The 115,343-nt window shown below is 43.4% G+C and carries 96 protein-coding genes, 5 tRNA genes and 1 pseudogene (1 of these 102 running past the window's edge); 38 read left to right on the forward strand and 64 right to left on the reverse strand.

Going from position 1 to position 115,343, the window contains the following annotated elements; all coding sequences use genetic code 11:
• Both Aso01_RS04475 and Aso01_RS04480 read left to right on the forward strand, forming a co-directional pair.
• On the forward strand, nucleotides 1–193 hold a 193-nt coding region (locus Aso01_RS04475), incomplete at its 5' end, for an FAD-dependent oxidoreductase (RefSeq protein ID WP_042065201.1).
• 182 nt (nucleotides 194–375) lie between these two features.
• Entirely contained in the window at nucleotides 376–717 is a 342-nt protein-coding gene (locus Aso01_RS04480) for a hypothetical protein (protein WP_004936532.1), read from the forward strand.
• Between the two features lie 44 nt (nucleotides 718–761).
• Here the strand turns inward: Aso01_RS04480 and grxD are convergent, their stop codons facing one another.
• A complete protein-coding gene (gene grxD, locus Aso01_RS04485; protein ID WP_004936530.1) occupies nucleotides 762–1,103 on the reverse strand; it encodes a Grx4 family monothiol glutaredoxin in 342 nt (113 codons plus the stop codon).
• 165 nt (nucleotides 1,104–1,268) lie between these two features.
• Here grxD and Aso01_RS04490 point away from each other — a divergent pair, with 165 nt between their 5' ends.
• Nucleotides 1,269–2,483 carry an aspartate aminotransferase family protein gene (locus tag Aso01_RS04490; protein ID WP_004936527.1) on the forward strand — a complete coding sequence of 405 codons (1,215 nt, stop codon included), beginning with the start codon at nucleotides 1,269–1,271 and terminating at the stop codon, nucleotides 2,481–2,483.
• A gap of 49 nt (nucleotides 2,484–2,532) precedes the next feature.
• Here the strand turns inward: Aso01_RS04490 and Aso01_RS04495 are convergent, their stop codons facing one another.
• The 3 genes from Aso01_RS04495 to surE all read right to left on the reverse strand — a co-directional run bounded on the left by Aso01_RS04495 (nucleotide 2,533) and on the right by surE (nucleotide 5,303).
• Nucleotides 2,533–3,462 carry a LysR family transcriptional regulator gene (locus Aso01_RS04495; RefSeq protein ID WP_004936521.1) on the reverse strand — a complete coding sequence of 310 codons (930 nt, stop codon included), beginning with the start codon at nucleotides 3,460–3,462 and terminating at the stop codon, nucleotides 2,533–2,535.
• Nucleotides 3,463–3,571: 109 nt separating this feature from the next.
• Complete coding sequence (locus tag Aso01_RS04500; RefSeq protein ID WP_004936518.1) at nucleotides 3,572–4,405, reverse strand: peptidoglycan DD-metalloendopeptidase family protein; 834 nt, start codon at nucleotides 4,403–4,405, stop codon at nucleotides 3,572–3,574.
• A 130-nt stretch (nucleotides 4,406–4,535) separates the two neighbouring features.
• On the reverse strand, nucleotides 4,536–5,303 hold the full coding sequence (surE, locus tag Aso01_RS04505) for a 5'/3'-nucleotidase SurE (RefSeq protein ID WP_004936515.1): 768 nt from the start codon (nucleotides 5,301–5,303) through the stop codon (nucleotides 4,536–4,538).
• 248 nt (nucleotides 5,304–5,551) lie between these two features.
• Between surE and Aso01_RS04510 the strand changes: the two genes are divergently transcribed.
• From Aso01_RS04510 to Aso01_RS04520, 3 genes are all read left to right on the forward strand, one after another.
• Nucleotides 5,552–5,950: an MCR_0457 family protein gene (locus Aso01_RS04510; RefSeq protein ID WP_004936512.1), complete on the forward strand. Its 399-nt coding sequence runs from the start codon at nucleotides 5,552–5,554 to the stop codon at nucleotides 5,948–5,950.
• 117 nt (nucleotides 5,951–6,067) lie between these two features.
• Nucleotides 6,068–7,216, forward strand: a complete 1,149-nt coding sequence (dacC, locus tag Aso01_RS04515) for a D-alanyl-D-alanine carboxypeptidase PBP5/6 (protein ID WP_004936509.1) — start codon at nucleotides 6,068–6,070, stop codon at nucleotides 7,214–7,216.
• Nucleotides 7,217–7,307: 91 nt separating this feature from the next.
• Nucleotides 7,308–7,853 (forward strand): gamma carbonic anhydrase family protein, encoded by a 546-nt coding sequence (locus Aso01_RS04520; protein WP_004936505.1) that lies wholly within the window; start codon nucleotides 7,308–7,310, stop codon nucleotides 7,851–7,853.
• A gap of 46 nt (nucleotides 7,854–7,899) precedes the next feature.
• Here the strand turns inward: Aso01_RS04520 and Aso01_RS04525 are convergent, their stop codons facing one another.
• Entirely contained in the window at nucleotides 7,900–9,183 is a 1,284-nt protein-coding gene (locus Aso01_RS04525; protein ID WP_228127992.1) for an alpha/beta hydrolase, read from the reverse strand.
• 340 nt (nucleotides 9,184–9,523) lie between these two features.
• On the opposite strand from Aso01_RS04525, the gene Aso01_RS04530 reads away from it, so the two are divergent.
• From Aso01_RS04530 to purB, 4 genes are read left to right on the forward strand one after another with little or no spacing between them, the layout of a single operon-like run.
• Entirely contained in the window at nucleotides 9,524–10,012 is a 489-nt protein-coding gene (locus tag Aso01_RS04530) for an NUDIX hydrolase (RefSeq protein WP_039910037.1), read from the forward strand.
• Nucleotides 10,013–10,016: 4 nt separating this feature from the next.
• On the forward strand, nucleotides 10,017–11,150 hold the full coding sequence (gene mnmA / locus Aso01_RS04535) for a tRNA 2-thiouridine(34) synthase MnmA (protein ID WP_004936496.1): 1,134 nt from the start codon (nucleotides 10,017–10,019) through the stop codon (nucleotides 11,148–11,150).
• Nucleotides 11,151–11,163: 13 nt separating this feature from the next.
• Nucleotides 11,164–11,895, forward strand: a complete 732-nt coding sequence (gene hflD, locus Aso01_RS04540; RefSeq protein WP_004936491.1) for a high frequency lysogenization protein HflD — start codon at nucleotides 11,164–11,166, stop codon at nucleotides 11,893–11,895.
• Nucleotides 11,896–11,950: 55 nt separating this feature from the next.
• Nucleotides 11,951–13,339 (forward strand): adenylosuccinate lyase, encoded by a 1,389-nt coding sequence (gene purB, locus Aso01_RS04545; protein ID WP_004936488.1) that lies wholly within the window; start codon nucleotides 11,951–11,953, stop codon nucleotides 13,337–13,339.
• Nucleotides 13,340–13,439: 100 nt separating this feature from the next.
• On the opposite strand, the gene sohB is transcribed toward purB, so the two are convergent.
• The 14 genes from sohB to paaA form a co-directional block, all read right to left on the reverse strand.
• On the reverse strand, nucleotides 13,440–14,402 hold the full coding sequence (gene sohB, locus Aso01_RS04550) for a protease SohB (RefSeq protein WP_004936485.1): 963 nt from the start codon (nucleotides 14,400–14,402) through the stop codon (nucleotides 13,440–13,442).
• 146 nt (nucleotides 14,403–14,548) lie between these two features.
• A complete protein-coding gene (pstB, locus tag Aso01_RS04555) occupies nucleotides 14,549–15,457 on the reverse strand; it encodes a phosphate ABC transporter ATP-binding protein PstB (RefSeq protein ID WP_004936484.1) in 909 nt (302 codons plus the stop codon).
• 14 nt (nucleotides 15,458–15,471) lie between these two features.
• On the reverse strand, nucleotides 15,472–16,869 hold the full coding sequence (pstA, locus tag Aso01_RS04560) for a phosphate ABC transporter permease PstA (RefSeq protein ID WP_004936478.1): 1,398 nt from the start codon (nucleotides 16,867–16,869) through the stop codon (nucleotides 15,472–15,474).
• Complete coding sequence (pstC, locus tag Aso01_RS04565) at nucleotides 16,866–18,245, reverse strand: phosphate ABC transporter permease subunit PstC (RefSeq protein WP_004936476.1); 1,380 nt, start codon at nucleotides 18,243–18,245, stop codon at nucleotides 16,866–16,868. The genes pstA and pstC overlap by 4 nt, the downstream gene beginning before the upstream one ends.
• 103 nt (nucleotides 18,246–18,348) lie before the next feature.
• Nucleotides 18,349–19,380, reverse strand: a complete 1,032-nt coding sequence (locus Aso01_RS04570; protein WP_004936473.1) for a substrate-binding domain-containing protein — start codon at nucleotides 19,378–19,380, stop codon at nucleotides 18,349–18,351.
• A 272-nt stretch (nucleotides 19,381–19,652) separates the two neighbouring features.
• Complete coding sequence (locus Aso01_RS04575) at nucleotides 19,653–20,267, reverse strand: gamma carbonic anhydrase family protein (RefSeq protein ID WP_004936470.1); 615 nt, start codon at nucleotides 20,265–20,267, stop codon at nucleotides 19,653–19,655.
• A 34-nt stretch (nucleotides 20,268–20,301) separates the two neighbouring features.
• Nucleotides 20,302–21,249 carry a phenylacetic acid degradation operon negative regulatory protein PaaX gene (gene paaX, locus Aso01_RS04580; RefSeq protein ID WP_004936468.1) on the reverse strand — a complete coding sequence of 316 codons (948 nt, stop codon included), beginning with the start codon at nucleotides 21,247–21,249 and terminating at the stop codon, nucleotides 20,302–20,304.
• A gap of 64 nt (nucleotides 21,250–21,313) precedes the next feature.
• On the reverse strand, nucleotides 21,314–22,606 hold the full coding sequence (gene paaK, locus Aso01_RS04585) for a phenylacetate--CoA ligase PaaK (protein WP_004936465.1): 1,293 nt from the start codon (nucleotides 22,604–22,606) through the stop codon (nucleotides 21,314–21,316).
• Nucleotides 22,607–22,825: 219 nt separating this feature from the next.
• A complete protein-coding gene (gene paaG, locus Aso01_RS04590) occupies nucleotides 22,826–23,617 on the reverse strand; it encodes a 2-(1,2-epoxy-1,2-dihydrophenyl)acetyl-CoA isomerase PaaG (RefSeq protein WP_004936463.1) in 792 nt (263 codons plus the stop codon).
• Between the two features lie 83 nt (nucleotides 23,618–23,700).
• A complete protein-coding gene (locus Aso01_RS04595) occupies nucleotides 23,701–24,759 on the reverse strand; it encodes a 2Fe-2S iron-sulfur cluster-binding protein (protein WP_004936460.1) in 1,059 nt (352 codons plus the stop codon).
• Nucleotides 24,760–24,809: 50 nt separating this feature from the next.
• A complete protein-coding gene (paaD, locus tag Aso01_RS04600; protein WP_004936456.1) occupies nucleotides 24,810–25,310 on the reverse strand; it encodes a 1,2-phenylacetyl-CoA epoxidase subunit PaaD in 501 nt (166 codons plus the stop codon).
• Nucleotides 25,311–25,335: 25 nt separating this feature from the next.
• Nucleotides 25,336–26,091, reverse strand: a complete 756-nt coding sequence (paaC, locus tag Aso01_RS04605) for a 1,2-phenylacetyl-CoA epoxidase subunit PaaC (protein WP_004936452.1) — start codon at nucleotides 26,089–26,091, stop codon at nucleotides 25,336–25,338.
• A 14-nt stretch (nucleotides 26,092–26,105) separates the two neighbouring features.
• Nucleotides 26,106–26,396: a 1,2-phenylacetyl-CoA epoxidase subunit PaaB gene (gene paaB / locus Aso01_RS04610; RefSeq protein WP_004936450.1), complete on the reverse strand. Its 291-nt coding sequence runs from the start codon at nucleotides 26,394–26,396 to the stop codon at nucleotides 26,106–26,108.
• 40 nt (nucleotides 26,397–26,436) lie between these two features.
• Nucleotides 26,437–27,366 carry a 1,2-phenylacetyl-CoA epoxidase subunit PaaA gene (gene paaA / locus Aso01_RS04615; protein WP_004936448.1) on the reverse strand — a complete coding sequence of 310 codons (930 nt, stop codon included), beginning with the start codon at nucleotides 27,364–27,366 and terminating at the stop codon, nucleotides 26,437–26,439.
• A gap of 249 nt (nucleotides 27,367–27,615) precedes the next feature.
• Here paaA and paaZ point away from each other — a divergent pair, with 249 nt between their 5' ends.
• The gene (gene paaZ, locus Aso01_RS04620) at nucleotides 27,616–29,718 is read left to right on the forward strand and encodes a phenylacetic acid degradation bifunctional protein PaaZ (RefSeq protein ID WP_004936447.1); all 2,103 of its coding nucleotides are present in this window, start codon (nucleotides 27,616–27,618) and stop codon (nucleotides 29,716–29,718) included.
• A gap of 94 nt (nucleotides 29,719–29,812) precedes the next feature.
• Here paaZ and Aso01_RS04625 read toward each other — a convergent pair whose 3' ends face one another.
• Both Aso01_RS04625 and Aso01_RS04630 read right to left on the reverse strand, forming a co-directional pair.
• Nucleotides 29,813–31,195: an amino acid permease gene (locus Aso01_RS04625; RefSeq protein WP_004936444.1), complete on the reverse strand. Its 1,383-nt coding sequence runs from the start codon at nucleotides 31,193–31,195 to the stop codon at nucleotides 29,813–29,815.
• A 163-nt stretch (nucleotides 31,196–31,358) separates the two neighbouring features.
• Entirely contained in the window at nucleotides 31,359–33,080 is a 1,722-nt protein-coding gene (locus tag Aso01_RS04630; RefSeq protein WP_004936440.1) for an alpha-keto acid decarboxylase family protein, read from the reverse strand.
• Between the two features lie 132 nt (nucleotides 33,081–33,212).
• Here Aso01_RS04630 and Aso01_RS04635 point away from each other — a divergent pair, with 132 nt between their 5' ends.
• Nucleotides 33,213–33,698 carry an Lrp/AsnC family transcriptional regulator gene (locus tag Aso01_RS04635; RefSeq protein WP_004936439.1) on the forward strand — a complete coding sequence of 162 codons (486 nt, stop codon included), beginning with the start codon at nucleotides 33,213–33,215 and terminating at the stop codon, nucleotides 33,696–33,698.
• Between the two features lie 107 nt (nucleotides 33,699–33,805).
• Here Aso01_RS04635 and Aso01_RS04640 read toward each other — a convergent pair whose 3' ends face one another.
• Both Aso01_RS04640 and Aso01_RS04645 read right to left on the reverse strand, forming a co-directional pair.
• Nucleotides 33,806–35,338 (reverse strand): pyridoxal phosphate-dependent decarboxylase family protein, encoded by a 1,533-nt coding sequence (locus Aso01_RS04640; RefSeq protein ID WP_004936435.1) that lies wholly within the window; start codon nucleotides 35,336–35,338, stop codon nucleotides 33,806–33,808.
• 3 nt (nucleotides 35,339–35,341) lie between these two features.
• Nucleotides 35,342–36,715 carry a diaminobutyrate--2-oxoglutarate transaminase gene (locus Aso01_RS04645; RefSeq protein WP_004936432.1) on the reverse strand — a complete coding sequence of 458 codons (1,374 nt, stop codon included), beginning with the start codon at nucleotides 36,713–36,715 and terminating at the stop codon, nucleotides 35,342–35,344.
• A gap of 475 nt (nucleotides 36,716–37,190) precedes the next feature.
• Here Aso01_RS04645 and Aso01_RS04650 point away from each other — a divergent pair, with 475 nt between their 5' ends.
• Entirely contained in the window at nucleotides 37,191–37,895 is a 705-nt protein-coding gene (locus Aso01_RS04650) for an SIMPL domain-containing protein (RefSeq protein ID WP_004936431.1), read from the forward strand.
• 73 nt (nucleotides 37,896–37,968) lie between these two features.
• On the opposite strand, the gene Aso01_RS04655 is transcribed toward Aso01_RS04650, so the two are convergent.
• Entirely contained in the window at nucleotides 37,969–39,063 is a 1,095-nt protein-coding gene (locus Aso01_RS04655) for a fatty acid desaturase family protein (RefSeq protein ID WP_004936426.1), read from the reverse strand.
• A gap of 13 nt (nucleotides 39,064–39,076) precedes the next feature.
• The gene (locus Aso01_RS04660) at nucleotides 39,077–40,138 is read right to left on the reverse strand and encodes a ferredoxin reductase (RefSeq protein WP_004936424.1); all 1,062 of its coding nucleotides are present in this window, start codon (nucleotides 40,136–40,138) and stop codon (nucleotides 39,077–39,079) included.
• A gap of 142 nt (nucleotides 40,139–40,280) precedes the next feature.
• On the opposite strand from Aso01_RS04660, the gene fabR reads away from it, so the two are divergent.
• Together fabR and dps are read left to right on the forward strand one after the other, a co-directional pair.
• Nucleotides 40,281–40,973 carry an HTH-type transcriptional repressor FabR gene (gene fabR, locus Aso01_RS04665; protein ID WP_004936421.1) on the forward strand — a complete coding sequence of 231 codons (693 nt, stop codon included), beginning with the start codon at nucleotides 40,281–40,283 and terminating at the stop codon, nucleotides 40,971–40,973.
• A gap of 158 nt (nucleotides 40,974–41,131) precedes the next feature.
• Nucleotides 41,132–41,638: a DNA starvation/stationary phase protection protein Dps gene (gene dps, locus Aso01_RS04670; RefSeq protein ID WP_004936417.1), complete on the forward strand. Its 507-nt coding sequence runs from the start codon at nucleotides 41,132–41,134 to the stop codon at nucleotides 41,636–41,638.
• A gap of 65 nt (nucleotides 41,639–41,703) precedes the next feature.
• Here the strand turns inward: dps and rapA are convergent, their stop codons facing one another.
• From rapA to Aso01_RS04705, 7 genes are all read right to left on the reverse strand, one after another.
• Nucleotides 41,704–44,541, reverse strand: coding sequence for an RNA polymerase-associated protein RapA (gene rapA, locus Aso01_RS04675; RefSeq protein WP_004936414.1), 2,838 nt, complete (start codon nucleotides 44,539–44,541; stop codon nucleotides 41,704–41,706).
• Between the two features lie 141 nt (nucleotides 44,542–44,682).
• A complete protein-coding gene (locus tag Aso01_RS04680) occupies nucleotides 44,683–45,327 on the reverse strand; it encodes an RluA family pseudouridine synthase (RefSeq protein WP_004936410.1) in 645 nt (214 codons plus the stop codon).
• 140 nt (nucleotides 45,328–45,467) lie between these two features.
• Nucleotides 45,468–45,887 carry a GlcG/HbpS family heme-binding protein gene (locus Aso01_RS04685; protein ID WP_004936407.1) on the reverse strand — a complete coding sequence of 140 codons (420 nt, stop codon included), beginning with the start codon at nucleotides 45,885–45,887 and terminating at the stop codon, nucleotides 45,468–45,470.
• Nucleotides 45,888–45,938: 51 nt separating this feature from the next.
• Entirely contained in the window at nucleotides 45,939–47,237 is a 1,299-nt protein-coding gene (gene hemL / locus Aso01_RS04690; RefSeq protein ID WP_004936403.1) for a glutamate-1-semialdehyde 2,1-aminomutase, read from the reverse strand.
• A gap of 29 nt (nucleotides 47,238–47,266) precedes the next feature.
• Nucleotides 47,267–47,902, reverse strand: coding sequence for a thiamine phosphate synthase (gene thiE / locus Aso01_RS04695; RefSeq protein ID WP_004936400.1), 636 nt, complete (start codon nucleotides 47,900–47,902; stop codon nucleotides 47,267–47,269).
• Nucleotides 47,903–48,028: 126 nt separating this feature from the next.
• Complete coding sequence (locus tag Aso01_RS04700) at nucleotides 48,029–48,784, reverse strand: OmpW/AlkL family protein (protein ID WP_004936397.1); 756 nt, start codon at nucleotides 48,782–48,784, stop codon at nucleotides 48,029–48,031.
• Nucleotides 48,785–48,940: 156 nt separating this feature from the next.
• Entirely contained in the window at nucleotides 48,941–49,321 is a 381-nt protein-coding gene (locus tag Aso01_RS04705) for an Mpo1-like protein (RefSeq protein WP_004936396.1), read from the reverse strand.
• Nucleotides 49,322–49,551: 230 nt separating this feature from the next.
• Here Aso01_RS04705 and Aso01_RS04710 point away from each other — a divergent pair, with 230 nt between their 5' ends.
• A complete protein-coding gene (locus Aso01_RS04710; protein WP_004936393.1) occupies nucleotides 49,552–51,021 on the forward strand; it encodes a CYTH and CHAD domain-containing protein in 1,470 nt (489 codons plus the stop codon).
• Nucleotides 51,022–51,042: 21 nt separating this feature from the next.
• Here Aso01_RS04710 and Aso01_RS04715 read toward each other — a convergent pair whose 3' ends face one another.
• Nucleotides 51,043–51,675 carry a hypothetical protein gene (locus tag Aso01_RS04715; RefSeq protein WP_004936392.1) on the reverse strand — a complete coding sequence of 211 codons (633 nt, stop codon included), beginning with the start codon at nucleotides 51,673–51,675 and terminating at the stop codon, nucleotides 51,043–51,045.
• Between the two features lie 104 nt (nucleotides 51,676–51,779).
• Here Aso01_RS04715 and Aso01_RS04720 point away from each other — a divergent pair, with 104 nt between their 5' ends.
• A complete protein-coding gene (locus Aso01_RS04720; RefSeq protein ID WP_025094265.1) occupies nucleotides 51,780–52,163 on the forward strand; it encodes a DUF3144 domain-containing protein in 384 nt (127 codons plus the stop codon).
• A 38-nt stretch (nucleotides 52,164–52,201) separates the two neighbouring features.
• Here Aso01_RS04720 and Aso01_RS04725 read toward each other — a convergent pair whose 3' ends face one another.
• From Aso01_RS04725 to Aso01_RS04740, 4 genes are all read right to left on the reverse strand, one after another.
• Nucleotides 52,202–54,979 carry a M16 family metallopeptidase gene (locus tag Aso01_RS04725; protein WP_004936387.1) on the reverse strand — a complete coding sequence of 926 codons (2,778 nt, stop codon included), beginning with the start codon at nucleotides 54,977–54,979 and terminating at the stop codon, nucleotides 52,202–52,204.
• A gap of 107 nt (nucleotides 54,980–55,086) precedes the next feature.
• Nucleotides 55,087–56,316 (reverse strand): voltage-gated chloride channel family protein, encoded by a 1,230-nt coding sequence (locus Aso01_RS04730; RefSeq protein ID WP_004936385.1) that lies wholly within the window; start codon nucleotides 56,314–56,316, stop codon nucleotides 55,087–55,089.
• Between the two features lie 132 nt (nucleotides 56,317–56,448).
• Nucleotides 56,449–57,291, reverse strand: a complete 843-nt coding sequence (locus Aso01_RS04735) for a PhzF family phenazine biosynthesis protein (RefSeq protein WP_004936383.1) — start codon at nucleotides 57,289–57,291, stop codon at nucleotides 56,449–56,451.
• Between the two features lie 126 nt (nucleotides 57,292–57,417).
• Complete coding sequence (locus tag Aso01_RS04740) at nucleotides 57,418–58,806, reverse strand: L-cystine transporter (protein ID WP_004936381.1); 1,389 nt, start codon at nucleotides 58,804–58,806, stop codon at nucleotides 57,418–57,420.
• A 715-nt stretch (nucleotides 58,807–59,521) separates the two neighbouring features.
• On the opposite strand from Aso01_RS04740, the gene Aso01_RS04745 reads away from it, so the two are divergent.
• Nucleotides 59,522–60,316, forward strand: coding sequence for an rRNA large subunit pseudouridine synthase E (locus Aso01_RS04745; protein WP_004936377.1), 795 nt, complete (start codon nucleotides 59,522–59,524; stop codon nucleotides 60,314–60,316).
• A 113-nt stretch (nucleotides 60,317–60,429) separates the two neighbouring features.
• Nucleotides 60,430–60,828, forward strand: coding sequence for a hydroxyisourate hydrolase (uraH, locus tag Aso01_RS04750; RefSeq protein ID WP_004936374.1), 399 nt, complete (start codon nucleotides 60,430–60,432; stop codon nucleotides 60,826–60,828).
• 85 nt (nucleotides 60,829–60,913) lie between these two features.
• Here the strand turns inward: uraH and Aso01_RS04755 are convergent, their stop codons facing one another.
• Together Aso01_RS04755 and Aso01_RS04760 are read right to left on the reverse strand one after the other, a co-directional pair.
• The gene (locus Aso01_RS04755) at nucleotides 60,914–63,148 is read right to left on the reverse strand and encodes an NADP-dependent isocitrate dehydrogenase (RefSeq protein ID WP_004936372.1); all 2,235 of its coding nucleotides are present in this window, start codon (nucleotides 63,146–63,148) and stop codon (nucleotides 60,914–60,916) included.
• A 340-nt stretch (nucleotides 63,149–63,488) separates the two neighbouring features.
• Complete coding sequence (locus Aso01_RS04760) at nucleotides 63,489–65,201, reverse strand: M61 family metallopeptidase (RefSeq protein ID WP_004936368.1); 1,713 nt, start codon at nucleotides 65,199–65,201, stop codon at nucleotides 63,489–63,491.
• Nucleotides 65,202–65,369: 168 nt separating this feature from the next.
• On the opposite strand from Aso01_RS04760, the gene Aso01_RS04765 reads away from it, so the two are divergent.
• The 4 genes from Aso01_RS04765 to Aso01_RS04780 all read left to right on the forward strand — a co-directional run bounded on the left by Aso01_RS04765 (nucleotide 65,370) and on the right by Aso01_RS04780 (nucleotide 69,981).
• Nucleotides 65,370–66,680, forward strand: coding sequence for a D-alanyl-D-alanine carboxypeptidase PBP6B (locus Aso01_RS04765; RefSeq protein WP_004936366.1), 1,311 nt, complete (start codon nucleotides 65,370–65,372; stop codon nucleotides 66,678–66,680).
• Between the two features lie 272 nt (nucleotides 66,681–66,952).
• The gene (locus Aso01_RS04770) at nucleotides 66,953–67,435 is read left to right on the forward strand and encodes an FKBP-type peptidyl-prolyl cis-trans isomerase (RefSeq protein WP_004936362.1); all 483 of its coding nucleotides are present in this window, start codon (nucleotides 66,953–66,955) and stop codon (nucleotides 67,433–67,435) included.
• Nucleotides 67,436–67,632: 197 nt separating this feature from the next.
• The gene (phrB, locus tag Aso01_RS04775; protein ID WP_004936359.1) at nucleotides 67,633–69,057 is read left to right on the forward strand and encodes a deoxyribodipyrimidine photo-lyase; all 1,425 of its coding nucleotides are present in this window, start codon (nucleotides 67,633–67,635) and stop codon (nucleotides 69,055–69,057) included.
• 222 nt (nucleotides 69,058–69,279) lie between these two features.
• Nucleotides 69,280–69,981 (forward strand): VIT1/CCC1 transporter family protein, encoded by a 702-nt coding sequence (locus Aso01_RS04780; protein ID WP_004936356.1) that lies wholly within the window; start codon nucleotides 69,280–69,282, stop codon nucleotides 69,979–69,981.
• 38 nt (nucleotides 69,982–70,019) lie between these two features.
• Here Aso01_RS04780 and Aso01_RS04785 read toward each other — a convergent pair whose 3' ends face one another.
• The 10 genes from Aso01_RS04785 to Aso01_RS04830 form a co-directional block, all read right to left on the reverse strand.
• Nucleotides 70,020–70,799 carry a TIGR03915 family putative DNA repair protein gene (locus Aso01_RS04785; RefSeq protein ID WP_004936352.1) on the reverse strand — a complete coding sequence of 260 codons (780 nt, stop codon included), beginning with the start codon at nucleotides 70,797–70,799 and terminating at the stop codon, nucleotides 70,020–70,022.
• A 2-nt stretch (nucleotides 70,800–70,801) separates the two neighbouring features.
• Nucleotides 70,802–72,061: a putative DNA modification/repair radical SAM protein gene (locus tag Aso01_RS04790; RefSeq protein WP_004936346.1), complete on the reverse strand. Its 1,260-nt coding sequence runs from the start codon at nucleotides 72,059–72,061 to the stop codon at nucleotides 70,802–70,804.
• Nucleotides 72,062–72,196: 135 nt separating this feature from the next.
• On the reverse strand, nucleotides 72,197–73,117 hold the full coding sequence (gene hutG, locus Aso01_RS04795) for a formimidoylglutamase (protein ID WP_169740417.1): 921 nt from the start codon (nucleotides 73,115–73,117) through the stop codon (nucleotides 72,197–72,199).
• Nucleotides 73,118–73,133: 16 nt separating this feature from the next.
• Nucleotides 73,134–74,354, reverse strand: coding sequence for an imidazolonepropionase (gene hutI / locus Aso01_RS04800; protein WP_004936340.1), 1,221 nt, complete (start codon nucleotides 74,352–74,354; stop codon nucleotides 73,134–73,136).
• A 50-nt stretch (nucleotides 74,355–74,404) separates the two neighbouring features.
• On the reverse strand, nucleotides 74,405–75,820 hold the full coding sequence (locus tag Aso01_RS04805; protein WP_004936336.1) for an amino acid permease: 1,416 nt from the start codon (nucleotides 75,818–75,820) through the stop codon (nucleotides 74,405–74,407).
• A gap of 64 nt (nucleotides 75,821–75,884) precedes the next feature.
• Complete coding sequence (gene hutH, locus Aso01_RS04810; protein WP_004936331.1) at nucleotides 75,885–77,423, reverse strand: histidine ammonia-lyase; 1,539 nt, start codon at nucleotides 77,421–77,423, stop codon at nucleotides 75,885–75,887.
• Between the two features lie 77 nt (nucleotides 77,424–77,500).
• Nucleotides 77,501–79,177, reverse strand: coding sequence for a urocanate hydratase (gene hutU, locus Aso01_RS04815; protein WP_004936327.1), 1,677 nt, complete (start codon nucleotides 79,175–79,177; stop codon nucleotides 77,501–77,503).
• 239 nt (nucleotides 79,178–79,416) lie between these two features.
• Nucleotides 79,417–79,995, reverse strand: coding sequence for a HutD/Ves family protein (locus tag Aso01_RS04820; protein ID WP_004936323.1), 579 nt, complete (start codon nucleotides 79,993–79,995; stop codon nucleotides 79,417–79,419).
• Nucleotides 79,992–80,744 (reverse strand): histidine utilization transcriptional repressor HutC, encoded by a 753-nt coding sequence (hutC, locus tag Aso01_RS04825; protein ID WP_004936319.1) that lies wholly within the window; start codon nucleotides 80,742–80,744, stop codon nucleotides 79,992–79,994. Before hutC ends, Aso01_RS04820 begins: the two co-directional genes overlap by 4 nt.
• A gap of 117 nt (nucleotides 80,745–80,861) precedes the next feature.
• Nucleotides 80,862–82,019 carry a cyanate transporter gene (locus Aso01_RS04830; protein ID WP_004936317.1) on the reverse strand — a complete coding sequence of 386 codons (1,158 nt, stop codon included), beginning with the start codon at nucleotides 82,017–82,019 and terminating at the stop codon, nucleotides 80,862–80,864.
• Between the two features lie 348 nt (nucleotides 82,020–82,367).
• On the opposite strand from Aso01_RS04830, the gene Aso01_RS04835 reads away from it, so the two are divergent.
• Nucleotides 82,368–83,243 (forward strand): LysR family transcriptional regulator, encoded by an 876-nt coding sequence (locus Aso01_RS04835; protein ID WP_004936315.1) that lies wholly within the window; start codon nucleotides 82,368–82,370, stop codon nucleotides 83,241–83,243.
• A 56-nt stretch (nucleotides 83,244–83,299) separates the two neighbouring features.
• Here Aso01_RS04835 and Aso01_RS04840 read toward each other — a convergent pair whose 3' ends face one another.
• Nucleotides 83,300–84,709, reverse strand: coding sequence for a S8 family peptidase (locus Aso01_RS04840; protein ID WP_004936313.1), 1,410 nt, complete (start codon nucleotides 84,707–84,709; stop codon nucleotides 83,300–83,302).
• Between the two features lie 34 nt (nucleotides 84,710–84,743).
• The gene (locus tag Aso01_RS04845; protein WP_004936309.1) at nucleotides 84,744–85,046 is read right to left on the reverse strand and encodes a hypothetical protein; all 303 of its coding nucleotides are present in this window, start codon (nucleotides 85,044–85,046) and stop codon (nucleotides 84,744–84,746) included.
• A 386-nt stretch (nucleotides 85,047–85,432) separates the two neighbouring features.
• Between Aso01_RS04845 and Aso01_RS04850 the strand changes: the two genes are divergently transcribed.
• On the forward strand, nucleotides 85,433–86,872 hold the full coding sequence (locus Aso01_RS04850) for an aminotransferase-like domain-containing protein (RefSeq protein WP_004936306.1): 1,440 nt from the start codon (nucleotides 85,433–85,435) through the stop codon (nucleotides 86,870–86,872).
• On the opposite strand, the gene Aso01_RS16115 is transcribed toward Aso01_RS04850, so the two are convergent.
• The 7 genes and pseudogenes from Aso01_RS16115 to Aso01_RS04880 form a co-directional block, all read right to left on the reverse strand.
• Nucleotides 86,835–86,948: a hypothetical protein gene (locus tag Aso01_RS16115; protein ID WP_004936303.1), complete on the reverse strand. Its 114-nt coding sequence runs from the start codon at nucleotides 86,946–86,948 to the stop codon at nucleotides 86,835–86,837. The two genes, Aso01_RS04850 and Aso01_RS16115, sit on opposite strands and share 38 nt — an antisense overlap.
• 145 nt (nucleotides 86,949–87,093) lie before the next feature.
• A complete protein-coding gene (gene mhpT / locus Aso01_RS04855) occupies nucleotides 87,094–88,356 on the reverse strand; it encodes a 3-(3-hydroxy-phenyl)propionate transporter MhpT (RefSeq protein ID WP_004936300.1) in 1,263 nt (420 codons plus the stop codon).
• A gap of 217 nt (nucleotides 88,357–88,573) precedes the next feature.
• Nucleotides 88,574–88,783 (reverse strand): cold-shock protein, encoded by a 210-nt coding sequence (locus tag Aso01_RS04860; protein ID WP_004936298.1) that lies wholly within the window; start codon nucleotides 88,781–88,783, stop codon nucleotides 88,574–88,576.
• 355 nt (nucleotides 88,784–89,138) lie between these two features.
• Nucleotides 89,139–89,246, reverse strand: a pseudogene (locus Aso01_RS04865) (IS5/IS1182 family transposase); the annotation flags it as partial.
• A 402-nt stretch (nucleotides 89,247–89,648) separates the two neighbouring features.
• Nucleotides 89,649–89,738 (reverse strand) — tRNA-Ser (locus Aso01_RS04870).
• Nucleotides 89,739–89,823: 85 nt separating this feature from the next.
• Complete coding sequence (locus tag Aso01_RS04875; protein WP_004936295.1) at nucleotides 89,824–91,854, reverse strand: NADPH-dependent 2,4-dienoyl-CoA reductase; 2,031 nt, start codon at nucleotides 91,852–91,854, stop codon at nucleotides 89,824–89,826.
• Nucleotides 91,855–92,107: 253 nt separating this feature from the next.
• Entirely contained in the window at nucleotides 92,108–93,016 is a 909-nt protein-coding gene (locus tag Aso01_RS04880) for a DMT family transporter (protein ID WP_039910036.1), read from the reverse strand.
• A gap of 158 nt (nucleotides 93,017–93,174) precedes the next feature.
• Here Aso01_RS04880 and Aso01_RS04885 point away from each other — a divergent pair, with 158 nt between their 5' ends.
• From Aso01_RS04885 to Aso01_RS04935, 11 genes are all read left to right on the forward strand, one after another.
• On the forward strand, nucleotides 93,175–94,035 hold the full coding sequence (locus Aso01_RS04885) for a LysR family transcriptional regulator (RefSeq protein ID WP_004936290.1): 861 nt from the start codon (nucleotides 93,175–93,177) through the stop codon (nucleotides 94,033–94,035).
• A gap of 221 nt (nucleotides 94,036–94,256) precedes the next feature.
• Nucleotides 94,257–95,600, forward strand: a complete 1,344-nt coding sequence (gene argG, locus Aso01_RS04890; RefSeq protein ID WP_004936287.1) for an argininosuccinate synthase — start codon at nucleotides 94,257–94,259, stop codon at nucleotides 95,598–95,600.
• A 189-nt stretch (nucleotides 95,601–95,789) separates the two neighbouring features.
• Nucleotides 95,790–96,824 (forward strand): dihydroorotase, encoded by a 1,035-nt coding sequence (gene pyrC / locus Aso01_RS04895; RefSeq protein ID WP_004936285.1) that lies wholly within the window; start codon nucleotides 95,790–95,792, stop codon nucleotides 96,822–96,824.
• A complete protein-coding gene (rnt, locus tag Aso01_RS04900) occupies nucleotides 96,809–97,474 on the forward strand; it encodes a ribonuclease T (protein WP_004936280.1) in 666 nt (221 codons plus the stop codon). Before pyrC ends, rnt begins: the two co-directional genes overlap by 16 nt.
• 18 nt (nucleotides 97,475–97,492) lie before the next feature.
• A tRNA-Glu gene (locus Aso01_RS04905) sits at nucleotides 97,493–97,568 on the forward strand.
• A gap of 306 nt (nucleotides 97,569–97,874) precedes the next feature.
• Nucleotides 97,875–97,950 (forward strand) — tRNA-Glu (locus Aso01_RS04910).
• Nucleotides 97,951–98,076: 126 nt separating this feature from the next.
• Nucleotides 98,077–99,492, forward strand: coding sequence for an amino acid permease (locus Aso01_RS04915; RefSeq protein WP_004936274.1), 1,416 nt, complete (start codon nucleotides 98,077–98,079; stop codon nucleotides 99,490–99,492).
• Between the two features lie 133 nt (nucleotides 99,493–99,625).
• Entirely contained in the window at nucleotides 99,626–100,534 is a 909-nt protein-coding gene (locus Aso01_RS04920) for a lipase family protein (RefSeq protein ID WP_004936271.1), read from the forward strand.
• A 103-nt stretch (nucleotides 100,535–100,637) separates the two neighbouring features.
• Nucleotides 100,638–101,522: a hypothetical protein gene (locus tag Aso01_RS04925; protein ID WP_004936269.1), complete on the forward strand. Its 885-nt coding sequence runs from the start codon at nucleotides 100,638–100,640 to the stop codon at nucleotides 101,520–101,522.
• A 160-nt stretch (nucleotides 101,523–101,682) separates the two neighbouring features.
• Nucleotides 101,683–101,758 (forward strand) — tRNA-Glu (locus Aso01_RS04930).
• A 24-nt stretch (nucleotides 101,759–101,782) separates the two neighbouring features.
• Nucleotides 101,783–101,858, forward strand: a tRNA-Glu gene (locus Aso01_RS04935).
• 99 nt (nucleotides 101,859–101,957) lie between these two features.
• On the opposite strand, the gene Aso01_RS04940 is transcribed toward Aso01_RS04935, so the two are convergent.
• The 6 genes from Aso01_RS04940 to Aso01_RS04965 all read right to left on the reverse strand — a co-directional run bounded on the left by Aso01_RS04940 (nucleotide 101,958) and on the right by Aso01_RS04965 (nucleotide 112,035).
• Entirely contained in the window at nucleotides 101,958–103,202 is a 1,245-nt protein-coding gene (locus tag Aso01_RS04940; protein WP_004936266.1) for an NADH:flavin oxidoreductase/NADH oxidase family protein, read from the reverse strand.
• Nucleotides 103,203–103,304: 102 nt separating this feature from the next.
• Nucleotides 103,305–104,888 carry an ABC transporter ATP-binding protein gene (locus Aso01_RS04945; RefSeq protein WP_004936263.1) on the reverse strand — a complete coding sequence of 528 codons (1,584 nt, stop codon included), beginning with the start codon at nucleotides 104,886–104,888 and terminating at the stop codon, nucleotides 103,305–103,307.
• Nucleotides 104,866–105,876: an ABC transporter permease gene (locus tag Aso01_RS04950; protein ID WP_004936261.1), complete on the reverse strand. Its 1,011-nt coding sequence runs from the start codon at nucleotides 105,874–105,876 to the stop codon at nucleotides 104,866–104,868. Before Aso01_RS04950 ends, Aso01_RS04945 begins: the two co-directional genes overlap by 23 nt.
• Nucleotides 105,876–106,943 (reverse strand): microcin C ABC transporter permease YejB, encoded by a 1,068-nt coding sequence (gene yejB / locus Aso01_RS04955; RefSeq protein ID WP_004936257.1) that lies wholly within the window; start codon nucleotides 106,941–106,943, stop codon nucleotides 105,876–105,878. Before yejB ends, Aso01_RS04950 begins: the two co-directional genes overlap by 1 nt.
• Nucleotides 106,944–106,958: 15 nt before the next feature.
• Nucleotides 106,959–108,785, reverse strand: coding sequence for an extracellular solute-binding protein (locus Aso01_RS04960; RefSeq protein WP_227265146.1), 1,827 nt, complete (start codon nucleotides 108,783–108,785; stop codon nucleotides 106,959–106,961).
• A 40-nt stretch (nucleotides 108,786–108,825) separates the two neighbouring features.
• Nucleotides 108,826–112,035, reverse strand: a complete 3,210-nt coding sequence (locus Aso01_RS04965) for a LysM peptidoglycan-binding domain-containing protein (RefSeq protein WP_004936251.1) — start codon at nucleotides 112,033–112,035, stop codon at nucleotides 108,826–108,828.
• Between the two features lie 211 nt (nucleotides 112,036–112,246).
• On the opposite strand from Aso01_RS04965, the gene dnaQ reads away from it, so the two are divergent.
• Nucleotides 112,247–113,581, forward strand: coding sequence for a DNA polymerase III subunit epsilon (dnaQ, locus tag Aso01_RS04970; protein ID WP_004936248.1), 1,335 nt, complete (start codon nucleotides 112,247–112,249; stop codon nucleotides 113,579–113,581).
• 116 nt (nucleotides 113,582–113,697) lie between these two features.
• On the forward strand, nucleotides 113,698–115,343 hold the 5' portion of the coding sequence (locus Aso01_RS04975) for a hypothetical protein (RefSeq protein WP_004936245.1). It continues 4 nt past the right edge of the window; only the first 1,646 of its 1,650 coding nucleotides appear in the window; its start codon is at nucleotides 113,698–113,700; its stop codon lies beyond the right edge, outside the window.

Here is a 115,343-nt window from a genome sequence, read left to right on the forward strand (position 1 = left end):
TTTCTTAAAAGGCACAGTGGATTTAAATACACGCGGTGAGATCATCATTGATGAGCGTAACGAAACCAATGTGAAGGGTGTATTTGCTGCAGGTGACTGTACCACGGTACCGTACAAGCAGATCATTATTGCAACAGGTGAAGGGGCAAAAGCGGCATTGTCTGCCTTCGATTATATTATTCGCAATGGTTAATTTTTTAACGCAAGTGTAGTTTTACCTTTTTATAAGGCTTATCTTCCCCGATGGATAAGCCTTTTTTTTTATTGCATTTTTAAACATTTTAATTACAAATTTAAATCAGTAGATAGCATAATTTTTAGCATAATGAATTAACTTCGATATCAATCGGATGCCTCACAAAAAGGAAATATACAATGAAAAAACTGATGATGATTGCAAGCTTGGCGGCCGCTGTGGCACTGGTGGGTTGTAGTAAAGAAAAAGCCCCTGAGACAGGCGCAACAACAGGCCAACATTTGGAAAATGCAGCAAATCAAGCAGGCCACGATATTAAAGATGCTTCACACAACGCAGCTCAAAAAATTGAATCGGCTACAGACAACGCTGCGGCTAAAATCGATGCTGCTGCCGATAAAGCAGCTGCTTCAACTGAAAATGCAGCTCAAAAAACTGAAGCTGCAACACGTGATGCGACTCATGATGCCGCTGCACATGTCGAGAAAGCAGCGAAAGATGTGAAAGAAGACAGTAAATAAAAACAAAAAAATCCCACAATAATGTGGGATTTTTTATATCAGCATTATGCTTCTGGAGCTGGACTATGCTGCTCGATTAATGGCTTTAACTCACCATTTTGGAACATTTCGAGCATGATGTCGCTGCCACCAACAAGTTCGCCATTGACCCATAATTGAGGGAATGTCGGCCAGTTTGCAATGCCCGGCAATGTTGCACGAATATCTGGATTTTCGAGAATATTGACATAAGCAAATGGTCGCCCAATTTGACTCAGCGCTTCAACTGCACGCGCAGAAAAACCACACTGTGGAAATTGTGGCGTACCTTTCATGTAAAGTAACACTGCATGTTTAGCAATTTGATCACGAATTAACGCTTCTGTATCACGCGCTTGTTCAGTCATAGATAAATCCTCAACTATTCTCAGGGCATTATACCTAAAAGTATACAATCCGTGTGCCTGATCCTAAGATTTCTTGCTTAATTTTCGTTTTATACTTTCTTTCCTGAAGAGTTTTTGCTTATATACCTTTTTTAATTCACTTCTTTTCACAGATAAGAGTACGATATGAATCACATCACCCTCGCCCCTGTACAACCTGATCAACCCACTCATTTGATGGCAACCTATGGCCGCCAAGCGATCAGTTTTGTGCGAGGCCGAGGATCTTATCTTTATACGGAAGATGGAACCGAGTATCTAGATGCCTTAACCGGGATTGCGGTCTGTGGACTGGGTCATGCACACCCTGTCATTGCCGAGGCGATCGCCGAACAGGCCGCGACGTTGGTACATACCAGTAATATCTTTGAAATTCCATGGCAAACGGCAGCAGCACAAAAGCTGGCTGAAGTTTCAGGCATGCACGAAATTTTCTTTTCAAACAGTGGTGCCGAGTCCAACGAAGGCGCAATCAAGATTGCGCGTAAGTTTGGCGCACAGCAAGGGATTCGCCAGCCTAAAATTATTGTGGCTGAAAAATCTTTTCATGGCCGTACCCTCGCCACTTTATCTGCAACTGGCAACAGTAAAGTACAAGAAGGCTTTTATCCATTGGTAGAAGGCTTTATACGCGTTCCTTTTGGTGATGTTGAAGCGATTCAAGAAGCTGCACTTCATCATCCTGATATCGTGGCTATTTTAATTGAACCGATTCAGGGCGAAGGCGGTATTAATACTGCACCTCAAGGTTTTAGCTATCTTGAAGAAGTGCGTGCATTGTGTAATCAACACAATTGGCTGATGATGTTAGACGAGATTCAAACTGGAAACGGCCGTACAGGAAAGTACTTTGCTTACCAGCACACCAATATTATTCCCGATGTTCTGACAACCGCTAAAGGCTTAGGCAATGGTTTTCCGGTGGGTGCTGTGATGACGCAAGGCAAAGCTGTTGGTCTGCTTGGGCCAGGTAGCCATGGTTCGACATATGGTGGAACAGTGCTGGGTTCACGAGTGGTTTACACCGTAATTGATACCATTCAAAAAGAGAATGTCATTGAAAATGCGGAAAAAGTGGGCAGTTATATTGTTGAACAGTTACGCGAACGTCTCGGAGAGTTTTCAGTTCAGGTGCGTGGCTTCGGTATGATGATTGGTATTGAATTACCTATGCCATGTGCAGATATCGTGCATAGTGCACGTGACAATTATAAGCTGATTGTCAATGTGACCGCAGGAAACGTAGTCCGTTTACTCCCTCCACTGAATATGACATTTAAACAAGCCGATGACCTTTTGGCGCGCTTAGTGCCGGCCATTACAGATTTTATCAAGGCCTAAATGAAATCAATCAAAAAAAGCCGCATCAGCGGCTTTTTTTATTCTGCGCTTAGCATGCTTCTAACAAATTACGACCGCCTGGAAGCTGGCCAAAATATTGTTTGAGAGCATCTAGACAACGATGAATTTTCATCGGTTGCTGTTCGCGCTTTTGAGTCAGTGCATACAAATTAAATGCAGGAAGGTTCCAATCCGGTAAGACCTCGACCAGCGAGCCATTGATCAATTCTTTTTGAACATCCAAATACAATATTCTGGCAACGCCGTGGCCTTGCTGGCATAGCGCTTTGGCGATAAATACGTTATTTGTTTGCAAACGATTTTTCATCTGAAGATCGACGCGTTCACCACTTGATGCGTGTTGAAACGAAAAATCTTGATAACCATTCATCAGATTAATTGGAATGAGATCATGATTCGCCAAATCTTCTGGGCGCGAAATTGGAGCCGATTGATTTAAATAACTTGGCGAGGCGACCAATACTTGATCGACACGCGCCATCGGAATGGCATTTAAACTCTGATCGTCTATACGTTGGCTCATCCGAATGGCTATATCAATCCGCCCTTCAATAAGATCTATATACCGATGATCAGCTTCAAAATGAACGGACAATCCGCGATGAGCAGACATCCAATGTGACAATGCAGGAATCACGTGGAATGCACCTAACTCTGGTGTCGTCGCAATGCGAAGATCCCCGATTAAATCATCCCTTAATTCGTTGATCCGAATTTTTCCACGCTCTGCAGCAGCGAGCATTTCTTGACAACTGTGGAAAAAAGCTTGTCCAGCCTCAGTTAAGCTTAACTTTCGGGTAGAGCGATGTAGCAGTGTAACATCCATCTCTTGCTCTAGTGACCGAATTTGCTGACTGACGGCACTGGTGGTGATACCTAAATTTCGGGCTGCACCACTGAACGAACTTTTCTCTACAACACAAGCAAATACTCCCATTGCTCGAAGTTGATCTAACATAAATTTCCCTCTGAACTTATGAGATGCTCCTTATCTAAATATGATAAAAGCAACTCGTTGTATTATACGGAGAAATCTATGCTTTGCATTATCTAATTCATAATTCCTATTAGTTAATTGGGATAATGTTGGCAGGATTAATCGGTTTACCATCTAAACGCACCTGAAACTCAAGCATCACGCGGTTTGTACCTGAAGAACCCATTTCAGCAATTTTTTGACCGGCCGTTACATTATCTCCGCTTTTTACGAGCATCTTGCTGTTATGTGCATACGCTGTAATATAGCCATCGACATGTTTAACAAGCACCAAGTTTCCATATTCTTTCAAGCCATCTGCCGCATATACCACCTGACCGTTTGCTGCTGCGAAGACTGGATCACCTTGGTTTCCACCATAGCGTATCCCTTTGATATTACTTGCCAAATTAAAGCTTTGAATGACTGGACCATTCGATGGTTTCATCCAGCGCAAAGTACTTGGTACAGGCGAAACAGGAACAACTGGCGCTGGTACAGTATTTACAGGCGTGGTGGTTCTTGGTGGAGTGGTTTGCGCCGTTGTGGTCGGTAAATTAATACTCTGGCGTTGAATAGGTGCAGATTGAACCATTGGCTGAGTAGTCACAGAGCGACGGCTTGCGGAGCCTTTCAAACGTAAAGATTGGTTTACATAAATGCGATATGGCGGTGCAATATCATTGAGCTCTGCCACATTTAAATAATTTAAACCATAGCGTGCGGCAATCCCGCTTAATGTATCACCTGAACGCACCGTATAGTAATCTGGCGCACTCGTATATCGAACTTGCTGATTTATCTGAGGTTTTGAGGCACATCCGGTGATTGCAAGTGTACCAGCAACCGCAGCAGACAACATTATTGTTTTGATGAAAGTATGGGCCGAAGCATTAAAATCCCGTTGTTGTCGAAGCAATTGCATTTATCTCCCTCTCGAATCAAGCAACACTAACAAATCGTTGCACTAAGATTACCAAAAAAGGATGAAGAAACGAGTCTCTTCACCTTTTTTTCACAAAGTTACAACACTTACAGCGCGGTCAGTTATAGCTCTAGCCTATATATGTTTGTAAGTCTTCTAAAATATTATAATTGGTTGCATCCATCTGAATCGGGGTAATGCTGACATAACCATTGGCGACTGCAAAGAAATCTGACTGGATATGCGACGGCGTTTTTCTTGGATCTGTAACAGCTTCCCCAGCAAGACCAATCCAATAGACCTGACGTCCACGCGGATCGACATGACTGGTAATTGGCTTGGCTTGACCACGTAACCCCTGATAGGTGACTTTTTCGCCTTTTAGCTCAGGCACGTCTGGAATATTGATATTGAGAATATGACGTGCCGGTAAATTTGGCAGTCCTTTTTTAATAAAGTCATGAACCCATTGTGCAGCAACGGCATATTCGTTGATATTTTCATAAGAACGCACATTACTGCCTGCCAGAGATACCGCAATCGCTGGCTGCTTCATCAAGCGTCCTTCAAATGCAGCACCCACCGTACCCGAGTACAGTACATCGTCACCTAAATTGGCGCCGCTGTTAATTCCGCTCACGACCAGATCAAACTCAAAATCAAACAAGCCGTTCATTGACAGATATACACAGTCGGCAGGAGTACCGTTGACCGCCCAGACATCTTGTGCAATTTGAATCGGACGCAGTGGTCGATCAAGCGTTAAGGCACTCGAGTAGCCACTGCGCTCACTTTCTGGTGCCACGATGACCACCCGCCCCAGCGGACGTAATGCTTTGGCTAATGCTTGAATTCCGGGAGCAAACACACCGTCGTCATTGGCTATTAAAATATTCACTTCAAGCAGACTCTATCTAATCAACGAAAACAAGGCTCCGATTATATCGCCATGTTCTTATCAATATTCAAGCCCCAAAGCGATGCACTGCGCAAAAATCATGCTGATTTTTAAGATGATTATGTACTCTTTTCATCTGTATGATTTTTCGATAAACCAACATCAAGTATACATTTTTGACTTTTATTCTTTTCAGATCACGGTACTCTAGTGAAATTACTGTATTTTAGATGTGATTTAGGTCAACAATGAAAAAATCGATTGCTTTACGTATTTCCTCCGCTTTGCTTGTTGTATCGAGTGCCCTATTACCCGTGGTTCACGCTGCCGATGCGAAAGATATGTCTGAAAATATTGAAGTGACACCGCAAGAAGGCATTACGCAAGAAGAGCTCGCAGCAATCCGTGTACTGCATGAAATTTGCCCAAAATTGGTTGCACAAGACAAAGCTGCATTTGAAACCGGCTACTCACGTTTGGTGAAAGACTATATGCCAAACGAAAGTAATCCAGATGAGGCATTAGAAAAACTCAGCAAACAAAAAAATTTCCAGAAGTTTTTAAAAGAAGCGCGTGCTGATGCCAAAAAGGCTGGTGATGAGCAAAATCGTGCTGTTTGCGAAGATGTAAAAGCATATAAGTCATAATTTAATCGTATTTACAATACTGTGTGAAATAAGCCGACTTTCCCGTAGAAGTCGGCTTTGCTTTATCCTAAAATGCTAGGCTCTTCTGCTTTACTCAAGATATTGGACCAACTAGAAATGACTCTAAAAAGCGCCCTTGCTGCACTCGTTCTTTTACCCTCATTTTCCTATGCAGCAACTGTGTTATCCACACCACCAGAATTAAATAACAAATCCTATGTCCTGATGGATTATGAAACCGGTCAAATTCTTGCATCTAAAAATGAAAATGAGCATCTTGCACCGGCTTCAATGACCAAAATGATGACCAGTTACATCATTGAGCAGAAGCTTTTAAAAGGAGAATTAACCGAAGGCGAACAGGTTCGTATGAATGAATCTGCATGGTGCCGCGGAAGTAGTTCAGAATCGTGTATGTATGTACCCTTAAATGGCACGGCAACAGTCCTTGAAATGTTGCGTGGTATTATTGTGCAATCGGGTAATGATGCTTCTAAAGCCATGGCAGAGCATGTGGCAGGCAATGAAGGTACATTTGCCCACATGATGAACCAAGAAGCCAAACGTTTAGGTATGGTGAATACCCACTTTATGAACTCGACTGGCTTGCCGGCAGAGGGCCATTATTCATCTGCCAAAGATATGGCACTGCTTGCACAGCACATCATTAAAGACAGTTCAAAGTACTACCCAATTTATTCAGAAAAAGAATTCACCTTTAACGGTATTAAGCAAGGTAACCGTAATGCATTGCTATACACCGACCCTAGCGTAGACGGTTTAAAAACTGGACACACCTCGGAAGCAGGTTACTGCCTCACCACATCGAGTAAACGTGGGCCAATGCGCTTGATTTCAGTTATTTTCGGAACCAACAGTGTTAATGAGCGTGCCAACCAAACCCGTACCCTTTTAGCATGGGGCTTTTCAAACTTTGAAACGGTAAACGTTCAACCTGCAAATCAAGTGCTTGCCAAGGCCAAAGTATGGTTTGGTAAAGAAAATGAAGTGCAGATTGGTTTGGCAGAAAACTTCAATGTCACCATGCCAAAAGGTCAGGCAGACAACATTAAAACCCAATTGGTTGTACAACCAAAATTGAATGCACCGCTACAAAAAGGTCAGGTTGTGGGCAAATTGGTTGCAACACTTGATGGTAAAGTGATTGCAGAAAAACCATTGGTGGCACTAAAACCAGTCGAAGAAGCGGGCTTTTTCTCGCGTTTGATCGACCATATCAAGCAGTTTTTTAGCAACCTGTTTTAATTGGTTGTAATAAAAATGAAGGCATTCTTGTTTTAAACATGAATGCCTTTTTTCTTTTATACTGTATAAAACTTAACGATATTGATCACTAATGAAAAAAAATATACGTCCTTATCTCGAACATCAACCTAAAATCGACTCAAGCTGTTACGTCGATGAAATGTCGGTTGTGATTGGTGATGTTCAACTGGCTGAACATGCGTCGGTCTGGCCATTTGCTGTGATTCGGGGCGATGTAAATCAGATTCGGATTGGTCGCAACAGTAATGTACAAGATCACTGCATGCTGCACGTAAGCCATAAAAATGAGACCAAGCCAAATGGTTCCCCTCTAATCATTGGTGAAGACGTTACCATTGGCCACCATGTAACCTTGCATGGCTGTACCATCGGAAATCGTGTTTTGGTTGGAATCAATACCGTGATTTTAGATGACGCGATGATTGAAGATGATGTCATGATTGGTGCAGGAAGCTTGGTTCCACCACGCAAACGACTTGAAAGTGGTTATTTATATGTGGGTAGCCCTGTGGTTCAAGTGCGTCCATTAACCGAAAAAGAAAAAGCATTTTTGCCTTATTCGGCACAGCATTATGTGAAGGTTAAAAATAACTATTTAAATCAATTAGAAACCTAAGCTATCCCCCCAAGATTGGCGCTTAAAATCTTGGGGGGATGTTTGCTTAAGGACGAGCCGGCATATAAGTCTGAATAAAATTCACTGCATCGGCGTTTTTATCGACGATCGCTTGGGTATGTGTAGCACCTGGTACGGTGAGTAACTGCACATTAGTTCCCTGTGCTTTCATCGCGTTATAGAGCGCGAGCGTAACAGGATACGGCACACTCATATCTGCGGTTCCCTGAATAATCATGATCGGTTTATCAATCTTTTTTGTGCCCGGCTGACTTGCCGCCAAGAATGATTTGATTTGCGCACTGGCTTCAAATTTCTGCTGATTTAATCCAGGATAATCCAGAAGCTTTTTACTTGGATTGTCACTTAAAAACTTAACAATATCTTGAGCAAATCGATAGCGTAGACTGTCTTGTGGCGCATTCACCGGATCTGTACTGTCAAGACACAATCCGTTTTCACCCGTACTTCCTTCTGCCATTTCAGCAATCAGTTGTGAGCGCGTATCACTAAAGATTTCTCTGTAGTTAAAACTTGGATCGGATGCCTTAATTCCGACTGCTGCAAATGCAGCATAGGTCAGTAAAGTTGCATAAGCCCCAATAGAGCCATTTTCTGCACGATAGGCCAAACTTGCACCGGCATCTAATTCTTTTTGTTCGGCAGCCGCAAGTGCAGCTGGTGCAACACTAAAAATAATCTGACCCAAACTCGATGCAGGTGCGCCTGCCACAGCGCCCTTAAAGTTAGCGTCATTATTAGCAAATTCAGCTGTTCCCAATGATGCCTGGCCACCTTGTGACTGACCAATCGACATCCATTGTTTATTAAGCTTGCTGCCATAATGTTCCTGTGCTGCCTTAACAGCCGAAATTGCAGAACGTGCTTCACTTTCAAGATGCAAATAAGGATGTATTCCTGGCGTTCCAAGTCCTTCATAATCTGGTGCCACAATCACGTACCCTGCAGCCAAAAGACTTTTAGCCAATGGATCTTTAAAGCGTGGCCCAAGTAGATTATTGGTAGGTGCACAGCTATCGCCCACACCTAAGGTTCCGTGTTCCCAGACCACAACGCGATAGCCATCTGCCGGCTGCGCAGTTTTCGGGAATAAAATCATTGCGGTTGCATTGACAGCGACATTTCTGACGCTTTGCATTTTATACGTCATGACCGTGATTGAAGCGGCTTCACCTAGTGAATCCTTTGCGTAAGCCGATTCTGATACATATGTAGATGAACCCACGCTACCAGATGAACTGTCATCATCATTACAAGCCGCCAGCATGAATACCGATAAGCATGAAAGTGCAAGCATCCGTTTTTTCAATATTTTTTGCATGATATTATTCCAGTTATTTTAATTTATACCCTAATCCTTAGGGGCTTCATTATAAAATCACATTTTGATCATACTTGAAACATTAATAGAAATTAAATCTGTCTACTCCTTCATGTTTTTGCATTACTCTATAGTCATTCTAAAGGTCTTAGCAAATGCTGGAGATTCTATATTTAGACTTAAAAGATTGCTTTAACACTATTTTTAATGCACCTTGAATGTGAGTTTTGCGTGCTTTTTACCTTAATGGCTCACTGCACCGCGTTATAGCCTAGCCACAAAGGTGCAAATTTTGTAGAATATGCGTTTTAAAATCATGGTGCTGTTTATGACTGCTTGGACACCTCATGTCACCGTTGCCACTGTTGTCGAAAAAAATGGCCGATTCTTATTGGTTGAAGAACACAGCGAAGGCTTCGTACATACCGTGTTTAACCAGCCCGCAGGCCATGTCGAAGCTGGCGAAACGCTCATTGATGCTGCGATTCGTGAGACTTTTGAAGAAACAGCGCATCGCGTGGCAATCGACCATTTACTTGGCATTTACAGCTATACGCCGCCTATGTTTCCAGATCACACCTATTATCGATTTTGTTTTTTGGCGCATGTGCTAGATGTCGATACAGAAGCACAACTCGACACCGATATCGTCGCTGCAGTCTGGATGACGCCAGATGAGCTTGAAGTTTCGGCACGTGCTCGAAGCCCGCTGGTTTTAAAAGCCATTCAAGATGCCTTGGCTGGAAAGAAATATCCTTTATCGCTCGTATATGAGCATCCTTTCGCTTCTCCCCTCACTTCTCAATTGGATGCCTAGTCCTATGCAACAACGTGTCATCGTCGGTATGTCTGGTGGTGTAGATTCATCTGTTTCTGCTGCACTTTTACTTCAACAGGGTTATCAGGTTGAAGGTCTTTTCATGAAAAACTGGGAAGAAGATGATGGAACCGAGTATTGCACAGCACTAGAAGATTTGGCTGATGCTCAGGCTGTGGCCGACAAAATTGGGATCAAGCTACATACTGCAAATTTTGCAATGGAATATTGGGACCGCGTATTTGAACACTTTTTAGCAGAATATGCTGCTGGGCGTACGCCTAACCCGGATATTTTGTGCAATAAAGAAATCAAGTTTCGAGCATTTTTAGATCACGCCATGACACTCGGCGCAGATTTTATTGCAACAGGCCACTATGCGCGTCGTGGTTCAAGTATGCAAAACTCACGTGGTGAAACGTATGCACCGTTATTGCGTGGTGTAGACAACAATAAAGATCAGACCTACTTCTTGCATGCTGTACATGGTCGCGAAATTAATAAAACTTTGTTCCCAGTAGGTGAAATCGAAAAGCCTGAAGTTCGCAAGATCGCTGAACAGTTGGATTTAGCCACTGCCAAGAAAAAAGATTCGACGGGTATCTGCTTTATTGGTGAACGCCGATTCAATGACTTCTTAAAGCAATATCTGCCAGCTCAGCCGGGTAAAATTGTACTCGATAATGGTAAAGACGTTGGTGAACATCATGGCTTGATGTACTATACGCTGGGTCAGCGTGGTGGTATTGGCTTGGGTGGCATGAAAGGCGCAAGCGAAGGTGCTTGGTTTGTATTGCACAAAGACTTGGAAAACAACCGTTTGGTGGTTGGTCAAGGTCATGAACATCCTTTGATGCAAAGTACCGCACTTTGGAGTGAAAATATTGATTGGGTGGCGGGTGAACAGGAAATTCCTGCTACAGGTTTCCGATGTACTGCAAAAACTCGCTACCGTCAGCCAGATCAAGCGTGTACAATTTACCGTGATGAACACAACGAAAACCGTATAAGAGTTGAGTTTGACCAACCGCAACGCGCCGTTACACCGGGTCAAAGTGTTGTTTTTTATTCGGATGAAATTTGTTTGGGTGGTGGTGTAATCCTCAATACCAACGCCCCAAAACCTGATTTTATATAAAGGGATCTTAGGCATGGTTGATACCCCTTTTCAACAGCCTCAATCATTGAATGTTCGTCAGAACCGTGCATTAGCGTTGGCGGGTGTCTTTCAAGCCACCCAGCTGACTCATATGACCGCCATGACCGGACAGCAAAGTATTGGGGAAAGCGGGAATTTTTATTTTGAGCAACTCATTAAAGCCAGCCTAAATATCCGACCTGCGGTGAACTCCTCAACACAAACACTGGACTTTTTCAATCAACTCGGCGATATCGCTCTTGGCCTCAAAACGCTTGAAAGCAGTATCAACCAACCATTTAGTCCCACGCCAAAAACAAAAATCCCCAAAATGCCAAGCGCCAAGCTGCCTATGTCGTATGCCATGGCGCTGCTTCATCTTGAAAAAAAGGTGTATAGCAATCCCGAATATGTGGCAATTATTGAAAAATCACAGCAAAAAATTCTCAAGCAATTGTCTTTTTTTGATCATAACTACTTACACTCCAGCATTATTGCAAATCTTGCCCAAGCCTATGTCGATACCGCAGGTCAGATTAACCCGCGGATTTTGGTACGCGGTAATGCAGAAGCATTTAAAGATGCCAATCATACCAATCGCATTCGTGCCTGCTTGTTTACCGGCTTGCAACTTGCACATCTGTGGCGCCAGCTCGGTGGTAGTTCATGGAACATGATTTTTAGCAAACGTAAATTGCTTCAAGATATTCAAACTCTCGCTCGCTTACAGTATCAAATGGTCTAGATCTGATGCTGCTGCGATTTTCGTTTTACGTCAATTCCCTGTTTAAGGAATCTCTATGAACGCTTTAACTGCCCTCTCTCCATTAGACGGACGTTATGCCAGCAAATGTGATGCTTTGCGCCCTTTTCTTTCTGAATTTGGTTTGATTCATGCTCGTGTGACAGTTGAAGTTCGCTGGTTACAAGCACTTGCGAACCACGCCGAAATCATTGAGATTGCTCCTTTTTCAGCTCAAACCAATGCAGCACTCGACGCAATCGTTGCAGATTTTTCTGAAGATGATGCGAACCGCATTAAAGAAATCGAACGCACCACCAACCACGATGTGAAAGCAGTTGAGTATTTCTTGAAAGAAAAAATTGCAAATATCGATGAACTCAAAAATGCAGGTGAATTCATTCACTTTGCATGTACTTCTGAAGACATCAATAACTTGTCACATGCTTTAATGCTTAAAAATGGTCGTGATGTACTTGTGGCGAGCATGAAAGACATCTTAAATGCAATTGCTGCGCTTGCAACCACGCATGCCGAACAGCCAATGTTGTCTCGTACACATGGCCAGACTGCCAGCCCAACCACGCTTGGTAAAGAAATGGCAAACGTGGCTTACCGTTTGGCACGTCAGATTAAACAATTTGAAAATGTTGAACTGCTTGGCAAAATCAATGGCGCGGTCGGTAACTACAATGCACACTTGTCGGCTTATCCATCGATTGACTGGGCTGCGCATGCGCAAGCATTTGTTGAATCTTTAGGCTTGAACTTCAACCCGTACACCACGCAAATCGAGCCACACGATTACATGGCCGAATTGTTTGATGCGCTACGTCGTTACAACACCATCTTGATCGATTTTAACCGCGACGTTTGGGGTTACATTTCGTTGGGTTATTTCAAGCAAAAGCTTAAAGATGGCGAAGTAGGTTCTTCAACCATGCCACACAAGGTCAATCCGATTGACTTTGAAAACTCAGAAGGTAACCTTGGTATTGCCAATGCGGTACTGGCACATTTGGGCGAGAAACTTCCAGTGTCACGCTGGCAGCGTGACCTGACCGATTCAACCGTATTGCGTAATATGGGTGTCGGTTTTGCTCAAAGTCTAATTGCTTTTGAAGCTTGCTTAAAAGGTATTGGTAAACTTGAACTCAACGCTGCTCGTCTTGCTGAAGATCTAGATCAAGCACAGGAAGTATTGGCTGAGCCAATTCAGACTGTAATGCGCCGTTACAACGTTGAAAAACCATATGAAAAGCTAAAAGCTTTAACACGCGGTCAAGCCATGACACGCGATATGATGGTGAACTTCGTCAATGGTGATGAATTGACTCAAGTACCGAGTGAAGATCGTGCACGTTTGGCTGAAATGACGCCAGCAAGCTATACCGGTAATGCAGCAGATCAAGCAAAACAAATTCATGACCTCATTGCCAAACTCTAAGTTGGTCTTCTAGTCATAAAAAAAGCGGAATTTAAATTCCGCTTTTTTTATTGCGTTCGTGAGTTACTACGCGTTTTTTTAAAAAAAATTATGCGCAAGATTAAAGCTTAGGATCGCGTAGCTGTACCAAATGACCATTGGCTTTGATCAAGGTGTCAGTAAGTTTGGACACTACAGCAGGAATCAGTGTATCTGCAATCTGGGCAGCTTGAAGACCTAATTTTTCACCAAGTGTTGGTTTTTTACGTGTTGTAATCACGAAAACATCATGCTGCGGCAACAAGCTCAGTAAATATTCATCTGAGGTTTGCAGCTTGTCGACCAGATTCAGATCAAGAGCATCTTGACCATACCAATGCTCACCCGTTGCAACTTTTTCAACATTGAGCTGTGGACGATACTTTTCTACAAAATGCTTAAATAATGCATGGGTTTGTTGAAGTTCTTGCTCGAATTTGGCTTTCCCTTCAGGGGTGTTTTCACCAAACATGGTCACGGTACGTTTATATTCACCGGCAGTATACAGCTCAAAATCTACATTATGTTCTTTGAGTAATCGATTGAAATTTGGCACCTGAGCCACCACACCAATCGAGCCTAAAATGGCAAAAGGCGCAGAAATAATTTCACTCGCAATACACGCCATCATGTAGCCGCCACTCGCCGCAACTTTATCGACCACGATGGTCAGATGAAAGCCCGCATCACGCAAACGTACCAACTGCGCAGCTGCCAGACCATAACCATGCACCATGCCACCCGGGCTTTCTAAACGCAGTACCACACGATCTTTACCAGATTTTGCAGTCGCCAGAATGAGCGTAATTTCTTCACGAAGCTGCTCAACAGCAGAAGCTTGTACATCACCTTTAAAATCGAGTACATACACTTTCTGGTTCTTTTTCTTACGTGCTTTGGCTTCTTTGGCAAGTTGTTGTGTGAGCTGTAACAGCTCAAGTTTAGATGCAGTGGTTTGTGCAATCTTTTTTCGTTGTTCATTTACACGTGCATTTAAATGTGTGACACGTAATTCGGCTGGTAATTTAGGTAAATGAAATAACATAGTTCGGCCATTCTCTAATTGCACATTATTTAGATAAAGATGAGGACATTCTTTAGAAAATTCAATATCTATTTTGAAAACAGTCAAGTTTACGCCCTATTTTTAGGCATAAAAAAAGGCCCGAAGGCCTTCTCCTATACGTTTCATCAACCGAAGCGTCCGGTAATGTAAGCCTCTGTCAATTGATGATCTGGCTGCGTGAAGACTTTTTCAGTTGAGTTCACTTCGATCAAATCACCCAAATGGAAGTACGCCGTACGATCTGAAACACGTGCCGCCTGCTGCATCGAGTGGGTAACAATGGCGATAGTGTACTGATGCGAAAGCTCTGAAATCAGTTCTTCAATTTTTGCCGTTGCAATCGGATCTAGTGCCGAACATGGCTCATCCATTAAAATCACATCTGGACTTACCGCAATGGTTCGTGCAATACATAAACGCTGTTGCTGACCACCCGAAAGACCAGTACCCGGCTGATTCAGACGATCTTTCACTTCATCCCACAAACCTGCTTTATGCAAGCTATTTTCAACAATTTCTTCAAGGTCGTATTTATCGCGCGCCAAACCGTGAAGCTTCGGGCCATATGCAACATTTTCAAAAATAGATTTTGGAAATGGGTTTGGCTTTTGGAACACCATGCCCACTTGAGCACGAAGCAACACAACATCCAGATTTGGATCATAAATGTCTTGGTTGTCGAGCAACACTTTACCTGTCACTCGGCAACTATCAATCGTGTCATTCATGCGGTTTAAGGTACGCAAAAAGGTCGATTTACCACAGCCCGATGGTCCGATAAAGGCAATCACTTCGTTTTCGTAAACTTCCAGATCGATCCCTTTAATGGCTTCACTTTCGCCATAATATACATGCACATCGCTGGTGCTGATCTTAATGGTTTTGTTTACGTCTTTTTTAGGTGATGTGTTCGGATCGATTGACACAAATGAACCATGACGTTTTTGTGGTGTATCTGTACCAGTAGACTGCATTTGTTCTGAGGTCACTGTCGTATCCTTTTCTACGGGACGGGTTGTATTCATAGTATTCATGATCTGTTCCTCAATTACCAACGCACTTCAAACTTTTTACGTAACCAAATGGCAAGGCTGTTTAAGCCAATCATCATCACCAGCAACACAATAATCGCAGCGGCGGTTCGGCCTTCGAAGAAATTGCGCAGCTCGTTGCCCTGCCACAAGAAAATCTGGACTGGAAGCGCAGTAGATTGATCCAGTGGAGAAGTCGGTACACTCGCAACGAAAGCACTCATCCCGATCAATAACAGTGGTGCTGTTTCACCTAAAGCCTGTGCCACACCAATGATGGCACCGGTTAAAATACCAGGAAGCGCCAATGGTAAAACATGATGAAAAACGGTTTGTACTTTTGATGCACCTAGACCAAGTGCAGCCTGACGAATCGAAGGCGGTACCGCTTTTAAAGATGCACGCGTGGTAATAATCACTGTCGGCAAAGTCATTAAACTCAGTACCAAGCCCCCAACCAGCGGCGCAGAAAGTGGTAGATGCATCCAGTTAATAAAGATGGCAGCCCCGAGCAAACCAAATACGATTGAAGGTACCGCCGCTAAGTTATTGATATTGACTTCGATGGTGTCAGTTAAGATATTTTGTTTAGCAAACTCTTCCAGATAAATCGCACTGGCCACACCAATCGGGATAGAGATAAAAATCACGATCAGCATCATGAACAACGAGCCCATGAATGCACCAGCTAAACCACTCGTTGCAGGAGAGCTACGCGAGTCTGGGTTGGTAAACAAACTGGTATTAAAGGTATGTGACAAAATGCCTTTTGCTTCAAGCTGATCGGCCAGCTGTCGAACTTCCGGGCTGAGCTGTTGTTGATCGTCTGGTAAAGAACGGTCAATTTTACCTGTCAGCCAGACATCAATGTTGGCATCGGCCAAGAACTTGATCTCTTCGCGCTTACCCACTAATGACGGATCTTGAAATACCATATCGCGTAAACGATAGGCTTCCGAACTGGTATATAAACTGGTGAGATCATCACGTTTGGCAGCCAAAGCTGGATCTTTAGCAATCATGCCGTTTACGATGAGTGCATCCCAATCGACCATGCCCATTTTGGTTTGCCAATCGATATAGCGTTCCTGAAAGTGCGCTGGGGTCTCACCTGCTGCTTGAGTAGGCTTAGGGCCAGCATTGATAATCGTCGGGTCGAAATAAACAGGAACAGTCACGCTGGTTTGCCAAAATGCAGGTAAGCCTTTGGCCAAAATACTGCCGAATAATAAAGCAACAAACAGCAAACCAATGACCACTGCGGATAAGCCGAATATACGAAACGACTTTTCTTTGCGATGACGTTTTGCCAGCGACTTTTGAATTTTACTTTTGCGCTTCGCACGTAATTCGGCGGCAACTTGTGGATCAAATGCATTCTGATCCACTGGTGTAGATGTATTGGATAGACTCATTCGTATTGCTCACGATATTTACGCACGATGTAGAGTGCAATAATGTTGAGACCAAGCGTGATCACAAAAAGGGTTAAACCAAGGGCAAAAGCCACCAAAGCCTGTGGACTTGCAAAGTCGGTATCACCAGTGAGCTGATTCACAATCGTCACCGTAACGGTCGATACAGCTTCAAGCGGATTGATATGCAATAGCGGGCTGTTACCTGCGGCCAATACCACAATCATGGTTTCACCAATCGCACGAGATGCCGCGAGCAAAAATGCACCAATAATACCGGGTAGTGCAGCTGGCAAGACCACCTGACGGATGGTTTCCGATTTGGTTGCACCCAAACCTAAAGAGCCATCACGAAGTGCGCGAGGAACTTGGGTAATAATGTCATCTGAAAGTGAAGAAACAAACGGAATGATCATGATACCCATAACGAAACCGGCTGTAAGTGCGCTGGTTGCGGTGATATTAAGACCAATCATTTCACCTGCTTCTTTAAAGAACGGCCCAATCACCATCAGTGCAAACACACCATATACAATGGTGGGAATACCAGCCAGAATCTCGATGGTTGGTTTTGCCCATGAGCGCAGCGTTGAAGATGCATACTCAGATAAGTAAATCGCAATCATCAGGCCTAGCGGAACAGACACCAATAGTGCAATACCACTCACCATGAGGGTGCCCCAGAGTAAAGGCAACAGGCCATAACTCCCTTCGGCATTCCCTGATGTGCTAAAGCCCGGATTCCATTCGGTACCAAAGAAGAAATCAAAGGGACTAACAAAACTGAAAAAGCGCAATGCCTCACTAAACATCGACATCACAATGCCCAAAGTGGTTAAAATCGCCACACCTGAACACAGCGCCAAGGTAATGTTAATCACACGCTCGACTTTGTTTCGCGCACGGTAGCTTTGACCGATGCGTTTCTTGGCAAAAAGAAGGCCTGCAATAGCAGCACACAACACCACAGCCAGCTTGGCATAAGAGCCAATGGTCTGGAATTTTGCCAGTTGCTGCGCTGCAGCAAGCTCATATGCGGCAGGCTGATCGGTTACTCCAAAACCTGATGCAATGGCTTTTACACGATTGAGCAGCACTTCAACACTGGCTTGATCTATACCTGCATAAATGGAAGCAGGCACCTGATTGAGTACAATTTGTTTTAAAAAATGCGGTTCAGCAATATTCCAAACAATTAAAATTAAAAACGCAGGGATACCACACCATAACGCCACCAACGCACCGTAATAACCCGGGCGTGAGTGCAATAACGCGGAATTATTTCCCTTACCTGCTAGGCTACGGCTTTTAGATAACCCGATTTGATAAGCTATAGCAATCAAAGCCAATAGCACGCCAATCAATAGCAGATTCATGTAATCTCCACCGTTTTTTCAATTTTGATTCTTTGAAAAAACTTTGCTAGAAAAAAGCTGATGGTGTTGTTGAATCACCATCAGCTTTCCAATGTTAAACAAATTACTTAACTGATTTACCCGCTTTAAAGTCTGCCAAGACTTTTGCCCGCTCTGAATCAGACATTGAAATCAAACCCGCTTTCTCAAGTTTAGAACCTTTACCCGAGGTTTTCTTGTTGATAAAGAACTCAACGTATTGTGGTAAACCTTTGATTGATTTTAAGTGTTCACCTTTTACATAGAAGAACAACGGACGAGAAACTGGGTAGCTGCCATTCAAAATGGTCTTTTCAGATGGTGCCACGTTATTTACAGTTGCAACACGTAGCTTGTCACGATTTTGATCGTAGAAACCTAAACCAAATACACCCACCGCACTTGGTGATGTTTTAAGGCGCGCAAGTGTTTCTGTGTAGTCGCCTGAAATTTCGATCACACGCCCGTCTTTACGGAATGCCGAACATGCTTTCTTCTGGTCGTCTTTATCTAACTTTTTGAAATATTCGTATGATTCACAGCCTGCTTCAACCATTTTTTCTTGGAACACTTCACGTGTACCGTGGTTAGACGCTGGAATGACTAAAGTAATCGGTTCGTTTGGAAGCGATTTGTCAATTTGATTCCAACGTGTATACGGGTTTGGAACCAACTGACCATTCGACGGGAGTTTTTCTGCCAATGCAGCGAAAACAAAAGCTGGTTTCAGTTTGTAAGCTGGTTTAGATGAATTCGATGCAAACACGATACCGTCGTAACCAATTTTGATTTCTTGGACTTGATTTACGCCAGATTTTTTACATGCTGCCAACTCAGTATCTTTAATTTTACGAGATGCATTTGCGATATCAATGGTGTTGTCGCCCACGCCTTGACAAAACTGCTTTAAGCCGCCTGAAGTACCGCCTGAGCCTACTACAGGCGTTTTAAATTGAGGGAATGTATTACCAAATTCTTCTGCCACAATACTTGCATATGGCAATACGGTAGAAGATCCTGCAATCTGAATCGTGTCGCGGGCTGCATTTGCAGCTGTCGCTAAAGTTGCCCCAGATACTGCTAATGCGATGGCGATGTGACGTGGATTTAAGCGCATTCTGTTTTCTCTCATTTGTGCAATTTAATGACAACGCTTTCTTTATTTAAGTGTTGTACTTTGGTTAACTGCATTCTGAGCAGATAATATGACAATTAAGTGACAACTTTATGACGCTTTTATGATGATAAATTTTTATTGTCATTTTTTTCAATCAAACAGAATCTGCGCTTAATTTATTGCTAATGTAAAAATATTTTTAAAATCAAGGATTCGCTCAGAACACCTTCAAATGGCTGAATTTCACTCAACTCAGAACTCTCGATTAGAGATCAAGGCTGCCTAGTCAAATATTCATGTTTTGTGACATGTTGCGAAAAAAAATCGCGATAATCGCGTCGATGTGAATGTATTTGTGCGTGCGGCTGCACTTCCTGCATGCTGTGTAAGCAGCGCTGTGCTAACTCGATGTAAGTTTGTGTTCCCTGCTGTTTCCAGTTTTTTTCTGCCTCAGTTAATTCTCGAATGACCTTGGCTGGGCTACCTACCAGCATCACATTCGCAGGTACTTGCATCTTTGCCTTTACCAAACTGTGTGCGCCAACAATTGTATTTTCCCCAATAACAGCCCCGTCAAGAATGACGCTGTGCATACCAATTAAAACATTATGGTGCAATGTACAACCATGTAATATCGCACCATGACCCACATGCGCGCGCTCTGCAACTTGGGTAATACTGTTTGGAAAACCATGAATCACGCACGCATCTTGGATGTTGGCATTGGCCTGTACATGAATGCGACCAAAGTCGGCACGCAGTGAAGCAAGCGGCCCAACATACACGCCGTCTTCAATAATCACATCCCCAATCAATACCGCAGTAGGATGCACATAGGCATGCGGACTAATCACAGGAATTACACCATCAATTGAATAACACGGCATCACTTTGCTCCATTACCTGAAACAGCCATTACACTTAGGCAACAGGCTCATTTTTTTCCAGAACCAGTCCACCAAAGCGCTTATAAAACTGCGGATGCGCTGACGGCATCGCCCCTTCTGATGTGCGTGCAGTATGCAAAAAGAAGCTTTCTGCCTCATGAAACACGAGTTGGTATAAGTTGCCAGTCAGGTTACGTGCATTGAGTGATAGCCAGTGAGACGGCAGTAGCTCAAATGGTAAATTTGGATCTTTCAGTAAAATACGGCGATATTGGTGAATCAATAAAATACGGATTTGAAACGCCTGCAATGGATCTAATGCATCTTCATTTTCAATGATACCGAGTAGCTCACGAAAATCACCAATAAACTTTCCATAGCGCTGATGTAACTCCTGAACTGGCCAATTACTTTCGACCATACGTTTTACAGTTTGGTTCGATTCTTGCCACAATTTAAGTGTTTGCGCTTTAAAAATGACCACCTGATCGGTCATGCTCAAATTCATGAGTAAACTTTGCAGTTTTAAATGATCACACCCTGGATAAGCCATCAGATTTGTCGCAATATTGGCAAAACCCAACCACTCCAGCTCTTTTTTTAGTTGAATTTTATTTTCAATTTCTACCGAACTGAGCAGAACCAAATCCCATTGCTGATCCCATTCATGGTGGCTCAGGCTATAAATTTTTTGGTCTGCATTGATAAAGCGCTGACGGCTACTTTCAGTAATTCGATAATAGCTGGTACGACCAACTTTCTCGGAAACCAGCCAACCATTTTTGACCAGACGAAATACGGCGGTACGAACAGAACGTTCATTTACGCCCAAGGTTTCAATGAGCTGTATCAAACTGGCCAGACTGATCATTCCTCCACGGTGAAAAATACAATCACCAAAAATAGTCATGATCAGTGAGGTGACACTTAAAGCTTCTTTCTGAACGAATTCATCGATAATTTGTTTTAATTTCTGATTCATTTCGTTTGCTTACACCTTGTTTAGAAAAAAATGATCCATCCCGTGACGGATCATTTTGATTGAATTACGCCGATTTTCGGGTATCGAACACACGCTGAGCCTTGCCTTCGGAGCGAGGTAAACTTCCCTCACATAAAATCTCGACTTTTACTGAAATTCCCACCATGGTTTTGATCCGGTTTTGCAATTGTACGCACAGTTGGGGCGCCAACGCGTCACTAAGCTCACTTCGCATTTCAGCACGAATATGCAAGGTATCCAAGTGACCATGTTTACAAATCTGGATCTGATAATTTGGCACCAATTGCGGAATATGTAAAATCTGTTCCTCAATTTGTGATGGAAACACATTTACACCACGAATAATCATCATATCGTCACTGCGCCCAATAATTTTATCCATTCGGCGCATTGTGCGTGCTGTACCGGGTAAAAGACGGGTCAAATCACGCGTACGGTAACGAATCACCGGCATTCCCTCTTTGGTAATCGTGGTAAAGACCAGCTCACCTAATTCGCCATCTGGCAAAACCTCACCTGTTTCTGGATGTATAATTTCCGGATAAAAATGATCTTCCCAAATGGTTGGTCCATCTTTACTTTCCAGACATTCCATTGCCACACCAGGACCCATCACCTCAGACAATCCGTAGATATCGAGTGCATCAATACCCAAGCGCTGTTCGATTTCATGGCGCATTTCATTGGTCCACGGCTCTGCTCCAAATATGCCCGTCTTGATTGAGCACGCTCTGGCATTGCCCATTTGCTTTTCAAGCCCTTCAATAATATTCAGGCAATAAGATGGCGTCACCATAAGTGCAGTTGGCTTAAAATCTTGAATCAATTGTACCTGACGTTCGGTTTGACCTCCCGACATCGGGATGACGGTAGCGCCTAAACGCTCAGCACCATAATGAGCACCTAGCCCACCTGTAAACAGGCCATAGCCGTAGGAAACCTGTATCACATCCTTTGCAGTCAATCCGGCAGCGCGCAAAGAACGTGCCACGACATCTGCCCATAAATGAATATCTTGCTGGGTGTAACCAACCACAGTGGGTTGCCCCGTTGTACCTGAAGAGGCATGCACACGCACAATTTGTTCTTGTGGCACCGCAAACATTCCAAACGGATAATTGTCACGCAGATCTTTTTTTGTAGTAAATGGAAATTTTGCCAAATCTTCCAGTTGTTTAAAATCGTCGGGATGTACGCCTGCTTCATCAAACTTTTTTTGGTACGCTGGACTGTTTTGGTAGGCGTGACGCAATGTTTTTTGCATACGCTCAAACTGTACACTGCGCAATTCATCGATTGAGGCTGTTTCAATCGCATCTAATGCATTCTTATTCACCGTCTGGCTCCTCAGTCATCCTGACTGCTATTTATCTCGATCATGCGAGTTGTTGTGATCAATTCAATCGTCATTGGTATTAGGTTATAGCCAAAAAATATAAGCACAAACCGAAACTCGTACATTTTGATTCAGACCATTTCATCGTTATGGAATGTCATTTGGGCTACAGTATCGTGTTTTTCATTCATTGTTGCATGTGCAAAGCTTTACAATTTACTAGCAGCCAGAATACTGCGGCACACGTTTTTGCATAAACGCCTGCACGCCCTCGCGGTAATCATTTGAGCGACCTGCAAGGCGTTGATAATCACGCTCCAAAAGTAGCTGTGTTTCAAGTGGGTTATGCGCCGAGGCATGGATTGCTTTTTTAATCAGCGACAAACCATACGTCGGTTGCTTGGCCAAATGCTCAGCCAGATCTGTGGTGGTCTGCTGTAATTGATCATCGGGTACGACCTGCCAGATCATGCCGAGTTCAAGCGCACGTTGTGCCGTCACTTTATCGCCCAGCATTGCCAGTCCCATGGCTTGTGCTCGACCAACCAAACGAGGTAAAAACCATGTGCCACCTGAATCTGGTACCAGTCCCAAGCGACAAAATGCTTGTATAAAGGTGGCAGATTCAGCCGCAACCACAATATCACATGCCAACGCGATATTGGCACCTGCACCCGCAGCCACACCATTTACCGCACAAATCACTGGTTTTGGCATTTCGGTAATGCACTGAATCAGCGGGTTGTAATATTTTTCAATCGATAAACCTAGATCGGGCGCATCGGCATCTGGATCGACCACGCGATCATTGAGGTCTTGTCCGGCACAAAATCCTCGGCCAGATCCTGTGATTACCACGGCGCGAATCTGAGGATTAGTGGTCCATTGCTGCATCACTTTTGATACTTCATGATGCATGATTTCGTTAAAGCTGTTGAGTTGCTGTGGTCGGTTTAAGGTGAGATAACCCACCGCATTGTGTTCTTGCACAATTATGGTTTGAAATTCCATTTTACTCTCCAATTTTCTGATTCTTGTTTCATCCGGTCTTTTATTCAGGGCATCAGGCATGCTTTTAAGCAAACCTAAGCGATTTATTCATCAAAACTCATTCTGACATTTGCGCTGATTGGCCGTGCCTGACAGCTCAATACATACCCTTTTGCAATTTCCTCTGGTTCCAGACTGTAGTTAAGTGTCATTTCCACCTCACCGCTGAGCACCTTGCATTTGCAGGTTGCACATACGCCGCCTTTGCACGCATAAGGCAAATCGGCTCCAGCACGCAAAGCTGCATCTAAAATACTGTCATCTTCTTTGCTCACCTCAATCATTAGCTCACGACCATCTAATATAATATTGACGCTTTCTTCGCTGCGCTGTTCGATCTGCTCACGAGACAAAGACGCGGATGTGCCCGTATTAAAGCGTTCAGTATGAATTTTTTCTGACGCGATACCCAGTTGAGGCAAATAGGTCTCAATCGAATCGAGCATAGTTTCAGGGCCACAGGCAAAACAGTGATCGGCATCGCGTGGAATCAATCCGGCAGTGGCCAATTGCTGTAGCTTAACAGCATCGATACGACCATTAAAAATCTCGCTGTCATTGAACTCTCTTGAGAATACATTGATCAGTTGCATACGACCTTTAAATGCATCTTTCAAATCCATAATTTGCTCTGAAAACATGGTCTGTTTCCAAGATCGATTGCCATAAATCAAGGTGACAAACGCATCAGGTTGATGCTTCAACACCGATTTGATAATAGATAAAATTGGTGTGATTCCACTACCAGCCGCGATGCATAAAAAGTGACGACCACCCGCTTTTGCGGCTTTTTGAAAAAAAATGCCTTGTGGTGGCATTACATCGAGTATGTCCCCCACATGCAAATGTTCATTGGCCCAAGTCGAGAATTGCCCCTGATCAATTTTTTTGATGGCAATACTCAAATCTTCATCATGATCACTGCAAATCGAATAACAACGGCGCAGTTCACCTTGCTCACTTTGATGGCGAATCGTTAAATGCTGGCCCGGCATATAATCAAATGCGTGCTTTTGATCATCTTGCAAATCAAAGGAAATACAAATCGATTGCTCGGTTGGATGCTGTATTGCTTTAATGGTGAGCGGAATAAACGGGTTCATATCAAAATTCCTTTTTAGCGTGACACTATTTTTTATTGTTTGTTTAAGCGTCAGATACATTTAAAGTAATCAAAAGGCTCAAGGCAGCTTTGACATTTGTATAACGCCTTGCATGCGGTTGAACCAAATTCACTGACTAATCTGGTGTGACGGCTGTGGCAATGTGGACACTCGATGCCATCTTGCAAAGCGACATGCGTGCCACACTGGTGAGCATCACCTTGTGGCGGTGCAATGCCGTAAGCTTTAAGCTTGCGCTTGCCTGTATCTGTCATCCAATCTGTCGTCCATGCTTGACTCAGATCGATCACCACCTGCGCCGGTAATAAACCCTGCTGCTCAAATGCCGATAATATCTCAGCCTTGAGTAAATCCGTTGCTGGGCAACCACTATAGGTTGGCGTGAGCTTAATGATAATCTCGTCTTGATTATTGATTTCAACGCCCCGGATCATGCCTAAATCGGTAATTGAAAGCACTGGAATCTCTGGATCTGAAATCTGCGACAATATGTCCCAGCAAGTATCGTTGAGTAATCGAATCTGTTTCACGTCATACCTCCTGTATATGGCTGTTTTACCACACCATATTTGGATAACTACGCTGCATATATTGCATTTCTGCCAGTACATAACCCAGATGCTCGGTATGCAAGCCCTGCTTGGCACCACGACGATACGCACCCAATTCAGGTATGTGTAAGCCCAAACGTGTAAACTCTTCGGTTACGCGTGTTTGCCAGATATGTTTTAGCGGTGCAAGATCTGGAATGATTTCTGCCTCGACCAGTGAATGTTCTTCTGGGGTCAGATCAAAAAGCTCATCGGTAAAGCGCCAAAGCTGTGCGAGTCCAAGTTGGATTTTCTCATGTGCAGTTGTTGTACCCAGACTCAAGCGCTCCATCCATGTGCTTGAAAAACGCAGATGATAATTCACCTCTTTGAGTGACTTGACTGCAAATGCTGCAAGCCCTTCATGCTTACTCTCACTTAAGGCACGAAAAAGCAGTGCATGATAATGATCCATCAACCATTGTCTGACGATGGTTTGCCCAAAATCGCCATTCGGTTGCTCGGTCAGCAATAAGTTGCGATACTCTCGCTCATGACGAAAATAAGCCAGACGGTCTTCATCGCGTCCTTGTCCTTCAATTTCTCCCGCCAGACTCAATACAGTACGTGCCTGACCCAATAAATCTAGACCAATATTGGCAAGTGCAATATCAAGCTCTAGTTCGGGTGCATGACCACACCACTCAGACAAGCGATGAGATAAAATTAAATGACTGTCGCCAATGTGCAGCAAAAACTGTGAAAATACTGAAGTGTTCATAAGTAGTCTCCGCATTACATGTGCTCAATACCATCGGGAATGGTATAGAAGGTCGGGTGACGGTAGACTTTGTCTTGCGACGGTTCAAAAAATTCTGGCTTCTCTTCAGGTTGAGATGAACGAATTAACTCAGACTTCACCACCCAAATACTCGTTCCTTCATTACGCCGCGTATAAACATCACGTGCATTTTGAAGTGCCACTTCGTCATCAGGTGCGCGTAAACTGCCAACATGCCGGTGACTTAAACCTTGTTTGCTGCGAATAAACACTTCATACAATGACCAGTTATTTTTATATTCCATGATTGTTATTCCTTGTTTTCCTATTGGTGCTTTCGCTCAGTTATGCAACTTTAGCAGTTTGTTTTTGTGCATAAACCGCTGCAGACTCTCGTACCCACTGGCCGTCTTCCCATGCTTTACGGCGTGCTGCTAGACGCTCCTGATTACAAGGTCCTTTTCCTGCGATCACTGCATTAAATTCATCCCAATTAATTTCGCCAAACTCATAATGCTGGGTGCTTTCATTCCACTTTACTTTCGGATCCGGAACAGTCAGACCAAGCTGATGAACCTGCGGTACGGTGTTATCGATAAATTTTTGTCGTAACTCGTCGTTACTAAAGAGTTTAATTTTCCAGAACATGCTCTGAGCACTATTGGGCGAGTTGTCGTCGCTTGGGCCAAACATCATCAAGGCTGGCCACCAGAAACGATTAACCGCATCTTGTGCCATTTGTTTTTGTTCTTCAGTACCATTTGCCAGTTGCATCATGGCTTCAAAGCCTTGGCGCTGATGAAAGCTTTCTTCTTTACAAATGCGAACCATGGCACGTGCATAAGGCCCGTAAGAGGTTCTACATAGCGCGACCTGATTGACAATTGCTGCACCATCGACAAGCCAGCCAATGGCTGCCACATCTGCCCAAGTCAGCGTCGGATAGTTAAAAATTGAAGAATACTTCATTTTCCCATCGATCAGCTTTTGCATCATGTCATCACGATCTGCACCGAGTGTTTCGGCCGCACTGTATAAGTAAAGCCCATGACCAGCTTCATCTTGAACTTTCGCCAGCAACACCGCTTTACGTTTGAGCGTGGGTGCCCGTGTGATCCAGTTCCCTTCTGGCAACATACCCACCACCTCAGAGTGACCATGTTGACCAATCTGACGAATCAAGGTTTTGCGATATGCATCGGGCATCCAGTCTTTGGGCTCAATAAAAGAGTCTTGTTTTATGCACTGATCAAACCGTTCCTGTTGCGTGCTCATGATTCACTTACTCGTCAAAAGTATCCATACACTTAAGTTAATTTGATACAAAATAAAAATCAATATCAATTTTTAGTATCATTTATTTTTTAATATGAAATTTGACCAAGGTTTTGTTTTATATTAATTTTATTTTTTAAATATTTTTACAACAGCGAATTTTAATTGACTTTTATATAGCTCTATTAGAAATTAAGTAACGCAATAATTAAAAAATGAATGAAAACGTATCATAAATGGAGTTTAACTATGTACCTAGTTGATTCAGACGCGCATGTTTCCACACATTCAGAGCCAAATGTATCGCTTGCGCCCGCATTAAGTTCATTGGTGTGTGGTGAATCCTACACCTCAGATACCAATACTCGCACAGTGCATCATGCCATTACCGGTGCTGCTATTTATCGGGTGAGTAGTGATGGTCTAAATGTTCAAGCTGTAGTGGATTATGCAAAACAACATGGTGCAGTACTTGCGAAATGGACATTTCATCAACGTGCGAATGCGCTTAAAAAGGTGGCGCAATATTTACTTGATCGTAAAGAACACTATTACACATTGGCACAAGCCACGGGATGTACCCGTAAAGATGCTTGGATTGATATCGAAGGCGGTATCGGTACACTTTTTGCGTATTCTAGCCTCGTTCGACGCGAGCTAAGCGATGCTACAACATTGGTCGAAGATGCGTGGATTCCACTATCAAAAAAAGGCAACTTTGGTGCTAAACATATTTTGCATCCCAAAGCTGGCGTTGCGCTACACATCAATGCGTTTAACTTTCCTATCTGGGGGATGTTAGAAAAAATTGCCCCAACGTTACTGGCAGGTGTACCTTGTATTGTGAAACCTGCCACAGAAGGTGCCGCTTTAACCCATGCGGTTGTACAGGATATCTTGGCGAGCGGATACTTGCCAGATGGTGCTTTACAACTCATTTGCGGGCAGATCCATGACTTACTTGATCATTTAAATGCTCAAGATACCGTTACATTTACGGGTTCTGCACAAACCGGGCAGCAGCTCAGAGCGCATCCACATTTAAATCGTCATTCAATTCCTTTTAGCATGGAAGCCGATTCAATCAATAGCGCCATCTTGACTGAAGATTGTAGTGAAGCCACTATTGCACTTTTTGTACAGCAAGTGGTCAATGAAATGACCAGTAAAGCAGGCCAGAAATGTACCGCCATTCGACGTGCTTTTGTACCTAAAGCCGTGCTAGAGACAGTTCAACAGCAGCTCATCGAGCAACTGAAAAAGGTTGTGGTTGGAGACCCTATTCGAGCAGAGGTTACCATGGGCGCTTTGGCCAGCAAAAAACAGCAGCAAGACGTTGCAGCTCGTGTTGAAGTATTGGCTCAAGAAGCGCAAATTGTGTTTGGAAGCCACTTGCGTAATGATTGTCTAATTCATGCCGAAGACGCCACATTAGGTGCCTTTTACCCACCAACACTACTGCTGTGTAATGATCCTGTTCAAGCCACATCCATACATGAAACAGAGGCCTTTGGCCCCGTATGTACCCTCATGCCGTACGATGATCTGGAGCAATTGGCAGTACTGGTTGCCAAAGGTGCAGGTAGCTTAGTCGCGTCAGTGATACGTGAAAGTCATCAAAATATTGAAGCGCTAATTGCAAAAATTGCGCCATGGCATGGCAGAATTCATATTTTAGATCAGGAAAGTGCTAAAGAAAGTACTGGTCATGGCTCTCCATTGCCTCAATTGGTACATGGCGGTCCGGGGCGTGCGGGTGGAGGTGAAGAACTGGGTGGCCTACGTGCGGTGAAACACTATATGCAACGTACAGCCATACAAGGATCGCCAAATGCACTCACCCAACTGGGGCAAAGCTGGACAGCAGGCGCCCACATTGTGGAAGATCGCGTTCATCCGTTTCGAAAAACATTTGATGAGCTAGAAATAGGTGAGCGTTTAAAAACTGCACGCCGTACCGTGACTGAAGCCGATATTGTCAATTTTGCTTGCTTAAGTGGCGATCATTTTTATGCGCATATGGATCAAATTGCAGCCAAAGACTCGTTGTTTGGTGAGCGCGTGGCACATGGCTACCTTATTGTCTCCGCTGCTGCAGGGTTATTTGTCGATGCAGCTCCCGGGCCAGTAATTGCCAATTACGGTATGGACAATTTACGCTTTGTTGAGCCTGTAAAAATTGGCGATACCATTCAGGTTGAGTTGACCTGTAAACAAAAAACTCCAAAAACACTCACCGACCCAACGCAAAAACCGCACGGTGTGGTGGTCTGGGACATTAAAGTAAAAAATCAACGCGAAGAGCTGGTGGCAACCTACGATATTTTAACGCTGGTTGAACGTGCAGCTTAAATAAAAGACTGGTCTGCAACACTGACGTGCAGATCAGCTGATGATATCCATGAAAAAAGAGTTCGAAAGCGAACTCTTTTTTTGTTTGCTATAGTTATGAATGTGTTTGAGCTTCAGCCGTCAAGATGTCTTTTTTACGGTATTTAAGCTGATACACCACTGCCAGCACGATCAACCAGATAGGGACCAGCATTACGGCAAGTCGCATATCCGGCGTGATACTCATAATGATCAGGATACCAAAAATAAAGGCAATCGTTAAATAGTTACTCCATGGACTCATGATGCTTTGAAACGTCGTTTGATGATGTCGTTGCTGCATCGCTTTTCGAAATTTCAGATGTGTCCAAGAAATCATGAGCCAGTTGACCACCAACGCTGCGACCACCAGCATCATCAAAAATTGAAAGGCTTTGCCTGGCATTAAGTAATTAATTAATACGCAAAGCGCTGTAATAGACGCTGAAACGCCAGCAGCATACACCGGAATACCACGACGATTCACTCGTTGTAGTACTCGTGGCGCATTACCTTGCATGGCCAAACCGTGCAGCATTCGACTGTTACAGTAAATACAACTGTTATATACCGAGATTGCAGCCACCAACACCACAAAATTTAAAACATTGGCGACACCGTGGCTGTTTAGCGACTGAAAAATCAAAACAAAAGGACTACCGCCTTGAGCCAACTGATTCCATGGAAATAAGCACAGCAAAACTCCGATCGCACCAATATAAAAAATCAGAATACGATACACAATCTGATTGACCGCTTTAGGAATAGTTTTGGATGGATTTTTGGTTTCCGCCGCCGTAATACCAATCAGCTCTAATCCACCAAAGGCAAACATGATAATGGCCAAGGACATGATAAAGCCTTGGATTCCATTTGGAAAAAAGCCACCAAATTGCCAGAGATTGGCCACGCTGGCCTGAGGTCCAGCATCACCTGATATCAATAGATATAAACCGAAGAAGATCATGCTTAAAATCGCAATAATCTTGATACAGGAAAATAAAAACTCAGATTCACCAAAAAAACGTACATTGATGAGGTTTATGGCATTAATGGCAATAAAGAAAAAAAGCGCTGTGATCCATGTGGGTAATTCGGGCAACCAAAACTGTACGAAGGTACCAATTGCACTCAGTTCGGCCATGCTGACCAACACGTATAGCACCCAGTAATTCCAGCCAGACATAAAACCGGCCATTGGGCCCCAGTATTTGTTAGCAAAATAGCTAAAAGACCCACTGACCGGTTCCTCGACAACCATTTCACCCAAGTGTCGCATAATCAGAAATGCAATGATGCCTGCAATTGCATAACCCAGTAAAACCGATGGCCCTGCCAACTTAATGGTTTGTGAAATACCTAAAAACAGCCCTGTCCCTACGGCTCCTCCTAGAGCAATTAACTGAATATGCCGATTCGATAATCCTTGTTTTAACTCGTTCGTTTGTTGTGCTTCCATTACTGTGCTCCATGGTTCAATTTGCACACTCCTGTGCGTTCCTTTGAATCTTTTACGATGTGAATTTGAATAATAAAGTTCTTATGAATATCCTTTAAACGATTGAACTCAATAAAAAAAGACACTGTGGTGATTGGTTATCGCACAGTGTCCCGATAGTCTTTTATTTATAGGTGCCGACCGGGCTGAGTATATCGGCGGTCTTTGGTTTGAGTTGTTGATAGCTATAATGACCATAATCGTATTGCGCCACTACATCGGCAAATTTGGTCAGACTGGCTGGTGCATCCATGACAGGAAGTTTAAGCTCAATCAGCGCCAACGTTTGGCTCGACTCAAGCTGATCCAGTACTGTATGCAACTGCCCTAGTGTCTCGACGATATGTGTGCTGTAGGCATCTGCTCCATTAAACACCCGCATTACTTCGGTATAGTTCCAGTTTTGGATATCGTTATACGATGATTTTTCGCCGAGAATTAAACGCTCAATGGTATACCCCCCGTTATTTAAAACAAAAATAATTGGTTTGAGTTTTTGACGTACTATTGTGGACAGCTCTTGTACAGTTAACTGGATTGAACCATCACCAATAAATAAAATATGGCGGCGTTTTGGCTGGGCTAGCATACTGCCCAGTAACGCAGGTAATGTATAGCCGATTGATCCCCAGATTGGCTGCGCAATATAATCAGCAGTCGCGGGTAAACAAATACCAGAAATAGAGGAATTGGAAGTGCCAACCTCTCCTATAATCACATCATTGGCTTTGAAAAAGCCTGACATCGCACGCCATAGCGCAGCTTGAGCCAGCGAATCTTGCTCTGAATATTCTGGCGCTTGAACCAAGGGAACTGAACAACTCTTTGGTTCACGTTCACGGGTTTTTAATTGCTGTAATAATGCAGTTAAAAATTCAGCGATTTCAATTCCGGCAAAGTTACGATCATAAATCGTCAGATCGTATTGTTTTAAATCAATGTAGCGATCTTTGCGAATCTGATGTGAAAAAAAGCCAGTCCCAACATCGCTAAAACGCGCACCAATTCCAATCAGGCAGTCGGACTGCTCAATGATCTCTTTAGTTTTGGGTTGGCTTGCACTTCCAGCATAAATTCCTGCATACAAATCTGATGACTCATCAATTACATTTTTTGCGGTACAAAGACACGCGTAAGGAATATTGTATTTTTCCGCAATTTGAGCCAAAACTTTACCTAAACCATACACCTTGGCGGTTTGATCGATCAGAAATGCTGGACGTTTGGCCGAATAAAGCTCAGCACAAAACTCATTTAATGCCAGTTCTAAAAGCTGCGGATCACTTTTTGGAATGCGTTTATCGAGTGGCTTTGCATCAACATCAATTTTGATATGAGTGATATCGGAAGGTAACTGAATATAGACTGGACGGCGCGAGATCAAACACTGTTTGAGCACACGATCAATTTCAAAAGCTGCATTTTCTGGAGTAAGACGGGTTTGTGCAACAGTAAACTCTTTCATGCAGTTCATAATATTGTCGTAATTACCATCAACCAAGGTGTGATGAATTAACTCCCCTCGATTGACTGCATGCAGAGGCGGAATGCCTGAAATCAAGATCACAGGGACATTTTCAGCATAAGCACCAGCAATGCCATTGATTGCACTTAAATCACCCACACCATAAGTGGTCACAAGAGCAGCCACACCATTACTACGCGCGTAACCATCTGCCGCATAGGCGGCATTTAGCTCATTACAGTTTCCAATAAATTCTAGCGATGTATCTTCTTCGATTTGTTCTAGATACGACAGGTTGAAATCTCCGGGTAATCCGAATATATGATCTATTCCTAACTCGCTTAAACGTTGATTTAAAAATTGTCCAATCTCGATAAACATTGTTCTTCTCCTTGATACTATTTTTTTGTCTCTATAAAAATAATAGGTGATCGACTCACTGATCTTCATGCATAATGGATACTAATTTTTATAAAAACGCACATTTTGTGTATCAAAAAAGGATTTGATGCAATGGATAAATTTGATTGGAAAATCATCAGTGCTTTACAGAAAAATGGACGGTTAACAAATCAGGAGATTGGTGATCTGATCGGGTTATCGGCATCGCAGTGCTCACGTCGCCGGCAAATACTTGAACAAAAAGGGATTATTTTAGGCTATACCGCGCGTATCGATCAGCAAGCTGTGGGGCTAGAAGTCACAGCGATGGTGCATATCAATTTGAGAATTCATGAAGCCAAATCTCAAATCACTTTTCTCGAGATGATCGAACATGAAGAAAAAATTCATGATTCTTTTTCTATCAGCGGTGATGCCGATTACATTTTAAAAGTCGTGGCAGAAAATCTTGAAGATCTTTCTAATTTTGTGACCGAGCGACTCCTGACTTGTGAAGCAATCGGGCATATCAAAACTTATATCGTGCTAAAAAAAGTGAAGGAACAGAATCAGTATTTAGGAAAAAATAAACGTCAGACTAGTCCACTGGCAGTTTAAGTCAATGTGTTAAAATCTTGCGTTGAAGATCATGTGCTAAAAATCTTGAGCTGCAAAGATTGGCGTAAAAAAACCCAGTCTAAACTGGGTTTTTTGATACGCATCGATTAATCAATTGCTGGAACATATGTACCTGAAGCAATTGCATCTTTAATGCGATCTGCTTCTTGCAATACAAATGACAAAAGATTTTGAACGTTTTCGAGTGTCGCAACCGGGCTTAACGTGGTCATTTTGAGCGACTGCACCTGACCCACTTTGGTCACACCAATATTGGCATCACCACGCGCAAACAATTCATCTGCAACGTTTTGGTTCAGGGTATCAAGCAACTCAACCGGATAACCTTGCGGTACAACACGGAACAGTACAGATGCAAATTGTGGCTCAACCAACAACTCTAGGCCGTCAGTTGCCTTGATATAATCTGCCACTTCACGCGTCAGTTTTATACCATGATCAATCATAGAACCATAAAGTTCTTCACCAAGTGCCTCAATGGTCATCCAAAGCTTCAATGCATCGAAGCGACGCGTCGTTTGCAAAGACTTCGACACAAGGTTGGGTACACCATGCTCTTCATCATAAGCTGAGTTTAAATACTCCGCTTCATAATGCATAAAGCGATAGTTGGCTTCATCTTTGAGCAAGAATGCGCCACAGCTGATGCTTTGGAAATAATGCTTATGGAAATCGAGCGTGATTGAATCAGACAATTCAATTCCAGCCAACATCTCGCGATAGTCGTTCGACAAAATCAGTGCACCACCCCATGCCGCATCGATATGCATCCACGCGCCATATTTTGTGGTGATGTCACGGATTTCTTTCAGCGGATCAATTGCACCAGCATCAGTTGTGCCTGCTGTTGCCACCACACACGCCACGATTTTGCCTTCGGCTTGCAAATGCGCCATGGTTTTTTCCAGCGCATCGACATCCATCTGAGCAAGCTCATTGACAGGCACCGTGACTACTGACTGAAAGCCCATGCCCATCATCGCCATGTTCTTTTGCACAGAAAAATGTGCATTTTCAGAACAAATGACTTTGATGTTACGCATTGCTTCGGCAGGAATACCATCACGCTGAACAGACCACGGCTGACCATTTTCGTCTGTAAAGTTTTTAGCAATTGCCCAGTCACGCGCCAGTAGCACACCCATCAGGTTCGATTGCGTGCCACCTGAGGTGAATACGCCAGCTTGACCTGATCCGTAGCCTACTTTTTTACGCAACCAATCAATCAACTGAACTTCCATCAATGAACCCGCTGGGCTTTGATCCCATGAGTCCATCGATTGGTTGGTTGCATTGATCAAGACTTCTGCAATCTGGCTGGTCACCATTGTTGGACAATGTAAATGTGCCAACGAATACGGATGATGTACTTTCAAGCTCTTATTTAAGAAAAGCTCAACCATGCGTTCAAGAGACTGATGTAAACCCAATCCGTCTTTAGATGGATTAAAGGCAATTGCCGAACGCAATTCCTTGATACTTCCACCTGTATACATCTTGTCGTTTTGTAGCCATGCTGCAACAGCTTTTACAGCGTCGTCCATTGCTGACTGATAGTCAGCAATGGATGCAGCATCGTTACAGAGCAACGCTTTACGGTGTTCTGCAAAATCAACCATGGATTATTCGCCTCGAACTGCTTTGAGTGCATCCGCCAATGCTTTTTTGAAGCGTTCAATGACTTGAACACATTCATCTTGATTGATAATCAGCGGGCAAAGTAAACGGATCACAGTACCGTTACGACCACCTTTTTCAAGCAGTAACTTATGGTTAAAACATGCAGTTTGAATCGCTGCGGCCAATTGTGCATCGGCAGGCAATGAACCCATATGATCTGCTGGTTTACGCTCGTCGACAATCTCGACACCCACCATCAAACCACGGCCACGTACGTTACCGATACATGGGAATTCTTGTGCCAGCTTTTTCAGCTCTGCTTGTAGAAATTCACCACGCTCATGTGCATTTTGAGCAAGCTTGTCATTTTTGATGGTATCTAAAACAACCAAGCCTGTACCCATTGCTAACTGGTTACCACGGAATGTTCCAGTATGACCAGCCGGTTGCCATGCATCGAATTTGCGCTTGATACCGAGTACAGCAAGCGGTAAACCACCACCCACTGCTTTAGACATCACCACAACATCAGGCTCGATCCCTGCGTGTTCGAATGCAAACATTTTACCTGAGCGGCCAAAGCCTGCTTGAACTTCATCTAAAATCAATACGATGTTGTGACGCTCAGTCACTTCACGGATTTTTTGCAACCATTTTACTGGTGCAGTCACCACGCCGCCTTCACCTTGAATTGCTTCAAGAATGACAGCTGCAGGCTTGGTTACGCCGCTTTCAACATCTTCAATAAAGTTTTCGAAGTAGTAAGTGAGTGCATCGACACCCGCTTCACCACCTAAACCAAGTGGGCAACGATATTCATGCGGATACGGCATGAACTGCACGCCCGGCATTAAATTATTCACTGCATTTTTTGCACTTAAGTTACCAGTCATTGCAAGTGAACCATGGGTCATACCATGGTAGCCACCTGAAAAACTGATCACTGAACTGCGACCTGTATAGGTTTTCGCAAGTTTGATTGCTGCTTCAGTGGCATCTGCACCAGATGGACCACAGAACTGTAAGCAATATTCTTCTTTTCCACCTGGTAGAAAAGACAGCAATGCTTCAGTAAATGCATCTTTCAAAGGAGTTGTAAGATCCAAAGTATGCAATGGCAGACCACTTGCTAGCGTGTCTTGAATACTTTGAATAACAGCAGGGTGATTATGACCAAGAGCCAATGTCCCTGCCCCCGCTAAACAATCGAGGTATTGTGTACCTTCAACATCTGTAACCCAGCAACCTTGTGCACGAGCTATCGCAAGAGGTAACTTGCGCGGATAGCTACGAACATTTGATTCCATCTGACTTTGGCGAGTCAGGTAATATTCGTTGGTGGAATTGGTGGCAGGATTTACGGAATTAACGCTCATATCGGATTACCATCTCAGATAAGGGTTGAAAGAAATAAGTCTGGTGACTTGCGGTCCTTTGACTCGGTGCTTGTAGGATTCTAGTAAAACAGCGATTGCTTTTATGATACTAGGAGGGCGATGATACCCTTTTTTATATAAAAATAAAGACCTTTTGGCCTTTAATTTCATATAACTTGTCCAAAAAAAACGATCGTGTTTTTCCTTGCCTAAATTATCATCATACTATGTGACACCCTAAAGAAAACCCGCTTTTTTTTTCATCTAGAGTGTGATTTGTGTTTTTTTGAACTCTCGATATAAACCCTAACATTAAGCCTATGTATTTAAATAGAATTTATATCAATTAAAATTGCAAAATGATGCAAAGTATTACAAACTCACCACAAAAGCTTCTCAAAAAATATGAAACTAATTACTAAGATGTTTTCTAAGTAAAAAATAATTTTTACAACATACATTTTAAGGAATTTATATGCGTACTTTAGCACTCTCAGCCTTGCTTCTTACAGGAACAATTTCGGGTTATGTTTCAGCGGCTGAACCTGAGGCTTTAAATTATAATGTCATCAATATTCAGTCAGATGCATCACGCCAAGTTTCAAATGATCAAATGCATGCCGTGCTATTTATTGAACGTAGTAACAAACAGCCAGCAGCACTGTCTACGCAAATTACACAAGCCATGAATCAAGGCTTAGCGATTGCGCGTAAATATCCACAAGTTAAGGTAGAAACAGGCACACAAACCACGTATCCAGTTTATGATAACGACAGCAGTAAGTTTAAAGAATGGCGTGGGCGCGCCGAAATCCGTCTTGAAAGCAAAGACTTTAAGGCAACCAGTCAGCTGATTTCTGAACTACAGCAAAACTTTCAAACTGAATCGATCAATTTCACTGTTTCCGATGAACAACGTAAAAAAGTTGAAAATGAGCTGATGATTGAAGCATCGAAGGGCTTTCAACAACGTGCACAAATGGTGAGTCAGGCATGGAACAAATCAGGATATAACCTTGTTAATCTTAACCTGAACACCAGTAATTACGTGCCACAACCGATGATGATGCGTGCAAGCTTAGCCAAATTTTCAAATGCCGAAGCCGCACCTGCTCAAGATGTGGCCGCTGGAGAGTCAAAAATTACCGTAAATGCCAATGGTTCAATTCAATTGAAATAATCACTGTAATTACTCTAAATCAAAAAAAGCATGCCAGATTGATCTGGCATGCTTTTTTTTTACGATTAAACCATTACTTTTTAAATGGAAACGCGTATTTCACGATACGTCCCAATACCTGACCATATTGTTTAAGCAGGCTGGCATTGTTGTAGTTAAGTCCATACTTTTTACATACAGCCTCGACTTTAGGTGCCATCTGACGATAACGACGTGCCGGAATATCTGGAAATAAGTGATGTTCAATCTGGTGGCTCAAGTGCCCAGTCAAAATATGAAACGCTTCTGAACCCGTCAAATTAGACGATCCACGAATCTGACGCATATACCAGTGACCACGGCTTTCGTCTTTCAGTACTGTTTTTGGAAATACTTCTACATCTTTAGTGAAGTGACCACAAAAAATAATACTAAAAGTCCAGACATTTCGCATACCGTTTGCCACCAGATTGCCTGTAAAGACTGGCAATGCCGCTGGGCCTGCAATCAATGGAAAAAACACATAGTCTTTAAACAATTGCTTGCCAATTTTCTTTTGTGTTGGTTTCCATTCCTCGACAAACTGTTTCCACGTTTTACGCTTATAAATGAGTTTACCAATTTCAAGATTTTGAATGGCCACGCCCCACTGAAACAACAGGCAGAACGGAATACTATAAATCGGTTGCAACAAAAATCCGGGTTTCCAGCGTTGCTCTGGGAATAAACGCAATAAACCATAACCGATATCATCATCAATGCCTTTGATATTGGTGTATGTATGATGCTTAAAATTATGCGTCTGACGCCAGTTATCTGCTGTACCTACAGTGTCCCATTCATATGTCTGACCATTGAATTTCGGGTCATTCATCCAGTCGTATTGACCATGCATGACATTATGACCGAGCTCCATGTTTTCCATAATTTTAGAAAAGCCTAGCAAGCCTGTACCTAAAATCCATGCTGGTGGGAACCAGCCTGCAAATAAACAGGCACGCCCAAGCACACTGCTGTAACGAATCGCGGAATAGACACGACGGATATAACGTGCGTCTTTTTCACCAATATCATCCAAAACATCTTGTTTAATTTGGTCAAGTTCTTTCGCAAATGCCTCAAGTTCAGCGGCGGTTAATTCTCTGTTTTTTGGATTTTTAAAAAATTCTAGTTTAACGGGTGCATTCATGGGAGTACTCACATTAAAGATCAATAACAAGATCAGATTTTGCTGAATTTACGCAAATTTTAAGCAAATTGTTTGGCTCAGCATTTTCGCTGGCATTGAGCAAGTTTTTGGTGGCGCCTGTCGCTTTTTGACATGCACATTTGTTGCAAATTCCCATACGGCAACCATAAGTTGGTTTCACATTCGCCTGTTCGAGCCCAGCCAGAATCGACTGACCTTTCGGAATAGCAACGGTCTTATTGGATTGAGTGAGCGTTACATTGATAAAGCCTGTTTCACTGGTATCAATGGCACTCATACTGAATGCTTCGCTCATAAATACCTGTGCATGACCAAACAAGTCTTCGGCTGTTGCCACAAATCCTGAAGGACCACATGCATAAACTGTCGATTGATCAAGATCATCAATTGCAGCAAGATGAGTCACATTTAAACGCGAATCATGCTCCTGATCTTGGGTATAAAATACATGAAATTTAAATAATGGATATTGTGCTGCCAATGCTTCAAATACATTTAAGAATGCAGCATCTTCGTGTCGCTTTACCCAGTACATCAAATCGACTGGCGTGTGCTGAAGCTGACTTTTGACCTGCATACCTTCAATCAAGCTCAACATTGGGGTAATACCGCTTCCCGCTGCAAGCATCACCACGCGTGACTGAGCAGGTATAAGCATATCACCAAAAGGTTGGCCCAGCTCGATCACCTGCCCCACCTGGCTATCCTCGACCAACCAGCGGCTTACTATGCCATCAGCCACTTTTTTTACTGTCAGTACAAGGGTGTTGTCGCGCTCGGTCAAACTATAGTTACGCTCATAAAGACGGCCCTGCACCTTCACGCGAACAGGATGATGCTGTCCTGGCTGGCCAAGATTCACATGGCGGTTTGGCTCGAGTGTCAACGACACTGTATCAGCTGCAACGTTCTCTTTACGCACAATTTTTGCAAGAGCACGATGTGTAGACCAGATAGGATTGATTTTTTGAAGCCAGAAATCAGTCGCATGCGGGTCGAACACTGATTCGGTCAGTGAGCGTAAGAGTGTGTTTCTCTTGGAGATAGATTGCATGTTGATACTACTCGATGTGTCGCTTTTTTAATTATTATACACCTGTATATAAATTTGTATATACAGTTGTCCTTTTATTTACGTTTCAAATCGTAAGCTGCTGTGGTTATAATGAGATGAACTTACCAAACTCTTGCAAAATATGGCGTCAACTTCTCTTTCTCACGTGCTCGACAATCCTTCTCACAATCCCGAGATTTTTGAGAAAGCGCCAATTCGTACTGTGGGTCGTAAGGCAACCATCACCAAAGAAGAGTTATTTCAAGCCGCGCTGAACTTAATTGGCCCTGAAAAAAGTATATCGTCTTTAAGCTTAAGAGAAGTTGCACGCGAAGCTGGCATTGCACCCAATAGTTTTTATCGTCATTTTAGAGATATCGATGAACTGGCAATCGATTTGATTAATCGTGCTGGGTTAGTGTTGCGCCAGATCATTCGTGAGTCACGCCTGCAAGCATCAAAGCAAAACAGCATTATCCGTAGCTCTGTTGAGGTGTTTATTCAGCAGCTCGATGCAGATGAAGGCAATTTAAGCTTGCTGCTTCGTGAAGCATATACTGGCTCAAAATCTTATAAAGAAGCAGTTGAGCGGCAGCTCAATTTTTTCCAGCAAGAACTGCAAGAAGACTTGATCCGTCTTGAACGGCTCAATCATAGCCGTTTGTCACACCCCGATCTTGTGTCACGTGCCATCACCCAACTGGTGTTTACCATGGGTGCCAAAGTGCTTGACTTACCAATCGATGAACGAACAGCAATGGCTGAACAAACCATGATTATGATTCGTATGATTTTAGAAGGTGCAAGACACCTCGATGAAGCCAAAATACGTTAAGTGTGATGTCACAGGATGTGACGCTTTATTTATCGAACTTATACAAAAACTTTAAAAATCAAAACATTTCAGTGCGTATTTATCCATTAACCTAATGAAGTGTTTTTCGTAATCGACTTTCGAGTCGGTTGATACTTTATAACAAAAAGAGGTTTTTCATGGCTAAGTCAACAAGCAAAGTACTTAAAGTATATACCCGCAACAACCTAGATGCAGCGGTTAAAGAATCTACAGTAAAAATCTTGAACCAGATTCTGGCTAACCTGATCGACCTTTCTCTCATCACCAAACAAGCGCACTGGAACATGCGCGGCAGTAACTTTATTGCCGTTCACGAAATGCTTGATACATTCAGAACGTCACTCATTACCCATCTAGACAACGTTGCAGAACGTTCGGTACAGATTGGCGGTACTGCTTACGGAACCACACAAGCTGTTTCCCAAACGTCGCACCTTAAGGCGTATCCAGTTGAAATCCACGATGTACAAGATCACTTGAAAGAACTTGCAGATCGCTATGGCGTAGTGGCGAACCACCTACGTGATACCATCGAAGAAATCAAAGATCCAATTTCTGAAGACATCATTCATGCTGCGCTTGAAGATCTAGACCAGTATTTATGGTTCCTCGAAGCCAACATTGAGCAAGATCAAACCACCTAATTTAGGTCGTATAAAAAATGGGAGCATTTGCTCCCATTTTTACTGTCCAACATTTTGGTTGATGCTTATGGTTTTACCACAACCATCACCTGAATCGCATTGGGTGTCAACGAAATTTCTTCGAGCAAACTAATTCCTTCTTTTTGCAGTTTGACCAGTCGATCAATTTCGTCTTGACGAATGCTCGGATTGAATTGCTGCAAGTAAGTCAAACGGTCAATTTCGTATTGCCATTTTTGGCTATAGTGCTGTTTGGCCTGCTCTTTGAGTTTTGGCAACTCTTCTTTGGCAGATCCAAGTGCCTGCGTATAACGCTCCTCAATCACGTCACGACGTGCCTTAACAACCTGACGGCAGCTATTGCCATCGAGGTGATGCAAATACGGACGTAAAATAGCCGGATCAATTTTTTCAGACAAGTCTTGTCCTGTTTCACTCAACAGCACGCGCACCAATTGCTTTGGTAGGCTCGCTTGCAAGTTCAGTGATTTAGGAGCCACAACGTCTATTTTAAACCAGACTTCAAGCAAGATTGTTCCTTGCTTCAAGGCATTCGATTTAAGCAACGCCACATTGGTACTACCAAATGATTGCGTATTGATCATTTCCATGACGCTTTCGATAAACGGATGCTCAAGTGTCAGATACTGTGCATCTTCACGAATTTGCGCTTGGTCACGGTAAAAGGTTGCCGTCATGCCATCTTCGTCTAAGGTCAGACCTTGTACCTGCATCTGGTCAGTTGGTTTAATAATCACCGTACCGTTACTTTGTTCATCAAAATCGATATTGGTTGACGACATGAAACGCTTCATAAACATCGGGAGCGTGGTGTTGTCGTCGTAATCTTCGAGTGCTTGAACAATTTTTTGTGCCACAACAGGTCGACATGAGTTGTACTCAAGTAAACGATCTCGACCAGCTTGCAATTCATTTTCAAGCGCCTGACGCTGAACATTCACTTCTTCAAGCAAATCTTCAAACTTTTGCCCTAAATCTGCCAGCAAACACTCTTTTAAGTCCACAATGAAGTTTTCTTGTAAGGTTTGTGCCGTTGGCGAAATACTACTGAAAATATTGAGCGCTTCGTTGTACCAGCGGAACATGCGTTCTTGTGCTGTTCCAATCAAATAAGGAACATGAATCTGAATCCGGTTTTCTTGTCCAATTCGATCTAAACGACCAATACGCTGCTCGAGTACATCCGGGTTGGCCGGTAAATCAAATAAAATCAAATCGCTGGCAAATTGGAAGTTACGACCTTCAGAACCAATTTCAGAGCAAAGTAAAATCTGGGCACCATAGCTTTCTTCAGCAAAATACGCTGCCGCCTGATCGCGCTCAAGCAAGCTCATTCCTTCATGGAACATTGCCGTGCGAATACCCGCATGTAAGCGCAATGCACTTTCTAGCGCTTCGACCACTGGGCCACTACGTGCAATCAGTAATACTTTTTTGTGTTTTAAATCTTTTTTCAAGATCTCCATGAGCCATGGCACACGCGGATCGGTTTGCATCCATGCACCATCGAGCTGACCTTCTTCAGGCCACATTTGCTCACGTAATTTACCGTCGAGCGACCAATCGGCTGGTGCCTCCAATGCCGCAGGCTGGCAATCACGCCCTGGAAAGCCCTGAATTGCTTCACGGGTATTACGGAACAAAATACGTCCAGTTCCGTGGCGGTCGAGTAACTCATGAATGGCACGGTAGCGTTGCTCTGGAATATCGTCAATCCGATGTCCGAGCAAGCTTTCAATTGCACCGATATGCGCTTCAGCCAGTGGCTCATCCGACATCAATACCTCAGCCACTTTCGCGGTTTGTTGATACTGCTCTTCTTCGTCTAGGAAGCGGTCTAAGCTGCTAAAGCGCTGTGGATCTAATAAACGCAAACGTGCGAAGTGACTTTCCACACCCAATTGTTCAGGGGTTGCGGTGAGTAACAAGACACCCGGCGTTTGCTCTGCAAGCTCTTCAATCAGGTCGTAACGATCGTTACCCCCTTCTTCTTCGCTCCACATCAGATGATGTGCTTCATCGACCACCAACAAATCAAAACCAGCTTCAAGCGCCTGTTCTCTGAGGTCATCATGGTCAATCATTAAATCGACGCTGGCGATAATGCATTGCTCGGTCAAGAACGGATTAAGCTCTGGGTCGTGTTCTTTTATAGAAGCAGTACGGGTCAGATCAAACAAGGAAAATTGCAAATTGAAACGGCGACGCATTTCAATCATCCACTGATACTGCAATGAATCTGGCACCAAAATCAAGATACGCTCGGCACGACCAGTTTTTAACTGCTGATGGATAATCAAGCCTGCTTCAATGGTTTTACCGAGGCCGACTTCGTCTGCCAATAATACGCGCGGCGCAAAACGTTGTCCCACTTCATGGGCAATATAAAGCTGATGCGGAATCAGCCCAACACGCGCACCAATCAAACCACGCAATGGACTGCTGTGCATATGCGCTTGTAAACGCAATGCTTCAATACGCAGGTCATACCATTCTTTATAATCGATTTGGCTGGCCAGTAAACGATCGAGTGGTTTAGAAAGCTGAATGTGAGCACCAATACGGGTTTCGTTTAAGGCTTTACGTTCTGCTTCGCCATTTGCAAGGGTACGCATCACGTTATAGCGCAACACACCATTACGATCTTCGATCGATTCGACTTGCCACTTGGCGCCTTCTTGGTCTTGAACTTCATCGTTTACATTGAAGACAATCCGAGATAAAGGAGCATTGTTGCGTGCATAGACACGCGTTTCATCACTTTTAGGAAATAATATGCTGATAGAGCGCTCATCAACATCAATTAAAACACCTAAGCCGAGTTCAGTTTCCGTGTCTGACAACCAACGTTGACCAATAGCAAACTGCTGCAATTTTTCCACCTTTATCTCAAGTTATCACTACATTTTACGCTGGCCATAAAAATGAATGGCAGTCGTTTTGTGTAGTCTTTACGCAATGTATTTTGACATAAAGCTCATCAAAAAAAATGAACTTTTAACGAATGTTGTAGGGTTTTCACATTAAAACGGAACGGGACAATGAAAGCTCATCAACTCGTCAGTTTTTGGATGATAAAAACTTAATTGCTCTGCATGCAGACACAAACGTGGCATCAATTGCTGATGCACAAGTTCTGCATAGAGGGTATCTCCTACAATAGGATGCCCCAGATATTGCATGTGTACGCGCAGCTGATGCGAACGCCCTGTGATCGGTTTGAGCTTCACACGTGTCACCGCAACGCCATCAATCTCCAGATGCTCCATCACTTCCCAATCGGTGAGCGCTGGTTTTTTAAAATCTGGATCTGCAATATGCAATGGCGGACGTGCTGGATCATACACCACGGGAACACTGATCTGCCCTTTTCCGTGAAGCTCACCTACCACAAGGGCTTGATAAGTTTTACCGGTTTGACGAGACTGGAACTGCTTTGAAATGGCACTTTGTGCCGCTTTATTCAATGCAAAAACCAAAATCCCGGAGGTATCGCGATCTAGACGATGAATAAGTAATGTTTTGGGTTCGATTTCGACTAAGCGCGTGAGTAAACTATCGAATAATGCGTCGCCTTTCCCCGGAACACTGAGTATGCCTGCTGGTTTATGGACAACCATGAAATCTTCATCGCGATGGATCAGGTGATCAGTGAGAAAATTACTCAATGTTTTCTTCCAGAGGTGATGTAAAAATCAGCCGGCAATAATAAAAAGCTTGGCTTGGAAATACAATGCATATCTGTCGTTTTTCAGCAACTTTTTCATAAATTAGCGCTTGATTTTAGCAGATTAGCGACTTTCAAGCATTAGCTCTCTATCTGGGCAAGTAATTGCGCAATTGCATATTGTGCAATTTCAGCATCTTGATAAGACTTTACGCCAGAAATTCCAATCGCGCCCACCAAATCGTTCAAATAAAGAATCGGCTCACCACCTTCAAGTTGGCCTTTAAAGGTATCAACTGTTAAAAAGCCCATTTGACCATTACGAATCAGATCTTCAAAAGCTTTGGTCGGACGGCGGCTTAAGGCTGAAGCTTTGGCCTTTTCAAGGCTTAAACCTGCCGTGAGTGCAGATGCTCCATCCATACGCTTCATGAGCAACAGTGCACCGGCATCATCGACAATAGCAATACTGACCTTAAACTGATGCTCTTGTGCATATTTGATTGCGGCATCGACCAGAATTTCGGCATCATCCAGTGTCAGGTAATGTTTCGTTTTCATCAGGTTTACTCCAATAAAAAAGCCCGAAACCGGGCTTTTTAGATACATCAATTATTTCATTTCGGCAAACGTTTCTTTGGCAGCCTGAAGCGTAAATTCGATATCTTCATCGCTATGCGCAGCAGAGATAAAGCCAGCCTCAAAAGCAGACGGTGCTAAATTTACGCCACGCTCAAGCATACCGTGGAAAAATTGTTTGAATGCACCAATGTCGCAAGCCAGCATCGAATCGAAACTGGTGATATCTTCTTGATCTGTAAAATACAAACCAAACATACCACCGGCTTGCTGGGTTTTAAACGGAATGCCTGCCTCATCTGCCGCTGCCTGTAAACCACTTAACAGTTTCTCAAGCTTTTTAAACAGATTATTGTAAAAATCTGGCTGACGAAGATGCTTAAACATGGCAATTCCGGCACGCATGGCCAACGGATTACCAGACAAGGTACCCGCTTGGTACACACCACCAAGTGGTGCGATACATTCCATGATTTCACGCTTTCCGCCAAAAGCACCCACAGGCAAACCTGCACCGATGATTTTACCCAAAGTGGTTAAATCCGGTTTAACATTGTATGCAGCTTGGGCACCACCCAGCGAAACACGAAAACCCGTCATGACTTCATCGATAATAAATACTGCGCCATATTGATCGCAGACATCACGAATCGCCTGTAAGAAACCCTCAATTGGTGTCACCAGATTCATGTTACCAGCAACAGGCTCAACAATCACTCCAGCAATTTCATGGCCAAACTTGGCAAAACATTCTTTTAAGGCTTCAATATTATTATACGGAAGCGTTAGGGTATGCTTTGCAAAATCGACTGGCACACCTTTTGAGGTCGGTTCACCTTCACCGAGTGTGAGTAAACCAGAACCCGCCTTAACCAACAATGAATCGGAATGACCGTGGTAACAGCCTTCAAATTTAACAATCTTGTCACGTCCGGTGTAACCACGCGCCAGACGGATTGCCGTCATGGTCGCCTCTGTACCTGAGTTGGTCATACGAACCATCTCAATCGACGGCATGATATCGCAAATAATATCGGCTAAAGTAGTTTCATGTACAGTTGGTGCACCAAAGCTCAAACCATCTAATGCCGCAGTTTGTACGGCTTGAATAATATCTGGATGCGCGTGACCCAAGATCATTGGCCCCCACGAACCCACATAATCGACATAACGCTTGTCGTCTTCATCCCAAAGATATGCACCTTGTGCTTTTTTAATAAACACAGGCGTTCCGCCAACGCCATTAAACGCACGAACTGGCGAGTTGACTCCACCTGGAATATGTTTACTGGCTTGCTCAAACAATTGCACTTGCTTTGGAGATAAACGCATGAATACTCTCGATGATTAATAAAATTTGACTATGAATTTACAGCAGATGACGGCGCTGCAAATAAAGCAGCCCATGCTTGAATACGCGCTGGAATATCCTGAACGGGTCGACCTAATATATCACTAATCACCGCGCACAGGTCAGCTCCCTGCTCAATCACCACCTGCGCATTTTCAACCGTTAAGCCGCCAATGGCACAAATTGGCACATCAAACTGCTGGCGTGCCTGCCGAATCACTTCAATACCGACATTGCCCGCTTCAGGCTTGGTTGAGGTGGCGTAGATCGCACCGAATGCCACATAGGTTGCACCATCTTGAATGGCTTTTTCTGCAAGCGCCAAGGAGTTCAGACAAGTACGACCAATAATCACGCCTTGCGGTAATTTCTGTGTAGCATCTGAAATTTCACCATCAGATTGCCCCAGATGTACGCCCAGACCATAGCGAACCGCCAGATCAAGATCATCGTTGATCACAAACGGTACATGATATGCTTCGCACAAGACTTTAATTTGTTCTACTTCAAAATATTGATCGGTTTTGGCAACCTTTTTTCGGCGGTATTGCAAAATAGCGATATGACCAGTCGATAATGCAATTTCCAGTTTATCCAATAACAACTCAAGCGGATCATCATTGGTAATAAGGTATAAACCGCGCATGAACTTCGTTCTCAACTGTACTGACCTGTAAAGTATAGCAAATTTGCTTTCATTGATTTTTTTTATACGTGTATTTTCGTAATAAAAAACCCCGAATTATTCGGGGTTTTTTAAAGCCGTGATGACTTAGAAGCGGTAACCTAGACCAAGATAAGTCACAATCGGGTTAATTTCGATTTTGCTTGAACCTTGAACCAAAGTTGCGTTCGATGCATTGCTGACGATATCGAGATTTGCATGCGTGCTGAGGTGTACATAGCTGACAGAAGCCGTTGCAAACCAGTTAGGCGTGATATTGTAATCTGCACCAACGAAAGCGACTGGTGCGACTGTGTCGTCGATATCTACACTGCGAATGCTACCACCAAGAAGCGCAATTTTAGCATTTACTTCAGGATTCAATTTAAAATCACGGAAGCTGGCATACATAAAGCCCGCACCCACATATGGACGGAACTTATTGTTGATATCGCCAAATGTGTATTTACCTGTCAATACTGGGCTATAAACTTTTACATCACCGACTTTGCTAAAGCTCTCGAGGTCTAAACGATCCCCTAGCAGTTTCCCTTTACCTTGAATATCTACTTTAGGTGGCACGCCCAAGATCAAACCAACGGTTACGTTGTCATTTACCAAATAATCAAGTTTGAATTCTGCTGTGTCTGCATTGTCTAACTCAAAACCAGCACTGCTTGTAAAACCTGATGGAATTAATGGAAAGTTACTATTTGACTGGACACCTTGCTTAGTGCCTTGTGGCATAATGTGCGCCCAACCTGCCGAAACAGCATATGATTTACCATCTGAGGTTGCTGCGTGTGCGCCAAAACTTGTAACAATCAATGCAAGTGGTAAAAGTGCTGTTGTTAATTTTTTCATCAAAAAATGTCCTATTTTATTGAATCTAAAGGCCAAGGCATCCCAGCCCTACAGATAATCTTGATATTAGAAGAAATACATGAAAGATCAACTAGAAAACTCAAAATTTCGTAACTGCGTAGTCGTTTAATTCATCAAAAAATCTGTACAACACTTTTAACTGGGAATTTTGTCATGATCACGATGTTTTAAGCTCAATTGCCCTCTGAGTACATCGGCAAACATTTTCCAGTCTGAAATAAAGCTATACAGTGGCTGTTTAAAGCTCGCCGGTTTATTCTTTTCAAATACAAAATGCCCGACCCATGCGCAGGCATAGCCTGAGACCAAACCATAAAGTGCATAGCGCGGCTTGCGCTGACGAATCGCTTTAGCAAAGAAATACAATCCGATTGAACTCCCTGCCACATGCAGCCGTCGGCTAACCATATGACGGTGCTCGGTGAGATAAAAACGATAAAATTCGGAATAATTACGAATGGGAAAGTTGGGTTGCTGAGTCGTAGCTAGCGTGTGCATCTTCACTGGCGCATTCATGAGTAGTGTCCTGAGTTTTTTTATTCAAGATACGCCTTTTCAAAACAAAAATGTAGAAAATCGGATGAAATTTATGCTGTTTTACGCCAACAGTGTAGTGCTAAGCGTGGCAGATCTAAGGTGAAAAGATACGAGCGAATTCAATACAAACATCAAGCGTAGATGGCCACGTTAATGCTATGCTTCATTTAAAGACATGATGAGAATGAACAAGGCGTTGGAGGTGTATCATGATTGAAGTCGAGTTAAAATTTCAGCTTCCAGAAAATAAGAAAAAAAGTGTTTTACAAGCCTTAAAGGCCAAGACCGCAGAAAAAATTCGGCTACAAGCGAAATACTACGATACTCCTGATCGTTTATTGGCACAGCAGCATGTAGCTTTAAGATTGCGCTTGGAAGGTCAGGAATGGGTACAAACCTTTAAAGCATCAGGTAAAACACATCTTGAACGCATTGAATGTGAAGTCAAAATAGGCAAGTCGAATGCTGAGCCAGAAATTGACCTAAGTTTGTTTCAAGCCTATCCAGAGGTGATGCAACGACTTCAAGCTGTACTGGGCGATCAGGTGAAAACGCTTTGCATGCAATTTAAAACAGATGTTCAGCGCACCTACCGCGTGGTTGAGGTTGACGGTACGCATATTGAAATTTGTCTGGATGATGGCGAAGTTTCGACACCAGAGCGAGCTGAAAAAATATGTGAAGTCGAATTTGAACTTAAATCTGGCTCTGCCGAAACGTTGATCTTGTTTACACAAGAGTGGGTGAAAAAATATAAACTTTGGCTCGATGTGAGAAGCAAAGCTGAACGCGGCAATCTGCTCGCGACCAATCAGAAAACCTCGCCAGCCACCAAAGCGAAGGCACTGGTTTTAGATAAAAAAATGTCAAACGATATGGCACTGCGCCAAATGATTGGCAATGCACTTGCACAATTGCTCCCCAATGCTGCATTTATTGCTGAAGATATCGCAGCACCTGAACACATTCATCAAGCACGAGTCGCCATTCGTCGAATGCGAAGCGCGTTAAAAACATTTGGTCGCTGGTCGAGCGATGTAGATACCAGTTGGGAAGCTGCTCTTGGCGATCTTCAGCGCGAACTGGGTGTATCACGTGATCAAGATGTCCTTCGCGATGAGATTTTGCCAAAACTGGTTGAATCGGGTGCACCCTTTAAGAGCCTTCCGAAAGAAAAATACGGTCAGCTCAAGGCGTATCAAACATTTGAAAAACCTGAACATGTGTGTTTATTGCTGCAATTGCTGGCGTTTAGTATTCATAATGACAAATCAAGCAAGAAGAAAAATCTGAAAAAGCAAGCATCAGATACACTTGATCGCTTACTCAAGAAAATTATTCAAGATGCCTCAAAGTTTGCTTCATTGAAAACCGAACAACGCCACCGCCTACGCAAGCGAGCCAAACGATTACGTTACAGCATTGAATTTGTTTCAGGTCTTTATAAGAGCAAAAGAGTTAGCCAGTACTTGAGTCAGCTGCAAAGCATTCAGGAAATTCTGGGGGAGTATAATGATATGCATATGACTGAAACTTACTTTGAAGCGCTGACTACTGAGGACCCCACCTACTGGTTTGCTGTAGGCTGGAGCCGCGGACAACAATCTCAACTGATTAAAGACGCAAGTGAACAACTCGAGCGCTTTCGTCAGCAACCATCTTTTTGGAAGACCAAATAGAGCCTGATTGTTGAGCAAAACCTAACGATACTTTCCAAAAATTTTCCAGACACCATTGTCCGCAATGGGGTCTGAATAACTGTCATTGCGCTGTTTACGCGGCTTGTCTCTTGCATCGATCAGTTTAAAGTGCGGCTCTACACCGAGTACAATGCCATTCATATAAAATCGGGTTCGGGTATAGTCGCTTTGCCCGTGCTGAAACACATAGGTTCTGAGATCGATAAATTCTCGATGTGCCACCAATGCCGCAGTATCATCACTATTGATCCACTCCTGCATCGCCAGTACCTGATCCAGTTCAAAATGACCGCACTTTTGTTGCAAACTCGCTACACCACGAAAAGTTTTTGATTCTTTGGCACGGGTTTTATTGATCCGGATGCGATCTACATGAAAATAAAATAGCGGCAAATTCAAATGACTCGGTAAATGAATCGCATCGATTGTTTCATCTTCCATAAACGGCTGAAATAAACTTTGTGCACGCTCAATAAGTTCTTGCCAATGCTGGTAATAACGCTCGACATCGGCTTGTAAGCCATAATAAATGGGTAAGCCGTCCACCACCTCAAGCGACTGAGGTGGCCAGATATGCTGACGTAACAGATGAATATCCTGTTTGAGATTTTGAACCGCTATGGCATCTTGCATTAATCATCTCGTGCTCTGCTTAGGCTATTTAAGACTATGACAAAGGTTTAGTTTCTGCAAGGGTTTCACGTATAATGTTTGCCTCATTTGTGTTGGAAAAAACCATGTCTCAAAAGATTAATGCCGCTGATATCACCGAAGAAGAGGCTTTAAATGCCGTATTTTTTGAGCGTGCGGATGAGTTCATTAAACTTGCCAATGAGTTCTGCCGCCCTAAAAAAGGTGAAAAGCCAGACCCTGCTGAGCTACGTGGCCAAGTCAGTGCCGCAATGTTATTTGCGACTGCGCGTTTTAATACTTGGGTTGCCGCAAATAACTTTAAAGATGGTGAAGAAATGCGTGAGGCCAAAGAGCAAATCATGACGTATCTGATGCAACAATTCCAAATGATGCTTGAAGATAACTTTGACGAATATTGTGAGCAGTTCGAAAATTACTTACGTTTTAGAAAAAACGAAGAGTTTCACACACACAAACACAATCATTAAAAAAAGCCCCAGATGGGGCTTTTTTGATACCGTTTAAATTAAGAGCGTTTAACTGACTGTGCTTGACCGTACTGGTCGGCCATCACTTCAACCAAATGATCGAGCTGGATGTATTTTTTAATCACACGATCTACATCTGCTTTGGTGATAGTGGCATACTCTTGATCACGTTTCAGGCGATCTTTTAAGGTCTTTTTATATTCCATTTGGCCATTGAGCATTCGGTGAATATTACGCTCATCCTCAAGTGAAGTGACGCGTTTTTTCATGATATTGGCTTTTGCTGCCGCAACTTCCTGATCTGTTACACCCCTTTGAATCATTTCTTGCAACACTTCATGAATTAGCGATGAAAGCTGATCGGCCTTGCCCGCTGTGTAGTTTGCGCTAATGCTCAATACGCCATTGTTCAGGTCTGGATCGAGATCCACATCACTTCCAAAGCCATATACCAAGGCATTTTTTTCACGTAAAGCAACGGCCAAGCGCGATGAAATTTGTGAATCACCCAATATCTGCGCTAAAACCAGCATTGCAGGTGCATCAGGGTGCTCTGTACCCACAGGGAATGTTAACAGTGCTTGGTAGTTACCAAATTCACGCTGCTCAGAGAGAGCATGCACTTTTTGCGCTGGATAAGCCGTGTATTCAGACATCAGTTTTTTATAAGGCTCTTGATTATTCCAGTTTGCAAAATTCTGATTTAGCGTCTGTTTCATGCGCACTGGATCGAAATCTCCAGTGACTGAAATACGTGCGTGATTCATAGCAAAAAAGCGATCATAAAGTGCTTTTACTTGCGCTTGAGTGGCTTTTGAAATTTCTGTTTTAGCCAATTCAGGTTCGAAATGGTAGCGTAAATCTCCAGGTTGATAGGTTTCAACCAAGCGCGCCATAGTGAGCGCAGCAACCGTTTCAGGCTCGGTATAAGGACGATCTAGACTGGCCAAACTTTGCGATTTAATCAGATCAAATTGTGATTGTTCAAACGACGGCTTTTTCATCATTTCAATTATAAATTGAAAGAAATCATTAAATTGATCTTTATTGGCCTGAATATTAATCACCATACCATTATCCGACATGGCGGCTGACGCACTACCACCAGCCTCAATCGATTTGTCTGCTACTTGCTGCAAGTTGTATTGTTCAGAACCACGTAGCAATAAGTAAGAAGTTAAATCAAGTATTGCACTTTTTCCAAAAAGAGATTGTTCTGTACCAAAATCGACCGACAATGTTGCGTAGGTTCGATCATCTCGGGTTTCAGTCGGAAACAGTGCGTACTGCATGCTGTTGCTGAGTTGACCCCGCACAATTTTCTTTTCGTTGCTTTCAATTTCTTGTTTTGAGCGCTGAGTAAACTGCTGAATTTCACGCTGATATTCTGAAATATCTTTGAGCGGTTCAGGTGCCTCAGTTTGCTGATCAAGCGTTTTTTTCACGCTTGAAGCGGCTTGCTGCGCCATGGCTTTTTTCTGGCTTTCAGGCGTAGGTTTGATGTCTCCCACCACACGATGTGAGGCTGTAAAAAACTCACGATATATCTGATTGACCGTGGTGGTATCCAGTTTTTTTACATCATCGACATCTTGGTAGTAGCGCCCCCAATCACCTCGCGTAGAAGCAATGTAGTCACTTAAACGCGACCCAAGTGCAATCGGATCTTTTTGAATCAGATCGATCTGGGTCTGCATCAGTTGCTTGACACGCTTGAGCTCAATATCATCAAATGGCTTAAACTGCTCCACTTGCTTGGCCAATGCCGACTCAACGGTCGTGGCATTTTGCGAAGGTGAATACACAGCACCTAAAAAGACCAAATTAAAATTTTGATCAAGCCATGTTGCAGCTTCCACATTGGTTGCGGTGCCCGTTTCGACAATACTTTTATAAAGACTGCCACTTGGCTGCATGGTATACAAAAGTGGTGCAAGGGCTAATGCAGGTTGTAATTTAGGCTCACTCTTGTTGCTATAAATATTATATTTAGCCAGATCACTGCCCTTCTCGACTAAAAATTGTCGCGGCTGGATTTTCGCTGGATCTAATGCTGGTACCTGAACAGGTGCGGGTACAGCCCGAGACGGTATTTGAGCAAAGTTTTTGTCGATGGTCTGAAGAATTGAAGATTTGTCAAACTTTCCCGAAATAACCATGAGAGCATTATTCGGTGCATACCATGTACGATAGAACTGCTCAAGTTCCTGCATATTGATGGATTTTAATTCAGGTAAATCTCCAATCGGCAAACGGCCCAGATACCGATTGCCGTAAAATGCCTTAAACATCTGATCAATCAACACTGCAAAAGGTTGATCTAAACGCACTTCACGTTCGCGCTTTACAATTTCGATCTCGGAGGGAACATACTTGTCTTGCAGCACCAGTTTGTTCATACGCTGCGATTCCAAGTACAACACCTGATCCAGCGCCTGCTGATCTGCACGTACAATATTGGTGTAACGTGTAGTGTAATACTCCGTACTCGCATTGGTGGAGAGCGTATACTGATCCAGACGGCGCTGAAAGGCTTCACCTTGAACATCTTGGGTGCCTTTAAATGCCAAATGCTCTAGCAGATGTGCCATCCCCCCTTTACCTTTAGGATCATTCAACGAACCCGTTAAGTAAATGGTGTTGATAAATACTTTATTTGCTTTTTCGTTAGGTGCCAAAACAACACGTAAGCCGTTATCAAGTTTATATTCTTCAATATTGTGTTGTGACTTCACTAAAACAGCTTGAGACCAACTGAGGGTACTAAAACCCAGTAAAACAAAAGAAAAACTAAGCTGTTTAAAGCGCGTTAACATAATTGTTCCAAAAATATCGTAATAAGAATCATTAAAAATCGACACTATACTAAAAAATGTCCCGCGCTATTCATAGTGATTTTTTGAAACAAAAGCCAGTGTATGGTTTAGTCATCGTGGAGCTTTAAATTAAGATGACGATACAAACCACAATTGCCTGAAAACAAATAGGCCAATAAGCAGGTAATCACGGCGTACTCGGCAATCGCAACACCAAAAAGTTCAATGGCTAAGATAATAGAAGTCAAGGGTGCTTTACTCGCCCCTGCAAATAAACTCACTAGCCCCAGCCCCGCCAAGAGCGAGATAGGTAGCGGTAAAAACTGCCCTAAAGCATTGCCCAATGTTGTGCCCACAAAAAACAACGGCGTGATTTCGCCACCTTTAAAACCAGAGCCCAAGGTGGTCGCGGTGAAAATCAGCTTGCCAATAAAATCGGTGACAGGCAACTCATGATAAAACGAAGCAATCATGCTATGCACGCCTAAACCGTTAAAGGTTTGCTGACCGACCATGAGCGTCATCAACATGATGAGAATTCCCCCCACCATGGGTCGAAATGGCATGAAGGTAATATGACGATTCAAACGCTGACTGACAAAATGAATCGAGGCAATAAAGATACGTGCAATAATGCCAAAAACCACACCTGCAACAATCAGGCTAATGATCACTTCGCTGGTGAGTTTTGGAAAACTCGCCACCACATAATACTGATGCGGGTGCACAATATGAAAAAACTCGGGCACCTGCGATGCAATCACTGCCGAAACAAAACACGGAAAAACTGCCGAATATCGCAGTTTTCCAAGCGAGGTAATTTCAAGCCCATAAATGGCACCTGCCAATGGCAAGCCGAAAATTGCGGCAAAGCCAGAGCCAATACTGGCAATCAGAAAGATCTTGCGATTGTCATGTGGTACTTTAAATACTTGGGTAAGATGATCGGTTAATGCACCGGAAAGCTGAACGGCAGGCGCCTCACGCCCAGCCGATCCACCGAAAATCTGGGTGAGGATGGCACTGACAAATATCAGTGGACTCATGCGCTTTGGAATAAAGGCTTTAGGCTGATGAATTTCATCGATGAGCAAGTGTGTGCCCTTTTCGATGGGCGTACCATAGTAATAAAACAGATAGCCCAACATCAGGCCAATAAAGGGTAAAAAATAAATCAACCACGGATAAACACCGCGAACTTTATTGGCCAGATCAAAGCACGCAAAAATCAGACTCGACGAAACCCCAGAGATGACCCCGATCAGGATCGAAACCACAATCCAATACCCGGTATATTGAATAATTTCACGATATTCCGACGATGGAAAAATTTTCATATCTCTCAGTGTGCAAGCCGATTTAAATACGCATGATGAATGCTCAGGTTCTGGACAAAAGTGTAACATCTTTTGTAGCTTTCACGCTTAATCTGAACTTAAATGCAGGCGAAAACTTGTAAAGTGAAACGCTTAAGTGTGCTGAGCATCGTCGAGTGTAATGTCACTTTGCATGTACAGCACTGCGTATCCAGAAATTTCAATGCGCTGGTCATCTAAAATTCGGCAATACAATGTTCCACCACGTGTCGATGCCTGATAAGCAACCAATTCCTGTTTCCCCAGACGCTCGGCCCAAAGCGGCGCTACGGCGGTGTGAATCGAACCGGTGACCGGATCTTCATCTATTCCAATGGCTGGCGCAAAGTAGCGTGATACACAATCGTATTGCTGTGTATCTGGTGCAGTGATGAGTAAATCCAGTGTGGCATCAGATGCCGTAATGGCCGTTCTGATTTTCCCAAGCGTTTTTAACTTTGAAAAATCTGGCACTTCATCGAGTACATCTTGCACGCTTTCATATTCCACAATATAAGCCTGTGCATTTTGATACACAGCCTTAAAAGGCTTTTGAAGCGCTTCATCTAAGATAGCCGGGTAATCGTCAAGTTTCTGCGCTGGTCGAACAGGAAAATTCATCTGAATCTTGCCATCTTGTGCTTGCGATACGATAAAAATGCCTAAATCTTTTACATGAAACTGGAGCGTTTTAGCTGTGGTGTAATCTTTAAATAATACAAAAGCACTGGCCAGCGTGGCATGCCCACAAAATGCAACTTCGCTGATTGGAGAAAACCAACGAATTTCAAAATTCTGATGATCCAAAACTTTTACAAAAGCAGTTTCAGACAAATTGTTTTCAAGTGCGATAGATTGCATGAGGCTGTCTGAAAGCCAGTCTTCTCGAATAATGACCGCAGCAGGATTTCCTTTAAAAAGATGCTGTGTAAATGCATCGACTTGGTACATTTTCATGAATATCGTCTCTTGTTCGTTTTAGTCTATTTTCGCAATTAGGAAGAAAAATAACAGATACAGTATTTTAAAAAAAACCAGCACAGAAAAAAGCTCTAGAACAATCTAGAGCTTTTTGAATTGAATTTAAGACTGATCGAGCATGACATCGTCACGATCAAATACATCTTTATCGGTCTGTTTTAAAATCTGACTGGTCACCATGCCGGCTGTCATTGAACCATTTACATTCAAGGCAGTACGCCCCATATCGATCAGCGGTTCAATCGAAACCAGCAGTGCCACCAGTGTTACAGGCAAGCCCATCGCTGGTAGCACAATTAAGGCAGCAAACGTTGCACCACCACCCACACCCGCCACTCCAATTGAACTGAGCGTGACTATACCCACCAAGGTTGCAATCCAAACTGGATCGAGCGTGTTAATGCCAACCGTTGGCGCCACCATAACTGCCAACATGGCTGGATACAAACCGGCACAACCATTTTGACCAATTGTGGCACCAAAAGAAGCAGAAAAACTCGCAATTGACTCTGGAACCCCCAAACGACGTGTCTGGGCCTCGATATTGAGCGGAATACTTGCAGCACTGGAACGGCTGGTAAAGGCAAAGGTTAAAACAGGTGCAACTTTCTTAAAGAATTTTGCTGGGGAAACACCCACAAACAATAACAAGATGGCATGCACCACAAACATGATGCCCAGCCCAAGATAAGAAGCAATTAAGAAACTCCCTAAATTGAGGATATCCGCAATGTTCGAACTGGCAACGACTTTGGTGATTAAGGCAAATACACCATAAGGTGTTAGCATCATGACCAAACGGACCAGTTTCATCACCCATGATTGTAAGATCTGAATTGCATGCAAAACACGTTCGCCTTTGGCTTGGTCATCGCGAATTAAATGAATAGCCGCAATACCCAAGAAGACTGCAAAAATCACCACACTAATAATTGAGGTCGGATTTGCACCTGTCAGCTCTGCAAATGGATTACTCGGAATAAAAGACAGTACCATTTGTGGCACAGTCAAATCGGTCAGTTTGCCCACATAATCGGTTTGAATTGCACTTAAGCGAGCCGTTTCGGCTGCACCCTGAACCAATCCTTGCGCAGACAAGCCAAATAAATTGGTGACCCCAACACCCACCAGTGCTGCAATCAAGGTTGTAAACAGCAAGGTTCCAATACTATAAAAACTAATCTTGCCCAGTGCAGATGCTTCATGCAACTTGGTGACTGCACCTAAAATTGAAACAAATACCAGCGGCATTACCACCATTTGCAGCAATTTTACATAACCATTGCCCACAATATTGAACCAGCTAATCGAATCTTTAAGAATGACATTTCCACCGCCATAGATCAGATGCAAACCCAGACCGAATACGACACCCAGCAGCAAACCTGCCAGTACTTTTTTTGCCAAACTCCAGTTGGTTTTTCTGGTTTGTGCAAGCAGCAGCAAAGCGGCGATAAAAACAAGAATATTGACGATTAGAGGCCAATTCATTCCTCTACTCCTAATTTAATTTAAAACGTTTAACTTCAACTATTTGACCATAGCGTGAATCTACCACGCCAGTTTTTTTATTCAATCAAAGCCGCATAGTATGGAGAATATTTTCAATTATCTGATATAAATTATTATGTTATCTATATAATTTTTATTTAGATATTTAAACTCCACCCTGTTTAATTCTTCATCGAGATTATATTACGGATTGATCTTAAGACGTATACTATGTGGTTTTTTTACCCAATTCCATCTGTAAATCTTTAATGTTATGGCATCGATGTGGTTGCTAGATAGCAATTGCGTCAGGCACACGCTATAATCTTGGTCATGAAGCAAAACACCTACGCGCCAAGGATTGATCGCCTTATCATCCATGTATTGGTTTTGAGCTCACTACATCGGTTGGTTACCCTATGTCAGTTGAATCATCTAATACCCCGCAAAGGTTGAAGCCAGCGAACGGTCTCGATTAATATTTAAGCAAATCTAGGGTTATACGCAAATCATCAGTCGCGTATGCTCAACTCGATTTGTATTCTCCTCTGCCACAGGTCATACAAAAAGATCGACATGGGGCTGAGTTATTTAGATCACTCCCTTAAACGATGTCATGAAGCCATGGGCTGAGTGCTTAAATCATCCGCATCGAGCGATCAAGTTTAAGTCTCCCTCACCTTTTTCACATCAAAAGATTTAAGCAGTAAATTTTATGAAAATAGTTGTATTTAACAAACCATATGATGTGTTGTCGCAGTTTCGAGAAGACAGTAAGCATCCGACCGTATCAAGTTTTATCAATGATCCAGATTTACGAATTGCAGGACGTCTAGACCTCGATTCCGAAGGTCTGATGTTTTTGACCGATCATGGTGGTTTAAACCAATACATTACTCATCCAAACAATAAAAAGTACAAAACTTATTTGGTTCAGGTAGATGGTGATATTACCGAAGAAGCACTCGAACAGCTGCGCAAGGGTGTTGAACTGGCTGATGGCATGACCCTTCCGGCGAAAGCCATTAAAGTCTCTGAGCCTGAATGGCTCTGGGAACGTCACCCGCCAGTGCGTTATCGTGCCAGTATTCCGACCTCTTGGGTAGAAATCCAGATTTGTGAAGGCCGCAACCGACAGGTTCGTCGCATGACCTCAACAGTAGGCTTCCCGACTTTACGCCTCATTCGAACCAAAATTGGCTCAATTGATCTTGAGCGCTTGGGGCTACAACCGGGTGAGCAAAAGGAAATTGAACCGTTACTTTATCCAGACTTTAAAGATGTCCCTGAAGACAAGCCATTTCGCTCGCGTTCTTATGTGAAAAAGCCGGGTGGCACAGGAGGCAAGCCGCTGCATCAAAAAAATAAAGACGGCGACAAAAAAGATCCAGCGAAAAAGAAATCAGGTACCACTCGTATTTGGCAAATGGACGAAAGTGAAAAGCCACGTCGTAAGACCAACGGCACCACAAGACCCAACACCAAGAGTCGTGGCCGCCGAGCGCGTTAATCTGCTAAAAAAACAGGATGCTTCGGCATCCTTTTTTTATGATGTTACATTTTTTACTACACGAATTTATGCCGAATCGATACCATAACCATTTGAATATTGAGATCAATCAGATGATAAAAAAGCTGCTTCCTCTCATTGGACTTGGTTTTTCGGGATTTGTTTTTGCACAAAACCCATTAAGTGTGCATGTATTAAATTTAGATACCGGTCTACCATCGGCACACGTGAATGTGGTGCTAGAAGCACAGCAAAATGACAAATGGGTCGAAATCAACTCAGGCTCGACCGACGATAACGGTCGGATCGAGGCACTGTATCCGGAAAATAAAACCCTCGATAAAGGCGTATATCGGGTCACCTTCAAAACAGGTGAATGGTTTCGCCAAAAAAATCAGCGTAGTTTTTTTCCAGAGGTGCCCGTGGTCTTTGTCATCGATGGTTCTTTGCCGCATTATCACATTCCACTGTTAATCAGCCCTTACGGTTACTCGACGTATCGGGGTAACTGAGTACAAGAAAAGCAATCTTTTTAAAATTTGAACAGATAAAAAAAACCGATGCCTAGGCATCGGTTTTTTTTAGTTTTTAAGTGTTTTAAGCCAGTGTTGAAAGCGCAGAATTAAAGGTCTCGCTTGGACGCATTAATGCATTCACTTTAGCTGGATCAATCGCGTAATAGCCACCAATATCTACTGACTTGCCTTGTACTTCTGAAAGCTCAGCCACGATTTTGTCTTCGTTTTCACTTAATAGTTTTGCAAGTGGTTCGAACTTGGCTTTGAGTTCAGCATCTTCGTCTTGTGCAGCAAGTGCTTGTGCCCAGTATAAAGATAAGTAGAAATGACTGCCACGGTTATCAATTTCACCTGTGCGGCGCGATGGAGACTTGCCGTTATCGAGTAATTTACCCGTTGCTTGGTCAAGTGTCTTGGCAAGAAGTTTAGCGCGCGCATTGTCTTCTTTAATGCCCAACTCTTCAAGTGACACTGCCAACGCCAAGAACTCACCCAGTGAATCCCAACGCAAGTGGTTTTCTTCTACCAACTGCTGTACGTGTTTCGGTGCAGAACCACCCGCACCTGTTTCGTACATGCCGCCACCGGCCATTAACGGCACAATTGAAAGCATTTTTGCAGAAGTACCCAATTCCATAATCGGGAACAAATCGGTGAGATAGTCACGCAAGATGTTACCAGTGACCGAAATAGTATCTAGACCGCGAACAACGCGCTCAAGCGTATAACGCATTGCACGCACTTGCGACATGATTTGGATATCCAAACCTTCTGTGTCGTGTTCTTTCAAATACTTTTGAACTTTTTTGATCAGTTCATTTTCGTGTGGACGGTACGGGTCGAGCCAGAAAATCGCAGGCATGCCTGAGTTGCGTGCACGTGTAACAGCAAGTTTTACCCAGTCACGAATCGGTTCATCTTTTACCTGACACATACGCCAGATATCGCCTTCTTCAACGTTTTGCGTCAACAATACTTCACCCGTTTCAAGATCGGTAATGTTGGCAATACCCGCTTCAGGGATTTCAAAAGTTTTGTCGTGCGAACCGTATTCTTCAGCTTTTTGAGCCATCAAACCAACGTTAGGAACTGTTCCCATGGTTTTCGGATCAAAATTACCGTGCCATTTACAGAAATTAATCATTTCTTGGTAAATACGCGCAAATGTTGATTCAGGCATAACGGCTTTCGCATCGTATTGCTTGCCATCAGCACCCCACATTTTACCGCCTGCACGAATCATGGCTGGCATAGATGCATCGACAATGATGTCGTTTGGAGAATGGAAGTTGGTGATGCCTTTTGCAGAATCCACCATTGCCAATGCTGGACGGTGTTCTTGACATGCATGAAGATCTTCAATGATTTCTTCACGTAGCGATGTTGGCAATGTTTCGATTTTTTCGTAAAGACCTGCCATGCCGTTATTGACATTAATGCCAAGCTCATCGAACAGCTTGCCATGTTTTTCAAAAGCGTCTTTGTAGTAAATTTTCACACAGTGACCAAACACGATTGGGTGAGACACCTTCATCATGGTTGCTTTTACGTGTAAAGAGAACAAAATGCCTGCTTCGCGGCAATCATCGAGCTGCTTTTCATAGAAATCGCACAGCGCTTTTTTGCTCATAAACATTGAGTCGATGATTTCACCGTCTTTCAACGCTACTTTTGGTTTGAGTACAATCGTTTCGCCACGATTGGTGATCAACTCCATTTTAACGTTGCGCGCACGGTCAAGTGTCATCGATTTTTCGCCATGGTAGAAGTCACCTTCTTCCATATGCGAAACATGAGTTTGCGACCATTGCTTCCACTCACTCATTGAGTGTGGATGTTTTTTCGCATAATTTTTTACAGCTGCAGGTGCACGGCGGTCTGAGTTACCTTCACGAAGTACAGGATTTACTGCTGAACCTAAGCATTTGCCATAGCGTGCCTTGATTTCTTTTTCTTCTTCAGTTGTTGGATTCTCAGGATAGTTTGGAATCGCAAAACCTTTAGATTGAAGCTCTTTAATACATGCAGTGAGCTGTGCTACAGAGGCACTGATGTTTGGCAATTTGATGATATTGGTGTCTGGATCTTGAGTTAAACGACCCAACTCAGCCAAGTTGTTTGGAACTTTTTGCTCATCACTTAAATAATCAGAGAATTCTGCAAGAACGCGAGAAGCTACAGAAATATCACTTTTTGCAATTTCTATGCCTGCAGGCTTAGTAAAAGTCTCAATGATCGGCAGCAGTGAGTAAGTCGCTAATAGCGGCGCCTCGTCGGTCAGTGTGTAAATGATTGTTGACTTTCCACCAGCCATATATATCTCCTGCTTTGGATTGAGTTTTTTTAGGAGCGATGATCAAGATTCACTCCCTGAAACCGATTAGCTTAATAAAAACCCTGAGAGTATCCGCTGTCACGACTGTTCAGTCAACGTCATATCTAGTGATATCCACATTTCGAAAAAAAATAGTGTTCGACTATCAGATTTTGGATCGGTTCAATTGCACATATTGAGAAATTTAACTGTTTTAAACTCTTATTTTTCATATTTTTTACGGGCTGTTGTCATGATATGCATATGCTCGCAACAAAAAACACACCCAAATAAAAACCAGTGATTGTCACCAGTTTTTATTTGTTTATCTTTTATAAGCTTATGGCGCAGTGAATTTTAACCATTTATCCAGTTTATTTTGATCTTCAACAGTTAACTGAACTTCCTGTAGTTCAAGCGCATCGGCACCTATTGTAAAAGTCATAAGCTCATCTCGACGAAACGCATGTACAACATATTCACCCGATGCCTTGGCATAACGTGCCAATAGCTTTTCAGTCGCTTTTAAACCATCAATCGCAACAATCACATCTTGCGCAGAAAGGCCTGCTTTGGCTGCACTAGCACTACGGTTCACCTGTTGTACCAACACACCTTCTGGTTTGTCAGCCAACTTCATACCAAATGGTAATTGTTTGTCGCGCTGAATGCTGTAGTTCAGACCAAATTCTGGTAAAAGCTGATCGAGTGGCAATTCATCTGTGGTATTGATTAAATGATTAATCTGCTCAAGCCAGTTATCACCAGTTAACTGTTCACACAATTCAAAAATGGTCCGCTCATTCACCTGAACACCATTTTGTGTATTGGCATACATTTTTTGTAGCAGTGCATCGAGGTTCGATCCACGTAAGCGCAGGCCTAAATCGAGACAAAGTGCAACCAAGCAGCCCTTGTTGTAATAACTGGTACCGGCATTGTTGGAGTTTTCATCTGGACGATAAAACTTGATCCATGCATCAAAACTTGACTCTGCCACAGTCTGAACAAATCTTCCCGGATTTTGTAAATAGCGGTCGATCTGTGCTTTGAGTAATTTTAAATACGATGCCTGTGAAATGACGCCACTTCTGAGCAGGACCAGATCATCGTAATACGATGTAAAGCCTTCAAAAATCCAGAGCAACGACGTATAACCTTCCTGATGCAAATTATACTGGGCAAAAGTTTCTGGTCGGATAAATTTGACCAGCCACGAATGAAAATACTCATGACTGCACAAGCCCAAAAAGCGCTGGTAATCTTCAGACGGTTCTTCTGCTTCATTCGGCTGTGGCAAATCGGTACGCGGAATAATTAAACTGGTACTGTTACAGTGCTCAAGACCACCATAACTATTGCCAGTGGCCATAGTCATAAAGGTGTAATCTTTAAAAGGTGCCGAGCCAAAAATTGCAATTTCAGTCTGACAGATTTTCTCTAAATCTGCTTTTAGGCGCTCGACATTGGTATTGTGTTGACCAGAAATCACCATTTTATGCTGAATTCCTGCTGCTTCAAATTCAAAGCGCGTCTGTTCAGCCAATTCAAATGGACTATCGATTAACTGATCATAATTTTCGGCTTTGAGTGTAAAGCGCCCTCTCACCAAGCTTTTTGCAGGTAAACCCGTAGCCAACTGAAAGTGTTTGAGCTCATCTGGTAGAAAAAGCTCAACTTCACATGGTTTTTCTTCTTGATTAGAAAGCCCCATACACACACAAGCTGGATTGACGTATAAACGGGTCTGATCAACATAGGCCCCACGCACCGACAGATCAAAAGCATAAACATCATATTCAACCGTGATGAGCTCGTGATCGTTGTTAAAGAGCCTCCAGCGGTTTTTTTGCTCTTTTTTAATTTGTAAAATACGACCCGCTTCATCGTATGCACGAACCGACTCAACATGTTTGGCAAACTCACGAATCAGGTAACTGCCCGGAATCCAGGTTGGAAGCCATAACTCCTGATTGGGGTCTGCAAGAAAACGTAAGGTGACATGAACGAGATGCTGACGATAGTCGTCAAATTCGATTTGATAATGCAACATAGTTCTACATAAGAATTAGCAAGATGATCTTAGCTTAGCATTTTTTTACAAAGTCTTGCGTAGTTGTCTTATTTGTCTGCAAAAGTCACTAGCCTTGAACCCAAAAAAGGCATAGCATGCGTGTGTTTTGGCATTTCCTGCTAGAGGATGGCAACCTAAGGTGAACACGTGCGACTGATACTGACCATTATTTCTTTATTTAGCCTTTTATGTGCATCTGTTGCACATGCAAATTTGCTTAATATTGCACCCGAGAGTGTTGAGGCAGAAGCATGGAGTATTGTGGATGCGCAATCTGGTCAAATCATTGCCGAGCACAACAGCCATGTACAACGGGCACCAGCATCCTTAACCAAAATGATGGTGGCTTACATTACCTTAAAAGAGCTAAAAGCAGGAAAGCTCCACAAAAATGACATTCTCACGGCAACACCTGTGGTCAATATGGTGATGTGGGATGAATCACAAATGTATCTCAAGCCGGGTGAGCAGATTTCAATCGATCAATTGCTTGCCGGTTTAATTGTGATGTCAGCCAACGATGCTGCGGTCAGTCTAGGTGAAAAAATTTCAGGTAACGTCCCCAACTTTGTGGCACGTATGAATCAAGAAGCACGCGCACTGGGAATGAAAGATACTCATTTTTCCAACCCGGCGGGTGTCACCATGACCGACCACTATTCTACATCGCATGATTTGAGCCTGCTTGCACAGGCAATTGTCAAAGAAACACCCGATTATCTAAATTACTCGAAACTTCCAAGCTTTCGCTATCAGCAGCGCTTTCATCGTGCGACCAATTTGGCGCTTAAAATGGACCCTACTGCTGACGGCCTAAAAACAGGTTACACCAAAGCTGCTGGATTTAACTTGGCGTTAACTGCGAAGCGCCCAACCATGAATGTCGATTTGCCTGAACGTCGACTGATCGTGGTGGTACTCGGCACTAAAAATGCATTTAAACGTGCCGAAGTGGCCAACAAACTCATGAATTTGGCCTACGCCTATACCCGTGATGAAGAAGTGATCAAAAACAAGCAATTGATTGCTGAGCTGCCTGTTGTGAAATCCACCTTAAAAATGTTTAAGGTCGAAACACATACGCCAACCATTGTGACTACATCGCTTTACAATCTGGCACAGCCAATTGATCTCAACAACTTTGATAACATTTCTCAGCGTTTGTTTACGCCAATGGCCAACGGTCAAAAGCAATGGATTGAACCCTTACAAACCACCAATACGCGTATTAATGTAGAACTGAATGAACAACAGTTGACCGCGCCTTTAATGAAAGCAATCAATTTGGCTACGGTTCAGATTTATCAAAACAACCAATTGATTCACAGCATTCAGATTAACGATACAGTGCATATCGAAGAAGCAAATTTCTTTGAACGTTTCTTTATGTGGGTAAAGGGTTTGTTTAATCTGTTTGGGCATGACCAGCAAACAGCAAAGCTGTATCCGCTGCACTAAGTTGTAATCGTCAGATATATTCAGGCAGCTTCGGCTGCCTTTATTTTTGCAAAAACCTCAATAAAAATGCCATTTTCAACTCAAATTAAGACATTTTGAGCAGAAAACTCAATAAAATTTGATAAATCGCATTGAAAAGCTAAAAATCGTCTCCAACTAAGAAAAAATGAACGCTTAAATGTGAAATTTGTGAGATTTTGCGATTTTTAATCTACAAATCTGCTTTTTCACTTTATGATGTGAACTTAAATTGATTGAATGGATCAACAAACATGACTGCTATTGCAAATAACCACGTGGTTTCATTCCACTACAAATTAACGAATGCTGAAGGTGAAACCCTTGACCAATCTCAAGGCGAACCACTTGCCTATTTGCACGGTGCAGGTAACATCATCCCAGGTTTGGAAAATGCACTTGTAGGTAAAGCTGTTGGTGATAAATTTACAGTGAATGTTCCAGCAGCTGAAGGTTATGGCGAGTACAATCCTGATCTCGTTCAAGAAGTTCCAGCTCAAATGTTCCAAGGTGTTGAAAACATTCAACCGGGCATGCAGTTCCAAGCGCAAACTGATGACGGCGTTCAGATCGTTACAGTTAAAGCTGTTGAAGGTGACAACATTGTTGTTGATGCCAACTTCCCGCTTGCTGGTCAAGATTTAACGTTTGAAGTTGAAATCGTTGAAATTCGTGATGCAACTCAAGAAGAGTTAGATCACGGACACGTTCACGGTGTAGGTGGTCACCACCACTAAGCTGGAAATATCCAGTATAAAAGGTAAGGCTTCGGTCTTACCTTTTTTTATGCATCCAACACACAAAAATGATAAAAATAGAGCATGAACTAAAATTAAACAGCATTTCACATCTCGCTCACTTTTTTACTTATAAGATTAAAGACAATTCGCTTTCACACACTTTATAAATTTAAACACTTTAAATAGGTCTACAGATGAATCAATTGATCTGGTTTCGAAATGATCTTCGGTTAAACGATCAATCTGCGCTATGGCATGCAACACAGGCCGGTACAACGCTTGCATTGGTTATTTTCTCTCCTGAACAATGGCAACGTCATGATGATGCGCCGATAAAAATCGATTTTTATTTACGTCAACTTGCACAGCTTAAAGACGATTTAACAGCACTCAATATTCCGCTGATTGTACGCACCATTCCATTATGGAAAGATATTCCAGATGAGCTAGTCAAGCTGGTAGAGTACTACAAGATTGAAAATGTTTATGCCAATGTCGAAGTAGGCATTAACGAACTTGAGCGGGATCATCAGGCTCAAACAGCACTCCATGCCATTCAAAAAGATTTAAAACTATATCAAGATAAAACCCTATTCACTTTAGGCAGTATTCGTAATAAAAGTGATGCGCCTTATCAGGTGTATACACCATTTAAGAAAAACTGCTACGAACTGCTCAATATCAGTCTTCCTCAATGCTTCCCGCAACCCGAAGCTCAGTCGAATGTACCAAAAATCAAAGCAGATGACTCAAAACTTCCCTCCATGACGGACTTGGGTTATGACGAAATCGATAAAAAAACCCAAGCCCTCTGGCCTGTCGGTGAAAAAGCAGCGCATAAGCGTCTTGAAGCGTTTATAAAAGATAAAATCAATCACTATCACGAGCTGCGTGACTATCCGGCCGCTGAAGGAACCAGTTGTATTTCACCGTATTTGACCATTGGTCTGGTTTCTATTCGTCAGTGTGTACAGGCAATTTTTGTAAAACATCAGGGCCAGTTTTTATTAGAAAATAAAGGTCAGGAAGTTTGGCTCAATGAATTACTCTGGCGCGAGTTTTATCAGCAACTCATGTTTGACTTTCCAAAGCTGTCGCGCCATCAGCCCTTTCAAGATCAAACCAAAACCATTCCATGGAAAGACAATGACGCGCATTTTAAAGCATGGACACAAGGTCAAACCGGCATTCCGATTGTCGATGCCGCCATGCGTCAGCTCAAGGCAACAGGCTGGATGCATAACCGTGTCCGTATGATTTGTGCCATGTTTCTGACCAAAAACCTACTGATCGATTGGCGTAAAGGCGAACAATGGTTTATGCAACATTTGATCGATGGTGATTTTGCGGCCAATAATGGCGGCTGGCAATGGAGTGCTTCGACGGGCACCGATGCCGCACCCTATTTCCGTATTTTTAATCCAGTCAGCCAATCGGAAAAATTCGATCCAGACGGGAAATTTCTTAGAGAATGGCTCCCCGAACTCAAACATTTGGATAATACTCAAATCCATGAGCCATACGCGAGTAAACAAATCTCAAAGCTCAACTATCCAAAACCGATTGTCGATTTAAAAGCCAGTCGTACAGAGGCGATTGAAGTATTTAAAAATAATTAACTCATCTGTTGGCTTTCAGAAGGCTATTTATGTTTTTCTGGAAGCTTTCCCCCATTCAAATCTGAACTCAAGTCATGCCATAAAATAAAATAGAAAAAACAGCTGACTTGCTATATTGTGATAACGTTTAATAAAAATATGCGTTTGTTTTATTTTGAATAAGTAAAAACTAAGAATAAACCGTTTTACTCATCTCATCGATTTATGTATTCAGGTAAGCCTATGACCTACTCGCATCATGCAGAAGATCACTATATTCATCGTACCGGTTGGCTACGTGCCTCTGTGCTGGGGGCGAACGACGGGATTATTTCAGTGACCAGCTTAGTCATGGGAATGGCCGCGAGTGGTGCAAGCTCGCATACCTTGTTTATTGCTTGTCTGGCCGGTTTGATATCGGGTGCAACGTCCATGGCCGCAGGTGAGTATGTCTCGGTTCAGTCGCAAAAGGACATTGAGCATGCCGATTTGAAGTTTGAGGCAAGAGAGCTTGAAAAGAATCCTCATCTTGAATTAGAAGAGTTAACCATTATTTATATGCGCCGCGGCTTAAGCCCAGAATTGGCCAAAGAAGTTGCCATTCAGTTAACCGAGAAAGATGCACTTGAAGCACATGCGCGCGATGAAATTGGTATTATTGAGCAAACAGCGGCACGTCCTATTCAAGCCGCGTTTTCATCGGCTTTGTCTTTTTCATTGGGCGCACTTTGCCCGATGCTGGCTATTTTGCTGAGTCCTGAACATTTGGTGTCGATCGTGGTGTTGATTGTCGGCGTATGCTCTTTGGCAATCATGGGGGCACTGTCGAGTTATTTTGCCGGTACAGCACTATGGAAAGGCAGCTTACGGATTACACTTTGGGGCATTTTGGCGATGGCCTTTTCAAGCTGGGTTGGGTCATTTTTTCAGGTCGGACCAATTTAATCTTGAGCTGCAAATGATCAATCAGGCCTCAAGCAACATTAGATGATCTTTTCATTCATATATCGCCAGTAACGCTTTGGCACATACTGAATATGCAATTTAATGTTTTTACGGGCCTGAATATTGACGCTGTTGAAGTAGTCTTTCCAGAGCTGATCGTAGAGCATCTCCTGCTCATCCAGTTCAAGGTCAAAATTCTGACTAAAGCCATTGTCGATATTTTTATCGATGGTACTCGCATTGAGTTCGACTTGATGAATGGTATTTAAATCGTAATAAATACCGTAGTGGCGTTTTTCATCGTAAATCAGCCACTCTTGATCTTGGTAACGGGCCTTAAAATGTCGTTGAATCAACGGCAATACATTAAAATCTGGACGAACCAAACTGATAAAAAGTCCTTCTTTGGTTTTTTTAAACCGTACAAATGCTTCCATACGATGTTTTTCACGTCCCACTTGCTTGGTCCACTGTGCAACACCTAACACATCTGGATTGCCATAATTTTTTTCAATCGAAATATGGCTTTGAAAGACATAGACAGCAAAATTGAACAAATGCTGATAAGCCGGCAGTTGCTCAGACAAATAGCTATAATAAAAGCGTTTCAGGCCTTCATTTGAGAGTTTTTGATTTAAACCTTCCCAAACGCGTTTGGCCTGTGCCTCATGGCTCGCAATCTCAATTGTTTCGGCAAGCAACGAATCTTGAGCCTGATGTTCAAGTGCCAACGTCACATCAAACTCTTTAAACTGAAATGCACGAAAGATACAGCATAAAAGCCCGGTCATTGTGCCATCAAACTGATATATCACCATCGCTAAAAGCCAAACCCCAACTGCGGTGATAATTGTTTGGTGTACTTAGATTGACCCGACTGCAGAATTTGCTGGCGAACCTGTGTCGGATGTAGCTCTTTTTTATAGGCTGGCGTGTCGATACAAAACATAAAATGCTGCGCGCGGCTGTAGGCCACACCCATTTTTTTAAGTTGGTCGGTACGTAGTGGACCAAAACGACGCGCCTGAATAATTTTTTTGGCCGAACGTACCCCAATGCCCGGAATTCGTAGGATCATTTGATAGTCTGCTCGATTGATATCGACAGGAAAATATTCGGGATGTCGAAGTGCCCAGCTTAACTTTGGATCGACCTCCAAATCCAGATTAGGAAACTGCGGATTGACAATCTCATTGGCAGCAAAGCCATAAAAGCGCATCAGCCAATCAGACTGATACAAACGATTTTCACGTAATAACGGGGGTGCAGAACCAATCGCTGGCAAAGCCTTGTCTTGATCATTAATTGGGATATAACCTGAGTAGTAAACCCGTTTAAGCTTGTAATCTTTATAATGCTGATCGGCCATCATCATGACATCATAATCGGTCTCATTTGAGGCACCTACCACCATTTGTGTAGTTTGACCCGCAGGCACAAATTTTGGCACAGAGCGAATCAGCTTGCGCTCATCTTTAAACTGAATTAAGCGGTCTCGAACAATACCTAAATCTTTTTGTACTTCGGCGTGGCTTTTCTCAGGTGCAAATTGTTTCAAACCTGCTTCGGTCGGCATTTCAAGATTAATACTCATACGGTCGGCATAAAGCCCCGCCTCGGTAATCAGCTCTGGTGAAGCACCCGGAATGGTTTTTAAATGAATATAGCCGTTGAAATTTTCTTCCAAACGTAATTTTTTGACCACTTGAAGCATTCGCTCCATGGTGTAATCGGCAGACTTGAAAATTCCTGAACTTAAAAATAATCCTTCTATATAATTACGACGATAAAAATTAATAGTCAGATCGACCACTTCTTGCACCGTAAATGCAGCTCGTTTGACATCATTTGAACGTCTAGATACGCAATAAGAGCAGTCATAAATACACACATTGCTAAATAGAATTTTAAGGAGCGAGACACAGCGGCCGTCTTCGGTATAGCTATGACAAATACCCGATCCGGTATTTCCCAACCCTTTATCTTTGTTTTTTCGATCACTGCCGCTTGATGAACATGAAACGTCATACTTGGCTGCATCTGCAAGAATTTGCAGCTTTTCACGAATACGATCTGTCATGCATGTCTACCTGATCTGCGATTGCCCATAGCGCTATTATAAAAAATCGCCGGTCAGTGTAGACATGCATTTGATGTATTTACGACACCAGATGTCGCGTTAAATGTAAACAACTTTGCGTTGCAGCAAACCGCCTCAATCTGTCATGTACAGATAAATAATATACGCCGCAAGCTTCGCTGTCCGATGATCGAGATCAAAATTTGGATTACATTCTGCAACGTCCAAAACTTTTACTTTTCCGCTTGCCTTGATGCGTTGCAGCAGAGGTTCAAAAATAGCCAGATCGATTCCTTTAACGGCCGGTGCACTTACGCCCGGAGCGATGCTGGCATGAAAAACATCGAGATCAATCGTGATATAAAGCTCATCTACACGCGCTATAAAGGTATCTATTTTTCGCAATACCGCATCAAGATTGCTGCTATTTAGCTCATGATCGAACAAATAGTCGCAATGAAGCCGCTCGGCTGTTTCAAATAAGGCTTGAGTATTTGAATGTTTGGCAACGCCTAAGCATAAATAATGAAACTCTTGACCATGTTTTGCAGATAGCATTGCGGCATCGTAAAAAGGCGTACCTGATGTGACTTGAGTGACTTCACGCAAATCAAAGTGAGCATCGAAGTTAATGACGCCAACTTTTTTATTTAAATCTTGATTTAAGACATGCCGAAATAACCCAGAAAAACTTCCAAAAGCCACCTCGTGACCGCCACCGAGTACCACAGGTTTACTGCCCTGTTGCAAACATGCATCTACTGCTGTCGCAAGTTGCTCCTGCGCAGCTTCAAGTGCAGCATCTTCACAGTAAATCGTGCCCCAATCTGAAATCGAAATACTTTGATGAACCGGCAAATTACTGAACTGAGTTCGAATTGCATCTGGCGCAAGCGACGCTCCCATCCGGCCATGATTTCGTCGTACACCTTCATCGGATGCAAACCCGATCAGCGTATACGTAGCCGTCGTGCTTTGCCCCACAAGATGGTGAAAGCGTAAATGCGCTGTGCCATCACCATCGTGACGCCCTTTCCACTGAAAGCTTGGGTGAATTGTCATTCCCTTTACCTCATGCATAAACTGAATATTCAATTTCCTGACCATGACGAATAATTCGCTTGGACAAATCTCCGCCCAGCCAGTAGGTCAGTTCTGAGGGGTGTTCGATCTCCCAGGCGACAAAATCGGCCACCTTACCCACTTCCAGACTACCGTGTGAATGTTGTAAGCCCAAAGCCTGTGCGGCATGTAGGGTTACACCAGCCAGTGTCTGTTCAGGTGTTAGTCGAAACAAGGTGCTGCCCATGTTCATCATCAGTCTTAAAGAAAGCGCAGGCGATGTTCCTGGGTTTAGATCACTCGACAAGGCAATTGGCACACCATGTTGCTGCAACAAAGCCACTGGTGGATATTTTGTTTCGCGTAAGAAATAAAAAGCACCAGGCAATAAAACCGCAACGGTGTTATTTTTTGCCATCGCAATCACATCTTGCTCGGTTAAATACTCCAGATGATCTGCTGAAAGTGCCTGATAACGTGCTGCCAGTGTGGCTCCGCCCAATGCAGAAAGCTGTTCTGCATGAAGCTTGACTGGCAGATTGAGCTGCTGCGCCGTTTGAAACACGCGCTCCACTTGTGCTGGCGTAAAAGCCAGATATTCACAAAATGCATCTACCGCATCGATCAGGCCTTCGGCATGTAGCTTGGGTAGCATCTCGTTACAGATATGATCGATATACGCATCTTGATCTGTGCTGCTATATTCTGGTGGCATGGCGTGTGCCGCAAGGCAGGTACTCTTCACGGTCATGGGGAGCTGCTTGGCAATTTGACGAATCACCCGCAGCATTTTACGTTCGTTGGTGTAGTCCAGCCCATAGCCCGACTTAATCTCAATACTGGTCACACCGTCTCTTAACAGGGCACGAACGCGCTTGAGGCCCGAAGCCAGTAATTCATCTTCATTGGCGGCGCGGGTTGCACGCACAGTGCTGGCAATACCCCCTCCTTGTGCTGCAATTTCTGCGTAGCTCATCCCTTCAAGACGCTGCTCAAACTCTAGACTTCGATTGCCACCAAAAACACTGTGCGTATGGCAGTCAATGAGTCCCGGTGTCACCCAGCGTCCTTGCAAGTCACAGACCTGTATATCTGTAATATCAGGCAAGTCCTGTTCTGGACCAATCCAGTCAATATGTTTACCTGAATTGATCAATGCCGCATTTTTTATGATTGAATATTGACCGTCACGCATAGTTGCCATGTGACAGTTTTTCCAAAGCGTTTTCATTGTTTTTTCCTGAAGCAGCACACGCACATGATACGGATGCTGCTTAAGTGTTATCGTTCCATTTCTGCACGGTGCTCAAGCGCTGTGGTGTCTTCTTCTACATGATCTTGCTTGGGTCTCACCCAAATCATGTAAGCAATCCAGAGTAAAATCAGCCAGCCGGCACCCACATAAATCGCAGGTCGGGAGTCTGGGAAATATCCCATCATCGCCAAAATAAACAGCATAAATATAATTGCGAAAGCTGGTGCAATTGGCCAGCCAATTACCGGAAAATCGAGCGCTTTGATTTCAGCCACAGAGAGTTTACGACGCATCGCGACTTGTGAAAGCAAAATCATCAACCATACCCACACCGTCGCGAAGGTGGCAATCGAGGCAATAATGATGAATACATTTTCAGGGATAAGATAATTTAAAATGACGCCAACCAACAAAACACCCGCCATAACGACCACGGTCATCCATGGCACGCCGTTCTTAGAAAGCTTTTGAAAGATTTGAGGGGCTTGTCCACGACTCGACATGCCGTACAGCATACGCCCTGCACCAAATACATCACTGTTAATGGCCGAAATTGCAGCGGTGATCACCACAATATTTAAAATCGTGGCAGCAGAACCAATGCCCAAATTTTCAAAAATTTGTACAAAGGGACTACCTTGGCTGCCAATCTGGTTCCATGGAAAGATCGACATTAATACAAAAATAGTCAGCACATAAAATAGTAAAATACGTACCGGTACTGCATTAATAGCTTTCGGCAGGGTCTTTTTCGGATCTTGTGATTCACCTGCGGTAATCCCAATAATCTCGATGCCTCCAAAAGCAAACACCACCACCGACAAACAGGCAATCAGTCCTGCAATGCCGTTTGGCATAAAGCCATCATGAATCCAGAGATTTTGTAATCCCGGTGTAAAGCTCGAATGATCTGCATGAAAACCGTAAAGCATCAAGCCCAAACCACCCACAATCATGGCGATAATGGCAGTGACCTTGACAATTGACAACCAGAACTCAAGCTCACCAAATACTTTAACGTGAATGAGGTTAATCCCGCCCAGAAACATGATCAATGACATGATCCAGATCCAGCGCGGTACATCGGGGTACCAAAACCCCATGTAAATCCCAAATGCGGTGACATCGGCGAGTGCCACAATCACCATCTCAAACACATAAGTCCAGCCGGTGGTAAAGCCAGCGAGCGGCCCGATGTACTGCGAGGCATAATGACTAAATGAACCCGATACTGGGTTATGTACCGCCATTTCGCCCAGCGCCCGCATTACGATATAAATTGCAATTCCGGCAATGATATACGCCAAGATGACCGAAGGGCCTGCCATTTTAATTGCTGTTGCTGAACCATAAAATAAACCCGTTCCAATGGCAGAGCCTAAGGCCAGAAAACGGATATGACGGGTATTCAACCCCCGCTGTAATGTGGAGTGTTGTGACATTTTAATCTCCAATCCTTGAGGAAATTCAGTTAGATTCGGCCACTCCATGTGACCGATTTATAGATCACACTTCAGACAAACTCGGCAATAATTTTGGAAGAATTAACGCATTTAGGCATCCGCTTGCGAGTAACGCGCTGGCCTGCTCGATATCAGGTGCAAAAAAACGATCTTCGCTGTAATAAGGCACTTGATCACGCAATAAATGCCGCGCGCGCTCAAGTTTTGGTGAACTTTTCAATCCTTCACGGAAATCAAGTCCTTGGCATGCCCCGAGCCACTCTACCGCCAGAATGCCACGTACGTTGTCGGCCATATACCACAAGCGTTTTCCGGCATTTGGTGCCATGGATACGTGGTCTTCCTGATTGGCAGACGTCGGTAGACTATCGACACTGGCAGGATGTGCAAGTGCTTTATTGTCACTTGCCAATGCAGCTGCTGTCACCTGTGCAATCATAAAGCCAGAGTTGACACCACCATTGGCCACCAGAAAAGGCGGCAACTGCGACATATGGCGATCCATCATCATAGAAATACGACGCTCTGACAACGAGCCTATTTCTGCAATTGCAATTGCCAAATTATCTGCAGCCATCGCCACAGGCTCTGCATGGAAGTTTCCTCCCGAAATCACATCGTCCTCTGCCGCAAAGACTAGCGGATTGTCAGACACTGCATTTGCTTCAATTTCAAGAACTTCAGCTGCTTGACGAATTTGCGTCAGACACGCTCCCATTACTTGCGGCTGACAACGTAGTGAATACGGATCTTGAACTTTACTGCACTCTTCGTGCGACAACCCAATTTCACTCGACTCTGTCAGTAAGTCACGATACGCTGCTGCAACATCAATTTGCCCGCGCTGACCACGTACCTCATGAATTCGTGCATCAAACGGCGCGCGTGATCCGAGCATGGCTTCAACGCTTAAACCACCACATACTGCTGCTGCTGCAAAGAGATCTTCTGCTTCAAAGAGTCCACGCAAGGCATAGGCAGTAGAGGCCTGTGTTCCATTGAGCAGCGCCAGACCTTCTTTAGCTGCCAGTGAAATCGGCTCAAGGCCGGCTATTTTAAGGGCTTCAACTGCTGAAATCCACTGTCCTTGATAGCGCGCTTTACTTTCACCAAGTAATACCAGCGACATATGGGCCAGTGGCGCCAAATCTCCCGAAGCTCCCACAGAGCCTTTTAAGGGAATATGCGGATAGACTTCGGCATTGATCAGCGCGAGCAGTGCATCAATCACTTTACGGCGAATACCCGAAAAACCGCGTGCTAAACTATTGGCTTTAAGCAACATAATTAAGCGCACCATAGCATCATCGAGTGGTTCGCCCACTCCTGCTGCATGTGACAGCACCAATGAGCGTTGCAGTTTTTCCAAATCTTCAGGTGCAATTTTGGTCGATGCGAGTAAGCCAAAACCTGTATTAATGCCATAGGCCGTGCGGCCTTCGTTTACGATTTTTTCGACACAGGCCACACTGGCATTGATCGCCGCAGATGCGCTCTCATCGAGTTTAACCTTAATCGACTGATGATAAGCTTGGCGTAAATCTGCGAGGGTGAGTTTGCCCGGTTGAAGTAAGAGTTCCATGTTTGGCGTCCTGTTTGCGCTATATTTATTTCAGATGCTGATTCGGTATCAGCATCTATCACCTCAATTTGAGCAAGTTATTGCGTGATCATTGGCAAGTTTAGTCCTTGCTCTTTGGCACAATCAATTGCGATTTCATAGCCTGCATCGGCATGACGCATTACACCAGTTGCAGGGTCATTCGTTAAAACTCGTGCAATACGTGCTGCTGCTTCGTCTGTGCCATCACAGACAATCACCACACCTGAATGCTGAGAAAAGCCCATTCCGACACCGCCACCATGATGCAATGATACCCATGTCGCACCACCTGCTGTGTTCAGTAGTGCATTTAAAAGTGGCCAGTCAGATACAGCATCAGAGCCATCTTTCATCGATTCGGTTTCACGGTTTGGACTTGCCACCGAGCCAGAATCGAGATGATCACGCCCAATGACCACTGGTGCTGACAACTCACCACTACGAACCATTTCGTTAAATGCCAATCCGAGTTTGGCACGCAGGCCCAACCCGACCCAGCAAATACGTGCAGGTAAACCTTGGAAGCTAATTCGCTCACGTGCCATATCTAACCAGCGATGTAAATGCGCATCGTCAGGAATTAACTCCTTCACTTTCGCATCAGTTTTATAGATATCTTCTGGGTCTCCCGAAAGTGCAGCCCAGCGGAATGGCCCTATTCCACGACAGAAAAGTGGACGAATATAGGCCGGTACAAAACCTGGAAAATCGAATGCATTTTGTACACCCACTTCTTTGGCCATTTGGCGAATATTATTGCCATAGTCGAAGGTTGGAATGCCCATATTCTTAAAATCAAGCATGGCTTGAACATGCTGCGCCATCGATTTTTTAGCAGCTTGAACCACCTGCTCTGGCTCGGTTTTAGAGCGCTCACGGTATTCATTCCATGTCCAACCTACAGGCAAATAACCATTGAGCGGATCATGCGCACTGGTCTGATCTGTCACCATATCTGGACGTACGCCACGGCGCACCAGTTCAGGTAAAATCTCTGCTGCATTTCCATGCAAGGCAATAGAAACAGCTTGACCTTCTTTAGTGTATTTTTCAATACGCGCCAGTGCATCGTCTAAATCTGTTGCTTGCTCATCGACATAGCGTGTGCGTAAACGAAAATCGATACTCGCCTGCTGACACTCGATATTTAAAGAACAAGCACCTGCCAGCGTTGCAGCAAGTGGCTGAGCGCCGCCCATTCCCCCCAAACCTGCGGTCAATACCCAGCGCCCTTTCAAATTGCCGTTGTAGTGCTGACGACCAGCTTCCACAAAAGTTTCATAGGTTCCCTGCACAATTCCTTGGCTACCAATGTAGATCCAAGAGCCTGCTGTCATTTGCCCGTACATTGCCAAGGCTTTGGCATCGAGATCATTAAAATGTTCCCAATTGGCCCAGTGCGGCACAAGGTTTGAATTTGCAATTAGGACGCGTGGCGCATCTTGATGGGTTTTAAACACGCCGACAGGCTTGCCCGATTGAACCAATAAAGTTTCATCAATTTCTAAATTTTTAAGGGTTTCGACAATTTTATCGAAACATTCCCAGTTTCGTGCAGCACGACCAATCCCTCCGTAAACCACCAGTTCTTTCGGATTTTCTGCCACATCTGGATCAAGATTGTTCATCAGCATGCGTAATGGTGCTTCGGTCAGCCAGCTTTTGGTGTTGAGCTTTGTACCGCGAGGTGCACGAATTTCGATATCACGGAATTTGGTTGATGCTGTGGTCACAAGAGGACTCCTTCCTTTGAGTTTGAAGTGAAATTTAATCTCACTTCACTGTATAGTGATGTATTAACTTGTATATACATCCATATACTACACAAATCCTTTTTAATGAAAAGATGCTTTTTTAAAAATTGTGGAAATTAATATATAAGACAATGTTTTTTATTGTTTTAATTTTTATACGCCATAAAAAAACACATACAACCTAGGGCTGTATGTGTTGCTTTGATCCATTCAAAAATTTACTTTCTTAATTCAATTATGCACAAATTCTTAAAAATTCCAGAAATCGTCAGTATAGATTCTACCGCTTCTTGCCGATCTAAAAGTATACTTTCATAATGCAGAAGCAGGCAGGATTTTCCATTTATTTGTAGTACCTGAGGCTCGGTCGAGGCATTAAACAGAAAAATAAGATCTGCCGAAATATGACGAGTTTGCGCCGACTTTGCAGCCAAGCGTACATGCTGCGCTTGCCAGAGATTTGGGTTATAAATGAGATTAAAGTCACGAATCGGCCCATTTAACAATTCGGCAAATACGTTACGCTCGCCAGAAAAGCAAATGCTTTGGCCATTATTGAGTTGATGGACAATCCCCTCAATGTTCAAACAAAGCCCTGCACCCTCTAATACACTCAAGATGCGTTGCATTCCCAAAAAGTTGGAAAATGCACCAGATGCAGAAACATCCGCCATTGAAATTCGCCACTCAAAATGCGCCAGATCATCGCCAGCACTTCGAGCCAATTCCAGCGTATATCCCAAACCATTCTTCCAGCGCATTTTTTTATAATCTGAGGCCAGAAGATGTTTCATCATTGGGTAAATTTACCTTCCAGAAAATAGCGACTGCCCGGATAAATCAATCTTGCGCTTGAAACCAATTGTTTGTTCGACCATGTACGACGCCGAATCAGCAGGCACGGTTCAGTTTTATTAATTTTGAGCCATTTACATTCCTGTGCTGTTGCGAGAATGGCAGTGACCACGTGTTCACCTTCAGTTACCGGGGCCTTAGACATCAAATATGCATTAGGTGTAATGTTTTGAAAGTCTTGATCAAGATAATCAGGAATGATGACCGGATCGACTAGACGATCTTCAATTTGGACAGGTACATCATTTTCAAAATGTACAATGATCGAGTGGAACAGTGTCTGTCCTTCACGAATTTGCATTAACACACTTTGTTCGGCATTGGCCTGAATTTTCTCAAGCACCAGTACTTGGGCATGATGCTTATGATTTCGAGCCAATATTTCTTCAGCAATATTATTGACCTGAAATAACGCAGTTCGCCCTTGTCCTTCTGCAACAAATGACCCAACGCCCTGAATACGAACCAGTAAGCCTTCAGTGGTCAGCTCTCGAAGTGCTCGATTTACTGTCATCCGGCTACAGCCAAGCAAATTGACCAATTCACTTTCAGATGGAATCTTTTTGTTTACAGGCCAAGTCCCGTCATAAATACGCTGTGAAATCATGTGCTTTACACGCAGATATAACGGAACAGGGCTGTCTTGTGCCAGCGAGAGTTCCAGATCATTGTGTGTGGTAGGTCTTGACATCAGTTCCGGCTCATAGAATATTTACTCGTATATTTTAGCGTGATTTAGCTTTAATTGTATATACAAGACTATACATATGATTTTTTATTTGATTGTAGCTTTTTCATCGCTTTAAATTCATCTTTTTCCCTCTACATCGATTACATCGGCATAATGGTGAGGATTAAATTTATATACCAAAGTAGTGACCACAATCACCATGAACAACTGTAGTATCCAAGCGATGGTATAGCTCGCTGTTATATCGTGCAAAATGGCAACCCACCATGGCGCAATTGCGGCAATTAAAAAACCGCCTCCTTGCATGAGTGCAGAAAGCTGACCTGCCATGACTGGATCAGATAAGTGATCCAGCACAATAATCATCATCAATGCAAAACAGCCTCCTAAACCTGCGCCAATCAGCATTACCCATACATAGGCAAACATCTGAGGAATAAAAACCAAACCAGCAAAACCTACAATTTGCATCACCAGTGCCGCACTGAGCCATAGCCGACGATCTTGATTTTTCCGGGCCAAATAAGGCAAAACTAAAGCGGAAATGGCTTGGCAAAGCGTTAAAATCGCCATTAGGTTTCCGCTTGATTTAGCACTCCAGCCCAATTCTTGGTAGGCAGGTGCCAGCCATGCCACAATGCTGGTATAACCACTGTTAATCAGCCCAAAGCATACAATCAGTAACCACGTGCGCGGTTGTGATAAAAACAGCGAAATCGAAGCTGATTGAAGCTTATGCTGTGATGGCTGAGCTAAATAACGTGCCGCAAGAAGCAGCGCAACCAGTGCCGGAACACTAAAAATTGCAAGGCCAAACTGCCACGATCCATATTGTACAGTGATCAGAGGCGTTAAAAATGCGCCAAGCGCGCCGCCTCCCATGAGCATGGCAGAATAAAGCCCCATCATAGGTCCCATCTGATCGGCAAACTCTCGTTTAATCAAGCTTGGAAATGTCACTTGCAACATCGCGACACCCAGCCCAATTGCGCCTGCCGTACCAATCAGCAATAAACCATTCGGCGCGATGAATCGAGACGCACATCCTATACAAATCAGACTTAAAGCTATCAGGCTGGCTTTTCGCTCACCCAAAGTGTTGTGTATCCACGGGCCCAGCAGCGCAATCATCCCCATGAGCAGCATAGGAACCAATGTCAGCAGTGCAATTCCTTGTAAACCAAGGCCCATATCGGCTTTAATCCGATTGACTACAGGGCCAATACTGGTCATAAAGGGCCGCAAATTTAACCCCACTAAAGCCACTGTTATCATCAATAAAGCTCGATTGGTCACCTGATTTACTCACTCTTGATTGGGTATGTTAATGGATTGCCAGTACGCATAGATCTCTGGGAGATGTTCTGGGTGAGTAGGAACATAACAATTTTGCATCGATTGCTTGGCAAATGGCGTAAAAACTCACGATCCACATTCACTCAAATGCTCCTCAAGTTTTTAGATATTCTTGTTTCTTATACTGCTCAGCAAAACCGTTCTGTACGTTCTCACTACTCAGCATAAACATGATCTTTTATATTTAGAAATTAAATTATTTAATCGAATACATTAAGATTATAAATACTTACTTTTAGGATCGTTGTAGCGATTTGGGAGCACCACATGTTTGATCCTCGTTTACTTCGGGCATTTGTGGCGATTGTTGAAACGGGAAGCTTTACCTTGGCGGCAGATCAACTGCATATGACCCAATCGACCATCAGTCAGCAACTGGCTCGGCTAGAACACGCTGTCGGTAAGCCTTTGATTGAGCGCCAGTCCCGTTCTTTACAACTGACCACAGCGGGCGAGTCGCTTTTGGGATACGCCAGACGTATTCTGGCCTTGCAACTTGAAGCACAAAATGTACTGAGCACAACCACAGGCAGTATTCCCATCCGTATTGGAGTACCAGAAGATATTATGAATACGGAAATGGCGAGATTACTGCATAGCTTTAGTGAAGCACACCGTTCAATCCGGCTTGATGTCACGGCAGGATTAAGTCGTGATTTAATGACACGCTATCGCGCAGGACAATTTGATATAGTGGTTGTGAAGGAACCGATGGCCAGTGCAGATCATTTTGCAACATTTCCAGAAGCAATTGCCTGGTTTGAAAGTCAGCATTTTAGTCAAGTATGGCCCGATCCCATTCCTTTGGTAACCTTTCCGCAAGGTGGATTGTACCGCGACGAAATGTTTGATTTTATTGAACGTGAACGTAAACACTGGTATGTCGCTTTTTCAAGCAATAGCCTTGCCAGTGTTTTAGTCGGTATTGAAGCAGGATTAGGCATCTCGCTTTTGCCCGTGGCAGCCACACAAGGATACAATGTGCGCGAATACAGCGTCTTTGGGCGAGCACCCGCCATGGCGATATCGCTTTATCGCTGGGAAAAAGATGGCGTTATCTCAGAACTAGCCACACAAATGGCACAAATATTACAAAATCGTTTGCATCAGTTTGCGGCATCCACATCGATAAGTGCTGAGTAAAAGGAAATGTGATCGCCACGCATTTTGAGCGATCACACTCAGTTCAATGATTCAGGCTAGCCGCGGCAACTGGTAAAAAATAATGTTCTGGTGCATTTTGTTGGCGTCGCAGGCGCAGCTGTGCTGTTGTTCTGATCAAACGTTGCCGTGTTATTTTGCGTTGGAGTGCCTGTTAAACTACTTAATGCTGCGGCCAGATTGAGACGAGAAAAACGTAAACCATTTCGAGTATCGGTCACCAATGTTCCACTATTTTTGAGTCGATTGACGCTCTCGTCGAGGCTATCATTTGCAAAGGCATTATTGGCTCGAATAATGGCCAGTGCAGCCGCTACATGCGGTGTTGCCTGAGAAGTACCGCTCATAACAATGCCGCCACCTGAAATTCGAACACCCGGTGCAAGTAATGTTAAATTTGCAGAACTGTTACTAAAACAAGCGACTTTATCTGCATAAGAACTGCTATCGGTACATGAACTATACATGACACGGCCAATATTTGAGTCGTACACTGCCCCTACACTGACTGCTCCCTGTAAACAGGCCGGATATGAAATGGCATTGGATTTAGCCGAATTTCCTGCCGCAACGACGGGTAATACACCTGCTTCACGTAGCGTTTGAAAGCTTTTTGATAATGAGCCTGTACAGGTCGAAGTATTTAAATCTCCCCCAAGACTCATGTTTGCAGTCTTGATATTGAGGGTTTTGGCATTGTTGGTCACCCAGTTTAAAGCCGCTGCAATATCACTGTCATACGCCAGTTTGCCACGAAAAACATCCATGGCAATAATCTTGGTATCTGCCGCGACTGTGGCAGCAATCGCTGCAACATTGGTGCCGTGTTTTTCACTGTCATCAAGTTGATTATCTTCTGGCGCCATATCCATAGCATAGCTGACCCGACAACTGGCTGGTGTGCCGGCACGTGTGCAGTTTCCAAAATCATTTAAACGATAATCTACACCCGTATCTAAAATTGCCACCGATGTTCCCTGACCAGTATAACCTTTAGATTTTACTGCTGGTTGGCCAATCAGATTCAGATTTTCATTGGCCATGGTTTTAGACGCTGTATTCGGATAAACCGCTTTGACCTCTGGATCATTGAGCAACTTTACCAAAGTATCACGCTGTTGAATTCGATAAAAAGTCAAAGGCAATGCATTGTAATCACGCATTAACTGCACACCGCCAAGTACGAATAGACGTTGTCTTAAATTCTGTTTTTGTTGATGCAGTTGTGTAATTAAGGATGTGCTTGTTAATGGCTGTGCATGATTCGTCTCGACAATCAAATCATTGGATGCATTATTCAATAGTGCATCCAAATTAATTTTACCTTGTGCAACTTTTTGTAGTGCCTGTGCAGACAGTTTCGCCCGAGCTTGTTCAGATGAAAGCTGAGCGTGCGATGATGTTATTCCCAATCCAATACTTACAATGAATAGCATGTACTTATGCATGTGTTTAATTCCATTTTTGTTGGGTGAAGAAACGTTAGGGTTTAATAATTTGATTACCCGGGTCCTTTTCTGGATCTATGGGCTGAATGCTCAGATCACTTTTGGTATCGGCAAGTGGCGCGCTGTCGGATGCTTGCTGCTCTGCTTGAGTAACTGAATGAGATGTCACGTCTTGAGTAGTGATATTATTATTTAGATGAGATGGCTGATCAAGCTGCCCTGCTTGAGCTTGTGCAGTACTTTGCTTGAAAGGGATAGCTGTCTCAGATGGTTGAAAATAAAAAAACAATAACGTCAGAAGCACAATAACTAATAGCAAAATAGAAGCAATTCGCATGTTTCATCCGTGTAGAATTGAGGTTGATGTGATGGGCTGATCTATCGATAAAACCAGATCATCCATGATCAAATTTCAAGCGAACATACCTGAGAATCATTATCAAAACTAGCTACAAACTGACGAAGAGTTCTTAAAAATACTGAGTTAAAATCCTCATATCTTTATAAAATAAAAAAACGCTTTAAATTCAATTATCTTGAAGTTATTTATGCTGTAATAAATGTGTCATTTAAATTTTTTGTTACACAAATAATCTTATCTTTGAAATTTACTTAAGGCCTGAAACCATTTGAGCATTTACAAATTATCCAAGTAAAAAACGCTGGTTTAAGCATCCATACACAATCTGTTATAGTCATCCAGACAAATCACATGACCATCATATGCAAAAATCCAAACAACTGGCACTGAGCTTAAAGCGATTGATCGAAACAGGGACATGGAAAGCCCATGACAAACTTCCCTCGCTTAGACAGCAAGTCCAAATTTCTGGATTTAGCTTAATGACCGTTTTAAATGCCTATCAGGAGCTCGAAGCTCAAGGGTTAATTTATTCCAAATCAAAGCTTGGATACTTTGTTGCTGTCCCTCCAGTGCCTGCATCGGGCACACATAACATGGTTCAGAGTACCAATATCGAAATCAATTCATGGGTATTTCGTTATTTAAAGTCGATTCAGTCTGAGCATATTGTGCCATTTGGAAGTGCCTTTCCTGACAGCCGTTTACTTTATTCAGCGCAGCTGATGCATACATTGGCTCGACAAGCTAAACACAAAGCGGCTTATCAGCAAATGCCAAGCCTTCCACCAGGAAATTATGCATTACGCAAATACATAGCGCAGCGCTATTGCATGCAGGGTATTCCGACAGACCCAGAAGATATTGTGATCACTTCGGGTGGGTTAGATGCACTGAATCTTTCACTACGCGCGCTTACTCAGGCAGGCGATTATATTTTGCTACAAGAATCCATTTTTTATGGTGCTTGGCAAGCCGCAGAAAATCTGGGTTTAAATGTGATCATATTACCGGATCACCCTGAATACGGACTCGATCTAGAGGCTTTTAAGCAAGCACTGATCACCTACCCTATAAAAGTATGTTTATTGATGCTCAATAGCCAGAATCCGATTGGTTATACCGTGTGTGATGAAATTAAGGCACAGCTTGCAGCATTACTATACGAGCATGATGTGTATTTGATTGAAGATGATGTCTATGAGGAGTTGTATTACGGCGCGCACAAACCACACTCGATGAAATTCTTTGATCGACATCATCGAGTGATACACTGTAGTTCATTTTCTAAAACATTAGGCGCAGGATTTCGTGTAGGTTGGGTGTATGCTGCACAATTCTCAGCACAAATTCAGCATTTACAACTGATGAGCACCATCTCTGTGAATGCGCTGATTCAAAGTACATTGGTCGAATATCTGTCTCAACGCCATTACGACAAACATTTAAAGCAATTGCGCAGCAGCTTAAAACGTCTTAAAGATCAATATTACGAAATACTGACACAGCGACTACCAGCGACTTGCCACATACATTATTATCCTTCTGGATATTTTTTGTGGATTGCTCTTCCAGAACAGCTAGACAGTCAACAGTTGTACCAAGATCTCCTACAGCACCAGATTGGAATTGCGCCAAGTTATTTATTTAATCAGCGCCCCGAACATGCGCATCATTTGCGCTTAAACTGTTCGTTTGAAATTGACGCCACCATTGAGCAGGCACTTCAACAACTCGCACAGTCGATTAAGCGACAATTTGCACTCAATTCAATGCATATTCCCAAATCAGATAACCCATAAAAAAGCCCAGAAATGAGTAAAATGTAATGATAAAAAAAACAAACCAGGCTTTATTTTTACGAAATAAAAAGTTCATGCTGTCCACTCCTGATTGAATATGACACTTCAGAGTGTGGCAGACCATAAGAAAACTGGTAGATACAATTTTTGATGAATACACTATAACAGACCATAACAGCGCACAAGAGGCGCTGAATGAGTCAAGCTTTAGGTTTAACCGATCAGGAAGATTTAAGTGAAGATGCCACCGTGTCGGTAACTGGTTGATGATTTGGTCGGTACAGTAAAAACAGTACGGAGAGTGCAGCAATTAAAATCATGGGAATACTGGAGGCAATTACAAAGATTTCACTTTGGCCAACGCTCAGTAAATAGCCTGCGAAAAGTGGCCCGATAAATGCGCCAACTCGTCCTAACGCCACTGCGGCACCAACACCAGTCCCCCGCATTTCTGTAGGGTAATATGTTGCAGCCAATGTATACAAAATCGACTGACACCCAATAACAAACATACCACACCCTGCGGCGGAGAGCGTGAAGGCAACAGTCGTATGCGAATAGGCCAAACCAATCAATGACAGGAAGATTCCGGTATATGCGCACATCGCAATCATAATTTTATTGAAACGATCGAGCATCAGGCCCAGAACTAACACCCCAACAGAACCTCCCAGATTAAATCCCATTTGAATATAACTTGCTTGATGCTTAGTTAATCCTAAACCGGCAATCAGTGTAGGAAGCCAGTTTTGTAGCAAGGCCAGCACCAGTAAGGTTCCAAAAAAACTGATCCATAAACTTGCGGTGGTGCGGGTTCGTCCTTGAGAAAATAGCACCTCAGACATACTGTATTTTGTACTTTGCCGTTGATGGCTTTTCAGATAAGCTTTTGATTCAGGCAAAAAATAATAAAGAACAACGGCTAAAAGAAGTGGCGCCCCGCCCCCCAGATAGAAAATATGTCGCCATTGATGATCTGCATCTAGGCCTAGTGCAACTACAGAAGTCAAAAAACCGCCAATTGGCATACCACAATACATTGAACTGACTGCTGTGGCCTTATATTTATCGGGAACCGCCTCAGACACCATGGTAATCACAATTGGCAGTGCGCCACCCATGCCGATACCCGTCAGAAAGCGAATCGCTAATAAAGCTGTATATTCCTGCATAAAAGGCGTAATGAGAGACATTGCACCAAAAATAATGACACAGGCAATTAACACTTTTTTGCGACCTATCACATCGGCAATACGTCCTGCAATTAATGCACCGGGTAAAGTCCCCAAAACAGCAGCACTGAAGATCCAACCCATCTCGGCGCTCGACAACAGCATTTCTGCTTTCATACGTGGGGCGGCAACACCCATAGACTGCAAGTCAAAACCTTCAATAATCGCAAAAATAAAACACAAGACCAAAGTAATGATCATTACATGAGAGGAATGAGGAGGCTGTTTGAGACCGGATTCAACCGTTTGCATGTTTATCTTCCTTTTTATTTTGTATAAATCAGCTTTCCGAGCTGTTTTTGATTTTTTTCAAACTAACAAAGATTATTTATTTACACAATAGTGAATTAAATTATGAATAGCATAATTATTTCAATTAATCTTGTTTGGATCACTCCTACGAGCGAGTTAAAACTTCATTCTAAATAACAAAAAGCACCCGAAGGTGCTCTTGTTTGGACAGATGTCCTTATTGCGGAGTGATGTTCACTGCGCTTGGGCCTTTTTTACCTTCAACGATGTTGAAAGAAACGCGTTGGCCTTCATGCAAAGTTTTGAAACCGTCAGTTGCGATTTCTTTGAAGTGAGCAAATACGTCTGGACCAGAATCTTGTTGAATAAAACCAAAACCTTTAGTTTCGTTGAACCATTTAACGGTACCAGTAGCTGTGTTAGACATAATCTATCCTATAAATTTTAAGGGTGGAGCGTCATGCGAGATGACTATTTAACTGTAAAAATTGAACAAATTGAGCTTAAGATCTATAAAACGAAGGATTAAGACTAAAACTACGATACTTAAAGAAGATTGAACTAACCGTCTAATTTTTCTAGTTGCAATTAGCATACAGCAAAAATGAAATTATTCAACCGTATCTTGGGTCTGTTTCGCAACTTCATTCGGGATTTTGTTGGTTACTCACTCAAAGCCTTGTAAATCCAGCAATAGGGATTAAATGAGATCGTGTTCAAACTTAAAAAAAAACAACAAATCACCAGCACGATTTAAATCTTTGTGCACCTAAGACTTTCAATTGAGTTTTGGGATCAAACCAAATAGAGATATTTCCTCGATTTATTAATGCTCTATTATAAGAAGGCCAATTGGTTGTATGTTAGATTTTAGGTGTGGGCTTATTCATTTGAGAATTATAATGTTGAATAAGCCTTTAACGGTAGGTTTGTGCAACAAAGCCTAGTTAACTTAAACGATGAGGAGATAAACAAACATACCACTTATTGTTCTAGGCTACACCCCATTCTTCTTGAAATCGCCTTAAAGCAAAATTAGAACTATCCCCCTGCATCTTTCGTTTTAGTTACTTTAAATCGAATCTAAAGCAATTAGAGAGCAAATGTGATTCTTCAACGATGATGATTAGACTGTGCAATGAATTTTAAACTCAAAATTTCAATTGTCCTAAGTGATCCGAATCAACACCAAATAATACCTCTCAATCCAAAATTTAATGTGGGGTAAGCTGAGGAGTAAAATTAGAGTAAAAAAATAAGCCCTTGTAAAAACAAGGGCTTATTTAAATATTTGGCGGAAGCGGTGAGATTCGAACTCACGGAGGACTCACACCCTCGTCGGTTTTCAAGACCGGTGCATTAAACCGCTCTGCCACGCTTCCATGTGCGTAAGAATACAAAGACCGTTTATTTTATTCAAGAAAAATTTTAATGCTTTGCACTCGTTTGCATATTGTTTCATCAAAATTACAGTTCTGCGGCCAATTCTGCGCCTTCTCGGATGGCACGCTTGGCATCTAGCTCGGCAGCAAGCTTCGCTCCACCAATAATATGATAGCGTGCCAGTGTCGATTCCTGTGCTAAAGGCATTAAATCTTTTACCGACTCTTGTCCAGCACAAACCACAACCGTATCTACACGAAGTAGCTGATCATGACCATTTACTTCCACCCATAATCCTTCATTAGTTACAGCTTTGTACTGCACACCACGCATCATTCGCACTGCATGTTTTTTCAGTTGTGCGCGATGCACCCAGCCTGATGTTTTTCCTAAGCCAATTCCTAGCGGTGTGGTTTTACGTTGTAATAAATAAATTTGTCGCACAGGTACTTCTATTTCGACAGGTTGCAGGCCACCTTCGGTAATGTAATTCGGATTAGAGTCGACCCCCCACTCTCGCTGCCAATCCGCCAAGGGCTGGGGCTGAATCTGATGCGCAGGTTTGAGTAAAAATTCAGATACATCAAACCCGATACCACCTGCGCCAATCACGGCCACTTTTTCACCAACTGGAGCACCACGTAATACTTCAGCATACGAAAGAACTTGTGGCAAATTACTGCCTTCAATACGAAGCTGGCGTGGAATAACACCCGTCGCCACAATCACTTCTTCATAGCCCTCGCGCTCGAGTTGCTCACGATTGACGCGTGTGTTTAAACGCACATCTACACCCGTTTTTTCTAGTTGCACTTTGAAATAGCGAATGGTTTCATGAAACTCCTCTTTGCCGGGGATAACTTTGGCCAAGTTAAATTGCCCACCCACTTCAGACGCAGCTTCAAATAACGTCACCTGATGCCCACGACTGGCTGCAACGTTGGCCGCCGACAGCCCTGCGACACCGCCACCTACAACCGCAATTTTTTTCGGTTTTTTGGTTTTGATATACGTTAGCTCGGTTTCGTATGCTGCACGCGGATTGACCAAACACGTTGCACGCTGGTTTTTAAAGGTATGATCGAGGCAAGCCTGATTACAAGCAATACAGGTATTAATTTCATCGACACGATTGGTAGCCACCTTGGTCACCCAAAATGCATCGGCTAAAAGTGGACGTGCCATCTGAATCATGTCGGCTTTACCTTGTGCCAAGATCTCTTCTGCCACATCTGGCATATTGATTCGATTAGCCGCAATCACAGGTATAGACACGTGCTGTTTCACATAAGCAGTATAATCGACAAAAGCTGCACGCGGTACAGAGGTGACAATGGTTGGAATACGCGCTTCATGCCAGCCAATACCCGTATTGAGTAAGGTAACGCCCACTTTTTCAAGCGCCTGTGCCACCGTAACCACTTCGCTCATGGTATTGCCATCATGAACTAAATCCAGCATAGACAGACGAAAACTAATAATAAATTTTTCACCGACTTTTTCACGAATCGCTTTTACAATTTCAACTGCAAAGCGCATACGGTTTTCAATCTCGCCACCCCAGCGATCTGTTCGTTGATTGACATGACGGCTCAAAAACTGATTAAGCAAGTAGCCTTCAGAGCCCATAATTTCGATACCATCGTACCCTGCTTTCTTGGCTAGATCGCTACAGCGGGCATAATCTTCAATGGTGTCTAAAATATTGCTTTCCGACATCTGACGCGGTTTAAACGGTGAAATAGGTGATTTAATTGGGCTTGCCGACACCACAAAAGGTTGATAACCGTAGCGACCAGCATGCAAGATCTGCATCAAAATTTTTCCACCATGCTTATGTACGGCATGCGTGACCAAACGATGATGTGGAATATCTGCCAAAGAATTCATGGTTCCACCTGCGGGTAAAAGCCAGCCCTGTCGGTTAGGTGAAATGCCGCCGGTAATGATTAAGCCAACACCGCCTTTCGCTCGCTCTCCAAAGTAGGCTGCAAGTTTCGGATAATTATAAAAACGGTCTTCCAAGCCGGTATGCATAGAGCCCATCACGACTCTATTTTTAATTGTTGTAAAACCTAAATGCAGTGGTTTTAAAATATGTGCATAGCTAGTCATGACGAATCCTTAGGTTGTTATTGGCTTTGCAACTTGTTGCATAATACTTTAATACTTTTTATCGGGGTTGGGATGACCCGAGTGCTTTTTTTACGTGTTAAAAGTGTCAGTTTATTAGTTATCAAAACATTCTTTTGGTTGGTTTACATTTTATTCTTTGTTTCGAATCACATCATATTAACGGTGATTATTCAGTTTGATCTACAAGTAAATCTATAAAAACAGCCCTGCTGTACAGAGCTGTTTTTTGAGTTTATTTATGACTCTGAATGGCAGCAAGTCGCTGTGAACCCAGCTTTAATGAGCTCACCACAATGCCTAAACATATGCAAATCGCACCCAATACAATATTCATGGTTAAAGGCTCATGCCAGATTAGCGCACCAAAGCACAAGCTCAACACCGGAATACTCATAATCGAGATTGAAGCAACAAAGGTATCGACCTGACTCACAATCCAGTTCCAAAGTACAAACGCAAATCCTGTGCCAACAATTGCAATATAGAACAAGATTGACGCATTCAATGGATCTAGCCAAACATTCAAATCAACAGGTTCCCATGCAAGTGCACCAGCGAGTAATACCACAGCCCCCAGAAGCAATTGCCAAATCGTCAACTTGATTTTGTCATACTCGGCAAATTCTTTCTTAATGTATACCGTCGCCGTGGCCCAGAAGAAACCCGAACTGATTAACAGCAACTCACCCACCACCGACAGATTAAATTGAATGTGTTTAAGCTGCGGCCACATGATCGCGATCAGCCCTGTCACACCCAGTATCAGGCCCAACGTTTTTTGGAAATTCAAGCGTTCATTCAGTAAGAAATGCGCCAAAACACCTACAAAAATTGGCATGGTAAAAGTCAATACCGCCGACAATCCTGAGTCGACAAACTGCATGGCAAAGGTTTGGGTCGCATAAAATCCAAAACAAACCAAGACACTGAGTACAATCATTTTTCGCCATTCATGGCGTGCAGGCAAAATCGAACGTTTCAGTAAAGCCTGTACCAATATCAGGGTTAGGGCAGCCACAATCAAACGTGCGGAAATAAATAAAAATGGAGGAAACACCTGTAAGCTGTGTTTGACCAATCCCCATAATGATCCCCAAACAAGGCACAACAGTGTGATGGCACTGATGACTCGAATATTCACGTTTTCACCCATTTCACAACAAACATGCGTCATTATAGAAAAGAAATGACATCATGAATAATGTTATGTTTTAATATGAGCATCATTTTTTTTAATACCTTATTGTATTCATCTCTCTAAAAATACATCTTAGGTTCTTTTTGATGCGGAGTTCGGCCATGAATATTGATATTAATGATATCCGATCCTTTGTAAACGTAGCTGAACTCAAAAGCATTTCGGCCGCTGCACAAAAAATGAATTATTTACAATCCAACATGACCGCAAAAATCAAAAAAATTGAGAGTCACTATAATCGTCAGCTATTTATTCGCAAACCCAAAGGGGTTGAACTGACCGAATCTGGCATGCAGTTATACACACAGTACAAAAAAATGATGTTTACTTGGGAAGAAACCGAAAACAAGATTCAACAGCAAGACTCCACTTTACGTTTTGGTACCAATACCAGCTTGGGTGGAATGCGTTTTTATCCTGCATTTAATCAGTTATATAGTGCCTATCCCGATTTGGCACTGACCATGAAAACTGGATCGACCGGTTTTATTGAAGATGAAATTTCACAAGGCCATCTCGATTTTGGTTATGTGTTGGGTCATCCCAAACACAAGCATCTTCAGTACCGTTTAAAGGAACAGGATGAACTGGTGATTATTGGTAAAAATATGATCAATCATGAATCTCTAGACGATTGTCTTGATCATCAAAATATTCTGCTGGCCTGTGAAGAATGCTGCTATGCCACTACACTCAATAAAATTTATACAGAGCGTAATTTAAGCCAAGGCGAATTGGTTCATATTTATGATTATCAAGCACTTATAAATTTTACACAATTGGGAATGGGTGTTTCCATGATTGCAAAATCTTTGTTAAAAAAATACGACATCCAGTATTACAAAGAGCTTCCAGATCAATATCGTAATATTGGACTCTATTTGGTTGCACGGCATGATCACGTATTCACCCCGATTGAAAAACAGTTCATCGAGTTAAATGAATCTCTTGAGGTAAACTAAAAATCTGCATAGGTATAATGTGGCTATTATAAAATATCGCGAGCAGCCTGCGCCGCGCAGCCTTTGCTGCCAGCCTTCTAAGCGAAAACATAATTTTGTTTTTTTTCAGATGGTCGAGTGAATTATCGGAAAAAATCAATAAAAAAAAGTGCTACAATACCCGCCATTGTGAATTCTCATGACCATCATTTTAGGTCTTTTTATAAACGTTAGGATTAGTAATGACTGATAATGCAACCATTTTGCAGCATGTACCTGTAGGCAAAAAAGTGGGGATTGCCTTCTCTGGTGGTCTAGATACTTCAGCTGCTCTATTGTGGATGAAACAAAAAGGCGCTGAACCATATGCATATACAGCAAACCTAGGTCAGCCCGATGAAGATGACTATGATGCGATTCCAAAGAAAGCTGAGCAGTACGGTGCCGTTAAAGCTCGCCTGATCGACTGCCGTTTGCAGCTTGCACTTGAAGGTATTGCAGCAATCCAATGTGGCGCATTTCATATCAGCACTGGCGGTGTACCTTACTTTAACACCACGCCACTTGGTCGTGCGGTTACTGGGACCATGTTGGTCACTGCCATGAAAGAAGATGATGTCAATATCTGGGGCGACGGCTCGACCTACAAAGGTAACGATATCGAACGTTTTTATCGTTATGGTTTGCTGACCAACCCGAACTTAAAAATTTACAAACCTTGGTTAGACCAAACCTTTATTGACGAACTAGGTGGCCGTGCAGAAATGTCACAGTTCCTGATCGATAATGGTTTTGACTACAAAATGTCGAAAGAAAAAGCATATTCGACCGACTCGAACATGCTAGGTGCAACCCATGAAGCGAAAGATCTCGAATACCTTGATGCCGGTATCAAGATTGTAGATCCGATCATGGGTGTTGCGTTCTGGAAAGATGACGTTGAAATTCAGCCTGAACAAGTCAGCATTACTTTTGAAGAAGGCATGCCAGTTGCCCTCAATGGTCAGCGTATTGAAGATCCGGTTGAATTGATTCTTGAAGCCAACCGTATTGGTGGACGTCATGGCCTAGGTATGTCGGATCAAATTGAAAACCGTATTATCGAAGCAAAATCACGCGGTATTTATGAAGCACCGGGCATGGCGCTTATGCATATTGCTTACGAACGTCTGGTGACGGGTATTCACAACGAAGATACCATTGAACAATACCGCATCAACGGCTTACGTTTAGGTCGTTTGTTGTATCAAGGCCGTTGGTTCGATTCACAAGCATTGATGCTGCGTGAAACTGCACAGCGTTGGGTTGCAAAAGCCATTACGGGTACGGTGACTTTAGAATTACGTCGTGGTAACGACTACACCATCATGAACACTGAATCTGCAAACCTAACCTATGAAGCAGAACGCTTAACCATGGAAAAAGGTGATTCGATGTTTACGCCAATGGACCGTATTGGCCAGCTGACCATGCGTAATCTGGATATTACCGATACACGCGCAAAATTGGGCATTTATACTAACTCGGGCCTGCTCTCGATTGGTCAAGGCTCAGCTGTACCACAATTAGAGACTAAAACGAAATAATCGTCTGAAATCTCAAATAAAAGCTGTCACCTGACAGCTTTTATTTTTTCTGCACGCATCAACTTTTTGATTAAAAATCCGCTTAGATGCAGTTACTTGAAGCAATTTGAGGTGAATTGTAAGCATTTCCTGTTACCATTTTCAGGGCTTTTGCATTATCATCTGTTTTATTTTGCAGCTTGAATTCCCTTGGATACGATTACTCTTCTGCAGCCAGACGATTGGCATGCGCATTTACGTGACGGAATCGCACTTCAACGTACTGTTCCAGATTTAGCTAACCAGTTTGCTCGCGCGATTTGTATGCCGAACCTTGTCCCACCTGTAAAAACAGTGGATGAAGCCTTGGCTTACCGTGAACGAATCATGGCGCATGTTCCAGAAGGTGTTCATTTTGATCCGCGTATGGTGCTGTACTTTACCGACCAAACTCCAGCGAGCGAAGTCAAAAAAATCAAAGCTTCCGAATTTGTAAACGCGATTAAGCTTTACCCAGCAGGTGCAACCACCAATTCAGATAATGGCGTAAGCGATATTCGCAAAGTCTATGCTGTAATTGAGCAAATGGAAGAGCATCAGGTACCACTATTACTACATGGTGAAGTCACTCACAACCATGTGGATATTTTTGATCGTGAAAAGCGCTTTCTAGACGAAGTATTATCTCCGTTACTCAAACAGTTTCCAAAACTTAAACTGGTACTCGAACACATTACCACCAGTGAAGCCGCGCATTTTGTTTTAGAACAAGACCGCAACGTAGCTGCCACCATCACGCCACAGCATCTGCTATTTAACCGTAATGATATGCTAGTTGGTGGGATCAAACCGCATTTTTATTGCCTCCCAATTTTAAAGCGTCAAACGCATCAACAAACCTTGATTGAAGTGGCTACTAGCGGCAATCCAAAATTCTTTTTGGGTACCGACAGCGCACCACATTCGAAAGATGCCAAAGAAAATGCATGTGGTTGTGCAGGTTGCTACAGTGCACCGACAGCCATCGAATTATATGCACAGGCATTTGATCAGGTTGGAAAGATTGAGCGCTTAGAAGGGTTTGCCAGCCATTTTGGTGCCGACTTCTATGGCCTGCCACGCAACACCTCGACCATTACCTTGGTTAAAGAAGATCAAGTGATTCCAGAGCAACTGGACTATCTTGAGGGTGAAAAAATTATTCCACTCTATGCAGGTAAAACCATTCAATGGAGAAAAGTGTGACTCAAGAAACCTCCACTCTTCCTGTGATTGGTCAGCGTTTTCGTGGTTTCTTGCCCGTTGTTGTCGATGTCGAGACAGCGGGTTTCAATGCGCATACCGATGCGTTGCTTGAAATCGCCTGTATTCCAATCGTCTATGATGAAGCCGGTCAATTTGTACCGGGTGAAGCCTATCAGGCCCATATCAATCCATTCGAAGGGGCAAATCTTGATCGTCGTTCGCTCGATTTTATCGGGATCGATCCGTTTAATCCGATGCGCATGGCCATGGCAGAAGATGAACGTTCAGCGCTCAAGCGTATATTCAAGTCGATTCATGAAGTGCGTAAGCAACAGCAGTGTACTCATGCTGTACTGGTAGGCCACAACGCACATTTTGATTTGGGCTTCTTGCAAGCTGCAATTGCACGTACCAGCACTAAAAATCAAAATCCGTTTCATAGCTTTTCGGTATTCGATACGGTGACCTTAAGTGCAGTTACGTTCGGACAAACAGTACTGGCCAAGGCATGTATACAGGCAGGCATTGAGTTTGATGGCAAGGAAGCACATTCTGCGCTATACGATACGCAAAAGACAGCCGAACTGTTTTGCTATATTTTAAACAAACTCTCTCCTCATCTACTTGACACACTCGTGGCGGATCAATAAGATACCGCCATCCTCAACGTCCCTATCGTCTAGAGGCCTAGGACATCGCCCTTTCACGGCGGTAACCGGGGTTCGAATCCCCGTAGGGACGCCATCTTATTTTTCTCTCTTGCATTTTCTTTTATACTGTTTACCTGTGCTCAAACCGAGACATGTCATGCTGAAAAAGATTTTGATCGCTATACTCATTTTATTGCCTTCTGCGCTTTATCTTTATATCGTGCATGACGCACCTAAGAAAACTTCGACTGAACAGTCACCTACCAACTAAATTTTAAAAACTGCCTAATATTCATACAATTAGCTATTTTTTATTCACTTAATCATATTTCTGCCTTTTTCTTTGCAATGCAAATTGACAGCACAGATGAAACTTCCTATTATACGCACACCTCGCAACGTCCCTATCGTCTAGAGGCCTAGGACATCGCCCTTTCACGGCGGTAACCGGGGTTCGAATCCCCGTAGGGACGCCATCTTATTTTTCTGTTGTATTTCTCTTTTTGCTTGTCTCACTGTCTATTCTTTGACTCATGCTGCATTGCACATTTCAGTTTTTTCACTAAAATAGCGCTTTCTTTCATCTTGAAGCGATATTGTCTATGCTGCCGCCAGACTCTACAGACCAACAAGTACTCAGCAGTGCTGCTCCATTAAAACGTGCCATGAGTACTCGTCATTTGGTCATGCTGTCGTTAGGTGGTGCGATTGGCACAGGCCTGTTTTTAGGCTCAGGCGAAGTGATTACCCAAACAGGCCCGATTGGCGCTGTGATCGCCTATATGCTGGGCGGTTTGATTGCATATATGGTCATGCTGTGTTTGGGTGAGCTTGCCGTACATATGCCAGTGTCTGGGTCATTTGGTGCCTATGCCAAACGCTATATCGGGCCAGGCACAGGATACATGATTTCGTGGTTATACTGGCTGACATGGACAGCCACGCTAGGTACCGAATTTACTGCCGCGGCATTACTCATGCAAGAATGGTTTCCCCATATCTCGATGTGGATCTGGACCAGTGTTTTTGCAATCACCATTTTTGCACTCAACCTCAGCTCAACGCATATTTTTGCCGAATCTGAATTTTGGTTATCGCTGGTGAAAGTGCTGACCGTGATCGGCTTTATTATATTGGGTCTATTGGCCATTTTTGGTCTGATTCATTTTGAGGGCTATCAAACCGCACCACTGTTTAGTAATCTCACCAGTCATGGTTGGTTTCCTCAAGGTCTGATGCCTATTTTTGCGACCATGCTGATTGTTAACTTTGCCTTTTCAGGCACAGAATTGATTGGCGTTGCGGCAGGTGAAACTAAAGATCCGGCAGTCAATGTACCCAAAGCAATTAATGCAGCCATCTGGCGTTTGCTCATTTTCTTTGTGGGCACCATTGTGGTCATTAGCGCACTGTTGCCTTATCAGGCAACTGGCTTAGGCAATCATGGTGTGAGTAATAGTCCGTTCGTGACGGTATTTCAATATATTGGTATTCCGTATGCAGACCATATTATCCGTTTTGTGATTATCACGGCGCTGCTATCGGCTGCAAACTCTGGTTTATATGCTGCTTCTCGTATGATGTGGTCGCTTTCGAGCCAAAAGCAATTACCGTCTATTTTCTCTAAGCTCACCACCAGTGGTACGCCAATTATTGCCCTCATTGTAACGATGTTTGGTGCGATACCGGGACTATTGTCTGAGCAGTTTGCACCAGAGACTATCTTTAAAAATTTACTGGGCGTTGCGGCATTTACCATGGTAATTGTCTGGATGAGTATTTGCTGGAGTCAGTTCAACTTTAGACGTCAATGGTATAAAGATGGCCACAGTGTATCTGAACTCAAATTTGCTGCACCGCTGTTTCCAGTTTTACCGATTCTTGGATTTGTATTTTGCTTGATTACTGGTTTAAGTATGGCGCTTGATCCTGAAATGCTTCCCGGTTTTATTGGTTGTTTGATCTTTGTGGCGGGTTGTTATTTAAGTCACTACATATTTTACCGTAATCAAAACTAAAGCGGTTAAAAGGTACAATACTCATTGGAAAGTGTAGCAAAATCGCTACACTTTTTTTATTTAGATCACTGGTTTAGCGCATCATTCTTCTGTAGATTTTAAGTCAATATAAGAATAAATAAGCCTGATCACGATGAAAATTGTATTTGTTCATGGCGCCCAGCAACAAAAAATGGATGCCTCACAGCTTCAAGACTACTGGTTGAATATCTTTCAACTTGGGCTGAATCATTCTGCAAAACACATCGAACTCGATACGCTGGATATCTCCTTTCCTTATTATGGTGATTTACTGTTTAAGCACATGCTCAGTTTTAGTACTGAGCCGATCAATTTACTTGGAGATACTTGGCAAGAATGGCATCTGCCTTTTTTACTTCCAGATGAATCTCAGCCTGTAGATGACAGCCAGCCGCTCATTTCACTCACATCTGACACCGACGAAGAACTTTCATTTACTTCAAAACTTTATCTTTTTTCACATTTAGCCAAAGATCGCGTACTTAAAGAATTTGTAGTGCTGCTCAACAAATTTCCCAAATTACATGAAAGCGTGATTCAAAAACTGATTATTGAGGCGTATTTATATCTGGCGAGTCCAGACTTTATGCAGGATGTACACAAGCGTATTGCATCTGCCTTTGACAGCGACGATGAGTATATTATTGTGGCGCATTCTCTGGGTACAGTCATCGCGTACAACCTATTACAGCAATTGCCTCACATACGCGTACAACGCTTTATTACGCTTGCTTCACCACTGGCCTTTCAGGTGATTCAATCGAAGCTCAACATGCCAGTAGAACGTCCTAGATCGCTTATAGGAGATTGGCACAATTTCTATTCGCAAGAAGATTATCTCACCACCTTTCCTCTCGATCAGGCACCATTCGATTTTCATCCTCCAATTGAGAATCAATTGATTTCAACCTTTGTCAATCGTCCGCACGAAATTATTGGCTACCTACAACATCCTTCCGTCATTGAGCGTATTGTAGAACCGCTTTATCCAGATCCGGCGCTTTATCTGGATTACGGTTAATAGTAGTGCCAGATTTTGAATCAACACTTCAACTCAACAAGCCACACAAAGCGCTACATTTTTTTGATGTAAGCTCAATCTATAGGCCATAAAAAGTATCACTATGCATATTGTGTTTATTCATGGTATGAATCAGCAGCAATTGAATGCACAGAGCCTACGTAAGCACTGGCTCAGCGTGCTCAAGCATGGGCTAAGCCAGAATCATTTGTTGTTTCAATTCGACTCACATCAGTTGCATTTTCCTTTTTATGGCGATTTACTGACCCAATTTCATTTAAGCAATCGCCTTGACCTCGATACCTTTTTACCTAAATCACTGCTCTCACTTCACTTGCCTGCTCATCTTCATATTCCCTCATTCGCCCTTTTTAAAGAAAAACAAACCAGTGGGCATGCATATCTATTTGATTTAGCAATGATAAAGAAGAAATTGCTTGATGAGAGCTTGACTGCAAAAGATCAATCTTTAAAAGAACTGATGATACTTCTAGATCACTTTCCAACATTACATGAAGAGCTAATGCATACATTTCTGATCGAAACTTATTGTTATTTAGCAAATCAAAGCTTCATGCAACGTGTTCATCAACGTATACGTATTGGTATTCCTGTTCAGCAACCGTGTATTATTGTGGCGCACTCTTTAGGATCGGTGATTGCCTATAATCTGCTACGCCAAATGTGTAATATCTCGAATATCCAAGGCTTTATTACACTTGGCTCCCCTCTGGCGTTTCGTGTCATTCAGCAACACCTCATACAGCCGATCAGTTACCCCGAATGTCTACATGGTGTATGGCATAATTTTTATTCTCACGATGATTTTCTCACAGCGTTTCCACTTGAAAAGCCCCCATTCGATTTTGATCCACCTATTTTGAATCATGAAATTTCGACATCGAGTGCACATCCACATGAGATTTTTGGTTATTTGCAAAATATTGAGGTGCTCAAAGCACTGATCGAAAGTTGTCAGAGCCGCTAAACGATATTCAGCTCAAAATTCATTCATTATGTTTGATTTTTTGATTCAAAATAAATGAAACGCGGTATTTTTAAACACTCATCGCTAAATTACAGTTTTTTTTAGGAAAACAGTTTGACAGACTCAGGAATTAAACCTAATATACGCCCACCTCTGAAACGTCCCTATCGTCTAGAGGCCTAGGACATCGCCCTTTCACGGCGGTAACCGGGGTTCGAATCCCCGTAGGGACGCCAATTTCAGATACAGCCTCACTATAAGTCCCTATCGTCTAGAGGCCTAGGACATCGCCCTTTCACGGCGGTAACCGGGGTTCGAATCCCCGTAGGGACGCCAAATTCGATCATTAAGATCATAAAAAAAGCCTCACAAAATGTGAGGCTTTTTTTATTTTAGGTTTTAAATCTTAATTAGACCTAAAACCCTTAAAATGACTTATGCAGATTTTCTCGAATTCACACGTCCCTGAATGACCGCTTTAATATTGCCTTTGGCATAATTTAGAAAGACCAATAAAGGCGATAGTTTTGGATTTGGCGTTTTGCCTTTTCCAATGGTTTTAAACTGCGCGGCGTACCAGATAATTTCCATAATGGCCATCTTATCAACAAAAGGTAAGCCAGTTTTAATCGGTTTCACTGCATATCTTACATCCTGCCCTGCAATAAGACGCTGCGTCAAATCAGGCTCTACTGCAAATGGGCGCGCAATCCCGATAAAATCACATGCACCACTTTTTAAAGCTGCATTCATTCCCTCAACTGTACGAAAGCCACCAGTCACCATGAGTTTGCATGACACATGCTGACGAATTTTTTCTGCAAAATCTAAAAAGTAAGCTTCACGTGCAATGGTACTGGCTTTACGTTTATCTGCTTTTACTCCGGCCATTGCGGGTGCTTCATAACTCCCACCAGAGATTTCAATGATATCGATACCCGCAGCATCAATTGCCTTAAAGACAGCAATCACATCCTCTTCTGTAATACCGCCACGCTGGAAATCTGCTGAATTGAGTTTGACTGAAATAATGAAATCTTCAGATGTGGCCGCGCGTACCGCACGGTAAATTTCAAGCAAGAAGCGCATACGGTTTTCAATGCTGCCTCCCCATTGATCTTGGCGTTTATTGGTGAGTGGCGATAAAAACTGACTGATCAAATAACCATGCGCACCATGTAGTTGCACGCCTTCAAAACCTGCTTGCTCACACACGGAAGCTGCTTTGGCAAAGCGCTGTATAATCTCTTCAATTTCGTCGTGGCGAAGTTCACGCGGTGTTGCAAAGAGTGGTGCCAATGCGGCGCTAAATGGCACTGCCGATGGTGCTACGGTTTCTTTGTTTAAACCTTTTGGACACTGACGCCCCGGATGCGAAAGTTGAATCAGCTGCACCATGCCATACTGTTTACCAATTTGTGCCCAGTGCTTAAGCTGAGCCAGATCACGTTCATTTTCAATGGCCACAACGCCTGGCTCATTCTTGGCACGAATATCAACCATCACATTACCCGTTATGGCACAACCCAACTCACCTTTGGCCCATGCTTCATAGAGTCCGTAATGTAAGGTATTTGGCTGACCTGCCTCATTGGCCAGTGCTTCACTCATCGCACCTTTGATAATTCGGTTTTTAAAAGTGGTATTGCGTATTTTAAGTGGCTCAGCGATTTGATTCATGACATTGCTCGGCAAGTTGTATCTGTTTTCTTATCAATTTAGTTTAAACAGGCCTACTGTCAAGCCAAAACCGACAAACTGACAACATATATTGTCAAATTATTAATACTGACTGGCTTGAATCAACTGCCGGGTATAGTCCGTTTGTGGTGAAACAAATAAAGTTTCAGTGTCTTGAAATTCCATCACGGTGCCATGCTTGAGCACCATCACCTGCTGGCAAAGCGCCCTGACCACTTGTAAATCATGACTGATAAACACATAACTGATGTGTTCATCTGCTTGAAGCTGGCGTAGCAACTTTACAATCGCGCGCTGTGTGGTGCGGTCTAAGGCTGAGGTCGGTTCATCCAGCACAATCAGTTTTGGCTGAAGTATCAACGCTCTTGCTAAAGCGATACGTTGTCGCTGCCCGCCAGATAACTGATGTGGATAACGATGCTTAAACGCTGGTGTTAGCTCAACCTTTTCAAGTGCAGCATCGATCAATGCTTCTCGCTCATGTGCGGCAACACGCTTTAATGCCAGCCCCTCTCCAACAATTTGTGCAACATTCATTCGTGGATTCAGGCTACTAAACGGATCTTGAAATACCATCTGGATCGATTGACGAATAGGCCGCAGTTGGCTTTCTTTCAGTTGATTCAGATTTTCTCCAAGAAATACAATCTCGCCATCACTTTCAATCAATCGCGTAATCGCCAGTGCCAGTGTGGATTTACCCGAACCACTTTCTCCCACAATCCCAAGGGTATTGCCTTGTTGAAGCTGAAAACTCAGCGGTGCCAGTGCACTAAAGTAATTTTGAGTTCGCCAGAATAATCTGTTTTGAAGCGGATATTTCACCGAAAGATGATGAACGCCTAAAACTTCTTGATCAGATGACATCGGAAGCGCACGTCCAAAGTCGTGATCTAGCAGATGACGTGTATAAGCTGTTTGTGGTCGCTCAAACAATTCTTTCGCTGTAGACTGTTCTTCGACCCGACCTTGATTCATTACAATCACGTCATCGGCATAGCGTTTTACCAAGTTCAGATCGTGACTGATCAAGATCAATCCCATACCAGATTGGCGCTGCAATGACTTGAGCAAATCCAGAATTTGCGCTTGTAAGGTCACATCAAGCGCTGTGGTGGGTTCATCGGCAATCAAAATTTCAGGCTGTTGTGCCAGTGCCATGGCAATCATGACGCGCTGGCGTTGCCCGCCAGACAGCTCATGCGGATAACGTCTAAGCTTTTGCTCTGGCTCTGGGATTCCCACATTATTGAGCAATTCAATCACACGCGCACGAACACGTGCTTTTGACCAGCCACGAAGTCTGAGCATTTCACCCACGATTTTTTCAACTCGATGCAGCGGATTCAGTGCAGTCATAGGTTCTTGAAAAATCATGGCAATTTTACTGCCCCGAAGCTGCTGTAACGCTTGAGTTGTGAGCTTAAATAAATTCTGATCGTGAAAATGTGCAGTGCCCGAAATTTGAAGCTGCTCTGGAAGTAAACCCAATAAAGCCAGACTGCTAATCGATTTACCAGAGCCACTTTCCCCCACGATTGCCAAGGTTTGCCCAGCGTGTAAGTCGAAGCTTAAGTCATCGACTAAAAGCTGATGAGCATCTAGCGCAATGCGTAAATGCTCAACCTGTAATAATGGAGTATTAGCGTCTTGGGTCGAATGCATCACGCGTGGCCTCTCCGACATAAATCAATAATGACAAAACCAGCGCCAGCGTAAAAAAGCCAGAGAGCGCCAGCCACGGTGCATTGAGATTATTTTTCCCTTGTAGCAGCAGTTCTCCCAATGATGCAGCATCTGGAGGTAAACCATAGCCCAAAAAGTCCAGTGCCGTTAGCGCAGTAATATTGGCAGTAAGCATAAACGGCAATTGGGAGAGGCTTGAGCTGATGGCATTGGGTAAAATATGCCGGAAAATGATGGTCCGATCAGCTACGCCCAAAGCACGTGCAGCGCGTACATAGTCAAAATTTCGAGCGCGCAAGAATTCAGCCCGCACCAACCCCACCAATGCCGTCCAGCCAAACAGCAGCATGATCACAAATAACCAGTAGACACTTGGGGTAAACATACTGACCAAGATCATGACCATAAACAGCATGGGTAATCCGCCCCACACCTCTAGCACCCGCTGACCAATCAAATCGACCCAGCCACCATAATAGCCCTGTAGTGCCCCAATCAAAATTCCGATAAAGGCGGCACAGAGAGTCAAGGCAAATCCAAATAAAAGAGACACGCGCAAGCCATATAAAATACGCGCCAATACGTCACGGCCCTGATCGTCTGTCCCCAGCCAGTTTTGCTGCGACGGAGGCGATGGCACAGGCACAGCCAGCTCCAGGTTAGGCGTTTGATATGAAAATGGAATCACAGGCCAAAGTGCCCATCCATCACGATCGATGAGTTGCTGTACGGCTGGATCTTTATAATCTGTTTCGGTTTCAAAGACCCCGCCAAAAGTTGTTTCTGGATAGGACTGGATCACTGGGAAATAATAGGATTGTTGATACTTCACCACCAAAGGTTTGTCGTTGGCAATTAATTCAGAGAAAATCGCCAGTACAAAAATCACTGCAAAAACAATTAAGCAGATAAAACCTAACCGGTTTTGTTTAAAACGTGCAAGACGCTGCTGCATCACTGGAGACATTATTTTGCTCCTCGCGCGTCGAAATTGATTCTTGGGTCGATGATTTGATACAGCACATCACTGACCAGTCTGAGCAGCAGCCCAAGTAAAGTAAATAAAAACAACGTGCCAAAAATCACTGGATAATCGCGCTGCGTAATCGCTTCAAAACCCAATAAACCAATCCCATCTAAATTGAAAATAATTTCAATAAACAGGTTTCCCACAAAGAAAATACCAATCAATGCTTCAGGTAAACCCGCAATCACAATCAGCATGGCATTTCGAAAAACATGCCCGTATAAAACCCGCGTTTCACTTAAACCCTTGGCGCGTGCTGCCAGCACATACTGCTTTCCTAGCTCTTCCATAAAGGCGTATTTGGTTAGATAGGTCAAGCCTGCAAATCCACCCAACAACATGGTGGTTAAAGGCAATGCCATATGCCAGAAATAGTCTTTTATTTTATTGAGTAAACTCAAATTCTGAAAATTTTCCGAAACCAGTCCTTGCAGTGGAAACCACTGAAAATATGAACCGCCCGCAAAAAATACGATCAACAGCACTCCAAATACAAAAGTAGGTACCGCATAACCAATCGCCAGCAAAATAGATGTCGACTTATCAAAGATTAATCCATGCTGGCGTGCCTTTCGAATGCCAAGCGGAATTGAAATCAGATAAATCAGCAAAGTACTCCATAACCCCAAAGAAATGGTGACCGGCATTTTCTCAAACAGTAACTGCGTAACAGGTTTATCTTTAAAAAAACTGGTACCAAAATCAAGACGCAAATATCCGTTCAACATCAGCCAAAAACGTTCTGGTGCAGACTTATCAAATCCATATTGCGCCTTAATTTTTTCGACCATTTCGGGCGTCAGACCACGCGCACCCTGATAATGGGTATCTGTACTGACAGAAGCAGTTTCTCCCCCGGTTTTTACACCTGAAAAACTTTCTGCCTGCTGAATAGCTTGCTCGACTGGTCCACCCGGTGCAATTTGCACCACGACAAAATTGATCAATAAAATCAGAAACAATGTCGGAATAATCAAGAACAGACGTTTAATAATATAAGCACCCATGCGCATACTCCTTGATTATTCTTGTTTACGCAAATAGCGGGCAACACGCTGTGCTTTTTCAGGATTGGACCACCAGTAATCATAACCCACCGATAACGCTGGCTTCACTTTAGGGCGTTCATACATGTCCCAGTATGCATACCAGTTACCCGCTTTTCCATAGGTCAAAATCTGGTAATAACCAGCCCGAAGCAACCGATCCAATACCTTGGTACTGGCCACCAGCTCATCTCGTGAATTGGCATGAATCACGCGCTGAATCACCGCATCAATGACAGGATCCTGAATTCCAGAATAATTATAATTTCCAACCTGATTGGCCGCTGCACTTCCCCAAAATTGCGCCTGCTCATTGCCCGGTGTTAAAGATTGTGGCAAGGCCATTGTGGTTAAATCGAAGTCATTGCGGCGCATGCGTTCCACATATTGTGGCGTATCGACCAAACGGATATTCACCGTAATGCCCAAGCGCTTTAAATTGCGAACAAAAGGCATTAGGGTGCGCTGTAAACTGTCCTGATGAATCAATAGCTCAAGCTGAACAGGACGTCCCTGTTTGTCTTTTAAAGTCTGATGCTGAACCGTATAGCCTGCCTCAATCAGTAACTGTCTTGCTTTAAGCAAGCTATTACGATTAAAGCCACTGGCATCGGAAACAGGATAACGCCAATTGGCCAAAACACCCTCACGCACAATCGGATCAAGTTTGGGCAAGAAAGGCGCTAGAATTTTTTGCTCTGCCGCAGATGGCGTTCCTGTTGCAGCCAGTTCACTGTTATTAAAATAACTCTGTAGACGTTGATATTGACCATAAAACAAAGCTTTATTTTGCCATTCAAAATCGTAGGCATAACTGATGGCACGTCTTAACTTGATATCGCTTAAAGGTCTGTGCCGCGTATTCATGACAATACTTTGTGTCGTCATGGGATTACGGTGCTCAAAGACATATTTTTTAATCATGCCGGACTTAAACGCCGGGAAGTCATAGCCTGTCACCCACTTACGCGACATAAATTCTTCATGCAAGGTGTATTGGCCCGACTTAAACCCCTCAAATGCAATGTCTAAATTACGATAATAGACATATTTTAAGCGATCAAAATTGTAGCGCCCCTGATTCACGGCTAAATCTTTAGCCCAGTATTTAGGATTACGTTTGTACGTAACACTTCGGCCCGGATCGATGCGCTCAATCAAATAAGGCCCCGACCCTAAAATCGGCTGGAGCGTGACTCGAGTGAAGTCCTTATGCTGCCAGTCTTTTTTTGAGTAAATGGGTAGGCTGGCCAAAATCATCGGCATTTCAAGATTACTTTTGGACTTAAAACTAAACTTGATGCGGTACTTCGACAGCACCTCGGTTTTGGCCAGATCTGCAATGTACATTTGCAGGCCCGGATTGGCCTTGGTTTGATACGTATCAAAGCTAAATTTGACATCTTCGGCAGTCAGAGGAGAGCCATCACTAAAACGTGCTTGCGGATTTAAATCAAAAATCACGAAGCTTGGGTGCTGTTGATCAAAGGTGGCCGTTTTAGCCAGCAGGGGATACATCACCCCGGGTTCATCTAACGAGCTAGACATCAAACTGTCAAAGACATAATTAATACCGTCGGTCGAACTGCCCTTGCCATTCATGCTATTCAAATTATCGAAGGTGCCATTACTCGACTGAATTAAGATTCCGCCTTTGGGTGCCTTGGGATTGGCATAAGGCATGTGCGTTAGCGCTTGATATTTGGGTTGTGTACGAATGGCGATATAAGGTGTGGTGGTAACGGCGGCAAAACAACTTAAAGAAAAAACACCAAGCCCCAATGCGAGGCTTAGTGCTTTCATTACATATGCATTCTTGGCGTGCATTTATCGTCCAGTAAAGTTATAGATTGGGAACCTTAATCACATCTCCAATACGAAGTGAACTTGAAGGACGTAAATCATTTAGATCGGCCAGTTCAGCCAATGCCATGCCATACTTACTGGCAAGTCCAATCAGGGTATCACCGCGCTTGACCTTATACTCCGTGATCGTTTTTGGAACTTGTAAGGTTTGACCACGCTGTAAGCTCGCGCGGGCACTCAAGTCATTCAAATCGGCCAGCTCTTTAGATGACATGCCTAAACGACTGGCAATACTATTAAGCGACTCACCCGACTTGACCGTATAAGATTCGGTTTTGGTCGAGGCTTTGGCATTGGATTTTGCTTTTGGCTCGGCTTTGGCACTGACTTGTTTTTCAGTTTCACCGCTTAATTTGAGCTTTTGTCCTGCTTGCAGGCCAGAACTGCGTAGACCGTTGAGCTTCATCAAATCATTTGCATCGAGGTTATAACGGCTGGCAATGGCGCCCAGCGTATCACCCGATTTAACGGTATAGACCTCAGGAGCAGCCTGCTCCGCAGATTTCTTGCTTGAGCTTGATGGTACATCGCCCGTGAGTTTTAGCTTTTGCCCAACGCGAAGCCCTGCTGTACGGTTTAATCCGTTCAGCTCTGCCAAGTAATCCAGTTGTAAATTAAATTTACTCGCTACCGCATTTAAGCTATCACCCGATTGAACCATATATTCTTCAGGTGTGGTCGAACCAGCCGGAATCTTGATGCTTTGACCAGCTCTCAAGCCAGAAGCAGATTTCATATTGTTTAGCTCAAGTAACTCACTCAAGCTCGTTTTTGTAGCGCTGGCAATACTCGATAAGGTTTCACCGCGCTGTACTTTATAGCTTTCGGTTTTAATCGAAGGAGCATTTTTGCTTGCCTTGGCCGCTACACTGCTCTCTTCCTCGGCAACTTCGTGCAATGGAACATTAATTTTCTGACCAATATATAAATTACTTCCTGCATTCAATCCTGTGGTCAGATCCGCTAGTTCCTGATTAGAGAGTCCATAACGATCTGCAATCTGTTTGAGATATTCACCACGTTTTACAGTGTAGAGTTTGGTTGGCGTGCGTTTGGTGGATTTCGTATCGCTATTGTGCTTTGCCGAGGCTGTCGTAGTATTGCCTTTTTTCTCTTTTAAGCTTAGTTTCTGGCCCACAAACAAACCACTGGTAACACTTAGCTCGTTTAGATCGGCCAATTGCTTAACACTCAAACCGAACTGTTCTGCCACTGCGGTCAGGCTGTCATTGGCTTTAACGGTATAGGTATCTGGAATCGTCTCGGTTTTAGAAGCAGATTCTGCTTGTGGTTTGGCATCATACAAATACAGTGTAGTGCCTGCATACAATGTACGATTCGGATCGATCTGGTTCCAGTTTGCAATGTCGCGCCAGCTCACACCGTTTTTCATGGCAATGATGGCCAGCGTATCGCCTGAAACAACCGTATAGGTAGAGCGCTTTCCTTTCGGCTGAACCACAACAATATCGGTATCCGTTTTGATATACGGCTTATTGCTATTACGCTGTACATCCTGATCGCTGGCACTGACGGTTTCTGCCAATGCTTTCGGATACGCAAATTCTTTGGTGACTTCTTTGCCTTGCTGATCGGCAACAGATTGACTGGTCTGAATCGCGGTGAGCTTAATCTTACCATCTAGCGGATCGACAATTTGAGTGCCTTTCGGTGCCAATGCAGAAAGCTCGGCAACCACTTGATCTTTTTCTGCTTGAGTTGGTTGTGGCTCCAACGCTTGTGCAACGGTCTCCTTCTGACCTTCAGAACGAATCGCAGCAACAATATCAGCACGTTCGGTTTTTGAAATTGGTGGTTCAGTAGTCACAGGCTTCACATTGGCTTTTTGTGTCACTGCAACTGGAATACGCGGTGCACTCGGTACATCAGCACTCGCAGCAAAAGCAGCCAGTTCGTCTGCACCACGCGGGGTACTGATACGGCGCGTGGTTGTTGAAGCGACTGTAGTGGTCGTATTCTTTACCGCTGGCTTGGTGTTACTGGCAGTCAATACAGGGGTGGTCGAGGTGGTCACCGAGGACGTCCCTGTACTTCTTGGTGTTGTAGTGACCGTGACAGACGCTGGAGGTGCTGCGGTATTCGCGGCCCACATACCAGATGACGATGAAGGTTTTAACGCTCTGAGTTTGGTGTCAATCGATGGGCTTAAATCGGCCGGAATCAAAATCCGCATCGGGCTGGCCGGATCGATCACATCACCCCGGTAACCTGGGTTAAGAGCATATAGCTCGGTACGGCTTAAACCGGTTACCGCTGAAATTTGATTGAGGTCTACCGGACCACTTAAGGTGACTTCACGAAAGTGCGGACGATTGGCAATTGGCGGCAATGACACACCATATGCTTTTGGATTTTTAATAATCTGAGCCACCGCAAGGAACCGCGGTACATAGTTCATGGTTTCCGCAGGCAGTTTCAGCGACCAGTAATCGGTTGGTAAGCCTGCCGCCTGATTTCGGTTAATGGCCTGTTGAATACGTCCCGGTCCGGCATTATAAGACGCCAGTGCCAGCTCCCATGAGCCAAACTGGTTATATAAACTGCCTAAAAACTCATAAGCTGCACGCGTCGACTCAACAACATCACGGCGGCCATCGTAGAGACTGGTTTGACGTAAGCCGTAAATACGGCCGGTACTTGGGATAAACTGCCATAGTCCTGCCGCCGCCGCACTACTGGTCGCAGCTGGATCGTAAGAACTTTCAATGACCGGCAACAGTGCAAGCTCGGTCGGTAAACCACGGCGTTCTGCTTCTTTTACGGTGTGGTATAAGTAGCGACTGGCACGCGCACTCAAGCGGTCTAAATAAGGCTGACGCGAAATAAACCAGCTACGCTGTGCTTCAATACGTGGGTCCCAATGGGTTTCGTCCATCTTAAATCCGACGGTCATGCGTTTCCAAACGTCACCGTGCTTTAAAATTAATAGACGGTCGCCCTCTACTGCTCGCATGTCGGTCGCCGAGAGTAAATCTTCTAAAGAATCCAAGCTGCTGGCATCTAAAAAGCCTGAACCCATTTTATGCGTCGATTTGCTGTGTGTTTTTTCTGGAGTTGAAGAACATCCGGCTGTAAGACCTATGGCTGCGATTGCAGAACCAAGAACCGTATATTTGAAAAGTGAGGCGACTGAAAAAGGCCACATCATTGTGGTAGATTTATACATATAGATGTTCCAAACAACTCGCGTAAAGTTTAATTCTTTAAATATGCCATTGTAGTGAAGCATGCCGTCGAGACAAGGCAATAATTTAGCGTGATTTGAGTGGAAATGTTACAAGAAATTAAAAAAACACCCCTTAGAGCGCAGAGAATCGCTTCGTTTGCGTATACAATACCCATTGTTTCCTTTGTTTTACGTGTCGAGTCTGGTTCTTATGTCACAAACAATCACCCTTTATGTTGATGGCGCCTGTAAAGGCAATCCCGGCTTAGGTGGCTGGGGTGCGTATATCATTACCGAGCAAGGTGAGCATAAACTGTGTGGTGGCGAGCCAACCACCACCAACAACCGCATGGAACTGACCGCTGCAATTGAAGGCATTCGTTTTTGTCCACCAGATGCCAGCTTGATTATTTGGACCGATTCAAACTATGTCAAACAAGGCATTACCGAATGGATTCATGGCTGGAAAAAGAAAAACTGGAAAGACGTTAAAAATCCTGATCTTTGGCAGGCACTTGATGCGATCTGTCAAGGTCGTCAAATTGAGTGGAACTGGATTAAGGGTCACGCTGGCCACGCAGGAAATGAAATGGCCGATACGCTCGCAAACCAAGGGGCAGCCCAGATCGCCGCTGAGCTTCACACTCAATCTAAAACCACTGAAGACACTAAAAAAAAACCTGAAAATGACTGGTTGCTCGACGATCCGTTCGGTTTTGACCTCGATCAGGTAGAACCTGAAGAGAATATTGAGGCAGACGACGAGTCAGAACTCGACAACATACCGAGTGAGTCCGAGCAAAATCAGGTTCACCCGTTTATTGTTGTCACGCCTGCAAAGGTGCATGCACAAGGCCCGCGCCAGCTCATTCTAGATACCGAAACCACAGGTTTTTATTATCAAGATGGCGATCGTATTATTGAGGTCGGTGCGATCGAAATGATCAACCGTAAACTGACGGGCAGCTCGATTCATATTTACATTAATCCAGAGAAGCCGGTAGGCGATTCGGTTAATGTCCACGGGATTACCGACGAGTTTCTTGCAGATAAACCCAAGTATGCCGAGATTGCGGACGTACTATTTGAATATCTGAAAGGTGCAGAGATTATTGCACATAACGCCACCTTCGATATGAACTTCCTGAATATGGAGTTTACCCGTGCAGGATTACCTGCATTGTCTGAGGTGTGTACAGTCACCGATACCTTGGCACTGGCCAAAAATAAGCATCCGGGGCAAAAAAACTCACTCGATGCCTTGGTCAGACGCTACGAAATTCCGGCAAGAGACCGTACGTTCCACGGCGCGTTACTCGATGCGGAAATTTTGTCGGATGTCTATTTGGCCATGACCGGTGGTCAGGTTTCATTTGATATGGATGCCCTATCACAAAGTGAAAATGAGCAAGGTCAGTCAAAACGTGCACGTGTCGATTTTCAGCTTCCAGTGATTCAACCCTCCGAAGAAGAATTGGCACGTCACAATGAATGGGTTCAGCGCTACGAAGAAAAAAATGGGGCCGCCTGCTTGTTTGCAAAATAAAACCCAAAAGTTTTTTACAACAGATGATGCAAGCCGATCAACTTGAGGTATAGTCAGGTTCATCCTTTAGTCGCGCCGTCTGGACGCTCATAACATTATAAAGTGGTGCAGTTTTTATGTCTTCACAAGTTTCTATTCGCTTCGACCCTTCTGCATTGTTAACGATAAAAAAAGAAATTGATGATTCAGTTCGGCGTGTTGAAATCGCAATCCAAACACTTCACGATGAACAACAGATTCCGTTTGAACTTGAAGAGACGCTTGAGCACTTTGACCAGTGTGCACAAGTTTTACAGCTGATTGATATGGGACATCTGTCGCAAATGATCGGCTATATTTCATTATTGGTCCGAAAAATCATGCAAGCGCCTGCCCTCACCGACGCCACCACGATGGCGGCACTTAGTGAAGGCACCACCATGTTAAAGCGCTATATCGAATTTACCGCTTTGCATGAAGTTAAAGCACCACAATTTCTGCTCGATACGCTGAATCGACTTGAGCTTGCTCTTGGCAAACCCCTCACGCAAGAAGGTCAACGACTCATTACCCGCTTAAATGCATTTAAAAGTGATTTATCCCTGCCTTTACCGCCTAAACTTGAGCAATCCGAATACGTGCACCAGTTATATAAGCACGCTTTGCACAAGCTCATCCAGCACAGCGAAACCGCACTGGATTTACAAGCAATTAAGTTGATTGGTGCATATCTGGCCAACGCCGCTAAAAAACATCATACCAAGCAATATTGGCAACTGGTTTATGTGGCACTTGATCATATTGATCAGCTAATCTTGAGTGATGCGCGTCTAAGAATCTTGATTCAACTCGAAAGCAATATAGGTAAATTCTTTGAACAGCCAGATGAATTTCGAGCTTCTATCACCGATTTGGCCAATATTATCAGCCTGTGCGTGAGTCAGGACGATGCGATTTCCGAACTATTACGCCGCCAGCTACGTATTGGAGATGATCAACTGACCGATACCCAATTACAGGTCTTGAGTTCACATTTGTATGGTCCTGACTATGACACCATTCATGCAGTGTGCCAGTTAATCAATGAATCAATGACACAAATTCGCAACGAAATCGAATACAACTATTTAAGTATGACACCTGAAAAAATTCAGGAATTACAAGCTCAACTGTCTCATCTGGCTAATGTGTTTAAAGTATTAAACCTACACGAAGCCAATCGTGCACTGGCACAACAGGCCGAGCACCTTAATCAGCCAGATATTCTGACTCACGATGGCTATGCCCAGCAGCTAATGCGCAGTATTTTATCTGCCATGAATTCGATTGGTATTTTAGAGCGGAACTATACCTCTAATCGCTTGCAGCTACGTGCGCACAATATGAATATTTCACTTGATCGTTTAGATGATGCGCATGCCGCGCTGTTACATGAAACCAAACTGGTGGTCAATGCCGCGGCACATGCGCTAGAAGCGACGCAAGCCACGGAGGCTACAGCACTGGACCTTGGCACCATGCAGCAGCAGTTAAATGAGCTTGCAGGCGCAGCACTCTTTTTAGGTGCAAAAGAATTACACAAGGCCTTACATGACAGTGCACAGTTTATGGGTGCGCTGCAAAGCAATCACAGCGATTTAAAACATGATGATATGAGCCGTTTACTGAATATTTTGGCCTGTCTGGATCTGTTCATCGATAATTTAAAAACCAAACAACCTGTCTTACGTGCCACCTTTGAGGTAGCATTAAGACACTCCTCTCACTTTCAATCAGCGGTTGC

This window comes from Acinetobacter soli (assembly GCF_000760595.1).
Lineage (GTDB): Bacteria > Pseudomonadota > Gammaproteobacteria > Pseudomonadales > Moraxellaceae > Acinetobacter > Acinetobacter soli.

What these genes read in the sequence shown, in the direction of transcription:
- Aso01_RS04480 (WP_004936532.1), top strand. Translation starts at nt 376, where the DNA reads ATGAAAAAACTGATGATGATTGCAAGCTTGGCGGCCGCTGTGGCACTG.
- grxD (WP_004936530.1), bottom strand. Translation starts at nt 1,103, where the DNA reads ATGACTGAACAAGCGCGTGATACAGAAGCGTTAATTCGTGATCAAATT.
- Aso01_RS04490 (WP_004936527.1), top strand. Translation starts at nt 1,269, where the DNA reads ATGAATCACATCACCCTCGCCCCTGTACAACCTGATCAACCCACTCAT.
- Aso01_RS04495 (WP_004936521.1), bottom strand. Translation starts at nt 3,462, where the DNA reads ATGTTAGATCAACTTCGAGCAATGGGAGTATTTGCTTGTGTTGTAGAG.
- Aso01_RS04500 (WP_004936518.1), bottom strand. Translation starts at nt 4,405, where the DNA reads ATGCAATTGCTTCGACAACAACGGGATTTTAATGCTTCGGCCCATACT.
- Aso01_RS04510 (WP_004936512.1), top strand. Translation starts at nt 5,552, where the DNA reads ATGAAAAAATCGATTGCTTTACGTATTTCCTCCGCTTTGCTTGTTGTA.
- dacC (WP_004936509.1), top strand. Translation starts at nt 6,068, where the DNA reads ATGACTCTAAAAAGCGCCCTTGCTGCACTCGTTCTTTTACCCTCATTT.
- Aso01_RS04520 (WP_004936505.1), top strand. Translation starts at nt 7,308, where the DNA reads ATGAAAAAAAATATACGTCCTTATCTCGAACATCAACCTAAAATCGAC.
- Aso01_RS04530 (WP_039910037.1), top strand. Translation starts at nt 9,524, where the DNA reads ATGACTGCTTGGACACCTCATGTCACCGTTGCCACTGTTGTCGAAAAA.
- mnmA (WP_004936496.1), top strand. Translation starts at nt 10,017, where the DNA reads ATGCAACAACGTGTCATCGTCGGTATGTCTGGTGGTGTAGATTCATCT.
- hflD (WP_004936491.1), top strand. Translation starts at nt 11,164, where the DNA reads ATGGTTGATACCCCTTTTCAACAGCCTCAATCATTGAATGTTCGTCAG.
- purB (WP_004936488.1), top strand. Translation starts at nt 11,951, where the DNA reads ATGAACGCTTTAACTGCCCTCTCTCCATTAGACGGACGTTATGCCAGC.
- sohB (WP_004936485.1), bottom strand. Translation starts at nt 14,402, where the DNA reads ATGTTATTTCATTTACCTAAATTACCAGCCGAATTACGTGTCACACAT.
- pstB (WP_004936484.1), bottom strand. Translation starts at nt 15,457, where the DNA reads ATGAATACTATGAATACAACCCGTCCCGTAGAAAAGGATACGACAGTG.
- pstA (WP_004936478.1), bottom strand. Translation starts at nt 16,869, where the DNA reads ATGAGTCTATCCAATACATCTACACCAGTGGATCAGAATGCATTTGAT.
- pstC (WP_004936476.1), bottom strand. Translation starts at nt 18,245, where the DNA reads ATGAATCTGCTATTGATTGGCGTGCTATTGGCTTTGATTGCTATAGCT.
- Aso01_RS04570 (WP_004936473.1), bottom strand. Translation starts at nt 19,380, where the DNA reads ATGCGCTTAAATCCACGTCACATCGCCATCGCATTAGCAGTATCTGGG.
- Aso01_RS04575 (WP_004936470.1), bottom strand. Translation starts at nt 20,267, where the DNA reads ATGCCGTGTTATTCAATTGATGGTGTAATTCCTGTGATTAGTCCGCAT.
- paaX (WP_004936468.1), bottom strand. Translation starts at nt 21,249, where the DNA reads ATGAATCAGAAATTAAAACAAATTATCGATGAATTCGTTCAGAAAGAA.
- paaG (WP_004936463.1), bottom strand. Translation starts at nt 23,617, where the DNA reads ATGGAATTTCAAACCATAATTGTGCAAGAACACAATGCGGTGGGTTAT.
- Aso01_RS04595 (WP_004936460.1), bottom strand. Translation starts at nt 24,759, where the DNA reads ATGAACCCGTTTATTCCGCTCACCATTAAAGCAATACAGCATCCAACC.
- paaC (WP_004936452.1), bottom strand. Translation starts at nt 26,091, where the DNA reads ATGAACACTTCAGTATTTTCACAGTTTTTGCTGCACATTGGCGACAGT.
- paaB (WP_004936450.1), bottom strand. Translation starts at nt 26,396, where the DNA reads ATGGAATATAAAAATAACTGGTCATTGTATGAAGTGTTTATTCGCAGC.
- paaA (WP_004936448.1), bottom strand. Translation starts at nt 27,366, where the DNA reads ATGAGCACGCAACAGGAACGGTTTGATCAGTGCATAAAACAAGACTCT.
- paaZ (WP_004936447.1), top strand. Translation starts at nt 27,616, where the DNA reads ATGTACCTAGTTGATTCAGACGCGCATGTTTCCACACATTCAGAGCCA.
- Aso01_RS04625 (WP_004936444.1), bottom strand. Translation starts at nt 31,195, where the DNA reads ATGGAAGCACAACAAACGAACGAGTTAAAACAAGGATTATCGAATCGG.
- Aso01_RS04630 (WP_004936440.1), bottom strand. Translation starts at nt 33,080, where the DNA reads ATGTTTATCGAGATTGGACAATTTTTAAATCAACGTTTAAGCGAGTTA.
- Aso01_RS04635 (WP_004936439.1), top strand. Translation starts at nt 33,213, where the DNA reads ATGGATAAATTTGATTGGAAAATCATCAGTGCTTTACAGAAAAATGGA.
- Aso01_RS04640 (WP_004936435.1), bottom strand. Translation starts at nt 35,338, where the DNA reads ATGGTTGATTTTGCAGAACACCGTAAAGCGTTGCTCTGTAACGATGCT.
- Aso01_RS04645 (WP_004936432.1), bottom strand. Translation starts at nt 36,715, where the DNA reads ATGAGCGTTAATTCCGTAAATCCTGCCACCAATTCCACCAACGAATAT.
- Aso01_RS04650 (WP_004936431.1), top strand. Translation starts at nt 37,191, where the DNA reads ATGCGTACTTTAGCACTCTCAGCCTTGCTTCTTACAGGAACAATTTCG.
- Aso01_RS04655 (WP_004936426.1), bottom strand. Translation starts at nt 39,063, where the DNA reads ATGAATGCACCCGTTAAACTAGAATTTTTTAAAAATCCAAAAAACAGA.
- Aso01_RS04660 (WP_004936424.1), bottom strand. Translation starts at nt 40,138, where the DNA reads ATGCAATCTATCTCCAAGAGAAACACACTCTTACGCTCACTGACCGAA.
- fabR (WP_004936421.1), top strand. Translation starts at nt 40,281, where the DNA reads ATGGCGTCAACTTCTCTTTCTCACGTGCTCGACAATCCTTCTCACAAT.
- dps (WP_004936417.1), top strand. Translation starts at nt 41,132, where the DNA reads ATGGCTAAGTCAACAAGCAAAGTACTTAAAGTATATACCCGCAACAAC.
- Aso01_RS04685 (WP_004936407.1), bottom strand. Translation starts at nt 45,887, where the DNA reads ATGAAAACGAAACATTACCTGACACTGGATGATGCCGAAATTCTGGTC.
- hemL (WP_004936403.1), bottom strand. Translation starts at nt 47,237, where the DNA reads ATGCGTTTATCTCCAAAGCAAGTGCAATTGTTTGAGCAAGCCAGTAAA.
- thiE (WP_004936400.1), bottom strand. Translation starts at nt 47,902, where the DNA reads ATGCGCGGTTTATACCTTATTACCAATGATGATCCGCTTGAGTTGTTA.
- Aso01_RS04700 (WP_004936397.1), bottom strand. Translation starts at nt 48,784, where the DNA reads ATGAAAAAATTAACAACAGCACTTTTACCACTTGCATTGATTGTTACA.
- Aso01_RS04705 (WP_004936396.1), bottom strand. Translation starts at nt 49,321, where the DNA reads ATGAATGCGCCAGTGAAGATGCACACGCTAGCTACGACTCAGCAACCC.
- Aso01_RS04710 (WP_004936393.1), top strand. Translation starts at nt 49,552, where the DNA reads ATGATTGAAGTCGAGTTAAAATTTCAGCTTCCAGAAAATAAGAAAAAA.
- Aso01_RS04715 (WP_004936392.1), bottom strand. Translation starts at nt 51,675, where the DNA reads ATGCAAGATGCCATAGCGGTTCAAAATCTCAAACAGGATATTCATCTG.
- Aso01_RS04720 (WP_025094265.1), top strand. Translation starts at nt 51,780, where the DNA reads ATGTCTCAAAAGATTAATGCCGCTGATATCACCGAAGAAGAGGCTTTA.
- Aso01_RS04725 (WP_004936387.1), bottom strand. Translation starts at nt 54,979, where the DNA reads ATGTTAACGCGCTTTAAACAGCTTAGTTTTTCTTTTGTTTTACTGGGT.
- Aso01_RS04730 (WP_004936385.1), bottom strand. Translation starts at nt 56,316, where the DNA reads ATGAAAATTTTTCCATCGTCGGAATATCGTGAAATTATTCAATATACC.
- Aso01_RS04735 (WP_004936383.1), bottom strand. Translation starts at nt 57,291, where the DNA reads ATGAAAATGTACCAAGTCGATGCATTTACACAGCATCTTTTTAAAGGA.
- Aso01_RS04740 (WP_004936381.1), bottom strand. Translation starts at nt 58,806, where the DNA reads ATGAATTGGCCTCTAATCGTCAATATTCTTGTTTTTATCGCCGCTTTG.
- Aso01_RS04745 (WP_004936377.1), top strand. Translation starts at nt 59,522, where the DNA reads ATGAAAATAGTTGTATTTAACAAACCATATGATGTGTTGTCGCAGTTT.
- uraH (WP_004936374.1), top strand. Translation starts at nt 60,430, where the DNA reads ATGATAAAAAAGCTGCTTCCTCTCATTGGACTTGGTTTTTCGGGATTT.
- Aso01_RS04755 (WP_004936372.1), bottom strand. Translation starts at nt 63,148, where the DNA reads ATGGCTGGTGGAAAGTCAACAATCATTTACACACTGACCGACGAGGCG.
- Aso01_RS04760 (WP_004936368.1), bottom strand. Translation starts at nt 65,201, where the DNA reads ATGTTGCATTATCAAATCGAATTTGACGACTATCGTCAGCATCTCGTT.
- Aso01_RS04770 (WP_004936362.1), top strand. Translation starts at nt 66,953, where the DNA reads ATGACTGCTATTGCAAATAACCACGTGGTTTCATTCCACTACAAATTA.
- phrB (WP_004936359.1), top strand. Translation starts at nt 67,633, where the DNA reads ATGAATCAATTGATCTGGTTTCGAAATGATCTTCGGTTAAACGATCAA.
- Aso01_RS04780 (WP_004936356.1), top strand. Translation starts at nt 69,280, where the DNA reads ATGACCTACTCGCATCATGCAGAAGATCACTATATTCATCGTACCGGT.
- Aso01_RS04785 (WP_004936352.1), bottom strand. Translation starts at nt 70,799, where the DNA reads ATGGTGATATATCAGTTTGATGGCACAATGACCGGGCTTTTATGCTGT.
- Aso01_RS04790 (WP_004936346.1), bottom strand. Translation starts at nt 72,061, where the DNA reads ATGACAGATCGTATTCGTGAAAAGCTGCAAATTCTTGCAGATGCAGCC.
- hutI (WP_004936340.1), bottom strand. Translation starts at nt 74,354, where the DNA reads ATGAAAACGCTTTGGAAAAACTGTCACATGGCAACTATGCGTGACGGT.
- Aso01_RS04805 (WP_004936336.1), bottom strand. Translation starts at nt 75,820, where the DNA reads ATGTCACAACACTCCACATTACAGCGGGGGTTGAATACCCGTCATATC.
- hutH (WP_004936331.1), bottom strand. Translation starts at nt 77,423, where the DNA reads ATGGAACTCTTACTTCAACCGGGCAAACTCACCCTCGCAGATTTACGC.
- Aso01_RS04820 (WP_004936323.1), bottom strand. Translation starts at nt 79,995, where the DNA reads ATGATGAAACATCTTCTGGCCTCAGATTATAAAAAAATGCGCTGGAAG.
- hutC (WP_004936319.1), bottom strand. Translation starts at nt 80,744, where the DNA reads ATGTCAAGACCTACCACACACAATGATCTGGAACTCTCGCTGGCACAA.
- Aso01_RS04830 (WP_004936317.1), bottom strand. Translation starts at nt 82,019, where the DNA reads ATGATAACAGTGGCTTTAGTGGGGTTAAATTTGCGGCCCTTTATGACC.
- Aso01_RS04835 (WP_004936315.1), top strand. Translation starts at nt 82,368, where the DNA reads ATGTTTGATCCTCGTTTACTTCGGGCATTTGTGGCGATTGTTGAAACG.
- Aso01_RS04840 (WP_004936313.1), bottom strand. Translation starts at nt 84,709, where the DNA reads ATGCATAAGTACATGCTATTCATTGTAAGTATTGGATTGGGAATAACA.
- Aso01_RS04845 (WP_004936309.1), bottom strand. Translation starts at nt 85,046, where the DNA reads ATGCGAATTGCTTCTATTTTGCTATTAGTTATTGTGCTTCTGACGTTA.
- Aso01_RS04850 (WP_004936306.1), top strand. Translation starts at nt 85,433, where the DNA reads ATGCAAAAATCCAAACAACTGGCACTGAGCTTAAAGCGATTGATCGAA.
- Aso01_RS16115 (WP_004936303.1), bottom strand. Translation starts at nt 86,948, where the DNA reads ATGAACTTTTTATTTCGTAAAAATAAAGCCTGGTTTGTTTTTTTTATC.
- mhpT (WP_004936300.1), bottom strand. Translation starts at nt 88,356, where the DNA reads ATGCAAACGGTTGAATCCGGTCTCAAACAGCCTCCTCATTCCTCTCAT.
- Aso01_RS04860 (WP_004936298.1), bottom strand. Translation starts at nt 88,783, where the DNA reads ATGTCTAACACAGCTACTGGTACCGTTAAATGGTTCAACGAAACTAAA.
- Aso01_RS04875 (WP_004936295.1), bottom strand. Translation starts at nt 91,854, where the DNA reads ATGACTAGCTATGCACATATTTTAAAACCACTGCATTTAGGTTTTACA.
- Aso01_RS04885 (WP_004936290.1), top strand. Translation starts at nt 93,175, where the DNA reads ATGAATATTGATATTAATGATATCCGATCCTTTGTAAACGTAGCTGAA.
- argG (WP_004936287.1), top strand. Translation starts at nt 94,257, where the DNA reads ATGACTGATAATGCAACCATTTTGCAGCATGTACCTGTAGGCAAAAAA.
- rnt (WP_004936280.1), top strand. Translation starts at nt 96,809, where the DNA reads ATGGAGAAAAGTGTGACTCAAGAAACCTCCACTCTTCCTGTGATTGGT.
- Aso01_RS04915 (WP_004936274.1), top strand. Translation starts at nt 98,077, where the DNA reads ATGCTGCCGCCAGACTCTACAGACCAACAAGTACTCAGCAGTGCTGCT.
- Aso01_RS04920 (WP_004936271.1), top strand. Translation starts at nt 99,626, where the DNA reads ATGAAAATTGTATTTGTTCATGGCGCCCAGCAACAAAAAATGGATGCC.
- Aso01_RS04925 (WP_004936269.1), top strand. Translation starts at nt 100,638, where the DNA reads ATGCATATTGTGTTTATTCATGGTATGAATCAGCAGCAATTGAATGCA.
- Aso01_RS04940 (WP_004936266.1), bottom strand. Translation starts at nt 103,202, where the DNA reads ATGAATCAAATCGCTGAGCCACTTAAAATACGCAATACCACTTTTAAA.
- Aso01_RS04945 (WP_004936263.1), bottom strand. Translation starts at nt 104,888, where the DNA reads ATGCATTCGACCCAAGACGCTAATACTCCATTATTACAGGTTGAGCAT.
- Aso01_RS04950 (WP_004936261.1), bottom strand. Translation starts at nt 105,876, where the DNA reads ATGTCTCCAGTGATGCAGCAGCGTCTTGCACGTTTTAAACAAAACCGG.
- yejB (WP_004936257.1), bottom strand. Translation starts at nt 106,943, where the DNA reads ATGGGTGCTTATATTATTAAACGTCTGTTCTTGATTATTCCGACATTG.
- Aso01_RS04960 (WP_227265146.1), bottom strand. Translation starts at nt 108,785, where the DNA reads ATGAAAGCACTAAGCCTCGCATTGGGGCTTGGTGTTTTTTCTTTAAGT.
- Aso01_RS04965 (WP_004936251.1), bottom strand. Translation starts at nt 112,035, where the DNA reads ATGTATAAATCTACCACAATGATGTGGCCTTTTTCAGTCGCCTCACTT.
- dnaQ (WP_004936248.1), top strand. Translation starts at nt 112,247, where the DNA reads ATGTCACAAACAATCACCCTTTATGTTGATGGCGCCTGTAAAGGCAAT.